A 111,991-nucleotide genomic window follows, 5' to 3' on the forward strand; every position below is an offset into this window, starting at 1 on the left:
CCGCTTCATCAACATGGTGGACGAGTTCTACGACCGTAACGTCAAGCTGATCATCTCGGCCGAGGTGGAGCTGAAAGACCTCTACACCGGCGGGCGCCTGAGCTTCGAGTTCCAGCGCACCCTGAGCCGCTTGCTGGAAATGCAGTCGCACGAATTCCTCTCGCGCGCACACAAGCCGTAAGATCCTGGGGCCGCTTTGCGGCCCTTTCCGACCGGTCCGGCGCCCCGGCAAGGCCGCTCCTACAGGCGAACGCGAAGCGGCCTTGCCGGGGCGCCGGACCGGTCGGAAAGGGCTGCAAAGCAGCCCCATTGGCCTCAGGCCTCTTGCATGAACTGCTGGCGATACTGGTTCGGCGACAACTCAGTATGCTGGCGGAACAACCGTGCGAAGAAACTCGCATCGTCGTAACCGACCTCATAACTGATGGTCTTGATGCTTTTGCGTGTGCTCGACAGCAGCCCCTTGGCCGTCTCGATGCGTAACCGCTGCAGGTAGTGCAACGGCTTGTCACCGGTCGCCCCCTGGAAACGCCGCATGAAGTTGCGGATGCTCATGCCATGGTTGCGGGCAACATCCTCGAAGCGGAACTTGTCGGCGAAGTGTTCTTCCAGCCAGTGCTGGATCTGCAGGATGATCAGGTCCTGGTGCAGTTTCTGGCCGCCAAAACCCATACGCCCAGGCGTGTAGTTGCGCTGCACTTCGTAGAGGATGTCGCGGGCCACGGCACGCGCCACATTTGCGCCGCAGAAGCGCTCGATCAGGTAGATGTACAGGTCGCAGGCTGATGTGGTGCCGCCGGCGCAGTACAGGTTGTCGGCGTCGGTCAGGTGCTTGTCCTGGTTCAGGCGGATCTTCGGGAAGCGCTCGGCGAAGCTGTTGAAGAAACGCCAGTAGGTGGTTGCCTCCTTGCCGTCTAGCAGGCCGGATTCAGCCAGCCAGAACACCCCGCTGGCTTCGGCACACAGTACGGCGCCACGGGCGTGCTGTTCGCGCAGCCATGGCAGCACCTGTGGATAACGTTGCAGGAGGTTGTCGAAATCGTCCCAGAAGGCCGGGAGGATGATCACGTCGGCATCATCGAGGCCGCCTTCGACCGGCAGCTGCACATTGCTGAAGCTATCCACCGGCTCGCCATCGGGGCTCACCAGGCAAATCTCGAACATGGGCTGCAAGCCCAGGCCCAGCTGCTTGCTGTAGCGCAGGCTGGCCAGATGGAAGAAATCCTTGGCCTGCATCAGGGTCGATGCGAACACCTTGTCAATGGCCAGGATGCTGACGCGCCGCAGCGACGCCGAGGGTTGGGTAAACATCATTGTCATTGTTCTTATAGGGTAGAGTGGTCAATCACCGGCTGGATCGTCTTATTTTTTGGCGATTGTGTCTACCCCGTGTAACTGGCGGGCCGCGAGGCGGCCCCTTGCGGCTCAAGGTGCAGGGTTCGGCTGTTCCTGGTGGATTGCCTCGATCGCCGCCAGCAGTTCGTCGCTGAGGTTCAGCTGCAGGCTGTCGAGGTTGCTCTGCAGTTGCAGCAGGTCGGTCGCGCCGATGATGTTGCTGGTCACGAACGGCTGCCGGGTGACGAACGCCAGGGCCATCTGCGCCGGGTCCAGGCCATGCGCCTGGGCCAGCTGTACATAACGGCTGCAGGCCGACACGGTCTGCGGGTTGGAGTAGCGGGCGAAGCGGCTGAACAGGGTCAGCCGGCCTTTCTCTGGCCGTGCACCGTGCTCGTACTTGCCCGAGAGCATGCCGAATGCCAGCGGCGAATAGGCCAGCAGGCCGCACTGCTCGCGGATTGCCACTTCCGCCAGGCCCACTTCGAAGCTGCGGTTGAGCAGGTTGTAAGGGTTCTGGATCGACACCGCCCGCGGCCAGCCGCGGCTATCGGCCAGGTGCAGGAATTTCATCGTGCCCCATGGCGTTTCGTTGGACAGGCCGATGTGGCGGATCTTGCCGGCACGCACCTGCTCGTCGAGTACTTCGAGGGTTTCTTCCAGTGGGGTGAACAGGTCGTTGGCCAGGTGCTGGTAACCGAGCTTGCCGAAGAAGTTGGTGCTGCGCTCCGGCCAGTGCAGCTGGTAGAGATCGATGCGGTCGGTCTGCAGGCGCTTGAGGCTCTCGTCCAGTGCGGCAACGATGTGCTGGCGGTTGTGCTTGAGCTGGCCGTCGCGGATGTGGCTGATGCCGTTGCCGGGGCCGGCGACCTTGCTCGCCAGCACCCAGTCGTCGCGGTCGTCGTTGGCGCGGAACCAGTTGCCGATGATGCGCTCGGTGGCCGCGTAGGTTTCAGGGCGTGGCGGCACCGGGTACATCTCGGCGGTGTCGATGAAGTTGATGCCGCTGGCCTTGGCCAGGGCAATCTGCTCGAAAGCCTCGTCCTGGGTATTCTGCTCGCCCCAGGTCATGGTGCCCAGGCACAGGGCGCTGACGTCGAGGTCGGTACGGCCGAGCTTGCGGTATTCCATCGGGAAAACACTCCTTGGCAAAGAAGCCCATCAAAGCAGGTTGAAATTTTTCGTGCAATCTGGATAATTCTGCCCCTCTCCGTGTGGCGGAAGTGATGCACCACCACGCAGGAAGAACCCCGTCGAACATTGGCGTGCCCGACCCGAGCCCCCAAAAGCGTCAGCGTTCGGCTGCGCGCTTGCCCTTGGCAAGCTGTGCACTATCCAGTAAGATTCGCCGTCTATTTTTCGCTGGGCGGCCTCTGAGGCTTTAGAGAATGAAAACTTTTACTGCTAAACCGGAAACAGTAAAGCGCGAGTGGTTCGTAGTTGACGCCGCTGGCCAGACCCTGGGTCGTCTGGCTACCGAAATCGCTACCCGTCTGCGTGGCAAGCACAAACCAGAATACACCCCTCACGTTGACACCGGCGACTACATCGTCGTCATCAACGCTGAACAGGTTCGTGTGACTGGTGCCAAGTCTTCCGACAAAATGTACTACTCCCACTCCGGTTTCCCGGGCGGTATCAAGGAAATCAACTTCGAGAAGTTGATCGCCAAGGCCCCTGAGCGTGTTATCGAAACCGCGGTCAAAGGCATGCTGCCTAAGAACCCGCTGGGTCGCGACATGTACCGTAAGCTGAAAGTGTACGCGGGTGCTGCTCACCCACACACTGCTCAGCAGCCTCAAGAACTGAAGATCTAACGGGAAAGTTCATTATGTCGGCGACTCAAAATTACGGCACTGGCCGTCGCAAGACCGCAACCGCTCGCGTTTTCCTGCGTCCGGGTACTGGTAACATTTCCATCAACAACCGTTCTCTGGACGTGTTCTTCGGTCGCGAAACCGCTCGCATGGTTGTTCGCCAGCCGCTCGAGCTGACCGAAACCGTTGAGAAGTTCGACATCTACGTCACCGTTTCCGGTGGTGGTGTCAGCGGTCAGGCCGGTGCGATCCGTCACGGTATCACCCGCGCTCTGATGGAATACGACGAAACCCTGCGTGGCGCTCTGCGTCGTGCTGGCTTCGTCACCCGCGACGCTCGTGAAGTCGAGCGTAAGAAAGTGGGTCTGCGTAAAGCGCGTAAGCGTCCTCAGTACTCCAAGCGTTAATACCGCTTCGGCAGTCGAAAAAAGCCCGGTTCCTTGGAACCGGGCTTTTTTTTGTGCTTGAACTAACCTGTCAGCATGTCGGTGACCACTTGTCGCATAGACGCAGATCAAGCAAAGCGCGGGTTATAGCTCCCTGTGGGGGTAATCACCTTGTCACTGTGTGGATTTGTTTCTTACCATGGCGGCCAATTTTTAGCGCCACAGACACAACCTAAGTACAGGCCAGGTCCAACTGGCCAAGCAAAGCTGATGGGAGAGGACTGAATGAGCAATGACGGCGTCAACGCAGGCCGGCGCCGCTTCCTCGTAGCCGCGACATCCGTGGTCGGGGCAGCGGGGGCAGTGGGGGCTGCGGTACCGTTCGTGGGGTCATGGTTTCCCAGTGCCAAGGCGAAGGCGGCCGGCGCACCGGTGAAGGTCAATATTGCCAAGGTCGAGCCGGGGCAGCAGATGGTTGCCGAGTGGCGTGGCCAGCCGGTATTCATCGTGCGGCGAACGCAGGAGATCCTTGGCAACCTGAAGAAGATCGAAGGTGACCTCTCCGACCCTCAGTCGAAGAGCTCGGTGCAGCCGGCCTATGTCGATCCCGAGGTTCGCTCGATCAAGCCGGAAATCCTCATTCTCGTAGGCCTCTGCACGCACCTGGGCTGCTCGCCGACCTTCCGCCCGGAAGTCGCGCCTGCAGACCTCGGGCCGAAGTGGGTCGGTGGCTATTTCTGCCCTTGCCACGGCTCCCACTACGACCTGGCCGGTCGTGTCTACAAGTCGCAGCCGGCGCCTCTCAACCTGCCAGTGCCGCCGCACTCTTATGAGTCGGACGACATCGTCGTCATCGGCGTCGACCAGGAGAAAGCATGATGAGCAAGTTCATGGACTGGATTGACGCTCGCTTCCCCGCCACCAAGATGTGGGAAGACCATCTGAGCAAGTATTACGCGCCCAAGAACTTCAACTTCCTGTATTTCTTCGGCTCGCTGGCGCTGCTGGTGCTGGTCAACCAGATCGTCACTGGCGTGTGGCTGACCATGAGTTTCACGCCCTCGGCGGAAGAGGCCTTCGCCTCGGTCGAGTACATCATGCGTGACGTCGAGTACGGCTGGATTCTGCGCTATCTGCACTCTACCGGCGCCTCGGCGTTCTTCATCGTGGTCTACCTGCACATGTTCCGCGGCCTGCTCTACGGGTCCTACCAGAAGCCCCGAGAGCTGGTGTGGCTGTTCGGCATGCTGATCTACCTGGCGCTGATGGCCGAAGCCTTCATGGGCTACCTGCTGCCGTGGGGGCAGATGTCGTACTGGGGTGCCCAGGTGATCATCTCGCTGTTCGGTGCCATTCCGGTGATCGGCGGTGACCTGACCCAGTGGATCCGCGGTGACTACCTGATCTCGGGCATCACCCTGAACCGCTTCTTCGCCTTGCATGTGGTAGCGCTGCCGATCGTGATTCTGGGTCTGGTCGTGTTGCACATCCTGGCACTGCACGAAGTGGGCTCTAACAACCCTGATGGCGTGGACATCAAGAAGAAAAAGGACGAAAACGGCATTCCGCTCGACGGCATTCCGTTCCATCCGTACTACACCGTCAAGGACATCGTCGGCGTGGTGGTGTTCCTCTTCGTGTTCTGCGCCGTGGTGTTCTTCTTCCCGGAAATGGGTGGTTACTTCCTGGAAAAACCCAACTTCGAGCAGGCGAACGCGTTCAAGACGCCAGAGCATATCGCCCCTGTGTGGTACTTCACGCCGTTCTACGCGATCCTGCGCGCGGTGCCTGACAAGCTCATGGGTGTAATCGCCATGGGCGCTGCGATCGCTGTGCTGTTCGTGCTGCCTTGGCTCGACCGCAGTCCGGTGCGCTCCATGCGCTACAAAGGCTGGATCAGCAAGGTCTTCCTGCTGGTGTTCTGCATTGCCTTCGTCATCCTCGGCATTCTCGGTGTGTTGGCACCTACTCCTGGGCGTACCTTGCTGTCGCAGGTGTGCACGGTGCTGTACTTCGCCTACTTCCTGCTGATGCCGTTCTACACAAGGCTCGAGAAGACCAAACCGGTTCCGGAAAGGGTGACTGGCTGATGAAAAAGTTGATTGCAGTATTTTTGCTGGCAGTGATGCCTGCCTTTTCCTTCGCTGCCGAACATGGCCTGGAGCTGGACAAGGTCGATATCGACCTGACCGACAAGGCAGCCATGCAGGACGGTGCACGCACCTTCGCCAACTATTGCATGGGCTGCCATAGCGCCAAGTTCCAGCGTTACGAGCGGGTGGCCGATGACCTTGGCATCCCCCATGAACTGATGCTCGAGAAGCTGGTGTTCACTGGCGCCAAGATCGGCGATCACATGCAGATCGGCATGCAGCCCAGCGATGCCAAGACCTGGTTCGGTGCCGCGCCGCCCGACCTGACCCTGGTCGCCCGGGTGCGGGGTACCGACTGGCTGTACACCTACCTGCGCAGCTTCTATGAGGACAAGTCGCGCCCGTACGGGGTCAACAACAAGGTGTTCCCGAACGTCGGCATGCCTAACGTGCTGGTCGGCCTGCAAGGCAATCAGGTGGTTGGCTGCAAGCAGGTGCAGATGGTGGTCGATGGCAAGAAGCAATTCGACCCATTGACGGGTAGCCCGCTGACCCATGAAGCTTGTGATCAGCTGACCATTACGCCGAATTCCGGTACCCTGAACACCGAGCAGTTCGACGAGAAGGTCAAGAACCTGGTGACCTTCCTGGCCTATTCGGCCAACCCGGTCAAACTGGAAAGCCAGCGCATCGGTACCTACGTGTTGCTGTACCTGGCTTTCTTCTTCGTATTTGCCTACTTGCTCAAGCGCGAATACTGGAAGGACGTGCACTGATCACGCAGTAATTTCTGGTAGTTGAACGCGCCCGCGGGGCCCTGGCAGAGTTGCCAGGGCCCCGCGGGCGCGTTTTCATTTAGAGTTTTACAAGCATTCCTTGCGAGGAGGCGCTACATGGGCGCAACCAACCGGTTAGCCTGCTATTCCGACCCTGCTGACCATTATTCTCATCGGGTGCGCCTCGTGCTCGCCGAGAAGGGTGTCAGCGTGCAGGTCATCGACGTCGACCCCGCGCGGCTGCCACCCAGACTGGCAGAGGTGAACCCTTACGGCAGCGTACCGACCTTGGTCGATCGTGATCTGGCGTTGTATGAATCGACCGTGGTGATGGAATACCTCGAGGAGCGTTACCCGCATCCGCCGCTGATGCCGGTGTACCCGGTGGCGCGAGGCAACAGCCGCCTGCTGATGCACCGCATCCAGCGTGACTGGTGCGCCCTGGCTGATATCATTCTCGACCCGCGCAGCGCTGAGGCCGCCCGCACCGAGGCGCGCAAGGCGCTGCGCGAGAGCCTGACTGGTGTCTCGCCGCTGTTCGGCGAGTTCGCTTGCTTCATGAGCGAGGAGCAAAGCCTGGTCGACTGTTGTCTATTGCCCATACTATGGCGTTTGCCGGTAATGGGTATCGAATTGCCGCGGCAGGCCAAGCCGCTGCTGGATTACATGGAGCGACAGTTCGCCCGCGAGCCTTTCCTGGCGAGCTTGTCCTCCGTTGAACGTGAAATGCGCAAGCTTTAAGGAGCCGTTGATGAACTCCAGTCGCCCCTATCTGGTTCGAGCACTGTACGAGTGGATCGTCGACAACGATTGCACCCCCCATATGCTGGTCAATGCCGAGTTCCCGGCAGTCCAGGTGCCGCAAGGTTTCGCCAGTGATGGCCAGATCGTCTTGAACATCTCGCCGAGTGCTGTGCGTAATCTGCACATGGACAACGACGCCGTGAGCTTCGAGGGTCGCTTCAGTGGTGTTGCCCATTCGTTGTTCGTGCCGGCCGGTGCCATTCTGGGTATCTATGCCCGGGAGAATGGCCAGGGCATGGTCTTCGAGCTTGAGCCGCCGCTGATGGATGGCGATGAGCTGGAAGACGAGGACGTTGAGCCGGATGATGATGGCCCGCCGGAAGGTGGTGGCCAGCCACCGCGTCCAAGCGGGCGACCCAGCCTGAAGGTGGTCAAGTAACAAAAAAGGCGATCCGCATGGATCGCCTTTTTCTTTGCCGCGAAGTTGCGCTTACAGGTCGCTGATGGTGCGGACCTGGTCACGGTTGATGCGGGTGCGCTTGCCGTCGAGTTGCTGGAACTCGTAGAAGCCCGTGTCCTTCTCGAAGTGCGGGGTGTCGACGGCCTGGATTTCGCGGCCATCGTTGAGGGTGATCAGGCTTGGGGTAGAGCAGCCGGCTAGGGTGGCGAAGGCGCCGAGCAGCAGGGCAGGCAGCAGAAGCTTTTTCATGCGGTGTTTCCTGGATATCGGGAAGGTTGGAGCGGATGGTTTGCTGTGCCGGCCCCTGTGGGAGCTGGTAAGCCTGTGAAGGGCTGGCACAGGTCAAGGCTTGATCAGTCGATGTACTCGAACAGCTTGACGATCTTCTGCACGCCAGACACGCCCTGAACCACGGCGGTGGCGGAGTTGGCTTCTTGCTGAGTTACCAGGCCCAGCAGGTACACGATGCCGTTCTCGGTGATCACCTTGATCCGCGAGCTTGGCACGGCATTGTCGGTGAGCATCTGGGTCTTGATCTTGGTCGTCAGCCAGGCGTCATTGTTGCGCGCCAGGATCGAGGAGGGCTGCATCACCTGCAGCTCGTTGTGCACTTTCTTCACTCGCTGGACCTGGCTGGCGGTCTGTTCGGCCAGGCTCTTGAGGTCGGCGCGCGGGGTTTGCCCGGCGAGCAGGACGATACCGTTGTAGCTGCTGACGACAATGTGCGAGCTCTTGTCCAGGTCAGGGCTGGCCTTGGCAATGTTGACCGAGGCCTTGGTCTCGATCAGCGAATCGTCGATCTTGCTGCCGATGGTACGGGTGCCACGATCATCCTCGATCGGCGAGTTGCGGGTCGAGTTCAGTACCGAGCTGCAGCCGGTGACGCTCAGGCACAGGGTCAGGGCCATCAGGCCGAGGCGGATGGGGGTCATTCTTCACTCCCGAACAGTTGGCTGTCGATCAGATCGCACAGGCAGTGGATCGCCAGCAGGTGGACTTCCTGAATACGTGCAGTGACCGTCGACGGTACGCGGATTTCCACGTCTTCGGGCAGCAGCAGCGAAGCCATGCCACCGCCGTCACGTCCGGTCAATGCTACGACAATCATTTCGCGATCATGTGCGGCCTGGATCGCTTGAATTACGTTGGCAGAGTTGCCGCTGGTCGAAATCGCCAACAGTACGTCGCCGGGCTGGCCCAAGGCGCGGATCTGCTTGGAGAAGATTTCGTTGTAGCTGTAATCGTTGGCGATCGAGGTCAGCGTCGAGCTGTCGGTCGTCAAGGCGATGGCCGGAAGGCTCGGGCGCTCACGCTCGAAGCGGTTGAGCAGCTCCGAAGAGAAGTGCTGGGCATCGCCGGCCGAGCCGCCGTTGCCGCAGGCGAGCATCTTGCCCTCGTTGAGCAGCGCATTGACCATGACCAGGCTTGCCTGCTCGATGTGCGGTGCCAGGATGTCCATTGCCTGTTGCTTGGTGTCGATGCTGGCCTGGAACAGCCGGCGAATTCGGGATTGCATGTCCATCTGGTGACCTTAAGTGGGGCGGTGGCCTTTGCTGTGCGCAACAGGGACCAGCCCGCGAAACATAGAGCAAAAAAAACGAAGTGGGTTCAGCATTCGAAGGCGTTTTTCAGCCATTGAAATGGCCGGCCTGCATGGCGGCTGCCCTGCAGGGCGACAACGTCGAAGCGGCAGGGGTGATCGGCCCAGCGGGACTCCTTCTGCAGGAACAGTGTGGCGGCACGCACCAGCCGTTTCTGCTTGCGCCCGTCAATGCTGCCGAGGGCGCCACCGAAGTCCGCGTGCAACCGATAGCGGACTTCGACGAATACTACTGTATCGGCGTCGAGCATGACCAGATCAAGCTCGCCGCCTTTGCATCGCCAATTGCGTGCCAGCAGTTGCAGGCCCTGCCCTTGCAGGTACTCAAGGGCTTGGGTTTCTGCTGCCTGGCCGGCGCTGCTCGGCGATGCCTCGGGCATCAGTGCGAGGTGTCCGGCAGGCGCTTGACCTGGCCGCCAGAGAACTCGGCCCACGGCAGTTGGCGCTCGACGCGCTGGCTGGCGTTGATGCTCAGGCTGCCCGACAGGCCCTGTACGCGGTTGTCCGGCAGTGCCTTGAGCTGGCCCAGGCGAGGCGCCAGGCTGTAGGCGTCGACACCCATGGCGTACAGGCGGCCAAGGCTGCCGGCGGCTTGTGGCCATTGCTGCACTACCTGCTGGCGCAGGCTGTTGCTGGTGTCGAGCAGCCATGGGGTTTCGCAAAAGCGAATGCCGTTCATGTCGTTGTACTGGTTGACGTCACCGCTGGCGCTGTACAGGTTCGAGGTGGCGTAGACCGGTACGTCACCGGCGTACTGGAAGTTCAGGGTCGGTTTGATCTGCTGCGCCTGCTGCGGGGTCGAGGCGAGGAAGATGAAATCGATGTCCTGGCGGCGCGACGGCTGTGCCGCGATGCTGCCGCCCACGGTGCTCTGCAGGCTCTGGGCGCGGCCTTCGCTCTGGCGCAGCTGGAACAGGCTGGCGATCTGCTGGGCAAGGGCGACGGGTTGGGCGATGCGCTCGGCGGCGATGATGGTGCCGCCATTGCCTTCCCAGTCCTGGCGGAAGGCGGCCAGTACACGGTCGCCCCACTCACCGCTTGGCACCAGGGCCACGGCGCGGACCATGCCGTCGGCGCGGGCGCGACGTGCCACTTCGCGGGCCTCGTCCTCGGCAGCGAGGCCGAACTGGAACAGCTGCGGTGGTGCCTTCTGGCCGGCATCGGCGTAGTTCAGGGCAAGGGTGGTGATGGGCAGCTGCGCGTTGGCCGCGAGCTTTTTCACCAGCGGTTTTTCCAGTGGGCCGACCACCAGCTGTACGCCGTCGGCCTGGGCCTGGCGATAGAAGTCGTCGAGCGAGCCGATGCGCGAGCTGTCGTAGACCTGCACGGCGGGTGCTTGCCCGCCAGCCTGCTGGGCTTGGAAGTGGGCAGCCATGAAGCCGTCACGCAGGGCGCGGGCAACGCCGGCCAGAGGGCCTTCCTGAGGCAGCAGCAGGGCAATTTTGGTCAGCGGCTGGCTGGCCAGTTCCTTGAGCTTGGTCAGGGCCAGCGGCAGTTGCTTGGCGGCCGGATGGTCAGGGTGCTGCTTGCGCCAGGCTTCGATGGCGGCCTGCTGCTGCTCCAGGGTGCCGGCGCTTTTCACAGCCAGCGCCAGGCTGGTCCAGCCGGCCAGGATTTCGTTGTTGGCGGGTTGTTGCAGCTGTTCGGCCGGCAGCGAGGCGACCAGGGCCCAGGTTGCGTCATTGTTCGCGCTGGCGGCCTGGCCGCTGAGCAGCGGGCTCAGCAGCACGCGTTGCTGGGCGGCGGCCAGGGCCTGGCCGTCAGCCTCAAGGGCGGCGGCGTGGACGCTGTAGGTGCGCACCTGCTGTTGCTCTGGCAGCTCTGCAATGTGCTGCAGGCTTGGGTGGGACAGGGCGGTCAGGGCGGCCTTGGGCTGGTTGCGGCTCATGGCCAGTTCGGCGCCGAGGGTGGCGGCGAAAATTTGCTGGGCCGGCTTGAGCGTGTCCATCGGCACCTGCTCGAGGATGCGTGCGGCGCGAGGGAAGTCCTTCTGCTTGTAGGCCAGGTCGGCAGCGCTCAGACGCAGCAGGGCGGCGTCTTCGGCGGACTTGCTGGTGGCGGCCTTCTCGAGCAGTTGCTCGATGCTGGCATCCGGGGTGCGTGGCAGTTCGCCCAGGCTGGATGAGGGCGAGCTGGCGCAGGCTGCCAGCAGGGCGGCGAGGCAGAGGGCTGTGAGCAGCCGCAGGCAAGCGATCATGTAAAGGTCCTGTTACTCGATCAAGTTGGCCGGCAATTGTACCCAAGCGGCGGCCGGGGCGCGATCTGCCGTTAGCAGAACCTTCACTATAGGCGCCTCGCCGGGGCCTGCCGATGAAGTTCTTTGCGCCCTGTTGCCGGCGCTCGGGCTACAATGGCGCCTTTGATCCGAAAGGCAGGGTGTGTGCAGTGACTGATGTGGCCGGGACTTCGAAATCCACCATGGGGACGCTTTATGTGGTCGCGACCCCCATCGGCAACCTTGATGACATGAGTGCCCGGGCGCTCAAGGTGCTGGCCGATGTCGCCCTGATCGCCGCCGAGGATACCCGCCATTCGGTTCGTCTGCTGCAGCACTTCGGCATCGATACGCCGCTGGCGGCCTGCCACGAGCACAACGAGCGCGACGAAGGCGGGCGCTTCATCACCAAGTTGCTGGCAGGGGAAGATGTGGCGCTGGTATCCGATGCCGGTACGCCGTTGATTTCCGACCCGGGTTACCACCTGGTACGTCAGGCCCGCGCCGCAGGCGTCAGCGTGGTGCCAGTGCCTGGCGCCTGCGCATTGATTGCCGCGCTATCGGCTGCTGGCTTGCCTTCTGACCGGTTCATCTTCGAAGGTTTCCTGCCGGCCAAGGCTGCCGGTCGTCGGGCGCGCCTGGAGCAAGTCAAGGAAGAGCCGCGCACGCTGATCTTCTACGAGGCGCCGCACCGCATCCTGGAATGCCTGGAAGACATGGAGCTGGTGTTTGGTGGCGAGCGCCCGGCGCTGCTGGCGCGCGAGTTGACCAAGACCTTCGAGACCCTGAAAGGCCTGCCGTTGGCTGAATTGCGCGCGTTCGTCGCCGGCGACAGCAATCAGCAGCGGGGTGAGTGCGTGGTGCTGGTCGGTGGCTGGAGTGCGCCAGAAGGCGAGGATGCGATCAGCGCCGAAGCGCAGCGCGTCCTGGATCTTCTGCTGGCAGAACTGCCGCTGAAAAGAGCGGCGGCATTGGCGGCGGAAATCACCGGCGTGCGCAAGAATCTGCTGTATCAAGTTGCCTTGGAAAAGCAGAAAGCACAGTAGTGGCAATTAGACATTGTTCACGGTATCGCTTGTTCTTGCGCGCGCGTGCCGTTAACCTTGTCGGCGGAGAGTCGATCGGACAGTCGCTGCCGTCTTTTGTTCCGCAAAAGATGGGGGAGGAAAGTCCGGGCTCCATAGGGCAGAGTGCCAGGTAACGCCTGGGAGGCGCGAGCCTACGGAAAGTGCCACAGAAAATAACCGCCTAAGCACTTCGGTGCCGGTAAGGGTGAAAAGGTGCGGTAAGAGCGCACCGCACGGCTGGCAACAGTTCGTGGCTAGGTAAACCCCACTCGGAGCAAGACCAAATAGGGTTCCATCAGGCGTGGCCCGCGTCGGAACCGGGTAGGTTGCTAGAGGCGTCCAGTGATGGCCGTCGTAGAGGAATGACTGTCCTCGACAAAACCCGGCTTACAGATCGACTCTCCACCTTTTCCTTTCCTGCTTGATTCGATAGCAGATCCCTCCTGGTAATACCAAAAAGATCTTACTCTTAATAATTTACTTTAACTTCGAACGGCATTCGTTTGAGCTGGTTTGATTTTTCTCGTGTTTTTCCCCTCCTGGCAGTCCTTCCGCATTCCTTTGTTGCGCTAAATCTCGGTCCTGTAAGGGTTTTCCTTATGAACGTGCCTTGACGGTGCAGCGGACGGATTCCTATAGTGTGCGCAAGTGGCAGAAAGTGGGATGAAGTGGGTTTTCTGGCACAAAAAAGCTAACATTGTGGGGGATCGCTACCGTGTTTCGCGGAGCCAACGCCGTCAGCCTCGATGCCAAGGGCCGTCTCGCGATGCCGAGCCGGTACCGTGACGAGCTCGATTCGCGTTGCAATGGTCAGCTGATCGTGACCATCGACGCCGTTGACCCCTGCTTGTGTGTTTATCCCCTCGACGAGTGGGAACAGATTGAAGCCAAGTTGCGTGCCTTGCCGTCGTTGCGTGAGGAAAACCGCCGCCTGCAGCGTTTGCTGATTGGTAATGCGGTTGACCTGGAGCTCGATGGCAGTGGGCGTTTCCTGGTACCGCCCCGCCTGCGTGAGTACGCCAAGCTGGACAAGAAGGCGATGCTGGTGGGGCAACTGAACAAATTCCAGCTGTGGGATGAGGATGCCTGGAACGCGGTTTCGGCAGCCGATCTTGCAGCTATCCAACAACCGGGCGCCATGCCCGACGATTTGCGTGACCTGATCCTGTGACCATAGATAGCGGCTTCAACCACATCACCGTCCTGCTCGATGAAGCTGTCGAGGCATTGGCCCTGCGCGCCGACGGTTGCTATCTGGACGGCACCTTCGGGCGTGGCGGCCATAGCCGCCTGATTCTCAGCAAGCTCGGGCCGCAAGGGCGGCTGCTGGGCTTCGACAAAGATCCTCAAGCGATTGCCACCGGGCAAGCGCTGGCGGCCGAAGACGGCCGCTTTGTCATTGTGCAGCGCAGCTTTGCCGAGCTGGGCGCGGAAGTGGCCGAGCGCGGTCTGGACGGTAAAGTCAGTGGCATCCTGCTGGATCTGGGCGTGTCCTCGCCGCAGCTGGATGACCCAGAGCGTGGCTTCAGCTTCCTCAACGATGGCCCGCTGGACATGCGCATGAACCCGGATCAGGGCATCAGCGCTGCCGAGTTCATCGCCACCGCACCGGTCGAGGAAATTGCCCGCGTCTTCAAGGAGTACGGCGAAGAGCGCTTTGCCGGGCGCATGGCGCGTGCCGTGGTCGAGCGCCGCGAGAAGCAGCCGTTCACCCGCACCGCCGATCTGGCTGAAGTGCTCAAGGTTGCCAACCCCGCCTGGGAGAAGGGCAAGAACCCGGCGACCCGCGCCTTCCAGGGGTTGCGCATTCACGTCAACAACGAACTGGGTGACCTCGAGGCCGGCCTTGAAGCTGCGCTCGACGCCCTGGAAGTGGGCGGCCGCCTGGCGGTCATCAGCTTCCACTCGCTGGAAGACCGCATCGTCAAGCTGTTCATGCGCAAGCTGGTCAAGGGCGAGGCCGACAACCTGCCACGCAACCTGCCGGTACAGCACAAGGTCTTCGAGCCGAAGATCAAGCTGATCGGCAAGGCCCAGTTTGCCTCCGAAGCCGAACTCAAGGCCAACCCGCGGTCGCGCAGCGCCGTGATGCGGGTGGCGGAGAAGCTTCGGTGAGCCGGCTATTTGCCAAACCTCTGCCAGGCGGAAGCTTCCTGATGCTTCTGCTGTTTGTCGGCGTGCTCGTTTCGGCGATCGCCGTGTCGTACAGCGCCCACTGGAATCGCCAGTTGCTCAACACCTTGTACGGCGAGCTCAACGAACGGGACAAAGCTCAGGCCGAGTGGGGCCGGCTGATTCTCGAACAAAGCACCTGGACAGCCTCCAGCCGTATCGAGATCCTGGCCTCCGAGCAGCTGAAAATGCGCGTGCCGGCGGCTGACGAAGTGCGGATGGTGGCGCCATGATGAAGCTCGAAGGCGCACTCTACCCCTGGCGCTTCCGGGTAGTGATCGGTTTGCTGGCACTGATGGTCGGCGCGATCTGCTGGCGCATCATCGACCTGCAGGTCGTCGACCGCGACTTCCTCAAGGGCCAGGGCGATGCCCGCAGCCTGCGTCACATCCCCATCCCTGCGCACCGCGGCCTGATCACCGACCGCAACGGCGAGCCGCTGGCCGTCAGCACACCGGTCACCACCTTGTGGGCCAACCCCAAGGAAATGCAGGCGGCCAAGGACCGCTGGCCACAGCTGGCCGCTGCTCTCGGGCAGAACGCCCAGCAACTGACCGAGCGCCTGACCCAGCAGGCCAACAAGGAATTCATCTACCTGGTCCGCGGCCTGACCCCGGAGCAGGGCCAGCACGTGCTCGACCTGAAAGTGCCGGGCGTGTATGGCCTGGAAGAGTTCCGCCGCTTCTATCCGGCCGGTGACGTGACCGCGCACATGGTCGGCTTCACCGACCTCGACGACCACGGCCGTGAAGGCGTGGAGCTGGCCTACGATGAATGGCTGGCCGGCGTGCCCGGCAAGCGGCAAGTGATCAAGGACCGGCGCGGCCGGTTGATCAAGGACATCCAGGTCACCAAGAACGCCAAGGCCGGCAAGACCTTGGCGTTGTCGATCGACCTGCGCCTGCAATATCTGGCCACCCGCGAACTGCGCAACGCGATTGCCGAGCAGGACGCCAAGGCTGGCAGCCTGGTGATCATGGACGTCAAGACCGGTGAGGTCTTGGCCATGGTCAACCAGCCGACCTACAACCCTAACAACCGTCGCAGCATGTTCCCGGCCGCCATGCGTAACCGGGCCATCATCGACGTGTTCGAGCCGGGTTCGACGGTGAAGCCGATCTCCATGAGTGCGGCGCTGCAGAGCGGCCGCTGGAAACCGACCGACAAGGTCGAGGTGTATCCAGGCAGCCTGCAGATCGGTCGCTACACCATCAAGGACGTGTCCAAGAGCGAGGGCCCGATCCTCGACCTGACCGGCATCCTGATCAACTCCTCCAACGTCGGTATGAGCAAGATTGCTTTCGATATCGGCGGTGAAGCCATCTACCGAGTGATGTCCCAGGTCGGCCTGGGCCAGTACACCGGTCTCGGCTTCCCGGGCGAACGTGTCGGCAACCTGCCCAACCACCGCGAGTGGCGCAAGGCTGAAACCGCGACCCTGTCCTACGGCTACGGTGTGTCTGTGACCGCCCTGCAGCTGGTACACGCCTACGCGGCGCTGGCCAACGACGGCAAGATGGTGCCGTTGTCGATCCTCAAGGTCGACAAGGCGCCAGAAGCAGTGCAGGCCATCCCCAAGGAAACTGCCGAAACCATCCAGGGCATGCTGCAGCAGGTGATTGAAGCGCCACGCGGTGTGTTCCGTGCCCAGGTGCCGTTCTATCACGTGGCTGGCAAGTCCGGTACCGCCCGTAAGGCGACCGTCGGCTCCAAGGGTTACACCGAAAACGCCTACCGCTCGCTGTTCGCCGGCTTCGGCCCAATGAGCGACCCGCGCTACGCCATCGTCGTGGTCATCGACGAGCCGGGCAAGGGTGGCTACTTCGGCGGCCTGGTATCGGCCCCCGTATTCAGCAAGGTCATGTCGGGCACTCTGCGCCTGATGAACGTGCCGCCAGACAACCTGCCGCCGCCTAGCGATCCGCAGCAGGCCAGTGCAGCACCCGCCAAGGGAGGGCGTGGATGATGACAATGCCATTGAGCAAGCTTTTCGCCCACGCCAGCCGCGATCCGCTGATCCGTGAACTGACCCTGGACAGCCGCGCCGTGCGTCCGGGCGACCTGTTCCTGGCCGTGCCGGGTGCCAAGGTCGATGGCCGTGACCATATCGCCGACGCCCTGGCCCGTGGTGCCGCTGCGGTGGCCTATGAAGAGCAGGGCGCCAGTGTGCTGCCGATCACCGATGCGCCGCTGATTCCGGTCAAGGGCCTGGTTTCGCAGCTTTCCCGCATCGCTGGCAGCTTCTATGGCGAGCCGAGCCGTCAGCTGAATCTGGTCGGTGTGACCGGTACCAACGGCAAGACCAGCGTCACACAACTGGTGGCCCAGGCGCTCGATGCGCTTGGCCAGCGTTGCGGCCTGATCGGCACATTGGGTACCGGTTTCTTCGGTGAGCTGCAGAGCGGCCGCTTGACCACGCCCGACCCGATCGCCGTGCAGTCGACCCTGTACGACCTCAAGAAGGCCGGCGCCAAGGCCGTGGCCATGGAGGTTTCTTCGCATGCCCTGGAGCAAGGGCGGGTCGCTGCGCTGGAATTCGATATCGCGGTGATGACCAATCTCTCCCGCGACCACCTCGACTACCACGGCAGCATGGAGGCCTACGAGGCCGCCAAGGCCAAGCTGTTCGCCTGGCCGAGCCTGCGTTGCCAGGTGGTCAACCTGGATGATGGCTTCGGTCGTCGCCTGGCCGAAGACTTTGCCCGCCGCCCGAGTGTCGATCATATCGAGACCCGGCTGCTCAGTTACAGCCTGGAAAACCCGGATGCTTCGCTGTTCTGCCGCGAAGCGGATTTCGATGACGATGGTGTACGTGCCATTCTTGTCACCGCCCAGGGCGAACGTACCCTGCGCAGCCAGCTGCTGGGTCGCTTCAACCTGAGCAACATGCTCGCGGCGGTGGCCACGCTGCTGGCGCTGGACTACTCGCTGGACGAAATTCTCAAGGTCACCCCGCACCTGCAGGGCCCGGTCGGCCGCATGCAGCGCCTGGGCGGCGGTGACAAGCCGCTGGTGGTGGTCGACTACGCGCATACTCCGGATGCGCTGGAAAAGGTCCTCGAAGCCTTGCGCCCGCACGCCCATGGCCAACTGCTGTGTCTGTTCGGCTGTGGTGGCGACCGTGATCGCGGCAAGCGCCCGCTGATGGCCGAAGTGGCCGAGCGCCTGGCCGACCGCGTGCTGGTCACCGACGACAACCCGCGTACCGAAGACCCGCAAGGCATCTTCGCCGATATTCGCCCCGGTTTCGCCCAGCCCGCCGACGTCGAGTTCGTCGCTGGCCGCGGTGAGGCTATTGCTCACCTGATCGCCACTGCCGCTGCCAATGACGTGATCGTCCTGGCCGGCAAGGGGCACGAGGACTACCAGGAGATCAATGGCGAGCGCCATGCTTTCTCCGACCTGATCGAAGCCGACAAGGCACTTGCAGCCTGGGAGGCTCCACATGCTTAAGCCCATGACCCTCAGTCAGTTGGCAGGCGCTTTGAATGCGCGCCTGGTCAACGCCGACGCCAGCTTCACCGGTGTCAGCATCGACAGCCGCAGCGTCTCAGCCGGTCAACTGTTCGTAGCCCTGACCGGGCCGCGCTTCGATGGCCATGACTACCTGGCCGACGTGCAAGCCAAAGGTGCTGTCGCTGCGCTGGTCGAGCGCGAAATCGCCGATGTCGATCTGCCGCAGCTGCTGGTCGCCGACAGCCGTGTCGCACTGGGCCAGCTCGGTGCGCTGAACCGCGCCGCGTTCGACAAGCCGGTAGTCGCCATCACCGGCTCCAGTGGCAAGACCACGGTCAAGGAGATGCTCGCCAGCATCCTGCGCACCCGTGGCCTGGTTCACGCCACGCGTGGCAACCTGAACAACGACCTCGGTGCACCACTGACCTTGCTGGAAATCGCCCCGGAGCACAGCGCCGCGGTGATCGAGCTGGGCGCTTCGCGCATCGGCGAGATCCGCTACACCGTCGGGCTGACCCAGCCGCAGGTGGTGATCATCAACAACGCCGGTACTGCCCACGTTGGCGAGTTCGGCGGCCCTGAGAAGATCGTCGAAGCCAAGGGCGAAATCCTCGAAGGCCTGGGCGAGGGCGGCACCGCCATCCTCAACCTGGCTGACAAGGCGTTCGAGATCTGGCGCAAGCGCGCTGGCAACCACCGCATCTTCAGCTTCGCCCTGGACAACCCGCAGGCTGACTTCCATGCCAGCAACATCGGTCGTGATGCCCGTGGTTGCCCGTCGTTCACGCTGCACGGCCCTGATGGCAGTGTGCCTGTGCAACTGAATCTGCTGGGTACTCACAGCGTCAGCAACGCCTTGGCTGCCGCCGCCGCCGCCCATGCCGTTGGTCTGAGCCTGAGTGGCATTGCCGCCGGCCTCAACGCCGTGCAACCGGTCAAGGGCCGCACCGTGGCGCAGATCGCGCCAAACGGCGTGCGGGTAATCGACGACAGCTACAACGCAAATCCCACCTCCATGTGTGCGGCCATTGATATACTCGCCGGCTTTTCCGGGCGCACCGTTCTGGTGCTTGGAGATATCGGCGAACTGGGCCAGTGGGCGGAAGAAGGCCACCGGCAGGTGGGTGATTACGCACGCGGCAAGGTTGACGCCGTGTATGCAACGGGTTCCAACATGAGTCATGCGGTCAAGGCGTTCGGCGCCAATGGCCGTCATTTCGCTACTCAAGCTGAGCTGATCGACGCCGTTCGCGCCGAAACCGCCAGCGACACCACTATCTTGATCAAGGGCTCGCGCAGCGCTGCGATGGAAAACGTCGTGGCTGCATTGTGCGGTGCCAGCGGGGAGAAACATTAATGCTGCTGCTGTTGGCTGAGTATCTGCAACAGTTCCACAAGGGCTTCGCGGTCTTCCAGTACCTGTCCCTGCGCGGGATTCTTGGTGTACTGACCGCGTTGTCGCTGGCGCTGTGGCTGGGGCCGTGGATGATCCGTACCCTGCAGATTCGCCAGATTGGTCAGGCCGTTCGTAACGACGGCCCGCAATCGCACCTGTCCAAGTCCGGTACCCCGACCATGGGGGGCGCACTGATCCTGTCTGCCATCGGCGTCAGCACGTTGCTGTGGGCTGACCTGTCCAACCGCTACGTCTGGACTGTGCTGATCGTCACCCTGCTGTTCGGTGCCATTGGCTGGGTCGACGACTACCGCAAGGTGATCGAAAAGAACTCGCGAGGCTTGCCGAGCCGCTGGAAGTACTTCTGGCAGTCGGTGTTCGGCCTTGGCGCGGCAGTGTTCCTGTACATGACCGCACCAACCAGCGTCGAAACCACCCTGATCGTGCCGTTCCTCAAGGACGTCACCATCCCGCTGGGTATCGGCTTCGTCGTCCTCACCTATTTCGTCATCGTTGGCTCCAGCAATGCGGTCAACCTGACTGACGGCCTCGATGGGCTGGCAATCATGCCAACCGTGATGGTCGGCGGTGCGCTGGGCATCTTCTGCTACCTGTCGGGTAACGTGAAGTTCGCCGAATACCTGCTGATCCCTTATGTGCCGGGCTCGGGCGAGCTGATCGTGTTCTGCGGCGCGCTGATCGGTGCCGGCCTGGGCTTCCTGTGGTTCAACACCTATCCGGCCCAGGTATTCATGGGCGACGTCGGCGCACTGGCGCTGGGCGCCGCCCTGGGTACCATCGCCGTGATCGTGCGCCAGGAAATCGTGCTGTTCATCATGGGCGGCATCTTCGTGATGGAAACCCTGTCGGTGGTGATCCAGGTCGCCTCGTTCAAGCTCACCGGCAAGCGCGTGTTCCGCATGGCGCCGATTCACCACCACTTTGAACTCAAGGGCTGGCCTGAGCCGCGCGTGATCGTCCGTTTCTGGATCATCACCGTGATTCTGGTGCTGATCGGCCTGGCAACCCTGAAACTGAGGTAGAAAAGCGTGTCATTGATCGCTTCCGACCAATTCCGCATCGTTGTCGGCCTCGGCAAGAGCGGCATGTCCCTGGTTCGCTTCCTGGCGAACCGGGGCATTGCCTTTGCGGTCGCCGACACCCGTGAGCAACCGCCGGAACTGGAAACCCTGCGCCGTGATTACCCGCAGGTGGAAGTGCGCTGTGGTGAACTGGACGTGGACTTCCTGTGCCGCGCCAACGAGCTGTACGTGAGCCCGGGGCTGGCCCTTGCTACCCCGGCCCTGCAGCAGGCGGCGGCGCGTGGTGTGCAGCTGTCTGGCGACATCGAGCTGTTCGCCCGCCATGCCAAGGCACCGATCGTGGCGATCAGCGGCTCCAACGCGAAAAGCACCGTCACCACCCTGGTTGGCGAAATGGCCGCCAAGGCCGGCAAACGTGTGGCCGTGGGCGGCAACCTGGGCACCCCGGCGCTGGACCTGCTGAGCGACGACGTCGAGCTGTATGTGCTGGAACTGTCGAGCTTCCAGCTGGAAACCACCGACCAGCTCAACGCCGAAGTCGCCACCGTGCTGAACATCAGCGAAGACCACATGGACCGCTACAGCGGCCTGCCGGCCTACCACCTGGCCAAGCACCGGATCTTCCGTGGTGCCCGTCAGGTCGTGGTCAATCGCCAGGATGCCCTGAGCCGGCCGCTGCCGGTAGAAGGCCGCCCATGCTTCACATTCGGCCTCAACCAGCCGGACTTCAAGGCTTTCGGCCTGCGTGAAGTGGATGGCGAGAAGTACCTGGCATACGAATTCGAAACATTGATGCCGGTGCGTGAGCTGAAGGTTCGCGGCGCCCACAACCAGAGCAACGCCCTGGCGGCCTTGGCCCTCGGCCATGCCGCCGGCCTGCCGTTCGCGCCAATGCTCGAAGCGCTGCGTGAGTTCAAGGGCCTGGCCCACCGCTGCCAGTGGATCCGTGAGCGCAATGCGGTCAACTGGTATGACGATTCCAAGGCCACCAATGTCGGTGCTGCGCTGGCGGCGATCGAAGGCCTGGGCGCGGACATCGAAGGCAAGCTGGTGCTGATCGCCGGTGGCGACGGCAAGGGCGCCGATTTCGCCGCACTGCGCGAGCCGGTCAAACGCTTCTGCCGCGCCGTGGTGTTGCTCGGCCGTGATGCTGAGCGCTTGGCCGAGGCCTTGGGCGATGACGTACCGCTGGTGCGGGTCAAGACCCTGGACGACGCCGTGCAGCAAAGCGCCGAACTGGCCGAGGCGGGCGATGCCGTGCTGCTGTCGCCGGCCTGCGCCAGCCTCGACATGTTCAAGAACTTTGAAGAACGCGGGCGCCTGTTCGCCCAGGCGGCGGGAGGGCTGGCATGATCTTCGGCATCCTCAAGCCGTACCCGTCGCCGCTGATCAGCGGCCGTGGCATCGACCTCGACTTCGCCATGCTGGCCGGTTGCCTGGCGCTGCTGGGCCTGGGCCTGGTGATGATCACCTCGGCCTCCTCGGAAGTGGCTGCGGTGCAGTCCGGCAACCCGCTCTATCACATGTTCCGCCATCTGGTGTACGTGTTCCTCGGCCTGGTGGCCTGTGGCGCGACCATGATGGTGCCGATTGCCACCTGGCAGCGCATGGGCTTCATGATGCTGATCGGTGCCTTTGGCCTGCTGGTGCTGGTGCTGGTGCCAGGTATCGGCCGCGAAGTGAACGGCTCGATGCGCTGGATCGGCTTCAGCTTCTTCAACGTCCAGCCGTCGGAGATCGCCAAGGTCTTCGTGGTCATCTACCTGGCCGGTTACCTGGTACGGCGCCAGACCGAGGTACGCGAAACCTGGATGGGCTTCTTCAAGCCGTTCATCGTGCTGCTGCCGATGGCCGCCCTGCTGCTGATGGAGCCGGACTTCGGTGCCACCGTGGTGATGATGGGGGCCGCCGCCGCGATGCTGTTCCTCGGCGGGGTGGGGCTGTTCCGTTTCAGCCTGATGGTGGTGCTGGCGGTGGCTGCAGTGTTCATCCTTGTGCAGGCACAGCCTTACCGGATGGCACGTCTGATCACCTTTACCGACCCCTGGTCCGACCAGTTCGGGTCCGGCTACCAGCTGACCCAGGCACTGATCGCCTTCGGCCGCGGCGAGTGGCTGGGTGTAGGCCTGGGCAACAGCGTGCAGAAGCAGTTCTACCTGCCTGAAGCACATACCGACTTCGTGTTCTCGGTACTGGCCGAAGAGCTTGGCGTGGTCGGCTCGCTGGTGACCATCGCGCTGTTCGTCTTCGTCACCATTCGCGCGCTGTACATCGGCCTGTGGGCAGAGAAGGCCAAGCAGTTCTTCGCCGCCTACATGGCGTTCGGCCTGGCATTCCTGTGGATCGGCCAGTTCCTGATCAATATCGGCGTGAACGTCGGCCTGCTGCCGACCAAGGGCCTGACCCTGCCGTTCCTCAGTTACGGCGGTTCATCGCTGGTTATCTGCTGTGCCTGCGTGGGCTTGCTGTTGCGCATCGAGTGGGAAAGTCGTACGCACCTGGGCAGCGAGGAGCACGAATTCAAAGAAAGTGATTTTGCCGAGGAGACCAATCATGGCCGCTGACGGCAAGAATGTACTGATCATGGCTGGCGGCACTGGGGGGCACGTGTTCCCGGCCCTGGCCTGCGCCCGTGAATTCCAGGCGCGCGGCTATACCGTGCACTGGCTGGGCACCCCGCGCGGCATCGAGAACGAGCTGGTGCCGCAAGCCGGCCTGCCACTGCACCTGATCCAGGTCAGCGGCCTGCGTGGCAAGGGCAAGCTCTCGTTGCTCAAGGCGCCGTTCACCCTGGTCAAGGCGGTGCTCCAGGCACGCCGTATCGTGCGCGAGCTCAAGCCCGTGTGCGTGGTCGGTTTCGGTGGCTACGTGACCGGCCCGGGCGGCGTTGCCGCACGGCTGTGTGGGGTGCCGCTGGTGATCCACGAGCAGAACGCTCGCGCCGGCACCACCAACCGCTTGCTGCTGCCACTGGCGGCGCGTGTCTGCGAAGCCTTCCCGGCGACCTTCGACGCCAGCGACAAGCTGCGTACCACTGGCAACCCGGTGCGCCCGGAGCTGTTCATGGATGCCCTGCGGGCCCCCCTGGCCGAGCGCCGCGCACGCCTGCTGGTGATGGGTGGCAGCCTGGGCGCGGAACCATTGAACAAATTGTTGCCTAAGGCCCTGTCCGAAGTGCCGGCGAACCTGCGCCCAGAGGTGTTCCACCAGGCCGGCAAGCACCATGCGCCAGCCACTGCCGAGCGTTACCGCGAGGCGGGTGTCGAAGCCCAGGTCGAGCCGTTCATCAAAGACATGGCCCATGCCTATGGCTGGGCCGATATCGTGGTCTGCCGGGCCGGTGCCCTGACCGTCAGCGAACTCGCGGCGGCGGGCCTGCCTTCGATGCTGGTGCCCTTGCCCCACGCGATCGACGACCACCAGACCCACAATGCCCAATATCTGGCCCGGGAAGGCGCTGCCTTCCTCATGCCACAAGCGACAACTGGCGCAGCGCAACTCGCTGAACGCCTGAACGAGGTGCTGATGCAACCCGAGAAACTCAACACCATGGCTGGCACCGCACGGCGCCTGGCCAAGCCTGCTGCAACCAGCACCGTGGTCGATATCTGCCTGGAGGTGGCCCATGGTTGAAAGCCAGAAAGCCATGCCCCAGCCGAAGATGGGCCGTATCAACCGCATCCACTTCGTCGGTATCGGCGGCGTGGGCATGTGCGGTATCGCTGAAGTGCTGCTGAACCTGGGCTACCAAGTGTCCGGTTCCGACCTCAAGGCGTCGCCGGTCACCGAGCGCCTGGAGTCGTTCGGCGCTGAAATCTTCGTCGGCCACCGTGCCGAGAACGCTGCCAACGCCGATGTGCTGGTGGTGTCCAGTGCGATCAACCCGGCCAACCCGGAAGTCGCCACTGCCCTGGAGCGTCGCATCCCTGTGGTGCCGCGTGCCGAGATGCTTGCCGAGCTGATGCGCTATCGCCATGGCGTGGCGGTTGCCGGTACCCACGGCAAGACCACCACCACCAGCCTGCTGGCCTCGGTGTTCGCTGCCGGCGGCCTGGACCCGACCTTTGTCATCGGTGGTCGCCTGACCGCTGCCGGCACCAACGCGCAGCTGGGCACCAGCCGTTACCTGATTGCCGAAGCTGACGAAAGCGATGCCAGCTTCCTGCACCTGCAGCCGATGGTTGCCGTGGTCACAAACATCGATGCCGACCACATGGCGACCTACGAAGGCGACTTCAACAAGCTGAAGAAGACCTTCGTCGAGTTCCTGCACAACCTGCCGTTCTACGGCCTGGCCGTGATGTGCCTGGACGACCCGGTCGTGCGCGAGATCCTGCCGCAAGTCAAGCGCCCGACCGTCACCTACGGTTTCAGCGAAGAGGCCGACATCCGCGCCATCAACGTGCGCCAGAAGGGCATGCAGACCCACTTCACCGTGCTGCGCCGCGACCGCGAGCCGCTCGAGGTGTCGGTGAACATGCCCGGCAACCACAACGTGCTCAACGCCTTGGCCACCATCGCCATCGCCACTGACGAAGGCATCAGCGATGAAGCCATCGTCCAGGGCCTGTCCGGCTTCCAGGGCGTCGGCCGCCGCTTCCAGGTATACGGCGAACTGCCGGTCGAAGGCGGCAGCGTGATGCTGGTCGACGACTACGGCCACCACCCGACCGAAGTGGCTGCGGTAATCAAGGCCGTGCGCGGTGGCTGGCCAAGCCGCCGTCTGGTGATCGTCTACCAGCCGCACCGCTACAGCCGTACCCGCGACCTGTACGACGATTTCGTCCAGGTACTGGGTGATGCCAACGTGCTGCTGCTGATGGAAGTCTACCCGGCCGGCGAAGAGCCGATCCCCGGTGCCGACAGCCGCCAGCTGTGCCACAGCATCCGCCAGCGCGGCAAGCTGGACCCGATCTACATCGAACGTGGCGCCGAGCTGGCGCCGCTGGTCAAGCCGCTGCTGCGCGCCGGCGACATCCTGATCTGCCAGGGTGCCGGTGATGTAGGTGGCCTGGCCCCGCAACTGATGAAAAGCCCGCTGTTCGCTGGCGCCAAGCAGGAGAAGTCGAAATGACCAGCGCCTACGAACAACTGCACTCGACCCTGGACGTGAAAGCGTTCGGCCGCGTGGCCGTGTTGTACGGCGGCAAGAGCGCCGAGCGTGAGGTGTCGCTGAAGTCTGGCGCAGCGGTGCTCGACGCGCTGACCACTGCCGGTGTGGACGTGGTCGGCATCGACGTGGGCGACGACCTGCTGGCGCGCCTGCAGAACGAGAAGATCGACCGCGCCTTCATCATCCTCCACGGCCGTGGCGGTGAGGACGGCAGCATGCAGGGCCTGCTCGAGTGCCTGGGCATCCCCTACACCGGCAGCGGTATCCTCGCTTCGGCGCTGGCGATGGACAAACTGCGCACCAAGCAGGTGTGGCAGAGCCTGGGTATTCCGACCCCGCGCCACGCGGTGCTGGGCAGCGAACACGATTGTGTTGCCGCCGGTACGGAACTGGGCTTCCCGTTGATCGTCAAACCGGCCCATGAAGGTTCCAGCATCGGCATGGCCAAGGTGAACAGCGTGGAAGAGCTGGTCGCCGCCTGGAAGGATGCCGCCCAATACGATTCGCAAGTCCTGGTCGAGCAATGGATTCACGGCCCGGAGTTCACCATCGCCGTTCTGCGTGGCCAGGTGCTGCCGCCGATCGCCCTGGGTACTCCGCACGTGTTCTACGACTACGACGCCAAGTACATCGCCAATGACACCCAGTACCGCATCCCGTGCGGCCTGGACAGTGCCAAGGAACAGGAACTGATCGACCTGACCGCGCGCGCCTGCGATGCCATTGGCATCGAAGGCTGGGGCCGGCTGGACGTGATGCAGGACGAGCAGGGCCGGTTCTGGCTGCTCGAAGTCAACACCGCACCGGGCATGACTGATCATAGCCTGGTGCCCATGGCGGCCCGCGCGGCCGGCCTGGACTTCCAGCAACTGGTGCTGGCGATCCTGGCTGAAAGCGTTGCGACGCGAGGTTAACCATCATGCAAGGCGCAATGATACGTCAGCAGCAACCCGTTACCGGCCGTAGCAAGCCGGTGCCGCGCGGTGCCAGCCGACTGGTGGCCGACGAGCCCGTATCGGCGCGCCTGCCGCGGCCCAGCCTGGGCGGCCTCAAGCGCCTGCTGTGGCCGATCGTGCTGGTGGCTGCAGGCTTCGGCGCCTATGAGGGCGCCATCCGCCTGATGCCTTATGCCGACCGGCCGATCACCAAGATCGACGTGCAGGGTGACCTCAGCTATATCAGCCAGCAGTCGGTGCAGCAGCGCATTGCGCCGTATGTGGCGGCGAGCTTCTTCAGCGTCGACCTCACGGCGATGCGTGCCGAGCTCGAGCAGATGCCGTGGATCGCCCACGCCGAAGTGCGCCGGGTGTGGCCGGACGAAGTGGTGATTCGCCTGGAAGAACAGCTGCCGGTGGCACGCTGGGGTGACGAGGCCCTGCTCAACAACCAGGGCCAGGCCTTCACCCCGCGCGAACTGGCCAACTACGAGCATCTGCCGCAGTTGGCCGGGCCGCAACGTGCCCAGCAACAAGTCATGCAGCAGTATCAGGTTTTGAGCCAGATGCTGCGCCCCATGGGCTTTTCCATCGCTCGCCTGGAGCTGCGTGAGCGTGGCAGCTGGTTCCTGACCACAGGTGCGAGCAGCGCCGGGCCAGGCATCGAGCTGCTGTTGGGGCGCGACCATCTGGTGGAGAAGATGCGCCGTTTCATTGCCATTTACGACAAGACACTCAAAGAGCAGATCACCAATATCGCCCGCATTGATCTGCGTTATTCCAACGGACTTGCCGTTGGTTGGCGGGAACCGAACGCACCGACGACGGCCAAACCCGCCGTTGCGAAGAATTAGAGAGAGGCAGGACCATGGCAAACGCGCATAGCGGAAAAATGATCGTCGGGCTGGACATTGGCACCTCCAAGGTGGTGGCGCTGGTGGGTGAAGTGGGCGAAGACGGCACCCTCGAGATCGTGGGTATCGGCACCCATCCGTCCCGCGGCTTGAAAAAAGGCGTGGTGGTGAACATCGAGTCGACCGTGCAGTCGATCCAGCGCGCGGTGGAAGAAGCCCAGCTGATGGCCGGCTGCCGCATCCACTCGGCGTTCGTCGGCGTGGCTGGCAACCACATCCGCAGCCTGAACTCCCACGGCATCGTCGCCATCCGCGACCGTGAAGTCAGCGTTGCCGACCTCGAGCGTGTGCTCGACGCCGCCCAGGCCGTGGCCATTCCGGCCGACCAGCGCGTGCTGCACACGCTGCCGCAGGACTACGTGATCGATAACCAGGAAGGCGTGCGCGAGCCGCTGGGCATGTCTGGCGTACGTCTGGAAGCCAAGGTCCACGTGGTCACCTGCGCGGTCAACGCGGCGCAGAACATCGAGAAGTGCGTGCGCCGCTGCGGCCTGGAAATCGACGACATCATCCTCGAGCAGCTGGCTTCGGCCTACTCGGTGCTGACCGATGACGAGAAAGAGCTGGGCGTGTGCCTGGTGGACATCGGCGGCGGCACCACCGACATCGCCATCTTCACCGAGGGCGCGATCCGCCACACCGCAGTGATCCCGATTGCCGGCGACCAGGTCACCAACGACATCGCCATGGCCCTGCGTACGCCGACCCAGTACGCCGAAGAAATCAAGATCCGCTACGCCTGCGCCCTGGCCAAACTGGCCGGCGCCGGCGAGACCATCAAGGTGCCGAGCGTGGGTGATCGCCCGCCGCGCGAGCTGTCGCGTCAGGCCCTGGCCGAGGTGGTGGAGCCACGTTACGACGAGCTCTTCACCCTGATCCAGGCCGAACTGCGCCGCAGCGGCTACGAGGACCTGGTGCCAGCCGGCATCGTTCTCACCGGCGGCACCGCGAAGATGGAAGGTGCCGTGGAACTGGCCGAGGAAATCTTCCACATGCCGGTACGCCTGGGCGTACCGCACAGCGTTCGGGGGCTGAGCGACGTGGTGCGCAACCCGATCTATTCCACCGGCGTGGGCCTGCTCACCTACGGCCTGCTCAAGCAGTCCGAGGACATGGTCCTGACCGGTAACAGCAACAGCAGCAGCAACAGCTATGGCGATGAACCGAAGGCCCCAGTGCTTGAGCGCTTCAAGCGGTGGGTCCAGGGCAACTTCTAAGTTTCAAAGCAGTAGTGGTAGGCGCGACAACTAGAGAACTGTAAGGAGAGGGAAAATGTTCGAGCTCGTAGACAACGTCCCGCAAAGTCCGGTCATCAAGGTGATCGGCGTCGGCGGTGGCGGCGGCAACGCCGTCAACCACATGGTGAAGAGCAGCATCGAAGGCGTCGAGTTCATCTGCGCCAACACCGATGCCCAGGCGCTGAAAAACATCGGCGCACGCACCATCCTGCAACTGGGTACCGGCGTGACCAAGGGTCTGGGTGCCGGTGCCAATCCGGAAGTCGGCCGTCAGGCCGCGCTGGAAGACCGTGAGCGCATCGCCGAGGTGCTGCAGGGCACCAACATGGTGTTCATCACCACCGGCATGGGCGGCGGTACCGGTACCGGTGCGGCGCCGATCATCGCCGAAGTGGCCAAGGAAATGGGCATCCTCACCGTTGCAGTGGTGACCCGTCCGTTCCCGTTCGAGGGCCGCAAACGTATGCAGATCGCCGATGAAGGCATCCGCATGCTGGCTGAGAGCGTCGACTCGCTCATCACCATCCCCAACGAGAAGCTGCTGACCATCCTGGGCAAGGATGCCAGCCTGCTGTCCGCCTTTGCCAAGGCTGACGATGTATTGGCCGGTGCCGTTCGCGGTATCTCCGACATCATCAAGCGCCCGGGCATGATCAACGTCGACTTCGCCGACGTGCGCACCGTCATGGGTGAAATGGGCATGGCGATGATGGGTACTGGCTGCGCCAGCGGCCCGAACCGCGCGCGCGAAGCCACCGAAGCGGCGATCCGCAACCCGCTGCTCGAAGACGTCAACCTGCAGGGCGCCCGCGGCATCCTGGTAAACATCACTGCAGGTCCTGACCTGTCGCTGGGTGAATACTCCGACGTGGGTAGCATCATCGAAGCCTTCGCCTCCGACCACGCGATGGTCAAGGTGGGCACCGTGATCGACCCAGACATGCGCGACGAACTGCACGTGACCGTGGTTGCCACTGGTCTGGGCGCGCGCATCGAAAAACCGGTGAAGGTTGTCGACAACACCCTGCAGACCGCTCAGCAGGTGTACGAGTCTTCCAACCCGGCTCCGGTTCGCCAGGAGCAGCCAGCCGTCAACTACCGTGACCTGGAGCGCCCGACCGTAATGCGCAACCAGGCCCACGCAGGTGCCGCCGCGGCAGCTAAACTCAACCCTCAGGATGACCTGGACTACCTCGATATCCCAGCCTTCCTGCGTCGTCAGGCTGATTGATGGAATTTATCAGGGGTATAAGGGTGATTGGTGTTCAGCAAAGGCCGGGTCTGTTATCATCCCCAGCCTTTGTTGATACCTGTTCGCATTATTTGCGCTGAAGCGGCCAATGCCATGATTAGACAACGCACCCTGAAGAATACCATCCGTGCCACGGGCGTCGGCCTGCACTCCGGGGAGAAGGTCTACCTGACCCTCAAGCCTGCGCCTGTCGACACCGGCATCGTCTTCCGTCGCGCCGACCTTGACCCTGTGGTCGAGATCCCGGCGCGTGCGGCCAATGTGGGTGAGACCACCATGTCCACCACGCTGGTCAACGGTGACGTCAAGGTCGATACGGTCGAGCACCTGCTCTCCGCCATGGCGGGCCTGGGCATCGATAACGCCTACGTCGAGCTCTCCGCCTCGGAAGTGCCGATCATGGATGGCAGCGCCGGTCCCTTCGTATTCCTGATTCAGTCTGCCGGCCTGGAAGAGCAGGACGCAGCCAAGAAGTTCATCCGCATCCTGCGCGAAGTGACAGTGGTGGAGGGCGACAAGAGCGCCACCTTCCTGCCATTCGACGGGTTCAAGGTGAGCTTCGAGATCGACTTCGATCACCCGGTCCTCAAGGGCCAGACCCAGAGTGCGGTCGTCGACTTCTCCAGCACCTCGTTCGTGAAAGAAGTCAGCCGCGCCCGTACCTTCGGCTTCATGCGTGACATCGAGTACCTGCGCAAGCACAACCTTGCGTTGGGCGGCAGTGTCGAGAACGCCATCGTGGTCGACGAGACTGGTGTGCTCAACGAAGACGGCCTTCGTTCCGATGACGAATTCGTCAAGCACAAGATCCTCGATGCCATTGGCGACCTCTATCTGCTGGGCAACAGCCTGATCGGCGAGTTCAAGGGCTACAAGTCCGGCCACGCGCTGAACAACCAGCTGCTGCGAAAGCTCATCGAAGAAACCGATGCCTGGGAAGTGGTCACTTTCGAAGATGCCAGCACGGCACCGATCTCGTACATGCGCCCTGTTGCGGCCGTGTAAGTTCGAACACTCTCTAGTTCATTGAGGCCACCTTCGGGTGGCCTTTTTTATTTCAGGGCTTTTCTTTGTTTTGCGCGTGGCTGGCCAGCCGTTCCAGGGCAGCACGCAGCTTGGGGTCGGCGATGCCTTCAGCGGAATCGCGGATGCTCTCGGCGGCGTAGTTCGACAGTTCGGTCGTATTAGTCCCGCGTTTGGCCGGCACCAGAGGCGGCTGCACCTTGTAGAGAATACGTTGCAGATTGCCAAATGCTTCCAGGGCCTGCAGCTGGCGCTGCAAGCGCTTCTGCTGGTAGCGCAGGCGGGTGGCCCAGTGGCCGTCGGTGACCACCAGCAGCAGCGTGCCATCGCGCCACGAGGCCACATGGCAATGCTCGCGGGCAGCCGGTTGCAGCTGGCTTTCCAGCAGGCGCTGCAGGTGCGCCAGGCGTTCGGCCTGGTTCAGCAGCAGGCGCAGCGGGCGATTCTGGCGCAGCAGGGTGGCGGGCGGCTGGGCGGGGGAAGGTTTGAAGGCCATGGCGGTTTGCATGAAGTCACAAGATGGGCAGTCTAACACCTCTGCTGCCTGCGCTGGCCTCTTCGCGGGCAAGCCTCCTCCCACAGGAAAACGCTGCCCTCAAGACGGTGAAGATCCTGTGGGAGCGGGCCTGCGCGCGAAGAGGCCGGTACAGGCAATACAAAATACGAGCCATTCTCGATACCTTTCATCCTCCTCTGGGTTGAACTCAGGGAAAATGCCCCTATCTTAGAAAAGCCCCCGCCTAAGCGCTGTGCCAGCATCGTGGCAATCGACCACTTTCCTCACCATCGTTTCCGGGTAGAATGCTCGTTCGCATGCGGCCTCAGGGCTGCACGGGCGACTCATGGGGCCGCCCTCCATCCCTACGTGTGGAAGATCCTGCCGATATGTTTGCGCCTTTGTTAAAAAAACTTTTTGGAAGCAAGAACGAGCGTGAAGTCAAACGCATGCTCAAGACGGTAGCTATCGTCAATGCCTTCGAAGAGAAGATGGTGGCCCTCTCCGATGAGCAGCTGCGGGCCAAGACCGCAGAGTTCAAGGAGCGCCTGGCCAAAGGCGAGACGTTGGACCAGTTGCTGCCCGAAGCCTTCGCCGTGGCCCGTGAAGCCGGCAAGCGCGTAATGGGCATGCGCCACTTCGACGTGCAGCTGATCGGCGGCATGACCCTGCACGAGGGCATGATCGCAGAAATGCGTACCGGTGAAGGCAAGACCTTGGTCGGTACCCTGGCCGTCTACCTCAACGCACTGTCCGGCAAGGGCGTGCACGTGGTCACGGTCAACGACTACCTGGCCCGCCGTGACGCCAACTGGATGCGCCCGTTGTACGAATTCCTCGGTCTGTCCGTGGGCATCGTCTCGGCCTTCCAGCCGCCTGAAGAAAAGCGCGCCGCCTACGCCGCCGACATCACCTACGGCACCAACAACGAATTCGGTTTCGACTACCTGCGCGACAACATGGCGTTCAGCCAGGAAGAGAAGTTCCAGCGTGAACTCAACTTCTCGGTCATCGACGAAGTCGACTCGATCCTCATCGACGAAGCGCGTACCCCGCTGATCATCTCCGGCCAGGCCGAAGACAGCTCCAAGCTGTACATCGAGATCAACCGCCTGATCCCGCGCCTGACCCAGCACATCGAAGAAGTCGAAGGCCAGGTCACCCAGGAAGGCCACTTCACCATCGACGAGAAGAGCCGCCAGGTCGAGCTCAACGAAGCCGGTCACCAGTTCATCGAAGAGATGCTCACCCAGGCTGGCCTGCTGGCCGAAGGCGAGAGCCTGTACTCGGCGCACAACCTGGGCCTGCTGACCCATGTCTACGCCGGCCTGCGTGCGCACAAGCTGTTCCACCGCAACGTCGAGTACATCGTCCAGGACGGCCAGGTCCTGCTGATCGACGAACACACCGGCCGTACCATGCCCGGCCGTCGCCTCTCCGAAGGCCTGCACCAGGCCATCGAGGCAAAAGAAAACCTGAACATCCAGGCCGAAAGCCAGACCCTGGCTTCGACCACCTTCCAGAACTACTTCCGCCTGTACAACAAGCTGTCCGGCATGACCGGTACCGCTGACACCGAGGCGTTCGAGTTCGCCCAGATCTACGCCCTCAACGTGATGGTCATTCCGCCGAACAAGCCGCTCGCGCGTAAAGACTTCAACGACCTGGTGTACCTGACCGCCGACGAGAAATACGCCGCGATCATCGCCGACATCAAAGAGAGCATGACCCAGGGGCGCCCGATCCTGGTGGGTACCGCGACCATCGAAACCTCGGAGCACATGTCGAACCTGCTGAAGAAGGAAGGTATCGACCACAAGGTACTGAACGCCAAGTACCACGAGAAGGAAGCCGAGATCATCGCGCAAGCCGGTGCTCCGGGTGCGCTGACCATCGCCACCAACATGGCTGGCCGTGGTACCGACATCCTCCTCGGCGGTAACTGGGAAGCCGAAGTGGCTGCCCTGGAAAACCCGACTCCCGAGCAGATCGCCCAGATCAAGGCCGACTGGCAGAAGCGTCACCAGCAGGTGATTCAAGCCGGTGGCCTGCACGTGATCGCCTCCGAGCGCCACGAATCGCGCCGTATCGACAACCAGCTGCGTGGCCGTTCCGGCCGTCAGGGCGACCCGGGTTCGAGCCGCTTCTACCTGTCGCTGGAAGACAGCCTGATGCGCATCTTCGCCTCCGACCGGGTGAAGAACTTCATGAAGGCGCTGGGCATGCAGTCCGGCGAGGCCATCGAGCACCGCATGGTCACCAATGCCATCGAAAAAGCCCAGCGCAAGGTCGAAGGCCGCAACTTCGACATCCGCAAACAGCTGCTCGAATACGATGACGTGGCCAACGAACAGCGCAAGGTGATCTACCACATGCGCAACAGCCTGCTGGCGGCCGAGAACATTGGCGACACCATCGTCGAGTTCCGCCAGGAAGTGCTGGACGCCACTATCAGTCAGCACATTCCGCCGCAGTCGCTGCCAGAGCAGTGGGACGTGGCCGGCCTCGAAGCGTCGCTGGCCAGCGACTTCGCCATCAAGCTGCCGATTCAGCAGTGGCTGGACGAGGACGATCACCTCTACGAGGAGACCCTGCGCGAGAAGCTGCTGAACGAGATCACCACCGCGTACACCGAGAAGGAAGACCAGGCCGGCCTCGAAGCCCTGCGTACCTTCGAGAAGCAGATCCTGCTGCGCGTGCTGGACGACCTGTGGAAAGACCACCTGTCGACCATGGACCACCTGCGTCACGGTATCCACCTGCGTGGTTATGCGCAGAAGAACCCGAAGCAGGAGTACAAGCGCGAGTCGTTCACCCTGTTCCAGGAGCTGCTCGATTCGATCAAGCGCGACACCATCCGCGTGCTGTCGCACGTTCAGGTGCGCCGCGAAGACCCGGCCGAAGAAGAAGCCCGTCTGCGCCGCGAAGCCGAGGAACTGGCCAGCCGCATGCAGTTCCAGCATGCCCCAGCGCCGGGTCTCGAGAGCGAGCAGCTGAGTGAAGAGGGCGCCGAAGTGGCCGTGGCCGCTGCCCCGGTGCGCAACGACCTGAAGCTTGGCCGCAATGAGCCGTGCTGGTGTGGTTCGGGCAAGAAATTCAAGCATTGCCATGGTCAGATCGAGTGACCTGACCCAATTGATGTAACGTGACAAACCGGGGGCCGCTTTGCGGCCCTTTCGCGACCCAAGGCCGCTCCCACAGGAATCGCAGTAATCCTGTAGGAGCGGCCTTGTGTCGCGATGGGGCGCGAAGCGGCCCTGCTTTTTGCAATCAACCGAATTTTTCTAGGAGCGCTCTAATGGCTGTTGGTCTTGGTCCTTTGCCCACCCTGCACCCGGTTCCGGGTTTTGAACTCGGCATCGCTTCTGCCGGCATCAAGCGCCCCGGGCGCAAGGATGTGGTGGTCATGCGCTGCGCCGAAGGCTCCAGCGTGGCTGGCGTGTTCACCCTCAACGCCTTCTGCGCTGCGCCGGTGATCCTGTCCAAGCAGCGCGTGCAGGGCACCGTGCGCTACCTGCTGACCAACACCGGCAATGCCAACGCCGGTACCGGGGCGCCAGGCCTGGCTGCAGCCGAACGTACCTGCGCCAAGCTGGCCGAACTGACCGGCGTGCCGGCCGAGTCGGTGCTGCCGTTCTCCACGGGTGTGATCGGTGAGCCACTGCCGGTCGAGAAAATCGAAGGCGCGCTGCAGGCCGCACTGGACAACCTGTCGGAAAACCACTGGGCTGAAGCCGCCACCGGCATCATGACCACCGACACCCTGCCAAAAGGCGCCAGCCGCCAGTTCCAGCACGATGGCGTGACCGTCACCGTGACCGGTATCAGCAAAGGTGCCGGCATGATTCGGCCGAACATGGCCACCATGCTCGGCTACATCGCCACCGACGCCAAGGTCGCCCCAGCGGTGCTCAAGGACCTGATGCTCGACGGCGCCAACAAGTCGTTCAACCGTATCACCATCGACGGCGACACCTCGACCAACGACTGCTGCATGCTGATCGCCACCGGCAAGGCCAACCTGCCGGAAGTGACCGAAGCCAGTGGTGCGCTGTTCGAAGCGCTGAAGAAGGCCGTGTTCGAAGTGTGCATGGAAGTGGCCCAGGCCATCGTCCGTGACGGCGAAGGTGCCACCAAGTTCGTCACCGTGCAGGTCAACGGTGGTGGCAACCACCAGGAGTGCCTGGATGTCGGTTACGCCGTGGCCCATTCGCCGCTGATCAAGACCGCGCTGTTCGCTTCCGACCCGAACTGGGGCCGCATTCTGGCGGCCGTGGGCCGTGCTGGCGTGCCGGAGCTGGATGTCAGCCTGATCGACGTGTACCTGGACAGCGTGTGCATCGCCAGCCAGGGCGGCCGCAGCCCTAACTACACCGAAGCGCAGGGTTCGGCAGTGATGGCGCAGGAAGAGATCACCATTCGTATCGAGCTTGGCCGTGGCCAGTGCAGCGAAACCATCTGGACCACCGACCTGTCCCACGAATACGTGAAGATCAACGCCGAATACCGCACTTGATTTAAACGGGGGCCGCTTTGCGGCCCTTTCGCGACACGAGGCAGCGCGATCTCCTGTAGGAGCGGCCTCGTGTCGCGAAAGGGCTGCAGAGCAGCCCCAGAATCCAGACACATGGAGCCGAACCATGAGCTATCAACTGATCATCGGCGACAAGCTGTATTCCTCCTGGTCACTGCGTGGCGCCCTGGCCCTTGAGCTGGCTGGCGTGCCTTACGAAGAAACGCTGATCAGCTTGAACCAGCCCGACACCCGCAAGCGCATCCTCGCATTCTCCTCCACCGGCAAGGTGCCGCTGCTCAAGACCGAGCACGGGGTGATCGCCGATTCCCTGGCCATCGCCGAATACCTCAACGAACGCCACCCCGAGGCCCAGCTGTGGCCGGCCGACATGGCCGCCCGTGCCCACGCCCGTTCGGCCTGCGCGCAGATGCACAGTGGCTTCTTCGCCCTGCGCGGAGCCATGCCGTTCGACCTGTCCCGTGACCAGGCGCTGGAAAACATGCCTTTGGAAGTGCAGGTGGACATCGACCGCATCGTCGCGTTGTGGTCCGAGTGCCGCCTGCTGGCCAAGGACTCTGGCCCGTTCCTGTTCGGCAAGCCGACCCTGGCCGATGCCTTCTTCGCCCCGGTGGCGGTGCGCCTGCGTACCTACCGCGTGGAAGTGCCCGCAGAGGCTGCCACCTATATCGAAACCATTTACCAGTGGCCGGCCTTCAAGGCCTGGCAGCAAGCTGGCCTGGCGGAGCGTGAAGGTTGAAACGGATTCATGTTGTAGCCGCGGTGATCCGCGGTGGTGACGGGCGCATTCTGATTGCCCGCCGCGCCGATACCCAGCACCAGGGTGGCCTTTGGGAATTCCCTGGTGGCAAGGTGGAAGAGGGCGAAGGCGTTGAAGCGGCACTGGCCCGTGAGCTGCGCGAAGAGCTGGGTATTGAAGTGACCGCTTCACGCGCACTGATCAAGGTCAGCCACGACTACCCGGACAAGCAGGTGCTGCTGGACGTTCGCGAGGTCGATGCGTTCACCGGTGAGCCCCATGGTGCCGAAGGCCAGCCACTGGCCTGGGTAGCGCCGCGCGACCTGGCGCAATACGAGTTCCCTGAGGCCAACAAGCCGATCGTCGCGGCTGCGCGCTTGCCGGATCAGTACCTGATCACCCCGGATGGCCTGGAAGTGCCAGAGATGCTCAAGGGTATCCAGAAGGCCGTGGCCAAGGGTATTCGCCTGATCCAGCTGCGCGCCCCGGACATGTACGACCCCAAGTATCGCGATGTTGCGGTGGACGCGGTCGGGCTGTGCGCGGGCAAGGCGCAACTCATGCTCAAGGGGCCGTTGGAATGGCTGGGGGACTTCCCCTCTGCCGGTTGGCACCTTACTGCCGCGCAGCTGCGCAAATATGCAGCCAAAGGCCGCCCGTTCCCCAAGGAGCGCTGGCTGGCAGCGTCGTGCCACAGTGCCGAAGAGTTGGCCTTGGCCGAGCAGATGGGCGTGGATTTTGTCACCCTGTCGCCGGTGCAAGCGACCCAGACCCATCCCGAGGCGGTGCCGCTGGGGTGGGATGAGGCGCAGCGGCTGATCGCGGGCTTTACTCAACCGGTGTTCCTGTTGGGTGGCGTGGGGCCGGGTGAGCGGGAGAAGGCCTGGGAGGCCGGTGCCCAAGGTGTTGCCGGGATACGCGCGTTCTGGCCTGAGGCCTGAGTAGTTGGGGCCGCTTTGCGGCCCTTTCCGACCGGTCCGGCGCCCCGGCAAGGCCGCTCCTAAAAGGGATCGCGGTCTCCTGTAGGAGCGGCCTGCCGGGGCGCCGGACCGGTCGGAAAGGGCTGCAAAGCAGCCCCGGCAATATCAGCCTTCAGGTTTGAGTGCAGGCTGCCACAAGACCTCCGCAACCCCCTGTCGCCGCCCGATAATCCGTGCCGCCACAAACAGCAGATCCGACAGCCGGTTGATATACGCCAACCCGACCCCCTCCAGCGGCTCCAGCGCATTCAACTGCTGGCAGCGCCGCTCCGCACTGCGCGCCAGGCTACGGCACACATGGGCCTGTGCCACCAGCGCCGAGCCACTGGGCAGGATGAAGTTCTTCAGCGGCCCCAGCTCTTCGTTCCACACATCGATCGCCCCTTCCAGTCGCTCCACTTCGGCCTGGTTCAAGGCCTGATAGCTGGGCATCGCCAACTCGCCACCCAGGTCGAACAAACGATGCTGGCAAGGTGCGAGAACGTTGCTCACTTCATCCAGCCCCAGCTCGGCCAGGCCGGCCAGCAACAGCCCGAGCTGGCTGTTGAGGCTGTCCACTTCACCGATCGCTTCGACCCGCGGGTGGTCCTTGGGCACCCGCCGTCCGTCGCCCAGGCCGGTTTCGCCCTTGTCGCCAGTGCGGGTGTAGATCTTCGACAGGCGATAGCCCATGTCATGCCTCCGTGTGGGTTGCCAGCGCCGCTGGCGGCTGGCCGAGGGGCAGGCGCAGGGTGAAGCAGGTGCCCTGGCCGGGCGTGGACTGCACTTCCATCTGCCCCTTGTGGTTGTTGGTGATGATGAAGTACGAAACCGACAGCCCGAGCCCGGTGCCCTGGCCGATTTCCTTGGTGGTGAAGAACGGCTCGAAGGTGCGTTTGCGCACGGTTTCGGGCATGCCGACGCCGTTGTCCTCGACCTGGATCTCGGCCCAGGGTGGGTTGAGCCTGGTGCGCAAGGTGATACGCCCAGGTTCGCTCGGCTGCGGGCGCTGGTGAATGGCCTGGGCGGCGTTTTTCAGCAGGTTCAGCAGTACCTGCTCCAGTTCGTTGGCAGTGCAGGGCACCGGGCCCAGATTGGGGTCGAACTGGCGGACGATGGCCTGGCCCTTGAAGTCGAAGCCGATGGTCAGGTCGAAGTCGTTGCTGGCGATTTCCACGGCCTGGTCGATCAGCGCCGGCAGCTCGCACGGCGCCAGCTGGCGGTTGCTGCGGCGGCTGAAGCTGAGCATGTGGGTGACGATCTTCGCCGCACGTGCGCCGGCCTGCTGAATGCCGTCGAGCAGTTGCGGCACTTCGCGGTTCTCCAGGTAGCGGTTGACGCTGGGCAGGTCGATGCCCAGTTCGCCGGCCTGTTCCTGGTTGCGCGGCAGCTCCGGCGACAGGCGCCGGCGGATGTTCTGCACGTTGTGCAGGATCGCACCCAGCGGGTTGTTGATTTCGTGGGCCATGCCGGCCGCCAGGCCACCGACCGAGAGCATCTTCTCCGACTGCACCATCATCTCTTCCAGCGACAGGCGCTGGGTGATGTCGTCGATACGGATGACCACGCCGCGGCCGCCACCGCCCATCAGCGGGTAAAAGGTCAGGGCGTAGTGGCGCAGGTCCTCGTCCTTGGGCCAGGTGACCCGCTCGATCTTTGCCACCCGGTGCTTTTCGACGCTTTCCTTGAGCTGCGGGAGGAACGGCTTGAGCGGCTCGAAGGCGATGAAAATCGGCTGGTTCAGCGCTTCGTCCAGCGGTGTGCCGGAGAGCACCGTGGCCTCATGGTTCCATTGGGTGACGTAGAGCTGTTCATCGAGGGCGATCAGTGCCGAGGGCATGGAGTCGATGATGCTGTTGAGGTAGTTCTGGAAACCGGTGAGCTTCTTTTCGATCTTGCTGCGCACCTGGACTTCCAGCTCCAGCTTGCGGTTGGTGTGGCGGGTTTCTTCGGCCAGGCCCTGGGCCTGGTCGTAGGCCATCTGGAATTCGTCGCGGGCGCGCTTGAGCTGGTGCTCGCGGGCTTCGATGCGCGAAAGCATGGTGTTGAAGGCTTCGGCGAGGCTGCCGATCTCGTCGTCGTTGCCACGGGTGGCGCGCAAGGCATAGCTTTCCTCGCGGGTGACCTGGCGGCTGAGTTCTTCGAGCTGGTTGATCGGCTGGGTGATCAAGCGCTTGATCTGCCGGGCGATGACCATCCACAGCAGGATGCTGAACACCAGGATCGCCAGGCTGGCGCTGAGCGTACCGGTGTAGAACGCCGTGGGCAGTTCGCTGCTGGCCACCAGCAGCAGATGCGCCGGTGGGCTGGCATCGCGGGGGATGCGGATCAGCTGGGTGCTGCGAAACTCCATCAAGCGCCAGCCATCGATGTTGCGGTAGCGCTTGGGTAGTGCCAATGGCTCGCCGTGCTGCAGCTGGGCCAGCATGCTGCCGTCGCCGCCATAGATGGCGGCGGCGCGCAGCGGGGTATAGCTGTCCAGCTCCTTGAGCAGGGCGGTGGCTGTCTCGGTCGAATCGCCGGCACGGGCCGACAGTTGCGGGTTGGCCACCAGCTTGCCGATGGTCTGCAACGCCTGCGGCGCCATGCTCTCCTGGGTGATCCAGTAGGCGGCGCTGATGAAGGTCAGGTTGGCCACCAGCAGGATGGTCACCAGCAGTACCAGCAGGGCCGCCAGCAGTTTTTGCCCGACCGGGAGGTTTTCCAGGCGTTGGCGCAGGCTCATGGGTAAGGCAATGTCCGTATTGGGTTGACGTCAGGCGCTGGGCAAGCCACGCGCTCGCAGGTTATCGACCAGCCGCTGGTGCAGGTGTTCCAGCTTAGGCAGCAGCATGCCGTGGCGCTCGGCTGCCCGGCAGGCGTGGCCCAGCAGATAATGCACCTCGGTACGCCGGCCAGCACGCACGTCCTGGTACATGGAAGAGTAGTTGGCGGCAGTGGCCAGGATCACCCGCTGCACTTCTTCATCCAGATCGGTGGCCGCTTCGGGCTGACCGCAGCGGCGCAGCAGTTCGGCCAGTTCCGTACTCAGCGCCTCGACCTCGCCGAGGTGCCCGAGCAGCCCGCCGTTCTGGCAGTCGTGGAGTACGGTCAGCGGGTTGATGGCGCAGTTCAGCGCCAGCTTGCGCCACAGGCGGGTGAGGATGTCGACGGTCCATTCGCCAGGGATGCCGGCGTCGTCAAGGTCAGCGAACCATTCGGGGGTGGTGGGGTTGGCCGGGTCTCCCAGCCAGTTGAAACCATGGCCGGCGAAACGTACCTGCCATTCGTCCTCGCGGAATGCGCCTTCGGTACTGGAGGCAAAGATGCAGCGGGCGAGGGGGGCCTGGTCGGCGACTTCGTCCTGGCTGCCGAGGCCGTTCTGCAACAGCACGATTTCTGCGCCATCAGCCAGGCGCGGTGCCAGGCGGGCGATGGCGGGGGCGGCATCGTAGGCCTTGCAGGCCACCAACAGGCGATGAATGGGGCCGCCGGATTCGGCCGTTTCGGCCGGGATGGCGTAGAGGCTGGCCTGGTCCTGCTCGACCAAAGTCAGGCCGCCGGCCAGCTGGTAGGCCTGCAGGCGCTGCGCGTCGCGCAGGATCAGGCGTACCGCCTTGCCGGCGCGGGCCAGGCGGCAGGCCCAGAGGCTGCCGAGGCTACCGGCGCCGAGAATATGCCAGGTGCTGCTCATCTGCGTTTCGCAACCCGTTATAATGAGCCCGCATTTTAACCCTCTAACACCGACGCGCTCCATGTTCAGACTGAGCGCGCTTTTATTTTATGGAGAATACCCATGCCTTCGTTCGACGTGGTATCGGAACTGGACAAGCACGAAGTGCAGAACGCGGTCGACAATGCCATCAAGGACCTCGACCGCCGCTATGACCTCAAGGGCAAAGGCAGCTTCGAGTTCAAGGACAAGGAGCAGACCGTGGTGCTGACCGCCGAGGAAGAGTTCCAGCTCGAAGCCATGCTGGAAATCCTGCGCCTGGCGCTGGTCAAGCGCAAGATCGACGTGAAGTGCCTGGAAACCAAAGACCCGTACGCCTCGGGCAAGGAAAAGAAACAGGAAGCCAAGTTCCGCGAAGGCATCGACAAGGACCTGGCCAAGAAGATCGTCGCCACCATCAAGGACGGCAAGCTCAAGGTCCAGGCCGCCATCCAGGGCGAGCAGGTACGTGTCACCGGCAAGAAGCGTGACGACCTGCAGGAAGCCATTGCCTTGCTGCGCACCAAGGAATTTGAAATGCCGCTGCAGTTCAACAACTTCCGCGACTGATCGCAGGGTTGTCCGGAACCCCGATGGCCTAATGATGTCCATGGGGGTTCATGGCCGCTGAATAGCTTGCGGCCTGCTTTATTGTGCACGTGCCGTTCGGCATCAGGAGATGAACATGGATTTGAACGCTGAAGTCGATCAGCTGGTCCGCCAATCCCAGACCTGGATCCCCTTGATCATGGAGTACGGCAGCCGCCTGCTGCTGGCACTGCTGACCCTGGCGGTCGGCTGGTGGATCGTCAACAAGGTCAGCGCCCGCCTGGGCAAGCTGGTAGGCCTGCGCAACGCCGACCTGGCACTGCAAGGCTTTATCAGCACCTTGTCGAACATCGTGCTGAAGGTGCTGCTGTTCGTCAGTGTGGCGTCGATGATCGGCATCGAGACCACCTCGTTCGTCGCGGCCATCGGTGCTGCCGGCCTGGCCATCGGCCTGGCCTTGCAGGGCAGCCTGGCGAACTTCGCCGGTGGCGTGCTGATTCTGATGTTCCGCCCGTTCCGCATCGGCGACTGGATCGAAGCGCAAGGCGTGTCAGGTACCGTCGACAGCATCCAGATCTTCCACACCGTGCTGCGTACCGGTGACAACAAGACGGTAATCATGCCTAACGGTGCCCTGTCCAACGGCATCATCACCAATACCAACCGCCAGCCGACGCGCAAGGTGGTGTTCGACGTGGGTGTGGACTACGAGGCCGATCTGCAGAAGGCACGCCAGGTGCTGCTGGAGCTGGCGAAAGACCCTCGCGTGCTGCCCGACCCGGCGCCGCAGGCTGTGGTTTCGACCTTGGGCGACAGTTCGATCACCGTGTCGCTGCGCCTGTGGACCAAGACCTCCGACTACTGGGACGTGATGTTCATGCTGAACGAGCACGCCCGTGATCGCTTGCGTGCCGAAGGGATCGACATTCCGTTCCCGCAGCGGGTGATCCGCGTGGTGCAGGAGACTGCAGCGCAGTAAATCGATTTGAAGGCCGGGGCCGCTGTGCGGCCCTTCGCGGGCAAGCCCGCTCCCACAGGAGAGTCGCAGGCTTCGAAACCTGTGCAGCGCCTGTGGGAGCGGGCTTGCCCGCGAAGGGGCGCAAAGCGGCCCTGGTTTTTTCTGCCCTTACACTTGTTCACAGCAATTCCCCGCCATTTCTGGCATATAGCCTGACCCTTCCTGTCTGCACCCGATACGCCATCATGAAACCATTGCTCTACATCACTCCTCTTCGGGCCCTGCTGTTCGGCCTGACCCTGGCCCTGTTCGAGCTGCTCACCTACCTGGCCAGCGACGCCGTGATGCCGGCCATGCCGGTGGTGGTCGAGCACCTGAACGCCAGCCCGGAATACATCCCCCATGCGCTCAACCTGTACCTGCTCGGTGGCGTGGTGCTGCAATGGCTGATCGGCCCGCTGGCCGACCGCTATGGCCGCCGCCCGCTGCTGCTGGCCGGCTGCGCATTCTTTGGTGTTGCCTGCCTGGCCACCTACTGGGTGCAGGATATCGGCCTGTTCAACCTGCTGCGTCTGCTGCAGGGCATTGGCCTGGGCTTTGTGGTTACCGTCAGCTACCCGGCGCTGAACGAGTCGTTCAGCGAAGCGGACGCGGTGCGCATGATGGCGTTGCTGGCCAATATCGCCTTGCTGTCGCCGCTGCTCGGGCCTCTGGTCGGTACGCTCATGCTGCAGTGGCTGGACTGGCGCTGGCTGTTTGTGGCCTTCGCCTTTGGTGCGGTGCTGTGCTGGCTGCTGCTGCATCGCTTGATGCCGGAAACCCTTGGTGTGGAGCGCCGCGACGGCTCGCGCCTGCCCTTCACCCCGATCCATTTGCTGCCACTGCTCGCCGGTTACGGCCAGTTGCTGGCCAATCGCAAGTTCGTCGCCGGCAGTGCCGCGCTGGGCCTGGTAGGCCTGCCACTGATTGGCTGGATCGGCCTGTCGCCGGTGCTGCTCATCCACGATGAGGGGCTGAGCACGATGGAATATGCACTGTGGCAGTTGCCGGTGTTCGGTGGGTTGATCCTCGGTAACCTGATCATCAACCGCATCGCCGACCGTTACCCGTTGCCGGCTCTGGTGCGCGGTGCGCTGGGGCCGTATCTGGCCGGGCTGTGCCTGATGGTGCTGGCGACCTGGTGCTGGCCGACGGTGACCAGCGTGGTCGCGGGCATGTCGCTGTATGCGCTGGGGCTGGGGGTGGCCAATGCGGTGCTGTACCGCATGACGCTGTTTGCCAGCGACCAGAGCAAGGGGCTGGTGTCGGCGATGCTGGGGATGATCACCATTGCCTTGCTCGGGTTGGGTGGCGCGGTGTTGGCGATGATCGGGGCAGGGGCGAGCCTGCTGAACTTTGCCCTGGCGGCGGGTGTGGCAGGGGCTTTGGCACTGTGGCCATTGTGGTTTGTCGTGGGTGGGCGGCCCGACGAAGGGGCTGTCGCTCAATAATCTTCATTGCCTGCACTGGCCTCTTCGCGGGTAAACCCGCTCCCACAGGGTTCTCGCGTGCCTTGATGGCAGTGGTTTACCTGTAGGAGCGGGTTTACCCGCGAAGAGGCCAGTGCAGGCTGAAGAGAGCTATCAGGGCTGCTCGGCCGCCGAGTTATCCACCGGCACCTGCTTTCCCCGGCTCACTTCCTGGCGCCAGTGCAGCGCGATCAGGATCAGCGTGGGCACGCCGAGCAGCGCAGTGATCAGGAAGAAGTCGTGATACCCGTACTTCTCCACCATCACCCCTGAATAGCCGCCAATCAGGCGCGGCAGCAGCAGCATGATCGAGCTGAGCAGCGCATATTGCGTGGCCGAGAACTTCAGGTTGGTCAGGCTCGACAGGTAGGCGACGAATGCCGAGGTGGCCAGGCCGGAGCTGAAGTTGTCCAGCGAAATGGTCACCACCAGCATTTCCAGGTTCGGCCCCATATCGGCCAGCATCAGGAACAGGATATTGGTGGCCGCCGAGGCTGCGCCGCCGATGAACAGGATCGGCAGAATGCCGAAACGCACGATCAGCAAACCACCGACGCCGGCACCGACCAGGGTCATGATCAGGCCGAAGACCTTGCTGACACTGGCGATCTGGTCTTTGGTGAAGCCCATGTCGATGTAGAACACGTTGGCCATCACGCCCATGACCGTGTCGGACATGCGATAGGTCGCAATCAAGCCGAGCAGCAACAGGGCCTGCCAACGGTAGCGGGCGATGAAGTCGTGCACCGGTGTCAGCACCGGGGCCAGGCCACGACGGCCCAGGCTCGACAGGCAAGCCCAGGTAAGCAGTACGTAGAGGATCAGGCGCAGGAAGGCACGGTCTTCGAGCAGCAGGTCGAGTGGCGTCGCATCGCCGGAAATGACGCTCGACCAGCCGGTGTTGAACATCTGGGTAAAGCTGGCCGGTACTGACACCAGCAGGATGATCAGCACGAATACCGAGGCCATCTGGTGCATCAGGCCATAGCGCGCAGCCGACAACTGGGTGCGCATCGGTACCGCGGGTTCACGCATCACCAGGGTGGTGAACAGTGCCGGCAGCATCATCACGCCAAACAGCACGTAGGTACCAGCCCAAGCCTTATGCAGGTAGCTGAAGCCGGTGGAACCGAACCATTCGGCGAAGAACAATGCGCCTGCGGTGGCGAGCAGGGCGGCAATCCGGTAACCAGCCATGTAACTGGCGGCCAGGGCAGCCTGGCGCTGATCGTCGGCGATCTCCAGGCGATAGGCATCGACCGCGATGTCCTGGGTGGCCGAGGCGAAGGCCACCAGCACTGCCAGGGCAATCAGCCAGGAAAGGTGTTGTTGCGGGTCGCACAGGCTCATGCCGACCAGGCCGACCACCACCAGCGCCTGCGACAGTAACAGCCACGAACGCCGACGGCCCAGGCCGCCAAGCAGCGGCAGGCGCCATTGGTCGAGCAGTGGCGACCAGACCCATTTGAAGGCATAGGCCAGGCCGATCAGGCTGGCATAGCCAATGGTTTCACGGGCTACGCCAGCTTCGCGCAGCCACACCGACAGGGTCGAAAACACCAGCATGTAGGGCAGACCGGCAGCAAAGCCGAGCAGCAGAAGTACCAAGGTTGACGGGCTGGCATAGGCAGCGAGCGCAGCGCGCCAGGTTTTACGGGGCATGGGCCAACATCTGCCTCAAATTTGCGAAAACAAAGCGCGCACTCTAACCGCTGTGCTCCATCGGGCGCCAGCCATGGCGCATCATATCCACACGATTATTGGTCACATTCACGCCCTCTGCGCGCAGTCTGGCTCGCTGTTCATCGCCAGATGGCGTGCCCAGCGCGAGGCTCAGTCGCCCGCCTGCGCCCAATACACGGTGCCAGGGCAGGCGGCTATCGGCGGGCAACTGGCCCAAGGTGCGCCCGACCCAACGAGCTGCCTTGCCGAGCCCTGCCAGCTCGGCGAGCTGGCCATAGCTGACCACCTTGCCTTCGGGCACTTGGCCAAGCACCGAATACAGCGCCGTTCGTCGGCCCTCGGGCGACGCAAGCGTGTGCTCATATCCCTCAGACATCAGGGCAGCCCTGGCCTGGAATGAAACCGGACGAATGGTCACGGCAAATGAGAGTTGAACTCAACGGCATACTCCTGGGTCTGTCCTTGCTCTGGTCGTCGGTATCTGGATAATGCCCGGCTTTTTTCGTCAATTCGAACCTGTAGCGCGCTTATGTATTCTAGATCCTTGCTTTGCCTGTTGACCGCTTCCCTGTGCGCCGCCCCGGCGTTCGCCGACACCGTGTGGATGAAGAACGGTGACCGCCTTTCCGGGAAGATCAAGGTATTCGACGGCGGCAAGCTGTTGCTGGAAACGCCCTATGGCGGCTCCGTCGCCCTGGACTGGAAGCAGGTCCAGACCTTGGAAAGCGACCAGGAACTGCTGGTGAAGCAGGACGCCTACACCGGTGAGAAGGCCAAGTCGCTCAAGGCTGCCGAGCCTGGCAAGGTGACGCTGGCCAATGGCGATGCGCCGAAGACAGTCGACCTGGCCAGTGTCCAGCAGATCATGAAGCCCAAGCCACTGGTCGAAGACTTCATCTGGAAGGGCAACGTCGACGTGGCGCTGGACTACAAGCGCGCCGAGACCGACAGCGACGACTACGACGTCAGCTTCAAGACCACTGCCCGCCATGGCCGCTGGCGGCACAATGCCGAAGGCGAATACAACCGCGAATCCAAGGACGAGGTCACCACCACCGACAACTGGAGCGCCGAGTACGCGCTCGACCGCTTCATCACCGAGAAGTGGTTCTGGCAGGGGCGCATGGAATACAAGCGCGACCGCATCGAAGACCTGGCCCGCCAGCGCACGGTCGGTACCGGCCCTGGTTACCAGTTCTGGGACGATGAGCTGGGTGCGTTCTCGCTGGGCTCGCTGATCAACCGCACCGATTTCGAGTACCAGGACGGTGCCAAGGACAACTTCTACTCGGCGGCGGTGAAGTGGGACTACACCCGCTACCTGATCGGCAAGAACGTCCAGTTGTTCACCAATGGCGAGTTTGCCAAGCCGCTGGGCGGCGTGGCCGACTACTCACTGGATGCCGAGGTGGGGCTGCGCTACAAGGTCACCGAATGGGCCTCGCTCAACCTCAAGGCAGAGAAGGACATCATCACCGGTACGCGTGACAGCGACCTGGACAAGACCCGCTATACCGCAGGCTTCGGGGTGACCTGGTAATTCTCCGGGGGCGCTTTGCGCCCCTTTCGCCGGCGATGGGCTGCGGAGCGGCCCCCATTGGCACTGGATGTGATAATGCTTATCTTGTCACTCATCCAGCCCGCATCCAGGAGCCGACCTTCGTGAGTACCAACGCCATCCGCCCCGCCCGGGAACTGCTGCTCAAGGAATACCGCGGCGTGCTCTCGACCCATTCCAAGTCCATGCCGGGCTTCCCCTTCGGTTCGGTTGTGCCGTACTGCCTCGATGCCGAAGGCAATCCGCTGATCCTCATCAGCCGCATCGCCCAGCACACCCACAACCTGCTCAAAGACCCGAAGTGCTCGCTGCTGGTGGGTGAGCGTGAGGCCGAGGACGTGCAGGCGGTAGGCCGCCTGACGGTCATGGCCGAAGCGCACAAGCTGGTCGACGAGGCCGCCATCGAAGCGGCGGCCGAGCGCTACTACCGCTATTTCCCCGATGCCGCCAACTACCACAAGGCCCACGATTTCGACTTCTGGGTCCTGCAGCCAGTGCGCCATCGCTACATCGGCGGCTTCGGTGCCATTCACTGGCTCGACCAGGTGACCCTGGCCAACCCGTTCGCAGGCAAGGCCGAGGCGAGCATGATCGAGCACATGAACAGCGACCATGCCAATGCCATCGCCCATTACGTCGAGCTGAGCGACCTGCCGCGCAGCGCAGCGGCGCAGATGGTCGGCATCGACAGCGAAGGCATGCACCTGCGCATCGGCCAGGGTATCTACTGGTTGGCGTTCCCCGCTCCTTGCAACACGCCGACACAAGTCCGAGAAGCCCTGGTTTTGCTGGCGCGCGCCGACCAATGGCCGGTTGCGACTGAAGTCGAGGCTTGAAAATCCGAGCGTTCGCATCCATCTGTAGGTCTGACTGGAAGGGTTTCTTCCGACGAGGAATGCTTTGATGCGTGCTTTTCTATTGCTGTTTCTGTTGTTCCCAGTGCTGGAGCTGTTCGTATTCGTCAAGGTCAGTGCGGCCATCGGTTTCTTTCCGGCGCTGCTGCTGATCATCGCCGGCTCCGCCCTGGGTGTGCTGGTGGTGCGCGTGGCGGGCCTCGCCACTGCCCTGCGTGCCCGTGAAAGCCTGCAGCGTGGCGAACTGCCCGCCGAGGACATGTTCCAGGGCCTGATGCTGGCCGTAGGCGGTGGTCTGCTGCTGCTGCCAGGCTTCATCAGCGACGTGCTGGGCCTGCTGTGCCTGCTGCCGTTCACCCGCCACCTGGCTGCCCGCAAGATGCGTGAGCGTGCGCAAGCCCAGGCCATGCGCGAGCGTGCGTTCCAGGATGATCCGTTCCAGGCGCAGCCGCGTGATGGCGGCCATCGCCCGAACGTGATCGAAGGCGAGTACGAGCGCCGCGACAAATAGCCAGATCTGTAACGCCCGGGGCCGCACAAGCGGCCCCGGTCTTTTTCAACTTGCTGAAAAATTTTGCATATCAAGCCTTGTAATTGAATATGGCGGCCTCATGTATGTGGTCACCGCAAGGTTTCTGGTGGCAACACCAGTCATGACACAGGTGGTTCGCCCTTGGCGGGCCACCCCCGGCAACGCCGGACCGCATCAACCCGCCGGTGTCGATACCGGCCGATGAAAACCACAATTTGGGAGAGATCGACAATGAAGCTTCGTCCTCTGCATGACCGCGTAGTCATCCGTCGCAGCGAAGAAGAATCGAAAACCGCTGGCGGTATCGTCCTGCCGGGTTCGGCCGCTGAAAAACCAAACCGCGGCGAAGTCGTTGCTGTTGGCACCGGTCGCGTCCTGGAAAACGGCGAAGTACGTGCGCTGGCCGTCAAAGTCGGTGACAAAGTGGTTTTCGGCCCTTACTCGGGCAGCAACACCGTGAAAGTCGATGGCGAAGACCTGCTGGTCATGGCCGAGAACGAAATCCTCGCCGTCATCGAAGGCTGATTTCCCCCGACTTCCCGTTACTCCAAAGAATTCCAAGGATTAAACGATCATGGCTGCTAAAGACGTAAAATTCGGCGATTCCGCTCGTAAGAAAATGCTGGTTGGTGTCAACGTTCTGGCTGACGCGGTAAAAGCGACCCTCGGCCCGAAAGGCCGTAACGTGGTGCTGGCCAAGAGCTTCGGCGCTCCGACCATCACCAAGGACGGCGTTTCCGTTGCCAAAGAAATCGAGCTGAAAGACGCTTTCGAAAACATGGGCGCCCAGCTGGTCAAGGAAGTTGCTTCCAAGGCCAACGACGCTGCCGGTGACGGCACCACCACCGCTACCGTTCTGGCTCAGGCCATCGTCAACGAAGGCCTGAAAGCCGTCGCTGCCGGCATGAACCCGATGGACCTGAAGCGCGGCATCGACAAGGCCACCGCCGCCGTTGTCGCCGAGCTGAAGAACCTGTCCAAGCCATGCGCCGACTCCAAGGCCATCGCCCAGGTAGGTACCATCTCCGCCAACTCCGACAACTCCATCGGTGAAATCATCGCCGAAGCCATGGAAAAAGTCGGTAAAGAAGGCGTGATCACCGTTGAAGAAGGCTCGGGCCTGGAAAACGAACTGTCTGTCGTAGAAGGCATGCAGTTCGACCGCGGCTACCTGTCGCCGTACTTCATCAACAAGCCGGACACCATGGTTGCCGAGCTGGAAGGCCCGCTGCTGCTGCTGGTCGACAAGAAGATCTCCAACATCCGTGAGCTGCTGCCAGTTCTGGAAGCCGTTGCCAAGGCCGGCCGCCCACTGCTGATCGTTGCTGAAGACGTTGAAGGCGAAGCCCTGGCTACCCTGGTGGTCAACAACATGCGCGGCATCGTCAAGGTTGCTGCGGTCAAGGCACCGGGCTTCGGCGACCGCCGCAAGGCCATGCTGCAGGACATCGCTGTCCTGACCGGCGGCCAGGTCATCTCCGAAGAAATCGGCCTGACCCTGGAAACCACTACCCTGGAGCACCTGGGTAACGCCAAGCGCGTCATCCTGTCCAAGGAAAACACCACCATCATCGATGGTGCTGGCGTTGACGCCGACATCGAAGCACGCGTCAAGCAGATCCGTGCCCAGATCGAAGAGACTTCCTCCGACTACGACCGTGAGAAGCTGCAAGAGCGTCTGGCCAAGCTGGCTGGCGGTGTTGCCGTGATCAAGGTCGGTGCCGGCACCGAAGTTGAAATGAAAGAGAAGAAAGCCCGCGTTGAAGACGCCCTGCACGCTACCCGTGCAGCCGTTGAAGAAGGCGTGGTGCCTGGCGGTGGTGTAGCCCTGGTTCGCGCCCTGGCTGCCATCGTTGACCTCAAAGGCGACAACGAAGACCAGAACGTCGGTATCGCCCTGCTGCGTCGCGCTGTAGAAGCTCCGCTGCGCCAGATCACTGCCAACGCCGGCGACGAGCCAAGCGTTGTCGCTGACAAGGTCAAGCAAGGTTCGGGCAACTACGGCTACAACGCCGCTACCGGCGAATACGGCGACATGATCGAGATGGGTATCCTCGACCCAGCCAAGGTCACCCGTTCGGCTCTGCAAGCCGCAGCTTCGATCGGCGGTCTGATGATCACCACCGAAGCCATGGTTGCCGACCTGCCAGAAGACAAGCCAGCTGCTGGCATGCCTGACATGGGCGGCATGGGTGGCATGGGCGGCATGATGTAAGCCAGCCTTACCCCCTGCACCAAGAAAAAGCCCCGCCTAGTGCGGGGCTTTTTCGTTTTCCTGTACCGGCCACTGGGGCTGCTTCGCACCCCTTTCGCGACACAAGGCCGCTCCTACAGGAAATCGTGATACCTCTGTAGGAGCGGCCTTGTGTCGCGAAAGGGCCGCAGAGCGGCCCCTCTATCAGGCAATGCGGTGCTCGGTGGCTGGCGCCTCGGCCATGCCCTTGCGGTACAGCACCAGATAATACGACCCCAACCCGATCAACCAGCAGAACACCGCCGTCCACACGTTATGCGACAAGAAGTGCGCGCCCTGCAGCATCCGCCCCAGCCCCAGTGCCGAGCCGGCCACCAGGGCTACCCCGAATGCCACCCGCGCCAGCTTCGGCCGGCGGTCACGCAGCATGAAGAACAGGCCGAACAGGCAGAAACCGGTCGCCGCATGCCCGCCCGGCCAGCACAGCCCCGGCTTGTCGGTCGCCGGCCGGTGTTCCAGCAGCTTGCTGTAGGTTTCCTTGCCGCCGAACTGGGTCAGGCTCCATGGGCATTGCACCTGGGTCACCTTCTTCAGCGGCGTGACGAAGGCCGTCGACAGGCCCAATGCCAAGACCAGGCAACCCAGCTCACGACGCCAGCTGAACAGAGGCTTCCAGACGAAGCTCGAGGCGAACGCGCCCAGCGAGATCAGCCCAAGCAGGATCACGCCTTGCTTGACCCGGTCATGCATGACCGTTTCCAGCAGGTAACTGTGACGGCCGATGAACTGCCCGGCGGCGGGGTCGAAGAACAGGTTGGCGACGTCCATGTCGACCGAGGTCAGTTCCAGCAGGAGCAGGGCCGCGGCAATAGCCAGTGGTATGCCCAGGTACAGCCAGAGATTGATCGGGCGCGGACGAGTGCGGTGTTGCATGACGACTCCAGGGGGTAAAAAGACCGGGCATTGTCGTGCGCCCGCTATCCTCTGTCCGTGAAGGATCAGTGAAAAAACTGTCAAGTTCGCTGAATTTGCCCTGGGGCTGGCACAGTACCGGCTATGGCCTTAAGCTGCGCCTGCCGCGCACCTCAGCGAAGCGCCGCACAGGAGAACCCGATGCGCATTCTATTGGTTGAAGACAACCGCGATATTCTTGCCAACCTTGCCGATTACCTGGGCATGAAAGGCTACACCGTCGACTGCGCCCAGGACGGCCTTTCTGGCCTGCATCTGGCCGCCACCGAGCACTACGACCTGATCGTGCTCGATATCATGCTGCCCGGTATCGATGGCTATACCCTGTGCAAGCGCCTGCGCGAGGATGCCCGCCGTGACACCCCGGTCATCATGCTGACGGCCCGCGACCAGCTGGACGATCGCCTGCAGGGCTTCCGCTCCGGTGCCGACGATTACCTGCTCAAACCCTTTGCCCTGTCCGAGCTGGCCGCGCGCATCGAAGCGGTACTGCGCCGGGCCCAGGGTGGCGGGCGTCGGACCTTGCAGGTCGCGGACTTGAGCTATGACCTCGATACGCTCGAAGTGACCCGCCAGGGCCGCCTGCTCAAGCTCAACCCGGTCGGCCTCAAGCTGCTCGCCGTGTTGATGCAGAAGAGCCCGCACGTGCTGCGCCGCGAGGTGCTGGAAGAAGCCCTGTGGGGCGATGACTGCCCTGATAGCGACAGCCTGCGCAGCCATGTGCACCAGCTGCGCCAGGTAATCGACAAACCGTTCGAAAAACCCCTGCTGCATACCGTCCATGGCGTCGGCTATCGCCTCGCCGAGGGCCGCGATGGAGTTTAAGCAAAGCCTTGCCCAGCGCATCATCATCGCCTTTGCCTTGATGAGCGCGCTGGTGGCCGGCGCCTTCGCCTTCGGTATCGTCGCCACCGTGCACTTGGTCGAGGAGCGCCTGATTTCATCGGTGCTCGGCGGTGACCTGCAGCGGTTGCTGCGCATGGACAGCGTCAGTGACTGGAGCCACCGGCCACGGCCTGACCAGCTGTTCTATTTCAGTGGCGGGCGCGATGATTTCGAGCTGCCCAAGGACCTGCGTCACCTTGATGCCGGCTTCCACGAGGTGTTTCGCGACCAGCTGTCCTACCACGCAATGGTCGAGATCGTTGATGGTCGACGCTATGTATTGCTGCAGGACCAGAGTGACTTCGAAGAGCGCGAGCGCGTGCTGTTCGCCGTCGTGGTGGTGGGTTTCGTGCTCAGCCTGGTGCTGGCGGTGGTGCTTGGCTGGCTGCTGGCGCGCAGGGTGATGGCACCGGTCATCCGCCTGGCGCGACAGGTTCGCCATCGTGATCAGTTGCTTGGCCTGGCGCCGCCGCTGGCACCGGACTATGCGGCCGACGAAGTCGGCCAGCTGGCAGTGGCGTTCGACGATACCCTGGGCCGGCTACGCGATGCGCTGACCCGCGAGCGTTTGTTCACCAGTGATGTCAGCCATGAGCTGCGCACCCCGCTGATGGTGCTGGCCACCTCGTGCGAACTGCTGATGGAAAACCCCAATCTGGAAACGCGCGCGCGCAGCCAGGTGGAACGCATCGCCCGCGCCACGGAAGAGATGCGCGAACTGGTCAAGACTTTCCTGATGCTCGCCCGTGCCCAGCGTGACCAGGGTGCCGTGGCGTCCCAGGCAACCTTGCGCGAAGTCGCCGACGACCTGACCGGGGTGTGGCGCGATACCATCGAGCAGAAGGGCCTGGCGCTCCATTACGATGGCCAGGTCAGTGCAGGCCCATTGCTGTACAACGCCACGTTCCTGCAATCGGTGATGGGTAACTTGCTGCGCAATGCCGCCCATTACACCGATAGCGGCTACATCCGCCTGAGCCTGGAGCCCAACGGCTTCAGTGTCGAAGACAGTGGCGTGGGCATCCCGGAGGAGCAGCGCGAGGCGATGTTCCAGCCGTTCGTGCGCGGCGAGGAGCGGCGCGGTGAGGGCCTGGGCCTGGGCCTGTCGCTGGTGCAGCGTATCTGCGATGACCAGGGCTGGCGGGTGACGCTGACCTCGACGGCACCACATGGCTGCCGTTTCCAGGTAGACCTGAGCCAAAGCGCGGAAAAGACCGATCCCACGCAGTAACAACATGAAACATTCCTGCGGTTTGATGACATTATTTTCACATTGGCATGACCTGTTTCCAACGACTCGTTACCTAAGGTAAGCGCATTGGAGACAGGAGCCATTCGATGCGCAGCCCGATCAAACTCGAATTTTCCGAGAAGTACGACCAGCAACATGCCAAGGAGTACTTCCTCAAGCACCAGGACGGACTGGCACGGCGCCTGTCCCACAAACGTGACGAGCAGTTGGCCCGTCGTGCGTTGGCGCTGGCCGGAGAACCGGGCCTGGTTCTCGACCTGCCTTGCGGCGCTGGCCGTTTCTGGCCGCTGCTGGCGGAAAAGCCGAACCGGGTGATCATCGGTGCCGACAACTCTGAGGCGATGATCCAGACGGCCTGTGCCGCACAACCGCCAGAGGTGGTGGCGCGGGTACGTCCTTTGCAGACATCGGCATTCGCGATCGACTTGCCGGACAATTCGGTCGACAGCATCTTCTGCATGCGGCTGTTCCACCATATTGGCGAGGCGGCTCACCGCAAGACCATTCTTGACGAGTTTCAAAGAGTTAGCCGTGACAGTGTAATCCTGTCATTGTGGGTGGACGGTAACTTCAAGGCCTGGCGCCGCCAGAAGCTCGAGCAGAAGCGTAGTGCCAAGGCCGAGCAGGGCAGCTATCAGAACCGTTTCGTGTTACCGGCAGAAACGGTTGAAGCAGAATTCAAGGCCGCCGGCTTCAGAATCCAGGAACACCTCGACTTCCTGCCGTTCTATGCCATGTGGCGGGTATATGTATTGCGTAAGGGGTAGTGTTTGATGGCTGTAGCCCAAAATGGGGAGTCGCGGTTCGATTATTACTGGCGCCAGCAGGGCGAATGGGTCGAGGAACCCAACCAGCGGCGCGGTGGTGAGAGTGGTGTACAACGGCTGAACGATGGCAACGGCAAGGTGCTGTATGCCAAGCGTCAGGTCGGCCACATCTATCGCAGCCTGCTGCACCCGTTTGGCAGGCCGACCGTGTTGCGCGAACTCGATGCACTGAATAGCTTCGAGCAACTGGGTGTGCGCGTGCCGCGCATCGTGTTTTGTGGTGCCGAGCGTGATCCCGAGCACCAGTGGCGCGCGCTGCTGGTCAGCGAGGCGCTGGACGGCTTCGTCGAGCTCGACACGTGGCACGCCGAAGGTGCGCGCGAGCGCTATCCTCAAGTAGTGCATGAACGCATGCTCAAGGACCTGGCCGACAACCTGGCGCGCATGCACCTGGGTCATTGGCAGCATGGCTGCCTGTACGGCAAGCACGTCTTCATCAAGGTCATCGGCGAGGGTGAGCAGGCCCGCGTCGAAGTAGCACTCCTGGACCTGGAAAAGTGCCGACGACGCATCAGCTGTCAGCGAGCTGCGGGTAACGACCTGCGCCAGCTGCGCCGCCACTCGTCGCTAAATGACACGGAATGGCAAACGCTGCTCTATTTTTACCAGATGGCGTTTGGCAGCGCTGTCAAAGGGTTAGGGCAATGAAACTAGAAATCGCTCGAGCTTTGTTCCTGGTGGCTGGGTTGGCTGTGACCACGGCGGCTTTAGCTGCCTGGGAAGAGCCGCGGCCAGTGGTATTCAGCAAGGCAGACCAGTGCGCGGTGCCGCGCGTGGTCAAGGCACAGCAGAGCCAGTCCGAGCCGGACCAGGACCTGCTGTTGTTCCTCTTCGGAATGCGCCAGGGGCTGCGGCCGTTTGGCTGATACAGTTCGAGCAAGACAAAGGCCTCGCAATCGCGAGGCCTTTGTTTTTGATTTGGAAGCATGCGCGGACTCTTGTAGGAGCGGCCTTGTGTCGCGATAGGGCTGCGAAGCAGCCCGAGATTTACGCCTGTCGCTGAAACTGCTGGGGCTGCTTCGCAGCCCTATCGCGACACAAGGCCGCTCCTACAGGGATCGCAGTCATGCAGCTATCGGCTGCTGTGCAGCAGACTTGTGCGCCAACAAGGTGTAGATGCAAGGCAGCACAAACAGGGTAAACAAGGTGCCAATCGACATCCCGGTGGCGATCACCGTGCCGATATCGAACCGGCTCACCGCGCCGGCCCCGGTGGCCAGGATCAGCGGTACCATGCCGAATACCATCGCCGCCGTGGTCATCAGCACCGGCCGCAAGCGAATGGCGGCAGCTTGCTCGATGGCTTCCCGAACGCCCAGGCCCTTTTCCTCACGCAACTGGTTGGCGAACTCGACGATCAGGATGCCGTGCTTGCTGATCAGGCCGATCAGCGTCACCAGCCCCACCTGGGTGTAAATGTTCATGCTGGAAATGCCCAGGAACAAAGGTAGCAGCGCCCCACAGATCGACAGCGGCACCGTCACCAGAATCACCAGCGGGTCGCGGAAGCTCTCGAACTGCGCGGCCAGCACGAGGAAGATGATCGCCAGGGCGAGGCCGAAGGTTACCCACAGGGCACTGCCTTCCTGCACGTACTGCCGCGCTGTCCCGGCATAATCGAAGGAGAAACCCTCCGGTGCCTCTTCCCGGGCGATGTCGCGCACCGTTTGCAACGCCTCGCCGATACTGACCATCGGCACACCCTGGATGATCGCCGAGTTCAGCTGCTGGAACTGGTTGAGCTGGCGGGGGCGGGCGCGGTCACTGAGGGTGATCAGTGTCGACAAGGGCAGTAGCTGCCCTTGCTCGTTCTTCACGTAGTAGTTGTTCAGCCAGCCAGCGTTGTCCCGATAAGGCCGCTCGACCTGGGCAATCACTTTGTAGCTGCGGCCTTCGAGGGTGAAGCGGTTGATTTCCGCCTCGCCCAGCAGGGTGGCAAGGGTGCTGCCCAGCGTATCCATGGATACACCCATTTGCGCCGCCTTGGCCCGGTCTATGTCGACCACCACCTCGGGTTTGTCGAACGCCAGGTCGATATCGAGGAAGGCGAACTTGCCCGATTGCTGGGCCCGTTGCTTGACCCGCTGGGCGACTTCCAGCAGGGCAGGGTAGTCACCGGCTGTATTGATCACGAACTGGAACGGCAGGCCTTCACCGGTGCCGGGCAGCGCCGGCAGGTTGAAACCGAAGATCTGCAGCCCGCCGATCTGCTCCAGCTTGGCCTGCACCAGCGGCAGCAGCTCCATCTGTGTGCGGTTGCGTTCGTTCCAGGGTTTGAGCAGGAAACCGCCGATGCCGCTCTGCACGCCGTTGAAACCGTTGATCTGGAACGACGAGTAGTACTCGGGGAAGGCCTTGAACAGCGGCGTGAACTGGTCGGTGTAAGCGTTCAGGTAGTCGAGGTTGGCCGGCTGCGGCGAGCTGCTCATCATGAAGATCACACCCTGGTCCTCGTTGGGCGCCAGCTCGTTCTGGGTGAACTTGAGCAGCACCGGGATCAGGCACAGGATGATCACGGCGAACACCAGCACCACCGGGCGGCTGTCGAGGGTTGCGTGCAGCAGGCGCTGGTAGCGCACCTTGAGGCCTTCGAACAGCACGTCGAGGCGGTGGGCCAGGCCGCTGGCATTCTGCTCCTGGCGCAACAGCAGGGCGCACATCATCGGCGACAAGGTCAGGGCGACGATGCCCGAGATGACCACCGCGCCGGCCAGGGTCAGGGCGAACTCCTTGAACAGCGCACCCGTGAGCCCGGTGAGGAAGCCGATGGGGGCATAGACCGCTGCCAGGGTGATGGTCATCGATACCACCGGCATGGCGATTTCCCGCGCGCCCTCCAGGGCAGCATCGAAGGGAGATTTGCCTTCCTCCATGTGCCGGTGAATGTTTTCCACCACCACGATGGCATCGTCCACCACCAGGCCGATGGCCAGCACCATCGCCAGCAGCGTCAGCAAGTTCAACGAGTAGCCCATCATCTGCATGAAGAACAGCACGCCGATCATCGACAACGGGATGGTCACCACCGGGATCAGCACCGAGCGCAGGGCGCCGAGGAACAGGAACACCACCACGATGACGATCAGCACCGCTTCGCCGAGGGTCTTGATCACTTCGTCGATGGAGGCCTGAATGAACAGCGTGGCATCGTAGGCGATCGATACCTTCAGCGCCGACGGAAGCTGGCTTTCAAGTTCTGGCATGATGCGCCGCACTTCCTTGATCACGTCCAGCGGGTTGGCTGCCGGGGTGGCCTTGATGCCGATGTAGACCGACGGTGTGCCATCGAACGAACTGACCGTGTCGTAGTTCTCTGCGCCCATCTCCACGCGCGCCACGTCGCCCAGCAGTACCCGGCTGTCACCGGACACCTTGAGCGGCAGCGCGGCGAAGGCTTCGGCCGATTTCAGCTCGGTGCTGGCATTGATGCTGGTGACCACGTATTCGCCCTTCACCTCACCGGCCGCGGAGAGGAAGTTGTAGCGGCGCACGGCATTGGTCACGTCGGTGGCCGACAGGCCGAAACCCGCCAGTTTCACCGGGTCGATCCAGATGCGCATGGCGAACACCTGGTTGCCGAGGATTTCCGCCTCGGCCATGCCCGGCAGGGTCGCAAGCTTGGGCTGGATCACCCGTGACAGGTAGTCGGTGATCTGCGGGTTGCTCATCTCCTTGCTGTAGAAGCTGATATACATCAGCGCCGAGGCATCGGCGGCTTCCTTGCTCAGCACCGGGTCTTCGGCGTTCTGCGGCAGCTGGTTGCGCACCTCGTTGGCCTTGGCCAGCAGTTCGGTAAACAGGCGGTCGCTGTCGGCGCCAATGCGTGCGTAGATGGAAATCACCGAGAAGTTCTGCCGGCTGACCGAGGTCATGTAGTCGATGCCTTCGGCGCTGGCCAGGCTCTGCTGCAGTGGCTGGGTGATATAGCCCTGGATGGTCTCGGCGTTGGCCCCCGGGTAGGCGGTGGTCACCGTGATCAGGGCGTTTTCCATTTTCGGGTACTGGCGGATCTGCAGTTTGTTCCAGGCCTGGAAGCCAAGCAGCAGGATCAGCAGGCTGACCACGCTGGCCAGCACCGGGCGGCGGATGAACGGGTCGGTGAACGCCATGCCTGCCTCCTGCTTAGTCGGTGCGCGGGGCGCCCTGTTCGGGCTTGAGCGCGCTGTCCTGGCCAATGCGTATGGCCGCGCCTGGGGTCAGCTTGAGCTGCCCGGCGGTGACCACTTGTTCGCCGGCCTTGAGGCCCTTGCTGACCACCACCACGCCATCGCGGCGCTCGCCGGTCTGCACCGTGCGCTGTTCGGCGCTCAGCTGTGGCTGGCCCTGGTCGTCTTTCTCCGGGTTGCCGTCCTTGTCCTTCTTCGGCGTGGCGACGTACACCGAGTTGCCGTACAGGGTGTAAGTGATGGCGCTTTCCGGGACGACCACCTGGGGCTGCGGATCGGGTAGCAGGATCAGCAGGTTGGCGAACATGCCGGGCAGCAGCTTGCCATCCGGGTTGGCCAGGGTCGCGCGCACCAGCAGGTTACGGGTGTTTTCATCGACCTTGGGGTTGATCGCGCTGAGGCTGGCCGGGAACGTCTGGCCCGGGTAGGCCGCCACTTGCACAAGCACCTGCTGGCCCAGGCTCAGGTGCGGCAACGCCTGCTCCGGTACGTTGAAGTCGACGTACAGGCTGGACAGGTCTTGCAGGGTGGCAATTACCGTGCCGGCGGCCAGGTACTGGCCGATGTCCACCTGGCGAATGCCGATGGTGCCACTGAACGGCGCGTTGATGCCCTTCTTGATCTTCTGCGCCTTGAGCTGCTCGACCACCGCCTGGTTGCGCCGGTACTGGGACGACAGGCGATCGAACTCGCCGCGGGAGATAGCGGCATCACCGACCAGCTGGCTGCCGCGACCGAAGTCGACCTTGGCCAGCCCCAGGTCGGCCTGGGCGGTGCCGAGCAGGGCAGTTTCCTGGTCGTCATTGAGCTGCAGCAGCGGTTGCCCCGCCTTGACCTTCTGCCCGGAGTCGAAGTACAGGGCCTTGACGATGCCTTCCACTTCCAGGCTCAGCTCCACGCCCTGCAAGGCCTTCAGGCTGCCTACGGCAGGCAGGCGTTCCTGCCACTGGCGCTGTTCGGCCGGGGCTGCGGCAACGGTGATGGGCGGCCGGGGCGCGGAGAACATCTGGATCTGTTGGTAGATCGAGAAGCCTTTGTAGCCCCCCAGGGCCAGCACGATCAGCAGAACGACGGCCAACATGATGAGCATGCGGCGGCGTAGCATAGGTCCGGTTCCTTGGATGTGTGGTTGTTATGCGTTTTGACACGACAACGGGCGATCCTGCCCACGTGCGGATGAGGGAAGTATTGCAGAAGGGGGAGGGGATTGCCTGTGCCGGCCTCTTCGCGGGTAAACCCGCTCCCACAGGTTCGGTGTATTCCCTGGGAATGTGAGTTCCCTGTAGGAGCGGCTTCAGCCGCGAAGAGGCCAGCAGGAAAATCAGACCAGGTGCAGGTGGTTGTCCCAGAAGCCGGAAGGCAGGTCCATCGGTTGCCCGACCAGTTCAGCCTTGCGGCAGTTGTAGAAGCGGCAACGGCCCTGCCCGGAGGTGACGACGAACCCATCCTTGACCGCGCCAACTCCGGCGCAATCGGGCATCGGTGCATCGAGCTTCACCGCACCGCTGTCCAGGTCCCAGACGAACAGGCGGTTGGCCCGCGGCGCCGTCAGGGCCACCAGGCGCAGGTCGCTGTGGATGGCGACGCTGGCGGTGTACTGAGCCATCGACTGCAGCTGGCGCTCAGGCACCGGGAAGGCCTTGAACGGCTCGCCCGGGCGCTTGATCGCCAGCAGCTCGGCAGTCTCGTCGGCAGCGCCCATGAACTGCTGGCAGGCGGCAATGGTGCCATCGTCGCCCACCGCCAGGTGGCGCACACTGTTCATCTGCTGGGCCAGGGTTTCCTTGCTCAGCAGGGTGCCGTCGCGCTGCATCAGCACCAGGCTCGGCTCCATGGCATCGAGGTTCATCTCGACCCGGCTCTCGGCCTCGGTGCGGATGCCACCGTTGGCCACGATCAGGGTTTCGCCATCCGGCAGCCAGGCCACTTCATGAGGGCCGATGCCGTGGGTCGGGATCTCGCCGCTGTGCACCAGGCGCTCACCTTCGAAGCGGTACACGCCGAGTACGCCACGCCCTGGGTCGCGGGTGTCGTTCTCGGTGGCATACAGCCATTCGCCACCCTTGTGAATCACCGCATGGCCATAGAAGTGCCGGTTCGGTTGCGAGGTGACGGTCTGCAGCAGGCGCCCGTCGCGCAGGTCGACCAGGTAGCTTTCGGTACCGGGGCGGCGGGCGACGAACAGGGCGATCGGCAGCTCGGGGTGGTTGATGATGGCATGGCAACGCTGGGCGACCTGGGTGCTGAACACCTGGGTGCCGTCCAGGCGGAACCCGACCGCATAGTGCTTGCCGTCGCCATCGTCACGCGCCGACAGCAGCAAGGGTTCGCTGCCTTTGTTGCGGAACAGGCTCCAGCCGCCCAGGGTCAGGGCGCTGAGCAATACGCTACCGAGTTTGAGGGCCTGGCGTCGCAGCATGATCAGTCACCGTCGTTGGCATTGAAGCCCAGCTGGATGTTCAGCGCCTTGGCCAGGTCGCCTTCGTGCAGGCGGTGGACGGCGTTGAGGGCATCGTAGATCTGGTTGAGGGTCTGCTGTCCGGCGTCGTCGGCCAGCAGCTCGCCGAGTGTCTTCTGGTTGTCGGCCAGCAGTTTGAGCGCCGTAGCGTAGGCGTCGTCGATCTTCTGCGCCAGGGCTTTCTGATCGCCGGGCAGCAGGCCGCGCAGGCCCTGGTTGTCGACCCCGACCCACACGGTCTGGGCGGCCTTGAGGGTGGCTTCCAGGCTCTTGAGCGAGGAGTGGCTGCGCCAGGCTTCGGCTTGCAGCGGCTGTGGGATGCCTTTGCTCTGGCGGCCCATCGGCGCACCCAGCTTCTTCTTCAGGGTATCCAGGGCGGTAACCTGGGAGCGCAGCAGGTCGGCGATCGCCTCGTGGGAATCGGCGTAGCGCTGGTTGGGGAACTTGGTCATCTGCGACAGCATGCCGTCGGTGCTGTTCCAGCTCTTGAGGATGTCCTCGGCCAGGACCTTCTGGTGCTCACCGATGGCGACCAACAGCGGGCAGTAGCGGGCTTTCTGCTCGGCAGTGGCTACGTCCGGCTTGCTGTCGAAGAGGATGTACTCGTAGGCCGACAGGCCGCGTACCACGACGCTGGCCTTGCCCAGGGCGGCGGCATCGACCGGCTTGTCGCCGTTGACCAGCTGCTCGACCTGGCGGCCGACCAGGTTCTTCTTGTCAGGCCAGAATTGTACCTGCCAGGCGCGGTTGCCTTCGGCCAGCGGGCCGACCAGCAGCGGCTGCAGTTCCGCCCAGGCTTTTTGCGCATTGAGGAAGTCGGCGCGTGCGGTGTCCAGGCTTTCCTTGCCTTCACAGTAGGCCAGAGCGCTGACGGCCAGCTGACGGTCGGCTTCGACCCAGCGGCTGTAGGTCGGCAGGATCACCTGTTTGGCGATGGCGGCGGAAGTCACTGCCTGCGGGTCCTGCGGCGAGCAGGCACCCAGGGCGAGTGCGGCGAGGCTGGTGAACAACAGTTTGGGTCGGAACATGCCCGGCTCCTTGCGCGTTTTAAAGTGAGTTCAGGAAGGCCAGCAACGCGGCGCGCTGCTCGGCATTGAAGGTCAAAACATGGTCGCGCGCCGGCTGGGCTTCGCCGCCATGCCAGAGCACGGCTTCCAGCAGGTTGCGGGCGCGGCCGTCGTGCAGGTATTGGGTGTGGCCACTGACGGCTTCGGTCAGGCCGATGCCCCACAACGGCGGGGTACGCCAGTCCTGGCCGTTGGCGGCAAATTCGGTGCGCTCGTCGGCCAGGCCCGGGCCCATGTCGTGCAGCAGCAGGTCGCTGTAGGGGCGGATCACCTGGTTGGCCAGTTCCGCTTCGGCGGCGTTGGCGGCGGTGGTGAACTGCGGCACATGGCAGGCCTGGCATCCGGCCTGGAAGAACAGGTTCTTGCCGGCCAGCACTTGCGGTGCGCCGACGTCACGACGGGCAGGCACGCCGAGGTTGCGGGTGTAGAAGGTGACCAGGCGCAGGATGTTGTCGCTGACTTCCTTCTCGTCGCCTTCGCCGTCGCCATTGGGCGCGGCCAGGCAGTCGACCTGGGCCGGGGTGCAGTCGTCCTTGGGTTGCAAGGTGCTGGTCAGGCCCATGTCACCGTTGAAGGCGTGCACGTTCTGCTGATTGACGTTGGGCTGCCCGGCCTTCCAGCCGAAGCGGCCGATCACGGTCTTGCCCAGGGCGTCGTCCCAGACCCGGTTGGCGCGGCCGCGGATGCCGTCGTGGTTGCGGTCGTCCGGGTCTTCGTTGGCCAGGATGGCGTCCTCGGGGATGGCTTCGAGCAGGCCCAGGCCGATCATCGGCGGGGCCACGCGGGCCGAGAAGCGCGTGTCGGGGTGCATTGGGCCGTAGCCAAGCTGGGTGATCTGCAGGGTCGGGCGGCGCAGCTCGACCGGGTGGCCGTCCTTGAAGGTGACGGTCTGGGTGGTGTAGCTCACCCGCACCTTTCCTTCCGGCGCCACGCCGGGGATGGCCATGTCTTGCAACTGGGTGCCGTAGACGGGCTCGGGGACCACGCCCAGGCGCTCGATCTCCTTGGCCAGGTAAGGCTGGTCGGGGATCGACAGGCGCACCAGCATGCCCACGGCATTGCTGTCGCCGGGCTCTGGCGGGTGCCCGCGGCCGTCACGCACGTGGCAGTTCTGGCAGGCTGTGGTGTTGAACAACGGGCCCAGGCCGTCGCGCGCGGTGGTGGTGGACGGGGCGATCACCCAAGGGCTGCGGAAGAAGCTGTTGCCCACGGCGAAGTCCAGGCGGCGCTCGGCCGAAAGGTTGGCCGAGGGCAGGGAAAACGCCTTGCGGTCGTCGCGCTGAACCGTTGCCTGGCCACCAGACAGCGCTTCGCCGGGCTCGGCCTGGGTGAAACGCGGGGCGTCGTCACAGGCGGCAAGGGCGAGGGCCAGCAGCAGAGGGGAGAGTCGGGACAGCGACGAGGACATGCAAAATCCTGGGCGTGGACGAAAAACCGGCGTGCAAGCTTAGCAGGACGGCGTAGTTTGAATAAGAGCAATTTGCAATTACCCGGGTGAAAAGGATGTGAAATGCCAGCATTTTCATGAACCTGTATCGGCCTCTTCGCGGGCAAGCCCGCTCCCGCAGGGACCCCGCAGTCTTCAGGTACAGCGCAGCTCCTGTAGGAGCGGCTTTAGACGCGAAGAGGCCGGCACAAAAAAGGCGGCCCGAAGGCCGCCTTTTTGTGAACCACAACTGCTGATCAGAATTCGTGATCGGCGGTGTCCGGGTTCAGGTTGGCAATACCCAGCTTGCCTGCAGCCTGCTCGATCGAACCGGTCTGCTTGACCAGCGAGGCGATGGCATCGCGCACGATCTGGTTGCCGGCAGCGTTGTCGGCGGCGATCAGCTGGTCGTAGTGCTCGCCCTTCAGCGCGTGGTCGACGATTACCTGGATCTTCGCCTCGGTGGCTTCGAGGTCGGCCTTGAGGGTGGCGTCGGCTGCCGGGTCGGCCTTGGCCACCAGCGACGACAGGCTCGGGCCGGTCATCTTGGTGCCGTCGGTGCGGGTGTACTCGCCCAGGTAGACGTTGCGGATGCCCTTGGCGTCGTAGAAGTGCGAGTAGTGGGTGTTGTCGCTGAAGCAGTCCTGCTCGTCTTCCGGCGAGTTGGCTTCCAGCGAGACCTTCATGCGTTCGCCGGCCAGTTCGCCCAGCGACAGGCTGCCCATGCCGAACAGCATCTTGCGCAGGCCATCGGCCACAGGCTCTGCTTCAAGCGTGGCGCGGTAGTTGTCGGCGACGTTCGGCGCCCAGTTGCCGACCATCTCTTCGAGGTCCTTGACCAGCAGCTCGGTGACCGCCTTCAGGTAGGCACGACGACGGTCGTTGTGGCCGCCAGTGGCGCCTTTGCCTTCCAGGTAATCGGACGCCGGGCGGGCGCCGGCACCTGGGCCGGTGCCGTTGAGGTCCTGGCCCCAGAGCAGGAATTCGATGGCGTGGTAGCCGGTGGCGACGTTGGCTTCGGAACCTGCCAGTTCGTTCAGGCTTGCCAGCTTCTCAGGGGTGATGTCCTTGACGTCGACCTTCTCTTCGCCAACCTGGATCTCGGTGTTGGCGATGATGTTGGCGTTGGCCGCCGGGTTGCCCAGGGCATGTTCATAGCTCTTGTCGACGTAGTCGATCAGGCCTTCGTCCAGCGGCCAGGAGTTCACCTGGCCTTCCCAGTCGTCGATGATGGTGTTGCCGAAGCGGAACGCCTCGCTCTGCAGGTACGGAACGCGCGCGGCGGCCCAGGCCTCTTTGGCGGCCTTCAGGGTTTCGTCGTTGGGTTTGGCGAGGAACGCGTCGACGGCGGCCTGCAGGGTCTTGGCGGTGCTCAGCGAGTCGCTGTACACGGCGTAGACCATTTCGGCGTAATGCTTGACCACGGCTTTGCCGGCCGCTTCGTCGACAGCCCCGGGCGCCGCAGCGGTGGTGCTGGCAGCAGCAGGTGCCTGAGCTTGCGGAGCGGCGGCCTTGCTATCCTTGCCTTCGCCGCAACCGGCGAGAGCGATGGCGATGGCCAGCAGACTGGCGGAGGCCAGAGGCATTCGAATCATTATTGGTTTCCTGCGTCTTGTGGTTGGACCATGGGGTTAGGCCGTGCGCCGTGGCACGCGAAACGGCAACATCATGCGAAAGATTTGCATTTGCTGTAAAGGGGCGGGCGCGCAATTCATGTAAATGCGCGTCACGGCCTGTAATCGCAGGGGCAGGCGTTACAGCGCGGAGACCTGATTGCGCTGCGCCTGTTTGAGGAAACTGGTCAGCTCGCGCGCCGACAGCGGCTTGCTGTAGTGGTAGCCCTGACCCTCATGGCAACCCTGGGCAATGATGTAGGTTTCCTGCTCGGCGGTTTCCACGCCTTCGGCGATGACCTGCATCCCCAAGCTCTTGCCCAGCTGAATGATGGCGCGAACGATGGTGGCGTCGTCATCGTCGTCGAGCAGGTCCTGGACGAAGCTCTTGTCGATCTTGATCTTGTCCAGCGGCAGCGACTTCAGGTAGCTGAGCGACGAGTAACCGGTGCCGAAGTCGTCGATGGCGATCATCGCCCCTGAGCGGCGCAGGCTCAGCAGGTGCTGGGCAGCGGTGCTGATGTCTTCCATCAGGCCGGTCTCGGTCACTTCCAGTTCCAGGCTGCGCGGTGGCAGGCGGTAGGCCTGCAGCAGGTTGTTGACCACCCGTGGCAGCTCGTTGTGGTGCAGCTGCACCGTGGACAGGTTGACCGCCATGCGCAGTTCGCTGAAGCCCATGTCGTGCCATTCGCGCAGTTGCCGGCAGGCCTGGTCGAGTACCCACTCGCCAATGCTGATGATGCTGCCGTTCTGCTCTGCAAGCGGGATGAACTGGTCGGGCGGGACCATGCCCAACTGCGGGTGCTGCCAGCGCAGCAGGGCCTCGACGCCGACCACGCGGTGGTCGCGGTAGCTGATCTGCGGCTGGTAGACCAGGTACAGCTGGTTGCGCGGCAGGGCTTCGCGCAGGTCCTTTTCCAGCTCGCGGCGGCGGCGCATTTCGCTGTCGACGCTGGCGATATAGAACTGGTAGCGGTTGCGCGAGCGGGCCTTGGCCAGGGTCATGGTCTGCTCGGCTTTTTGCAGCAGTTTCTCGGTGCTGTCACCGTCCTCGGGGAACAGGGTGATGCCGATGGTGGCACGCAGGCGAATCTGCTGGTGATCGAGGCCGAATGGCTGCTCCAGGTCGTCAAGGATGCTCTGGGCCAGCTCCGCAGCTTCGTAAGGCTGCTCGATATTGGCCTGGACCAGGGCGAACTGGTCGCCACCCAGGCGTGCCAGGGCACCCAGGCGGCCACTGTGGGCGCGCAGGCGGTCGGCCAGGGCCAGCAGCAGCTGGTCGCCGGTCTGGTAGCTGAACTGTTCGTTGATGCCCTTGAAGTCGTCCAGGCCTACGCACAGCACAGCCACGCGATGCTGCAGGCGGCCGGCGTCGGCGAGAATCTTGTCGAGCTGCTCCTGCAACTGCTGGCGATTGGGCAGGCCGGTGAGGAAGTCGTATTGGGCCATGCGCTGCAGGCTGTTCTCGGCTTCGTGGCGCAGGTGGGTGTTGCGCTCGATCGAGGCCAGCAGCTGATTGGCGGTGTTGACCCAGATGCCCAACTCGTTCTTCTCGTGGCCCTTGAGCAGCGGGATCTGGTGCTGGCTTGGGCGGTCAGGGTTGATCTGGGTAAGGTGCTCGATGATCTTCGACAGCGGCTTGGTCAGCAACCAGTGGTAGACCAGGTAAAGCACCAGGCCCATGGCCAGGGCGCGCAGCACCCCGGAAATGAAGATGATCACCGCATTGACCAGGAAGTCTTCGCCATAGGACGAGGTATCGAGGGTGATGCTCAGGTCACCGTAGTACTCGCTGTACGGGCCGCGGCCGACCAGTTGGGTGGTGTAGGTGCGTTCCTGCCCGAGGATCAGGTCGGTCAGCCAGCGCATCGACATGTCCTGCAACGGGCGGGACTTTTCTGCCAGCATGGTTTCGTTGGGATGGCCGATCGAGGCCATGCGCACCGATTCGTCCTGGAACAGGCCTTCCATCACCTGCATGCCCATTTCCCGGTCGAGGCTGTACACCGCTTGGGTGGAGGGGTCACGGAACATGTCGAGAATGCGCTGGGCGTCATTGTTGACGGCCTGGCGGGTCTTGTAGGTGTCGTAGACGATTTGCGCGCAACTGAGGACGACGCCGACCGCCAGCGCCGAAAGGAGCACGACCCTGAGCAACTTGACCGATAAGCTGTTCCGCAATTCCAGCTTCAATGGGGTTTCCTTAATCCATGCGCATGGCATCATTTTGCCATTAACGTTGGCAATACACTATCGGCCGACCTTGGGTAGTGTATCGGTTGCCCGACCCTGCAACTTGAGCGCGCGCCATCAAACTTCCAGACGTTTGATGTTAGCGCGCTATGCGCGCTGATCAAGACCCTGCGGGAAAACTGTCAGGCACAAAAAAGCCCGGCACAGGGCCGGGCTTTTCGTTCAGGGCTGAATGACTCAGGCCTTGAAGGTGTTGCCTTCGAACTGCTCGGCAACGAACTTCCAGTTAACCAGGTTCCAGAAGGCCTCGACGTACTTCGGACGCAGGTTGCGGTAGTCGATGTAGTAGGCGTGTTCCCAGACGTCGCAGGTCAGCAGCGGGGTGTCGCCGCTGGTCAGCGGGCAGCCGGCGCCGATGGTGCTGGCCAGGGCCAGGGAACCGTCAGCTTTCTTCACCAGCCAGCCCCAGCCGGAACCGAAGGTGCCAACCGAAGTCTTGGTGAACTCTTCCTTGAACTTGTCGAAGGAACCGAAAGCGGCGTTGATGGCGTCAGCCAGGGCACCGGTCGGCTGGCCGCCGGCGTTTGGTGCCAGGCAGTTCCAGTAGAAGGTGTGGTTCCAGACTTGAGCGGCGTTGTTGAAGATGCCGCCCGAAGAGCTCTTGACGATCTCTTCCAGGGTCTTGCCTTCGAATTCGGTGCCTGGGACCAGGTTGTTCAGGTTCACGACATAGGTGTTGTGGTGCTTGTCGTGGTGAAACTCCAGGGTTTCCTTGGAGATGTGCGGCTGCAGGGCATCGTGGGCGTACGGCAGCGGCGGCAATTCAAAAGCCATGGTGGATCTCCTGATTCAGGTCTGTTTGCGGTTTGCGCAAGGCCGATCACGGGCGGCCCGATGTACGTCGGCGAGTTTGTACTCTTTGCGACGCAAGGGCTGGATCATAGCACCGGGCCCGGCGCATAACCACGCAACAAAGATAGGGAATAGAGGTTCCAGAGCGGTTGGCGGCCGCCGACCGGCGGTGTTTGTCTGGGGGCCTGCCTTGATGCTTGTGTTGCCTTTGAGATCGAGCGCCGCCCGCGCGGCGCATCGCGGATGAATCCGCTCCTACATCTGTTTCGGGCCAGTTCCGCCTGTGAGATCACCTTTGTCAGCCTTGTTTGTTCCCTACAATTTCGAGGTGGGCGGCAAGGCGGGCAGCCCATCTGACGCAGGACAGACTGGCCCGAAACAGATGTAGGAGCGGATTCATCCGCGATGCGCCGCGCGGGCGGCGCTCGATCTCACAGGCGCTGTAAATGTTGTGACAAGCCCCAGGTCAGTTGAAGATCAACTGCGCCGCCACCGCGAACATCATCACCGCCACCATCAGGTCGAGCATCCGCCAGGTCGCTGGCCGTGCCAGCCACGGCGCCAGCCACGCAGCACCGATCGCCAGGGTCGAGAACCACAGCAGCGAGGCGCTGGCCGCCCCGGCCACGTAGGCGCCTGGAGCAGTCTGCTGGGCCCCCAGCGAGCCGATCAGCAGCACTGTGTCGAGATACACATGCGGGTTGAGCAGGGTGACCGCCAGTGCGCTCAGCAATACTGCCCGGCGCGAGCGCATGCCCTGGCCTTCCTGCTGCTGCAGGCTCTGCTTGGAAAACGCGCTGCGCAGCGCCTTGGCGCCATACCAGATGAGGAAAACCGCGCCGCCCCAGCGGGCGATGGCCAGCAGCGTCGGGTTGTGCGCCAGCACCGTGGCCAGGCCGAATACCCCGGCAGCTACCAGGATGGCGTCGCAAACGATGCACAGCGCAGCTACCGGCAAGTGGTGCTCGCGGCGCAGGCTCTGGGCGAGGACGAAGGCGTTTTGTGCACCGATGGCCATGATCAGGCCGAAGGCCACCAGCATGCCGTTGAGATAGCTTTGCCACATGGCGCGTGCTCCAGGAATGAACTGCCGTAAAAGATGCTGGCCATTGTGGCAATCAGCGCTGTATAAGAAAAACAAATAAAGCTGATCCGTCATTAGGAAGATTGATGTTCGACTACAAGCTGCTGGCTGCCCTCGCGGCGGTGATCGAGCAGGGCGGTTTCGAGCGTGCAGCACAGGTGCTGGGGCTTTCGCAGTCGGCCATTTCGCAGCGCATCAAGCTGCTCGAAGCGCGAGTTGGCCAGCCGGTATTGGTGCGTGCCACGCCACCGAGCCCGACCGAGGTCGGCCGCCAGTTGCTCAACCATGTGCAGCAGGTACGCCTTCTTGAGCGCGACCTGCAGCGTCAGGTGCCAGCGCTGGACGAAGAAGGCATGCCCGAGCGCCTGCGTATCGCCCTCAATGCTGACAGCCTGGCGACCTGGTGGGCCGGCGCGGTAGGGGCGTTCTGCGCCGAGCATCAGTTGCTCACCGATCTGGTGGTGGAAGACCAGGAAGTCGGCCTCAAGCGCATGCGCGCTGGTGAAGTGGCTGCCTGCCTGTGTGGCAGCGAGCGGCCAGTGGCCGGGGCGCGCAGCCTGCCGCTGGGGGCGATGCGCTATCGGGCGCTGGCCAGCCCAGGGTTCATGGCGCGCTATTTCCCGCAGGGGTTCGAGGCGCAGCGCCTGGCGCGCACGCCGGCCATCGTCTATGGGCCGGACGATTTCCTGCAGCACCGTTACTTGGCGTCGCTGGGGATTCAGGACGGTTTCCTGCACCACCTGTGCCCTTCGTCCGAAGGTTTTCTGCGCATGACCGAGGCCGGCCTGGGCTGGGGCCTGGTGCCTGAGTTACAGGCCCGTGAGCAGTTGGCGAATGGCCAGTTGGTGGAAATCTGCAGCGATACCCCCATCGATGTGCCGTTGTACTGGCATCATTGGCGCAACGGCGGGCACCTGCTCGCGCAACTCACCGAACATCTGCGGCATACGGCACAGCACTGGCTGGTGCCCTTGTAGCGGCGGCTGGCGTCTGTTGCATCTGAAATCAAGGCGGAGTCATACATGCAAATTCTGGTCACCGGCGCGAGCGGCTTCATTGGCGGGCGATTCGCGCGCTTTGCCCTTGAGCAGGGCCTGGCTGTACGGGTCAGCGGCCGCCGTGCCGAAGGCGTGGAGCACCTGGTCAAGCGAGGCGCACAGTTCATTCCTGGCGACCTGGGTGACCCTGAACTGGCCCGTCGCCTTTGCCAGGGGGTCGAGGCCGTGGTGCATTGCGCGGGCGCCGTGGGTAACTGGGGGCGCTACCAGGACTTCCACCAGGGCAACGTGGTGGTCACGGAAAATGTCGTCGAAGGCTGCCTCAAGGAGCACGTGCGGCGCCTGGTGCACCTGTCGTCGCCGTCGATCTATTTCAACGGCCGTTCGCGCCTGGGTATCCGTGAAGACCAGGTGCCGCGCCGCTTCCACGATCACTATGCGCAGACCAAGCATATCGCTGAGCAGAAAGTGTTCGGTGCCCAGGAGTTCGGCCTGGAAGTGCTGGCGCTGCGCCCACGTTTCGTCACCGGGGCTGGGGATGCGAGCATTTTCCCGCGTTTGATGCAGATGCAGCGCAAGGGCCGTGTGGCCATCATCGGCAATGGCCTGAACAAGGTCGACTTCACCAGCGTGCACAACCTCAACGAGGCACTGCTCAGCGCGTTGTTCGCCGAAGACCGCGCGCTTGGCCAGGCCTACAACATCAGCAACGGGCAGCCGCTGCCGCTGTGGGACGTGGTCAACTACGTGATGCGCCAGATGCAGCTGCCGCAGGTTACCCGCTACCGTTCATACGGCCTGGCCTACAGCGTCGCCGCCCTTAACGAAGCCGCCTGCATGCTCTGGCCCGGGCGCCCGCAGCCGACATTGTCGCGCCTGGGCATGCAGGTGATGAGCCGTGATTTCACCCTGGATATCAGCCGCGCCCGCCAATACCTGGATTACCAGCCCAAGGTCAGCCTGTGGACCGCGCTGGATGAATTCTGCGCCTGGTGGAAGCATCAACCGCTGGGGCAGTGAACCAGATCTGCAGATGATGGTCATCAGTGCGCCGCGCTAGCGGTTTATACTCATGTCTCTTTGCTACCACCGCGGTTGATGCCACCTATGCGTAACGATGCCCACGATGCCCACGATGATTTCGATGACGTGCCCACCTTGCGGGCAGGTACCCCCGATGACGACGAGCTGCTGCCCGCGCACGTCTCGCGTAGCCGCAAGAAGGCGGCAAGGCCGGCCAGCAGCGGGGCACTGTGGGCGTTGCTGGGGGCATCGTTCATCGCCTTGGCGGGGCTGGGCTGGTGGAGCTTCCAGCAGATTTCGTTGATGGAGCAGCAACTGGTGGCCACCCAGGAAAGCTTTGCGCGGATCAGCGAAGAAGCTGCCGGGCGTTTGCAGGCAATCAGCGGCAAGGTCGATGCCAGCGAGACGTCAAGTACCACGGGCAGTGAAGCACTGAAGCTGCAGATCCGTCAGTTGCAGGCCAGCCTGGCTGAGCAGGGCAAGCAGCAACAAGGTGTGGCGGGGCAGGCCGGGGACCTGGGCAAGCGCCTGGAGCAGGTGCTGGCAGATACCCGTGAGCAGCAGAAGGCAGTGACCGAGTTGCAGACCCAGCTGCAGGCGCAACTGAAGGCCGTGAATGCCGAGCTGACGGCGCTGAAGTCGGGGCAGGTCGATGGTGGCAAGCTCGATGGCCAGCTGAAGAACCTGAACGATGAAGTGGCTGCGCTGAAGAAGCAGGGCAATCAGAAAGCTGCTGTCGAAAGCCTGGAGCAGGATGTGCTGGTGCTCAAGACCCAGATGGAAAACCGCTCAGCGTCGTCGAGCGGGGCGACGGTGCAGGAATTCGATGCGTTCCGCGGGCAGACCACGCGTAACCTCAATACCCTGCAGAGCCAGATTCAGAACCTGCAGCAGCAGATCAATTCCCGGCCTTGAGGCCGCAGGGGAGGGCTTTGCCCTCCTTTCGCGACGCAAGGCCGCTCCTACAGAAATACGCGATCCCTTGTAGGAGCGGCCTTGTGTCGCGATGGGCCGCAAAGCGGCCCCGGCGATCTCAATTACAGGCGCGGATAGTCGATATACCCCACCGGCCCCTTGCCATAGAAGGTCTCCGGATGCGCCTCGTTCAACGGCGCATCCGCCGCCAGCCGCGCCGGCAGGTCCGGGTTGGCAATAAATGGCACGCCAAACGCCACCGCATCCGCCTTGCCCGCCGCCAATGCTGCATTGGCAGTGGCCTTGTCAAAGCGCTCGTTGACGATATACGGCCCACCAAATGCCGCCTTGATCAGCGGGCCGATGCTGTCGTCGGCTTCCTTCTCCCGCGAGCAGATGAAGGCAATGCCACGCTTGCCCAGCTCACGCGCCACATAGGTGAAGGTTTCGGCGCGGTCGGCATCGCCCATGTCATGTGCATCGGCGCGCGGCGCCAGGTGCACGCCGACGCGGCCAGCGCCCCACACTTCGATGGCCGCATCGGTCACTTCCAGCAGCAGCCGCGCACGGTTTTCCAGCGAGCCGCCGTAACGGTCGCTGCGCTGGTTGGTGCTGCTTTGCAGGAACTGATCGAGCAGGTAACCGTTGGCGCCGTGGATCTCCACGCCGTCGAAGCCAGCGGCCTTGGCGTTCTCGGCACCACTGCGGTAGGCCTCGACGATATCGGCGATTTCTTCGGTTTCCAGTGCACGCGGAGTCGGGTAGTCGCTCAGCGGGCGTACCAGGCTGACATGGCCCTTGGCCTGGATCGCGCTGGGCGCCACCGGCAGTTCGCCATTGAGGTAGCTGGGGTGGGAAATACGGCCGACGTGCCACAGCTGCAGGAAGATGCGCCCGCCAGCGCCATGCACGGCCTTGGTGACATTGTTCCAGCCACGTACCTGCTCGTCGTTCCAGATGCCGGGGGTGTCGGGGTAGCCCACACCCATCTGGGTGACCGACGTCGCTTCGCTGAGAATCAGCCCGGCACTGGCGCGCTGTACGTAGTATTCGGCCATCAGCGCATTGGGCACCCGGCCTTCATCGGCGCGGCAGCGGGTCAGCGGGGCCATGATGATACGGTTGGGCAATTGCACATCGCCCAGTTGGATCGGATCGAAAAGCGTGGTCATAACGGTTACCTGCCTTGTCAAAGTGCTTGGCGCAGTTGTTCGAGGAACGCCTCGATGGTGGCTTCGTTGCGTTTGAAGAAGTGCCACTGGCCGACCTTCTGGCTGCTGATCAGACCGGCCCGCTGCAAAGTGGCCAGGTGAGCCGACACGGTCGACTGCGACAGCCCGCAGCGTTGGTCGATCTGCCCGGCACAGACACCGTTTTCGGTGCTGTGGTACTGGTCGGGGAACTGCGTTGCCGGGTCTTTCAGCCAGCTGAGGATTTCTCGCCTGACCGGGTGGGCCAGTGCTTTTATGATTTCGTCGAGATCGAGTGGCATGGGGTTGTGGCTCGTGCTGTAGCGGTATATCGCGATAGGACGAAACGTACATCGGTATTTCGCGATATACAAATATGAAGAGGTTCTGAGCTGAGCACGAATCGCTATATCGCGTTATAACGATATACGCGGTGGCAGTGCTAGACTGCGCTCATGAACTACCTCGCACACCTGCACCTGGGCGGCCCGGCGCCGCAACAACTGCTCGGCAGCCTGTATGGCGACTTCGTCAAAGGCTCGCTTGAGGGGCGCTTCCCGCCTGCGCTGGAAGCGGCGATCCGGCTGCATCGGCATATCGACAGCTACACCGACCGGCATCCCCTGGTTCTGGCGGCGCTGGCGCGTTTTCCGCGGGAGCGGCGGCGCTTTGCCGGGATCGTCCTGGATGTGTTTTTCGACCATTGCCTGGCGCGGCATTGGGGGGATTACGCCGAGCAGCCACTGGTGCAGTTCACCGGGGATTTTTACCGGGTGTTGCTGGCCGAACCCGAGCTACCGGGGCGGCTGGCGCAGATTGCGCCATTCATGGCGGCGGATGACTGGCTGGGGGCGTATGGCGATTTTGCCACGCTGGAGCAGGTGTTCAATGGCATTGCCCGGCGCTTGTCGCGGCCGGAAGGGATGGTCGGGGTGATCGCCGAGCTGGAGCGGCTGTATGAGCCGTTGCTGGCGGATTTTCGCGAGTTCTATCCACAGCTGCAGGCGTTTGCTGCGGTGGGCCGGGAGGGGGTATGACGAGGGTGCTTCAGCACCTCTGAGATCGAGCGCCGCCCGCGCGGCGCATCGCGGATAAATCCGCTCCTACATTTGTTGCAACGTGCCGAACCTGACAGGCCATGGTCGCCTGCCTCGCGCACGACTTGAGCCTTGCAAACAAAGCTGACAACCATGGCCTCACAGGCATGGCCACGTTGCAACAAATGTAGGAGCGGATTTATCCGCGATGCGCCGCGCGGGCGGCGCTCGATCTCACAAGCACCACAACTTTCAAGACAAACTCATGCAGCGCGTGCCTGACGTACCACCGCCACTTCCTCAACCCCGAACAGCGCCATGTGAATCGCCTGTTGCGCTTGAAACGCCAGCGCCGCTCGTTCCTTCTCGACACTGCCAATCGGCTTCAACAAGTGGATGCACACCTCACCCCGGGGCTCGGCAAACAGTCGCATCAGGTGCGAAACCAGGTCGTCGTCGCCTATGAACGGTGCTATCGAGTCCGCCTCACCGTTGCGCAGGTACTGGATGGCCACCGGCTGCACCGCCACGCCCTGGTCGATGGCACCGGCCAGCAAGCGGCCGTGGAAAGTGCGCAGCTGACGACCGTCGGTGGTGGTGCCTTCGGGGAAGATCAGCAGCGGCCGGGCTTGACCCAGCTGCTCGCTGATCTGCTCGCGCAGGCGCTGGCCGTCACCACCACCGCGGCGAATGAACAACGTACCGGCTTTTTCTGCCAGCCAGCCGGCTACTGGCCAGTGGCGAACTTCGGCCTTGGACAGGAACGACAGCGGCAGCAACATGCCGAGCAGGGGAATGTCGGTCCAGGAAACGTGGTTGCTGACCCACAGCATCGGCCGTTGTGGCAGCTCGCCGATCACCCGTACCTCGAAGGGCAGGGCGCCGACCAGGCGCTTCATGAACCAGCACGACCAGCGCTGGCGAAGCTCGATGGATGCCTTGATGCCCAGGCGCTCGCCCACGGCGATGACGCCGGCCATGAGCATTCCGAGCGTCAGCACCAGTAGCAGCCGCGAGAGGCGGGCGAGCACCCGCACGCCAGGCATCAGACCGCTGCCTTGAAGTGGCGGGCGTAGCGCGGGCAAAGGTCGTCACGCTTGAGCAGGATGAACACGTCGGCCACCTGGAAGTCCTCGTCCCAGCACGGCTCGCCGCAGATCTTCGCGCCCAGGCGCATGTAGGCCTTGAGCAGCGGCGGCATTTCGGCGATGACGTTGTTCGGCAGGGCCAGGCTGGGCAACGGGTTCTTCGGTTCGGCGCGCAGGTGCTCGGTGCACAGGTAGCGCTCGCGCAGGCGCTGCATGACCGCGTGGGCCTGCACGCCGCCGTCCTGCATGGGGATGCTGGCGCAGCCCATCAGGTAGCTGTAGCGGCCTTCGTTGAGTACTTCGGCCAGCTCGCCCCAGAGCACGGCGATGGTGCCGCCGTTGCGGTAGTCGGGGGCGACGCAGGTGCGGCCCAGCTCGAGGATCGGGCCCTGCAGTTGCAGCAGGCCGTGCAGGCTGAATTCTTCTTCACTGTAGAAGCGCCCCAGGCTGCTGGCGGCCTGGTGGTCGAGCAGGCGGGTGGTGGCTACCAGTTCGCCCGTGCTCAGGTCGCGCACGCCGATGTGGCGGCAGTGTACGTCGTAGTCATCCATGTCCAGGCCCAGTTCGGCGCCTTTGAGCTTGGCCTTGAATTCTGCGCTGAACACTTTGTAGCGCAGGGCCTGGGCTTCCTGCAGGGCCGTGGCGCCGACCAGGCGTTCGGCTTGCAGACGGCGTTCAGTGCTGTTGTCGCCAGAGTGAGCGATCCGAGTCATTACGAGTCTCCATAAGCCAGCCATGAAGGGTTGCGGCCGGTCGGCTTTGTTGTGCAAAGTCAGCCTAGGTAGGCGCGGTGTCACCCCTGTGAATCTTTGGTGATGCTTGCATGACACCCCAGAACAGCCCCTTGAAGGAGCGCCCGATGGCCTGGTTGCAACGACTCAACGACCCCCTCCGCCAGCCTTTGGCCGGCACCTTGGGCGAGACCTATGCCGCGCAGCTCGAGCGCCTTGGCGCGGTTGCCCCGTTCGAACTGGCGGTGCTGGGCGGCCGCGCCATGGCCACGCCCGGCCTGGCGTTTCTCATCGGTTACCAGGCCGCCTTGCGCGTGCTCTGGCCCAGTGCACCCGCCAGCCTCGGCGCGCTGTGCGCCACCGAGCGGCGCAGCGTGCGCCCGGCAGACATGCATACCCGGCTGGTCGGTTTGCGCCTGAATGGCAACAAGGATTTCGTCACCGCCGGCCTCGACGCCGAATGGTTGTTGGTGGCCGCGCGCAGCGAAGCGTTGGGTGAAACACCACGGCTGAACCTGGCGGTGGTCTACCCGGGGGAGGCAGGGGTGACACTGGAAGCCTTGCCGACCCTGCCGCTGATGCCCGAGGTGGGGCATGGCCGATTGCACTTGCAGGATGTGGCCTGCGAGCTGCTGGCGGGCGACGGTTGGGATGCCTATGTCAAACCGTTCCGCTCGCTGGAGGACCTTTACGTGCTCGCGTCGCTGAGCGCCTGGTTGTATGGGGTGGGGCAGGAGTGCGCCTGGCCGCAGGAGCTGCGCCTGCGTTTGCTGGGGCTGTTGGCGGGGTGTGCCGAGGGTAGTCGGCAATGCGCTGACAGCGTCGGTTGTCACCTGTTGCTGGGGGGGCTGTTCTCGCAGTTTCAAGAGTTGCGCGGGGCGATCGACAAGGCGCTGCTGGCGGGGCCGGAGCAGTGGGCGCAGCTTTGGCAGCGGGATCAGGGGGTGCTGGCATTGGCCACTGCGGCGCGCGAGAAACGGTTGGCCAAGGCTTGGTTGGCAGCTGGGTTGTCATGAAGGCCTGAGAGACTGTGGGACCTTTTAGATCCTGGGGCCGCTTCGCGACCCTTTCGCGACACAAGGCCGCTCCTACAAGGGAACGGGATCTCCTGCAGGGGCGGCCTTGCTCGCGAAAGAGGCGCGAAGCGGCCCCTGCAGGCGATGACGATGAAAGCACTGCTGCTGATCCTTGCGATAGTTGTAAGCCCCGCCTGGGCCGAAGTCTGGCCCGAGCCTGACTGGCCAATCGAACGTGCTGCCTTCGACTGGCAAGCCGTGGACGCGTACGCTTTCCCCGAACGCAACGCCAGCGAACGCAGCGGCATCCGCAGCGACGCTTTGCTGATCATCCGCGATGGCCGCATCCTTCACGAACGCTACAGCGCCCCCACCACCGCCAATACCGCCCACCTGACCTGGTCGGTCAGCAAGAGCGTGCTGGCCACCGTGCTGGGCGTTGCGCAGGGGCAAGGGCGCTTCCAGTTGCAGGACCCCGCCGCGCGCTACTACCCGCCTATGCAGGCCCACCCCGACGTGCGCCTGGCTGACCTGCTGCATTGGGCCAGCGGCCTGGACTGGCAGGAAGACTACGAATACGCGCCGTTGAAGTCTTCGGTGGTGGCGATGCTCTATACCCGCGGGCGCAACGACATGGCGGCCTACACCGCAGCCCGCACGGGCGGCGAAAACCCTGGCCAGCGTTTTCGCTATTCCAGCGGGGACAGCAACGTGCTGGCTGCTGCGCTACGCGGAATGCTCGACGCCAGTAGCTATGCCGACTACCCCTGGCAGGCGTTGTTCACCCCGCTGGGCATCGACAGCGCGGTCTGGGAGCGTGATGGCGCGGGCACCTTTGTCGGCTCGTCCTACCTCTATCTCAGTGCCCGCGACCTGGCGCGCATCGGCTTGCTGATGCAACGAGATGGCCGCTGGCAAGGTCGCCAGCTGCTGCCCGCGAGCTGGGTTGTGTTCAATCGCACACTGTTTACCCAGGCTGCCGCTGTGCCCGGTGAAGCCAACCCGGGTGGCCATTGGTGGCTCAACCTGCCATTGCCGGGGAGCCCGGCGCCGTGGCCCGACGCCCCGACGGATACCTACGCCGCGCTCGGCCACTGGGGCCAGGCGCTGTATATCGTGCCGTCGCAGAAACTGCTGATCGTGCGCTACGCCGATGACCGCGACAGCAGCTACAGCCACAATGAACTGCTCAAGCGGGTGCTGGCTGCACTGGCCAAGGAGGGCGCATGAAGCGCGTGCTGTTGCTGCTGACCGTCGCCTTGCTCGGCTGGGCCTGGCTGGAGCGCCAGGCGTTGGCGGACTTCCCCGGTATCCTTTCGGCCTATTCGGCCAAGGAGTACTGCTCGTGCCGCTTCGTCATGGGCTTCGATGAGGCCTATTGCCGGGGATATGTGAAGCAATGGCTGCCCCTGAGCCGGCTGGAAGAACACGGCCCGCAACGGCGGGTCAGCGCCGAGGGCCTGGGCCAGCGCAACGAGGCGGCCTGGCAGGGGACGCAGGCAGGCTGCCGCTTGCTGCCATGAAGGCGGGCGGGTAAGGTTGGCGGTCAAGTTTCACGAGACCTGTCATGTTCAAGCTGCCCCGTCTACTGCCTGCCCTGCTGCTGGCTATGTGCCTGCCCGCCCACGCCAACTGGCACCTTGATGGCGAGTCTTCACGCCTGTCCTTCGTCACCGGCAAGAACGGTGATACTGCCGAGGTGCATCGCTTTCTGGTGTTGCACGGCAACGTCGACCGCAAAGGCATGGCCGCGCTGAGCATCGAGATGGACTCGGTGAGCAGCGGTATCCCGCTGCGTGACGAGCAGATGCGCGACAACCTGTTCGAGGTGGGGCGCTTCGCCGAGGCGAGCGTGAAGGCGCAGATAGACCTGCGGCCGATCAACGACCTGGCCGATGGCGCGCAGATCGAACTGCGCCTGCCGCTGACCGTCACCCTGCATGGCCAGTCACACAGCTACAACGCGCTGCTGCTGGCGACCCGCCTGGATCAGCGGCGCTTCCAGGTGGTGACCCTCGAACCGCTGGTGCTGCGGGCCTCGGACTTTGGCCTGTTGCCCGGGTTGGAAAGCCTGCGCAAGTTCGCCAAGCTGAAATCCATCAACCCTTCGGTACCGGTCAATGCGGTGCTGATCTTCAACGCCCGCTGACATGTCGGGGCCGGTCTTCCCCTGGCGGGATGGCAATGAGTTCGAACTGCTGATCGACGGCCCCGAATTCTTTCCGCGCATGCTCCAGGCGATCGAGCGCGCCGAATTCCAGGTCGACCTGGAGTTGTACCTGGTCGAGGCCGGTGCCTGTGCCGAGGCGGTGGTCGAGGCGCTGGAGCAGGCCGCACGGCGCGGCGTGCGGGTGCGTTGCCTGTTCGATGACTATGGCTCGCTGGCCTTTAGCGCAGCATTGCGCCAGCGCTTGCTGGAGGCCGGGGTGTACTTGCGCTGGTACAACCGCCTGCGCTGGAAGCGTGGTTTGCGCAACCTGTATCGCGACCATCGCAAGTTGTTGCTGGTGGACGAGCGCTGGGCCGTGGTGGGTGGCACGGGCGTCACCGACGAGTTCTGGACGCCTGGTGAGGCGACCAGCGCCTGGCACGAGGTGATGGTGCAGTTGCAAGGGCCCGTGGTGAACGACTGGCAGTTGCTGTTCGACCGCCAGTGGCAAGCCAACAACCGCCGCACCGCCTGGCGCCCGGCCGAGGGCTTTGGCCTGCCGCGCTTGCCCAAGGTACCGGCGCAAGGCCAGGGCATGGGCCGGGTGGCCTATGCCGACGCCCGCCAGCACCAGGACATCCTGCATTCGCTGGTGCGGGCGATCAACAGTGGCAAGCAGCGGGTGTGGCTGGCCACGCCGTACTTCCTGCCTACCTGGAGCGTGCGCCGGTCGTTGCGCCGGGCTGCCGGCAAAGGTGTCGACGTGCGGTTGCTGCTGACCGGGCCGCGCACCGACCACCCTTCGGTGCGCTATGCCGGGCACCGCTACTACCCCCGATTGCTGCGTGCCGGGGTGCGCATCTACGAATACCAGCCGTGCTTCCTGCACCTGAAGATGGTGCTGATCGACGACTGGGTCAGTGTCGGTTCGTGCAACTTCGATCACTGGAACCTGCGCTTCAATCTGGAGGCCAACATCGAGGCACTCGACCCGCCTTTGACGGCCGCCGTGCAGGCCAGCTTCGAGCGTGATTTTGCCTTGAGCCAGGTGGTCGACCTTGACCACTGGCATGCCCGGCCGCTGTGGCGTCGGGTCAAGCAGCGCGTGTGGGGCTGGCTGGACCGGCTGGTGGTCAACTTCCTCGACCGGCGCGACTGAGAACGGCTATCGTGCAGTGACTGTCCCTTGGCAAGCGAAGGAGTGGGTGCGATGACGGCGAAGAAAATTCTCATGCTGGTTGGCGACTACGTCGAAGATTACGAGGCAATGGTGCCGTTTCAGGCACTGAGCATGGTCGGCCACACGGTACACGCGGTGTGCCCAGAGAAGGTCGCGGGGCAGACCGTGCGCACGGCGATTCATGATTTCGAGGGCGAGCAGACCTACAGCGAAAAGCCAGGGCACAATTTTGCCCTGAACTACGATTTTGTGCGGGTGCGGCCTGAGGGGTACGACGCGTTGCTGATCCCCGGCGGCCGTGCGCCGGAGTACCTGCGCCTGGATGAGCGGGTGCTGGAGCTGGTGCGGGCATTCGACCAGGCCGGCAAGCCGATTGCGGCGGTGTGCCATGGCGCGCAGTTGCTGGCAGCAGCGGGTGTGCTGGAAGGGCGCGAGTGCAGTGCGTATCCGGCCTGTGCGCCAGAGGTGCGCCTGGCCGGTGGCACGTTCATCGATATCGCGGTGGACCAGGCGCATGTGGATGGCAACCTGGTAACCGCGCCAGCCTGGCCGGCGCACCCGGCCTGGCTGGCGGCCTTCCTCAAGGTGCTGGGCACCCGTATCGCCTGACCGACCTTGCTTTTGTAGGAGCGGCCTTGTGTCGCGAAAGGGCTGCGGAGCAGCCCCAGGGGCTTAGCATCAATGCAAAGATCGCTGGGGCCGCTTTGCAGCCCTTTCGCGACACAAGGCCGCTCCTACAGGGCTCGCGGCGCTCAACCGACCTGCTCGACCCAGTCATTGAGGTTGTAGTAGTTGGTGACCCGGGCAATCTTGCCGCAGTGAATGTAGAAGAATGCCCCCGCCGGCAGCACATAGGTCTGCCCGTTGGCCGCCGGCAAGCCTTCGTCGTCGGCCAGGTATTGGCCATGCACGGTGAACTCCGCCGCCGCCCGGCTGCCGTCGGCATTCTGCATCACCACGATGTCAGCCAGGCGCTCGCGGTAGCAACGGTTCATCTTGTCCATGAAGGCGGCAAATTTCGCTTTGCCCATGTGCCGTTCGCCCTGGTTGATGTCGTGGATCACGTCTTCGCTGAGCAGTGCCAGGAAAGCCGGCATGTCGCCGGCGTTGAAGGCTGCGTAGTAAGCATTTACCAGTTCGGTAGCGGTCATGGAACAATACCTGTCGTGTAGGGAAAAGGCGGTGTGTTGGCCCGGATGATAGGGTTTCCCCTCAAGCCCGGCTTAGCCGAGCGCGTCATCCACATCGACAAAACGACCGCCAAGCATGGAAATACGCCTGTTGCACGGCGCCGCTATCGCGCCTTACATCGATGACCTCGCTCGCCTGCGCCTGACCGTGTTTCGCGAGTTTCCCTACCTCTACGACGGTACCCCGGAGTACGAGGCCGACTACCTGGCCAGCTACACCCGTTCCGGGCGCAGCCTGGTGGTGCTGGCCATTGACGACGGCAAGGTGGTTGGTGCTTCGACCGGCCTGCCGCTGGTAGATGTGGCCGCGGAGTTCCAGCAGCCGTTTCTGGCGCTGGGGCGCGACCCGGCCAGTGTCTACTACTTCGGTGAGTCGCTGGTACTGCCGGCCTACCGTGGCCGGGGCCTGGGCGTGCGCTTTTTCATCGAGCGCGAGTCCTATGCCCACAAACTGGCCGAATTCGACTTCTGCGCGTTCTGTGCCGTGGAGCGCCCAGGTGTGCATCCGCGCCGGCCTGCGGACTACAAGCCGCTGCACGGGTTCTGGCGCAACCGCGGCTTCCTGCATGACCCCTCCCTGCGTACCCGCTACGCCTGGCGCGACCTGGACGAGGCGCAAAGCTCGGAAAAGATCATGTCGTTCTGGACCAAGGAGCTGCCGATTTGATCCGCCTCGCGGCCTGCCAGTACGCCATCGAGCTGCATGAAACCTGGGACGCCTATGCCGACCACTTGCAGGCCTTGTGTGCCGAGGCCGTAGAGGCGGGCGCCCAGCTGCTTTTGCTGCCCGAATACGCCGGCCTGGTGCTCAGCGGCCAGTTGCCGGCCAAACAGCGTGGCGACCTCAAGGCTTCGATCGCCGGCATTCAGCCGCTGATCGAGCCCTGGTTGGCGTTATGCGAAGGGATTGCCCGGCGCTGGGGCATCTACCTGCAGCCGGGCAGCCTGCCAGTGCTCGACCTCGATGGGCAGTACCGCAACCGTGCCTGGCTGTTCGGCCCCAAGGGCGTGCTCGGCTATCAGGACAAACTGATCATGACCCGCTTCGAGCGGGAGCAGTGGGGCATTGCCGCAGGTGCTGGGCTGCAGGTGTTCGACACCGATCTTGGCCGCCTGGGCATTCTGATCTGCTATGACAATGAGTTCCCGATGCTGGCGCGGCGCCTGGCCGAGGGTGGTGCCGACCTGATTCTGGCGCCGAGCTGCACCGACACCGAGGCGGGTTACCATCGGGTGCGCATTGGCGCGCAGGCACGAGCGCTGGAGAACCAGATAGCCGTGTTGCAGAGCCCGACAGCCGGCGTGGCACCGTGGTCGCCGGCACTGGATGAGAACATCGGCCGGGCGGGGCTGTTCGTTCCGCCAGATCATGGCATGCCAGGGGACGGGGTGGTCGCGCTGAGTGAGGCGTTGAGCCCGGTGAGCAGCCAGTGGCTGGTGTGTGAGGTGGATCTTGAGGAAGTGAGGCGGGTGAGGCGGGAAGGGCAGGTGTTTACCCGCAGGGACTGGCCGGAGCAGTTCGACAGAGTTGTGTAGCGCTGTGGCGCCTGCTTCGCGGGCAAGCCCGCTCCCACAGGGAGATTGCGACTCCTAGTGGGAGCGGCCTTGCCCGCGAGGCAGGCGCCGCATTTACAGCAGGCTTACTTCACTTCGACTGCCAGGCTCTCGGCAATCTTGCTCTGCCACAGGGCAGGGCCAGTGATGTGCACCGACTCACCGTTGCTGTCGACGGCGACGGTCACCGGCATGTCCTTGACCTCGAACTCGTAGATCGCTTCCATGCCCAGCTCGGCGAAGGCCAGGACCTTCGACTTGCGAATGGCCTGGGCCACCAGGTAGGCAGCGCCACCCACGGCCATCAGGTACACGGCCTTGTTGTCCTTGATCGCTTCGATCGCGGTCGGGCCACGCTCGGACTTGCCGATCATCCCCAGCAGACCGGTCTGCTCGAGGATCTGGCGGGTGAACTTGTCCATGCGGGTGGCAGTGGTCGGGCCGGCTGGGCCTACCACTTCGTCACCGACCGGGTCGACCGGGCCGACGTAGTAGATGAAGCGGCCTTTGAGGTCGACCGGCAGTTCTTCACCGCGGTTGAGCATCTCGACCATGCGCTTGTGCGCAGCGTCGCGGCCGGTGAGCATCTTGCCGTTGAGCAGGATGGTCTCGCCTGGCTTCCAGCTGGCGACTTCTTCCGGGGTGATGTCGTCGAGGTTGACGCGACGGGCGCTCGGGCCAGCTTCCCAGACGATTTCCGGGTAGGCGTCCAGCGACGGCGCTTCCAGCTCGGCCGGGCCGTTGCCGTCGAGCACGAAGTGGGCGTGACGGGTGGCGGCGCAGTTCGGGATCATGCACACCGGCAGCGAGGCGGCGTGAGTCGGGTAGTCCATGATCTTGACGTCGAGCACGGTGGTCAGGCCACCCAGGCCCTGGGCGCCGATGCCCAGCTGGTTGACCTTGTCGAACAGCTCCAGGCGGATCTCTTCGAGGCGGTTTTGCGGGCCACGGGCTTTCAGTTCGTGGATGTCGATGGACTCCATCAACACTTCCTTGGCCATTACCGCGGCCTTCTCGGCAGTACCACCGATGCCGATGCCGAGCATGCCAGGCGGGCACCAGCCAGCACCCATGGTCGGGACGGTCTTCAGTACCCAGTCGACGATCGAGTCGGACGGGTTGAGCATGGCCATCTTCGACTTGTTCTCCGAGCCGCCGCCTTTGGCTGCGACGTCGACTTCGACCTTGTCGCCCGGGACGATGGAGTAGTGGATGACGGCCGGGGTGTTGTCCTTGGTGTTCTTGCGGGCACCGGCCGGGTCGGCCAGGATCGAGGCGCGCAGGACGTTTTCAGGCAGGTTGTAGGCGCGACGCACACCTTCGTTGATCATGTCGTCGACGCTCATGGTGGCGCCGTCCCAGCGCACGTCCATGCCCACGCGGATGAACACGGTGACGATACCAGTGTCCTGGCAGATCGGGCGGTGGCCGGTGGCGCACATGCGCGAGTTGATCAGGATCTGGGCGATCGAGTCGCGTGCGGCAGGCGACTCTTCACGCAGGTAGGCTTCGTGCATCGCCTGGATGAAATCGACGGGGTGGTAGTACGAGATGAATTGCAGGGCGTCGGCGACGCTCTGAATCAGGTCGTCTTGCTTGATCACGGTCATGCAGCGCGCTCCTCTTAAAGACGGGAACATTCAAAAAGACGCTCGACGGTGCCGACCAGCGTGTCGAAGCGCCTTGCAAGGCGCGCCGGCAGGCTGGCCGACGCAAAAGGGCGCGGCAGTATAGCGCGCCTCACCGCGCGAAACACCTGCGCGTGGTCTGGACCATGGTCGGCAGGTAGCAGGCATCCTTTTTGCTGCCAATGCGCGCTTGGCATACAGTGACCCGGTGCTCGATGGAGAAAGACTTACCATGCCTGAACTTTGCGTGGGCGCGCGCCGCTGGACGGTGCCGACTGGCAGCAACCTGCTCGATGCCCTGAACGAGGCAGGGCTGAATGTGCCCTACAGCTGCCGTGCCGGCAGTTGCCACGCCTGCCTGGTGCATTGCCTGGCAGGGCAGCCGGCGGATGCCTTGCCCGAGGCCTTGGCGCTGGACAAGCATGCCCTGGGCTGGCGCCTGGCCTGCCAGTGCCGGGTGGTCGAGGACCTGCGTGTGGCGGTGTTCGACCCACAGCAGGACGGGGTGCCGGCGCGGGTATGCGCAGTGGACACATTCGGCGATGTGCTGCGCGTGCGGCTGCGACCGGAGCGGGTGTTGCGTTATCAGGCGGGGCAGCATGTGGTGCTGTGGAACGGTGCTGTTGCAAGGCCCTACTCGATTGCCAGCCTGCCGGGCGAAGAAGACTTTCTTGAGTTTCATATTGACTGCCAGCGGCCGGGTGCCTTCTGCGACAAGGCCCGCGGGCTGCAGGTGGGCGACGAGTTGCGCCTTGGTGAGTTCAGGGGCGGGGCGCTGCATTACGACCCGGACTGGCACGCACGGCCGCTCTGGCTATTGGCGGCGGGCACGGGGTTGGCGCCGTTGTGGGGCATCTTGCGCGAAGCATTGCGCCAGGGGCATCAAGGGGAGATTCGGGTGGTGCATGTGGCGCGGGACAGTGTTGCGCACTATCTGGCTGAACCATTGCAGCGACTGGAAGGTGTGAAGGTGGAGCTGGTATTGGCAGAGCAGATGGATGAAGCGCTGGCAGGGTTGCGGCCGTCATCGCGGCAAACGGTGGCGTTGGTGTGCGGGGCTGCGGGGAGTGTCGAGCGGTTTGCCCGCCGGTTATTCATTGCCGGCGTGCCGCGGGGGCAGGTGTTTGCTGATGTGTTTGTTGAACATGCTTGAGTGAGCTGGGAGGGCTATGCCCTCCTTTCCGACCGGTCCGGCGCCCCGGCAAGGCCGCTCCTACAGGTGAATGCGATCTCCTGTAGGAGCGGCCTTGCGTCGCGATTGGGCCGCGAAGCGGCCCCGGGGGCTATCAGCCGATCAGCGGGTCACCGACGTGCAGGATCTTCATGCCGTTGGTGCCGCCGATGGTGTGGTAGCTGTCACCCTTGGTCAGGATCACCCAGTCACCTTGTTCCACCAGGCCGCGCTTGAGCAGTTCGTCGACGGCTGCCTGGCTGACCTTGTCGGCCGGCAGCGAAGCCGGGTCGAAGGCAATCGGGTAGACGCCGCGGAACATGTTGGCCCGGGCCTGGGTGGCGCGGTGCGGCGACAGTGCGAAAATCGGCACGTGCGAGCGCAGGCGCGACATGATCAGCGGGGTGTAGCCACTTTCTGTCAGGGCGATGATCGCCTTCACGCCCGGGAAGTGGTTGGCGGTGTACATGGCCGCCAGGGCGATGCTTTCGTCGCAACGCTCGAAGGTGGTGTGCAGGCGGTGGCTGGACTTCTGGCTGGTCGGGTGCTTCTCGGCGCCCAGGCAGATACGGGCCATGGCCTGTACGGCTTCGATCGGGTAGGAGCCCGCGGCGCTTTCGGCCGACAGCATCACCGCATCGGTGTTGTCCAGCACGGCGTTGGCCACGTCGGACACTTCTGCGCGGGTCGGCATCGGGTTCTGGATCATCGACTCCATCATCTGGGTCGCGACGATCACCGCCTTGTTGTTGCGGCGAGCGTGCTGGATGATCTTCTTCTGGATGGCGATCAGCTCGGCGTCGCCGATTTCCACACCCAGGTCGCCACGGGCAACCATCACCGCGTCGGAGGCTGCGATCAGTTTGTCGAGGGTCTCGTCGTCGGCAACGGCCTCGGCACGTTCGATCTTGGCCACCAGCCAGGCGCTGCCGCCGGCTTCGTCACGCAGTTTGCGCGCGTATTCCATGTCGCTGGCGTCACGCGGGAAGGAGACGGCCAGGTAGTCCAGGTCCATTTCCGCGGCCAGCTTGATGTCGGCCTTGTCTTTTTCGGTCAGGGCCGGTGCGGTCAGGCCGCCACCTTTGCGGTTGATGCCTTTGTGGTCCGACAGCGGGCCACCGATGATCACCACGCAGTGCAGGGCGTCTGCGGTGGCGGTCTCGACGCGCATGACCACACGGCCGTCGTCGAGCAGCAGTTCGTCACCGACGCCGCAGTCCTTGACCAGGTCGGGATAGTCGATACCGACGATGTCCTGGTTGCCTTCGGTCAGCGGGTGGGCGGTAGAGAAGGTGAACTTGTCACCGATCTTCAGTTCGATGCGCTTGTTGGCGAACTTGGCGATGCGGATCTTCGGACCCTGCAGGTCACCCAGCAGTGCGACATGGCGGCCGTTCTTGGCGGCGATGTCACGGATCAGGCGGGCGCGCGCCTTGTGCTCGTCCGGAGTGCCGTGGGAGAAGTTCAGGCGTGCCACGTCCAGGCCGGCGAGGATCAGCTGTTCGATCACTTCCGGCGAGTTGCTGGCGGGGCCAAGGGTGGCGACGATTTTGGTACGGCGGATGCTCATGCACAGACTCCTATAGTGAAGCGCAGCGAAAGGCTACTCCTCAATTGCGCTGTAGTCATTGTTCCGTTGCACTACCTGCGACCATCGCAGGGTGGCATTTGAACGGGCGGGGGTATCCTTGCAAAAGGCTGTGAAGATTTGCCGGCAATGGCCGATATACTGGCATCAAAGGAGATACCCCATGCGCGCCCTGATCGTAATTGCCCTGGCGGCCAGCACCGTCGGCTGTACCCGCTGGTCCATGGACCACCACCTGAACAATGCCTACCGCGCCTATGACCGTGGCGATTGTTCGAAGGTCATGCTGGAGTTGTCGCAGGTCGACCGCACCAGCCGTGCGCGGCCGTTCATCCACCCGGAAGTGTCGCTGCTGCGTGGCCAGTGCCTGGAGCGTGACATGCTTTATGTGGATGCCGCGCAGACCTACGAATACCTGATCCAGCAATACCCGGGCAATGAATACGCCTATCGGGCCAAGGCGCGCCTGGAAACCCTGGAGAAGCTCGGGCACTACCGCGGTGCAGAGGCGGCGGTGGCCAACCCGGTGAATACCCCCACTTGGCGTTAACACCAAGGTGTCTTTAATTTCACGGGATTTGCCTGGCACGCTGCGCTAATCTGTAACTCAGTTGTTACAACAACCGCCAGTACCTTGCATTCCTGGCACTTGGTACGGGATTGCACTTTCGATCATGTTCAACCAGCGCCATATCGAACGCCATCAGTTGCCTTGCGTGCTCAAGGTCTTCAACCGCTTTACCGGTCAGCCGATCGGTCAGCTGGGCAATGCCTCCGAAGATGGGATCATGTTGATCAGCTCGCTGCCGGTGCTGGTGGGCCCGGACTTCGAGCTGCAACTGCGCCTGCCGCTGACCGGTGGCGGGTACCAGTTCATCAACCTGACCGCCAGTTGCCTGTGGTGCCGCGAAGACCAGACCCCGGGCCACTACGACTCCGGCTTCATGCTGCTGCAGGCGCCGCGCGAATACGAAGAATTCGTCCGCTCGCTGCGAGACTATTTCAGTTTCCGCCCCGCCAACGCTTCCGCCTGAGCCTGGCTCCGCTAAAATCGGGTCGACCTCGAAACAGGACGACCCCGTGACTACCAGCATCTTCTGGCACGACTACGAAACCACTGGCATCAACCCGCGCTGCGACCGGCCACTGCAGGTCGCTGGTGTGCGCACCGATCTCGACCTCAACGAGATCGAAGACCCGATCAGCCTCTACTGTCGCCCCTCGGACGATATTCTGCCGCACCCGGCCGCCTGCCTGGTCACCGGCATCACCCCCGAGCAACTCGCCAACCAGGGCCTGTGCGAAGCCGAGTTCATGACCCGGGTCCACCAGCAGCTGGCGCGCCCCGGCACATGCAGTGCTGGCTACAACACCCTGCGCTTCGACGACGAAGTGACCCGATACAGCCTCTACCGCAACTTCTTCGACCCCTACGCCCGCGAGTGGCAGGGTGGCAACAGCCGCTGGGACCTGATCGACGTGGTGCGCACCGCTTACGCCTTGCGCCCTGAAGGCATCGTCTGGCCGCAGCAGGATGGGCGCACCAGCCTGCGCCTGGAGTTGCTCAGCCAGGCCAATGGCATCGACCATGGGCATGCCCATGAAGCGCTTTCCGACGTACGGGCCACGATCGCCCTGGCACGCCTGATAAGGCAGAAGCAACCCAAGTTGTACGAGTGGCTGTTCCAGTTGCGCAGCAAGCACAAAGTGATGGAACAGATCCGTCTATTGCAGCCGTTGGTGCATATATCCGGGCGTTTTTCCGCGGCGCGTAATTATCTGGGTGTGGTCCTGCCATTGGCCTGGCACCCGCGTAATCGCAATGCACTGATTGTGTGCGACCTTCATCAGGAAACCCTACCGTTAATAAGGGAAAGTGCCGAGGTACTGCGCGAGCGTTTGTACACGCGGCATGAGCAATTATCGGAAGGACAATTACCGGTGCCGCTCAAGTTGGTGCAGATCAATCGTTGCCCGGTAGTCGCTCCGCTCTCGGTATTGCGCCCTGCGGATCAGCAACGACTGGGCATCGATCTGACAATGATTCAAACACGCGCTGAAGAGTTGGCTAATCAACAGCCGGCCTGGCAAGACAAGCTAGAGCATATCTACGGCAAGGAGGATTTCGCTGCGGTTGAAGATCCGGAACAACAGTTGTATGACGGTTTCATCGGTGACCGCGACCGCCGCCTGTGCGAGCAAGTTCGTACGCTGGACCCTGCCCAGTTAGGGCACGGCCACTGGATGTTCGATGATCCGCGCCTGCCGGAGTTGTTGTTCCGTTATCGCGCCCGGAACTTCCCTGAGACCTTGAGCAGCGAAGAGCGCCAGCGCTGGTATGCTTTCTGCCAGCAGCGTCTGAGCGACCCGCAGTGGGGCGCACCCAATACGCTGGGTGATTTCGAGCAGGCCAGGCTGGGTGCCTGGGCCAATGCTGACGAGGCTGGGCGGCGGGTGTTGGTCGCCTGGGAGGTGCATGCCCGCAACTTGCGTGAGCAGTTTGCTATCAGCCTTTGACTGAGCAAACAAAAACGCCGGCAGCAAGCCGGCGTTTTTGTTTGTATATACAGAGCGTTGCTGTGGACAATCAGTCCAGCAGAGTCGCCCAGCTTTCAACCACATCGCCACCCCATTTGGCTTTCCATTCTTTCAGGGTCTTGTGGTTGCCGCCTTTGGTTTCGATCACTTCACCGTTGTGCGGGTTTTTGTATTGCTTGACCTTGCGGGCACGCTTGGTGGCGACAGGCTTCGCTGCACCACGCGGGGCTTTGCTCAGTTTCGATTCTGGGTCCAGCAGGGCGATGACGTCGCGCAGCGACTTGGAGTATTCACCCATCAGCGTACGCAGTTTGCCTTCGAACTCCAGTTCTTTCTTCAGCTTGTCATCCTGAGACAGGTTGGCCAGGCGGGCCTGAAGTTCCTTGATGGCTTCTTCGGTAGCGCGGTACTCGTTGATCAGGGACATGGAGTGTTCCTTAATGCGTGTTCAGAAATGTGTGGGGCAATAATAGACAGGCGATACTCTCAAGTAAACATATTATTCGGCAGTTAACTGTTATTAACGCTGTGACAAAATATCTCAAGATTAAGAAAAATTTACATATGCCCTGCAATTGGCCCTGATTGTCATCAGGCTGTAGTCAGCCAGGCTCACACGCAGCCTTTGCGGGCATGAGGCTACCGGCGGGCGCAATGATTACTGCGTTTTTCTGGTCGGGCCGCTAGAATGAGCGCCTTTGCGAAGTTCTGGAGTCTTAATTCATGCGCACCTATCGTCTGGTGATCGCCTGCCCCGACCGTGTTGGCATCGTGGCGAAAGTCAGTAATTTCCTGGCCTTGTACAATGGCTGGATCAACGAAGCCAGCCACCACTCTGATGAGCAGAGCGGCTGGTTCTTCATGCGCCATGAAATCCGTGCCGAATCGCTGCCATTTGGTATCGAGGCGTTCCGCGAAGCCTTCGCGCCGATCGCTGAAGAGTTCTCCATGACCTGGCGTATCACCGACTCGGCGCAGAAGAAGCGCGTGGTGCTGATGGCCAGCCGCGAATCACACTGCCTGGCCGACCTGCTGCACCGCTGGCACACCGATGAGCTGGATTGCGAGATCCCTTGTGTGATTTCCAACCACAACGACTTGCGCAGCATGGTCGAGTGGCACGGCATTCCGTTCTTCCACGTTCCGGTCGACCCCAAGGACAAGGCCCCGGCCTTTGCCGAAGTGTCGCGCCTGGTACAGGAGCACGCGGCTGACGTGGTGGTGCTGGCGCGATACATGCAGATCCTGCCGCCGCAGCTGTGCCAGGACTATGCCGAGAAAGTCATCAACATCCACCACAGCTTCCTGCCGTCGTTCGTCGGTGCCAAGCCGTACCACCAGGCCGCCCTGCGTGGTGTGAAGCTGATCGGTGCGACCTGCCACTACGTGACCGAAGAGCTGGATGCCGGCCCGATCATCGAGCAGGACGTGGTGCGCGTGAGCCACGCCGACAGCATCGAAGACATGGTCCGCTTTGGCCGTGACGTCGAGAAGATGGTGCTGGCCCGCGGCCTGCGCTATCACCTGGAAGACCGCGTGCTGGTGCATGGCAACAAGACCGTGGTGTTCGACTGATCTGAGCATGGGGCTGCTTTGCAGCCCTTTCGCGACACAAGGCCGCTCCTACAGGAAATCGCGTTCTGCTGTAGGAGCGGCCTTGTGTCGCGAAAGGGGCGCAAAGCGCCCCCGACAATCGGGAGCGATACAGCAATGGCAAGTTCACGTAACAAACCCACTGCCTCACCCCCGCCTACCCTCGGCGAAGGCTGCCTGGCCCGCTACGACCCCGAAGCCCTGAGCGACGAAGACGGCACCGACTTCCCGGACGCCGCCCAGCTCTGGCGCCAGCTCAACCCGCCTGACGCCGCCAGTGTTCCAGCAGAGGACGCGCCAGCAGGCAGACAAACACCGGCCCCCCCGCCAGCAGATAAAAGTAGTAAGTGATCGCTCGCCAGATCAGGATCGCGGCTGCGGCGGTCGAGCTGCCAACCAGCGGTGTCAGCAGGCTTGCCGAGGTCAGCTCGGCGGCACCAGCGCCACCGGGCAGCAGGCTGAATTGGCCGGCGCTGAGCGACAGCATCTGCACCAGAAAGCTCGGGATCCATGACAGTTCCACCCCCAGCCCCTGCAGTACCAGGTAAAGCACGCTGTAGCGCAGGCTCCAGTGCAGGCAGGTGAGGGCGAACACCAGTGCCAGGGTTCGCTTGGGCAACTGCCAGGTCTGCGCCAGGGCGTCGATGAAATGCAGAACCTTGCGTGCCCAGCGGCGCCTGCGTTTGCCGGGCATCCCCAGGTGTTGCAGCACCTTCCCGTTGAAGCGCATCAGTGCACGCCGGTAACGCAGCAGCAGCACGATCGTGGCCAGGGCGGCGCACAGCAGCAGCGCGCTGCCCAGCAGCATGCTTTGCTGGCTGCGCCCAAGGCTGTGGAACAGCGCATAACCGGCAATCGCCAGCATCGCGCAGAAGAAGAACAGCAGGTCGTTCAACTGATCCATGGCAAACACCGCACCGCTACGGGCCGGCCCGATGCGGTCACGGGCGAGCAGGGCCATGAGGGTGACCGGCCCGCCGCTGCCTCCAGGGGTGGTGCAGATGGCGAACTCGGTTGCCATTACCACGCCCAGGCTACGTACATGGCCAAGCTTTGCACCTTGCTGGCCGAGCAGCAGGCGTAGGCGAATGGCATTGATCACCCAGCACAGCAGGATCATGCCCAGCAGAACCAGCAACAGCCTGGTATCGAAGGCCATCAGCCTGGGCATCAGCTCGTTGCCGCCCAACAGTGTCGGCACTAGCACGGCGCCCACCAGTGCCAGGGCCAGCCAGCCGAAGCGGTTCATGCGATCACCTGGCGCTCCAGCCAGGCCGACTTGGTCAACGGCTCACGGCCTTGCAGCAGCAGGTTGTCGAGGGTGCGCAGCCAGTAGTTGCGCGATGAGCTGTGCCGCATATCGACCGGGTGCAGGCCCAGGCGCAGGGTTTCGGCTGTGCGCAAGCGTCGGCACTGCCAGTCGCAAACCACTCTCGACAGCCCTCGGCGCCAGGCGCTGCGCGCGCTCCATACCAGGCCTGGTGCTTCGTAGGCGGTGAAGTCAGGTAAACGATAGAGGTGCTGGGGCGTGCTGGTGTAGCGCAGCGGCAACTGGCTCAGCGCCTGTCGAGTGCCTTGGCTCATCAGCCAGGCCGGGGCGACGAAACCGGCCACCGGCCAGCCTTGCCGATCGAACAGGGCCAGTCCTTGTTCCAGGCGCTGTAGGGCTTGCGCCTGATCTAGGGCGTAGAACTCGCCTTCATGGGTGTAGATGCGTCGCATGAAGTAGTCGCCGAGGTTGCGCGGTGGGGGGCCGTCGTCGGCGTGGTAGAGGCCATGCAGCGCCAGTTCGTCACCCCGCGCCAGGCGCCGTTCGAGCAGGCGGCAGAAGGTCGGCGAGCGGGTCAGCGGGTTGCGATGGTGGAAGTCCGGTACCACCAGCCAGGTCATGGGCACATTGCCCATCTCGTCCACTGCCTGCACGAACGGCTGATAGTCGGGCCAGGTTTCGGGCGCGATATCGTGCAGCACCAGCATCAGGCTGCCCGAGGCACTGCCGGGCTCAGCCATGGGCGCGCACCTGCGGTTGGTGACCGAGCACGGCCTGGTAGTGTTGCAGCAGGCCGGCCACCACGTTGTCCCACGAATAGTGTTGTTCCACGTGCTGGCGGGCCTGGGCGCCGAGCTTGCGCACCCCGGCCTCGAACGCTTCGCGCACGGCCAGTGCCATGGCCTGGCTATCGTTGGCCCGGCACAGCCGCCCGCAGTGTTCGTTGACGATTTCGCCAAAAGCTCCGGCGCGTACCGCGACCACCGGGGTAGCGCTGGCCATGGCCTCGAGGATGACCAGGCCGAAGGTCTCCTGGTCGCCGGCATGCACCAGCAGGTCGGCGCTGGCGACCAGGCGGGCGACCTCCTGCGGTGGGCGGAACTGGTCGATGACGCTGACGTTCTCGGGCACATTGGCCGGCATGTTCGAGCCGACCAGCAACAGGTGGTAGGGGCGCCCCAGGTGTTGCATGCATTCGAGCAGCACCGGCAGGTTCTTCTCGCGTGAACCGCGCCCGGCATAGATGAGCAGGCGGCTGGTATCGGCTATGCCCAATTGGGCCTTCAACTGCGGGTCGCGGTGGTCGGGGTGGAAGGTGTTCAGGTCGACACCCAGGCGCTGCACGTGCACGTCACGCACGCCAAGCCGGCGCAGCTTGTCGGCCATCACCAGGCTCGGCGCCAGCACCCGGTCGAAATTGCCATACAGCTTGCTGACATAGGCCTCGACATTGGGCGTGAACCAGTTGCCCATACGGTTACTTACCAGCAGCGGCAGGTCGGAATGGTAGAAACCGATCACCGGTACGTCGAGCTGGCGCCGGGCTTCCAGTGCGGCCCAGGCGGTGAGGTACGGGTCGCCGACTTCGATCAGGTCGGGCTTGAGACGGCGCAGCACATTGCACCAGGGCGCCAGGCGTACCGGGAAACGGTAGCCTTTGCCGAACGGCAGGGGTGGTGCGGGGACCTGGTAGATGCCATCGGCATCGCTGGCACTGGCGCCGGGGATCAGGAGGCTGTGGTGCACGCCGGGAAGGGCGTCGAGGCGGTGATGTTTGGCATCCAGGTACGTCCGCACGCCGCCGCTGGCCGGGGCGTAGAACATGGTGATGTCGGCGATGTGCACGATCAGCATCCCTCCGGGATCGTCTTCGGGTCTGTCATCTGACGATGACGCGCCTAAAGGTTGACCTACCTGAAGGATAGTTTGTTCGATCGGGGTTGGGCGGGAGTGCAGTGCTGGATTCTTCGCGGCTAAAGCCGCTCCCACAGCGATCGCCTCAGCCTGGAGGGCAAGGGAGATCCTGTGGGAGCGGCTTTAGCCGCGAAGCAGGCGACGCGGTTTGACGGTCAGATGCGGAAACTGCCGACCAGGTGTTTCAGGCGGGTGGCCTGCTGCTCCAGGTCCGAGCAGGCGCGCAGGGTGGCCTGCAGGTTCTCGACGCCTTCCTGGTTGAGCATGTTGATCTCGTTGATGTCCATGTTGATCGAGTCGACCACGGCGGTCTGCTCTTCGGTGGCGGTGGCCACCGACTGGTTCATGCCGTCGATCTCGCCGATGCGCACGGTCACGCTGTCCAGGCGTTCGCCGGCCTGGTTGGCAATCTGCATGCTGTCCTGGCTGTGGCGCTGGCTTTGGCCCATGGTGTCGACCGACTCGCGGGCACCAACCTGCAGCTCTTCGATCATGGTCTGCACCTGCTGTGCAGACTCCTGGGTGCGGTGCGCCAGGTTGCGTACCTCGTCGGCAACCACGGCAAAACCACGCCCTGCTTCACCGGCGCGCGCCGCTTCGATCGCCGCGTTGAGCGCCAGCAGGTTGGTCTGCTGGGAAATGCTGGTGATCACTTCGAGGATCTGGCCGATGTTCACGGTCTTGCTGTTGAGCGTCTCGATGTGCGCGCTCGAGGTGACGATCAAATCGGACAGGCGGTTCATCGCGGCGATGTTGCGCTCTACCACTTGTTGGCCTTCTTCGGCCAGCAGGCGCGCGGAGCTGGCGTGCTGAGAGGCCTGGGCGGCATTGCCGGCGATTTCCTGGGCGGCGGCGCCAAGTTCATTGATGGCGGCGGCGACACTGTTGGTGCGGTTGGACTGCTCGTCGGAGTTGGCCATCGACGAATTCGAGGCGCTGATCACGCGCAGGGCCACTTCATTGACCTGTTCGGTCGCCGACGAGACTTCACGAATCGAGCCGTGGATACGTTCGACGAAGCGGTTGAAGGCCTTGCCGAGGATGCCAAATTCATCGTGGTTGTGGATGCTCAGGCGTTTGGTGAGGTCGCCTTCACCTTCGGCGATGTCTTCCATGGCGCGGGTCATGGTGTGCAGTGGCTGCATCAGCACGCGGATCAGCAGGCCGAGCAGGCCGATGATGATCACCACGGCCACCAGGGTGGCGATCACCGCTGAGGTGCGGAAGGTGCTGAGCATGGCAAAGGCCTTGTCCTTGTCTACCGACAGGCCGATGTACCAGTTGGCCGATGGCAGGCCCTTGATCGGGGTGAAGGTCAGCAGGCGGGTCTGGCCGTTGGCGTCGACTTCGGTCAGCTCACCGGACAGTTTCGGCGTGTGCTGCGGGAACAGGTCCGACAGCGACTTCATCACCAGCTCCTTGTCCGGGTGGACCAGGATCTTGCCCTGGTCGTTGACCAGGAAGGCATAACCCATGCCGCCGAAGTTCAGCGAGTTGATGATCTGTACCAGGCCATCGAGGGCCAGGTCGCCACCGACCACGCCGACGCTGCCGGAAACCTTGCTGAGGATGCCGATGACCATCTTGTTGGTGGTCAGGTCGATATAGGGCTCGGTCAGAATCGCGCCTTGAGCGTTCATGCCGTCCTTGTACCAGGGGCGAGTGCGCGGGTCATAGCCCTCTGGCATCTTGGAGTCCGGGCGTACGCTGAAACCACCATCGACCTTGCCCAGGTAGACGGTGAGGAAACTCGAGATCAGCGCGTTCTGGCCCATCAGTGTTTCGGCATTGGCCGGTTGCTGGGCAATGTTCTGCGCCAGGTTTTCCACCAGCTTGATACGACCATCGAACAGGTTGCGGATGTTGGTCGAAGTGGATTCGCCCATTTCAGCCAGATAATTCTCCAGATTCTCGCGGATCGCATTACGCTGGAGGTAATCGTTGTAAAGGGTGAACAGGCTGAAGGCGAGTATCACGATCAATGATGCAGCCAAAAGGATCTTGTGGCTGAAACGCAGGTTTTTGTTCATGGCGTAATCGTTTCCGCTAAGGTTTTTATCGGGCGTTCGCACGGTGTCGCTGCAAACAGTGCATCATCCCGAAAAGTCCTTTTTCGGTTGCTCCTGTCTATTAAGGCGAATATCACCCAAAGGTATCGGCCGAATTAAGCTAAAGCTTGAGCGGGGGAATAAAGAGATGTCGGAAACTTCGACCATAGTTGTAGGTGCTGACCCGAGCGGTCAGCCAGTGCAGCAAGCCATGCGCCTGGCCAACCGCCACGGCCTGGTCGCCGGGGCTACCGGTACCGGCAAGACCGTGACCCTGCAGCACCTGGCGGAAGTGTTCAGCGACGCCGGCGTGGCGGTGTTCGCCGCGGATGTCAAAGGCGACCTGTGTGGCCTGGGTGCGGCAGGCGCGCCACAAGGCAAGGTGGCTGAGCGAATCGCCGGCATGCCTTGGCTGGGGCACGTGCCACGGGCCTATCCGGTGTCACTCTGGGATGTGGCCGGGCAGTCTGGCCACCCTTTGCGCACCACCCTCAGCGAAATGGGCCCGTTGTTGCTCGGTAACCTGCTGGAGTTGACCGACAGCCAGCAGGCAGCGCTATATGCGGCGTTCAAGGTGGCGGATCGTGAAGGCTTGCTGCTGCTCGACCTGAAAGACCTCAAGGCCTTGTTGGCGCATCTGAAGGACAACCCGCAACTGCTCGGCGAAGACAGCGCGCTGATGACCACTGGCTCGACCCAGGCCTTGCTGCGCCGGCTGGCAACCCTGGAGCAGCAAGGTGCCGAGGCGTTGTTTGGTGAGCCGGCGCTGCAACTGGAAGACCTGCTGCGGCCAGATGCCGATGGCCGTGGGCGCATCCACCTGCTCGATGCCAGTCAGCTGGTGCATGAGGCGCCGAAGGTGTACGCCACCTTCCTGTTGTGGCTGCTGGCTGAGCTGTTCGAGCAGTTGCCGGAGCGGGGTGATGCCGACAAACCCGTGCTGGCGCTGTTTTTCGATGAGGCGCATCTGTTGTTCAACGGCACGCCGAAAGCGTTGCAGGACCGGCTGGAGCAGGTGGTGCGGCTGATTCGTTCCAAGGGGGTTGGCGTGTATTTCGTCACCCAGTCGCCGAGCGATCTGCCCGATAGCGTACTGGCCCAGCTGGGTTTGCGCATTCAGCATGGCCTGCGTGCCTTTACCGCCAAAGAACAGAAGTCGCTCAGGGCTGTGGCTGATGGCTTCCGCCCGAACCCGGCGTTCGACAGCCTTGCGGTTTTGACCGAGCTGGGGATTGGCGAGGCGCTGGTCGGCACTCTGGAAGAGAAGGGGACGCCGGCGATGGTCCAGCGAGTACTGATCGCGCCACCGCAATCGCGGATCGGCCCATTGAGTGCGGCCGAGCGCAGTGCGTTGATTGCGGCTTCACCCCTGCTAGGGCGGTACGACAAGGCGATCGACCGGGAGTCGGCGTATGAAATGCTGACCCAGCGTAAAGGTGAGCCAGTGGAACCGGCACCAGTGCCGAAGGCGGATGAAGAGAGTTTCGCTGACAAGGCAGGGGATTTTTTGCAGAGCGCGGCGGGGCAGGCCATCAAGTCGGCGGTGCGCCAGGCAGCCAATCAGTTTGGACGGCAGCTGGTGCGAGGGTTGATGGGGTCGTTGCTGGGTGGTAAGAAAAAGTGATTGGCAAGGCTGTGCGGTCTTTGTAGGAGCGGCCTTGCCGGGGCGCCGGACCGGTCGGAAAGGGCCGCAAAGCGGCCCCGACAATCTGTGCTGTTGCATAAATCCCGGGGCCGCTACGCAGCCCTTTCCGACCGGTCCGGCGCCCCGGCAAGGCCGCTCCTACAGCGAACGCGTCACGGCAGGAATGATGGCCACGAAAAAGGCGCCCTGGGGCGCCTTTTTCAGTGCAGCGGAATCGCTCAGGCCAGTGCCTTGGACGCCAGCCAGAACAGGCCAGCCGCCAGGCCCATCGAGGCCGGCAGGGTCAGTACCCAGGCCAGCAGGATGGTTTTCACGGTGCCGCCTTGCAGGCCGCTCTTGTTGGCGACCATGGTGCCGGCAACGCCGGACGACAGCACATGGGTGGTCGACACCGGCAGGGCAAACACGTTGGCCATGCCGATGGCACAGGCCGCGGTGATTTGCGCCGACATGCCCTGGGCATAGGTCATACCCTGCTTGCCGATCTTCTCGCCGACGGTCAGTACCACACGCTTCCAGCCCACCATGGTGCCCAGGCCCAAGGCCAGGGCGACGGCCACGATCACCCAGAACGGGGCGTATTCGGTGGTGGCGGTCAGGTCCTTGCGCAGTTTCTCGAGGTCGGCCTTTTCACGGGCGTCCAGGCCAGGCAGCTTGCCTACTTTCTTCGCGGTGTCATCCAGGCACAGCAGGTAGCGGCGCACTTCAACACGCTTTTCGGCATCCAGCGCGTGGTAGTCGGTCACCCCTTGCAGCGAGGACTGCAGGGCGGCGATGGTCGGTTCGGTCTGCTGCGGGTTGCAGCTGAACTGCTCCGGCAGGTCGGTCGACTTGGCCTTGCCCAGTGCCAGGAACTCGCCGAGGGTGGCGGCGTTGCGCTGGTAGAACTGGCTCATGTGCAGGGTGGCGTCGCGGGTGCGCTCGATCTGGTAGGTCGTGCTGTTCAGGTCGAGAACGAACTTGGCCGGGACGATACCGATCAGCACCAGCATGATCAGGCCGATGCCTTTCTGGCCATCGTTGGAACCGTGCACAAAGCTCACGCCCATGGCCGAAATCACCAGAACCAGGCGGTTCCAGAACGGCGGGTGCTTTTTGTCGTCGAGCTTGCGGCGCTGGTCGGGGGTTTTATGCATCTTCGACAGCGGGCGCCACCATTTCAGGCCAACCAGCACCAGCGCGGCGACAGCGAAGCCGGCGATCGGCGAGACCACCAGCGACATGGCGATGTCGATCGCCTTCTGCCAGTTGACGCCATCACCCAGCGGGATGTCGTTGATCAGCGCATTGGCCAGGCCAACGCCGAGGATCGAACCGATCAGGGTGTGCGAGCTGGAAGCGGGGATGCCGAAGTACCAGGTACCGAGGTTCCAGGTGATGGCGGCCGCCAGCAATGAGAAGACCATAGCCAGGCCATGCCCGGTATTCACATTGATCAGCAGTTCGACCGGCAGCAGGTGCACGATGGCGTAGGCCACCCCGACACCGCCGAGCAGAACGCCGAGGAAGTTGAACACCCCGGAGAAGAACACGGCCAGGTGTGGTGGCATGGCTTTGGTATAGATGACGGTGGCTACCGCGTTGGCGGTGTCATGAAAGCCATTGATGAACTCGAATGCGAGCACGAAGGTCAGGGCGAGCAGCAGGCTCACCAATACCCAGGCATCCAGTCCGCTGAATAAATCGATCATGAAGGTTGTCTGGCGGTCATAGGGGGGCGGGATTATGCCAGAAAACCTTGGCAATCGATGCACCCACAGCTGACCGATGGCAGCTTTGTGAGCGTCCTCTCAGCCTGGCAGGTGACGTGATCTGGCAGAAAAAGTTCCGTTAAAAAACCGGAAATTTCCTAAAAATCGTCAAACTTCTGGAAAAGTCTCGGCGTCATATCGGTTCAAACGGTTGTATGAAATTTGTGTAATTCCATTTCATCCTCGGCCTTTCGGTAAAGATCAGCCGCGTCGTGGGCGCCAGGCCCGCGACGTGATGGCGCTACAGTGGGCGGCTCAGGGCTGCTCGCTGCGCAGTTCCTTTTCCATTTTTTCCAGTTCCTGGCTGAATGCCTGGTCCTGGACGGTTGCACGTTTGCGCCAGGGTTTGCGCTCTGGCTCTGGTTGTGCGGCATAGGTGGTGACTTCACCACCGTAAACTTCCTTGTAACGTTCTGCCTGGCGCTCGAGTTCCGCGCGCAGTTCATCTTTCGTCACAGTAATACCTGAATGAGTAGAAGTGGCTGGTGTTGTGCGCAGGTGCAAGTTGCCCACGCACATGACGTGCTGGTTGGCGGATGAAAGCCGGGCCAGTGTTCCATTGCCGGAGTGCCGATCCGGGCCAGCGGAATCGATTATAGCAATCGGTAAATCGCCAAAGCGGGTTATTTATGCAACAGCGTACAAAGTTTCAAGGCCAGCGACGGCCTGTACAAACTTTGAGCACGAAGTGCCTGCAATAGTTCGCTGTGGTTATGCCGCAAAGTAGAAATAAAACGGCCCCGCACGAGGCGAGGCCGTTGCCTGGGGACTTCTACGGTGGGTACCTGACCAGTCTCTCCAAAGAAGCCACATGTGGCAGGAGAAAGGTATAAGTAAATTTGTCGGCGGTCAATTGCGATTATCGGCCGTTCGTTCGATAATCGCACGAGCCAGCGATTTTTTTGAGGTGAGCGATGAGTGACGAAACCACGGCCAACGAATCTGCCAATCCAGAGGCGTCCCGCCCGAGCGCACCTGCGCTGGCGCCGCCGATCGTGGCTTCACCGGCCAAGCGCATCCAGGCATTTACCGGTGACCCCGACTTCATGACCTCCCTGGCGCGTGGCCTGGCAGTGATCCAGGCCTTCCAGGAGCGCAAGCGCCACCTGACCATCGCGCAGATCAGCCACCGCACCGAGATTCCCCGGGCCGCCGTGCGCCGCTGCCTGCACACACTGATCAAGCTTGGTTACGCCACCACCGATGGGCGTACCTATTCGCTGTTGCCGAAAGTGCTGACCCTGGGCCATGCCTATCTGTCGTCAACGCCTCTGGCGGTGTCGGCCCAGCCCTATCTGGACCGCATCAGCGACCAGTTGCACGAAGCTGCCAACATGGCCACTCTCGAGGGCGATGACATCCTTTATATAGCCCGTTCGGCCACGGTGGAGCGGTTGATCTCGGTCGACCTGTCGGTCGGTGGGCGGTTGCCGGCCTACTGCACGTCGATGGGGCGCATCCTGCTGGCGGCAATGGACGACACCAGCTTGCGCGAATACCTCGACCGTGCCGACCTCAAGGCTCGGACCAGCCGTACCCTGAATGACCCCGAGTCGTTGTTCGCCTGCATCCAGCAGGTGCGGGAACAGGGTTGGTGTGTGGTCGACCAGGAGCTGGAACAGGGGCTGCGGTCGATCGCGGTGCCTATCTATGATGCGTCCGGGCAGGTGTTGGCGGCGTTGAACGTGAGTACCCATGTCGGGCGGGTGACGCGCAGCGAGCTGGAGCAGCGCTTTCTGCCGATCCTGCTGGCGGCCAGCCGCGATCTTTGCCATCAATTGTTCGGTTGACGGTGTGAACGACACTGTTTCCTGTTCGATAAACGCACAGTGTCGCTCCGGGTGAATTGCGCCACCCCCAATCGCTGATTAATGTCTCTCGCAACGGTCGGCTCTGCCGACCGATACAAGAAAAACATAAGAGGCGCATCCCATGACCACTGTCACTCGACTGCTACGGCCGCACCCGTTTGCAGTGCCGTTGTATCCAGGCTGATTCACGCCGCACTTCATCGATATTCAAGCCCTGTACTGTTGACCCAAGTGCAGTGGCGCGACCGTGCTCCCTTTCTGGATAACAACAATGAACCAACCACATTCTGTCGGGAACAATCTCGACGTCCAGTCGTTCATCAATGAACAACCGCTTTCGCGCTATCAGTGGCGCGTGGTGATCCTCTGTTTCCTGATCGTCTTCCTCGATGGCCTCGATACCGCGGCCATGGGCTTCATCGCGCCTGCCTTGTCGCAGGAGTGGGGCATCGACCGCGCCAGCCTCGGCCCGGTGATGAGTGCCGCGTTGATCGGCATGGTGTTTGGGGCCTTGGGGTCCGGGCCGCTGGCCGACCGTTTCGGGCGCAAGGGTGTACTGGTCGGTGCGGTGCTTGTGTTCGGTGGTTTCAGCTTGGCTTCGGCCTATGCTGGCAACGTCGACCAGTTGCTGGTGCTGCGCTTTCTGACTGGCCTGGGCTTGGGGGCCGGTATGCCCAATGCCACCACGCTGCTTTCCGAATACACCCCAGAGCGCCTCAAGTCGCTGTTGGTGACCAGCATGTTCTGCGGCTTCAACCTCGGCATGGCCGGTGGCGGTTTCATCTCTGCGAAGATGATCCCGGCCTACGGCTGGCACAGCCTGCTGGTGATCGGTGGCGTGCTGCCGCTGCTGCTGGCCGTGGTGCTGATGGTCTGGCTACCGGAATCGGCGCGCTTCCTGGTGGTGCGCAACCGGGGCAATGACAAGGTGCGCAAGACCCTGGCGCCGATCGCGCCGGCAGTGGTGGCGCAAGCGGCCAGCTTCAGCGTGCCAGAGCAGAAGGCCGTGGCTGCACGCAACGTGTTTGCGGTGATCTTCTCCGCAACTTACGGCCTGGGCACGGTATTGCTGTGGCTGACCTACTTCATGGGCCTGGTGATCGTCTACCTGCTGACCAGCTGGCTGCCAACGCTGATGCGCGACAGCGGCGCAAGCATGGAGCAGGCCGCGTTCATTGGTGCGCTGTTCCAGTTTGGTGGTGTGCTCAGCGCGGTGGCGGTGGGTTGGGCCATGGACCGCTTCAATCCGCACAAGGTCATCGGCATCTTCTACTTGCTGGCCGGGGTGTTTGCCTACGCCGTGGGCCAGAGCCTGGGCAACATCACCGTGCTTGCCACCTTGGTGCTGGTCGCCGGCATGTGCGTGAACGGCGCGCAGTCGGCCATGCCGTCGCTGGCCGCGCGTTTCTACCCGACCCAAGCGCGCGCCACAGGCGTATCGTGGATGCTGGGTATCGGCCGCTTCGGCGCCATCCTCGGGGCCTGGAGCGGCGCGACGCTGCTGGGCTTGGGCTGGAATTTCGAGCAGGTATTGACCGCACTCTTGGTGCCGGCGGCGTTGGCGACGGTGGGCGTGATCGTCAAAGGGCTGGTGAGCCACGCCGACGCGACCTGACAAGCGTGGGGCTGCGCAGCAGCCCCAGAACCGGAGGCGGGCGTAACATTTTGTTCGATAATCGCACGAATAGTCGATTATCGAATTGTAAGCAACCCCTCTGTCTCCTTAATCTGGGCTCAACGTAGCACCCCTGGCAGGAGAAGCCTGATGCGTGAAGTATTTATCTGTGACGCCATCCGCACCCCGATCGGCCGCTTCGGCGGCGCCCTGGCAGGCGTGCGTGCCGACGACCTGGCGGCCGTGCCGCTGAAGGCGCTGATCGAGCGTAACCCGTCGGTTCAGTGGGACCAGCTGGACGAAGTGTTCTTCGGCTGCGCCAACCAGGCCGGTGAAGACAACCGCAACGTCGCACGCATGGCCCTGCTGCTGGCCGGCCTGCCGGAGAGCATCCCGGGCGTGACCCTGAACCGTCTGTGCGCTTCGGGAATGGACGCCATCGGCACTGCCTTCCGCGCGATTGCCAGTGGCGAAATGGAGTTTGTGATTGCCGGCGGCGTCGAGTCGATGTCCCGTGCACCGTTCGTCATGGGCAAGGCCGAAAGCGGTTACTCGCGCAACATGAAGCTCGAAGACACCACCATCGGCTGGCGTTTCATCAACCCGTTGATGAAGAGCCAGTACGGCGTCGACGCGATGCCGGAGACCGCCGACAACGTGGCCGACGACTACAAGGTTTCCCGCGCTGACCAGGACGCCTTTGCCCTGCGCAGCCAGCAAAAGGCTGCCGCCGCCCAGGCTGCCGGTTTCTTCGCCGAAGAAATCGTGCCGGTGCGTATCGCTCACAAGAAGGGCGAAACCATCGTCGAGCGTGACGAGCACCTGCGCCCTGAGACAACGCTCGAAGCGCTGACCAAACTCAAACCGGTCAACGGCCCGGACAAGACCGTCACCGCTGGCAACGCCTCGGGTGTCAACGACGGCGCCGCGGCATTGATCCTGGCTTCGGCCGAAGCGGTGAAGAAGCACGGCCTGACTCCACGTGCCCGCGTACTGGGCATGGCCAGCGCCGGTGTTGCCCCGCGTGTCATGGGCATCGGCCCGGTGCCAGCGGTGCGCAAGCTGACCGAGCGCCTGGGTGTGGCGGTGAACGATTTCGATGTCATCGAGCTTAACGAAGCCTTCGCCAGCCAAGGCTTGGCGGTGCTGCGTGAGCTGGGTGTGGCCGACGATGCGCCGCAGGTGAACCCTAACGGTGGCGCAATCGCCCTGGGCCACCCGCTGGGCATGAGCGGTGCGCGCCTGGTGCTGACGGCGCTTCACCAGCTGGAGAAGAGCGGTGGCCGCAAGGGCCTGGCAACCATGTGTGTGGGTGTTGGCCAAGGTCTGGCGTTGGCCATCGAGCGGGTTTGATCGGTTTCGGCCTCTTCGCGGGCAAGCCCGCTCCCACAGGATTGTCGTTGCCCACTGCACAACGCGAACCTGGGGGAGCGGGCTTGCCCGCGAAGAGGCCCACCTGTACGACACAAGGCCAATTGCCAGCCCGCAAGCGGAACGAGTGTGTTACTAGGTATGTCTAGACTTACCTAGGACCCTCCAGGAGTAAATCGTCATGACCTCAAGCTATTACACCGGTGAAGAGCGCAGCAAGCGCATCTTCGCCATCGTCGGTGCCTCTTCGGGCAACCTGGTGGAATGGTTCGACTTCTACGTCTATGCCTTCAGCGCGATCTACTTCGCCTCGTCCTTCTTCCCCTCCGACGACCCCACCGTGCAGTTGCTCAACACGGCCGGTGTATTCGCTGCAGGCTTCCTGATGCGCCCGATCGGTGGCTGGATCTTCGGCCGCCTGGCCGACCGCCATGGCCGCAAGAATTCCCTGATGATCTCGGTGCTGATGATGTGCTTCGGCTCCTTGATGATCGCCTGCCTGCCGACCTATTCGAGCATCGGCGCCTGGGCTCCGGCGCTGCTGTTGCTCGCGCGGCTGATCCAGGGCCTGTCGGTGGGTGGCGAATATGGCACCACCGCGACCTACATGAGTGAGGTGGCCCTGCGCGGCCAGCGCGGCTTCTATGCGTCGTTCCAGTATGTGACCCTGATCGGCGGCCAGTTGCTGGCGGTGCTGGTGGTGGTGATCATGCAGCAACTGCTGAGCGAGGAAGAGCTGCGCGCCTGGGGCTGGCGCATTCCGTTCGTGGTCGGTGCCATCGCTGCGCTGATCTCGCTGATGCTGCGCCGCTCGCTGCACGAAACCAGCAGCGCCGAAACCCGCAAGGACAAGGATGCCGGCAGCATCAAAGGGCTGTTCCGCAACCACACCGCAGCGTTCATCACCGTGCTTGGCTACACGGCCGGTGGCTCGCTGATCTTCTACACCTTCACCACCTACATGCAGAAGTACCTGGTCAACACGGCCGGCATGCATGCGAAGACCGCCAGTTACGTGATGACCGGGGCGCTGTTCCTGTACATGGTGATGCAGCCGTTTTTCGGCATGCTTTCCGACCGCATCGGCCGTCGCAACTCGATGCTGTTGTTCGGTGCGCTGGGCACGATCTGCACGGTACCGCTGCTGATGGCGCTCAAGACCGTAAGCAACCCGTTCATGGCCTTCGTGCTGATTACCCTGGCCCTGTGCATCGTCAGTTTCTACACCTCGATCAGTGGCCTGGTGAAAGCCGAGATGTTCCCGCCGCAGGTTCGTGCGCTGGGCGTTGGCCTGGCTTACGCGGTGGCCAACGCGGCGTTTGGTGGTTCGGCCGAGTATGTGGCCCTGGGCTTGAAGACCATGGGCATGGAAAACACCTTCTACTGGTACGTGACGGCCATGATGGCAATCGCCTTCCTGTTCAGCCTGCGCCTGCCCAAGCAGGCGGAATACCTGCACCACGATGATTAAGGACGTTGCATGAGCAACCAACTGTTCGACGCCTATTTCACTGCCCCGGCCATGCGCGAAGTATTCTCCGACCGTGGCCGCCTGCAGGGCATGCTCGACTTCGAAGCCGCGCTGGCCCGTGCCGAAGCCGCTGCCGGCCTGGTGCCGCACAGTGCCGTGGCGGCCATCGAGGCGGCCTGCCAGGCTGAGCGCTACGACGTGCGCGCCCTGGCCGATGCCATCGCCACTGCCGGCAACTCGGCGATCCCGCTGGTCAAGGCGCTGGGCAAGGTGATCGCCAGTGGTGTACCTGAAGCCGAGCGTTACGTGCACCTGGGTGCCACCAGTCAGGATGCGATGGATACCGGGCTGGTCTTGCAGTTGCGTGATGCGCTGGCGCTGATCGAAGCCGACCTCGGCAAGCTGGCCGACACCCTGGCGCGCCAGGCCCTGCAGCATGCCGACACGCCGCTGGTTGGCCGTACCTGGCTGCAGCATGCCACGCCGGTAACCCTAGGCATGAAGCTGGCCGGTGTGCTCGGTGCCCTGACCCGCCACCGCCAGCGCCTGCAGGAACTGCGCCCGCGCCTGTTGGTGCTGCAGTTCGGCGGTGCCTCCGGCAGCCTGGCGGCGCTGGGAAGCAAAGCCATACCGGTGGCTGAAGGCCTGGCCGAACAACTCAAGCTGACCTTGCCTGAACAGCCTTGGCATACCCAGCGTGACCGCCTGGTGGAATTCGCTTCGGTGCTGGGCCTGATAGCCGGCAGCCTGGGCAAGTTCGGCCGCGATGTCAGCCTGCTGATGCAGACAGAGGCCGGTGAGGTGTTCGAGCCTTCCGCGCCGGGCAAGGGTGGTTCATCGACCATGCCGCACAAGCGCAACCCGGTGGGCGCGGCAGTGCTGATCGGCGCCGCTACCCGCGTTCCGGGCCTGCTGTCGACCCTGTTTGCCGCCATGCCCCAGGAGCACGAACGCAGCCTCGGCCTGTGGCATGCCGAATGGGAAACCTTGCCAGACATCTGCTGCCTGGTCTCTGGCGCCCTGCGCCAGGCCCAGGTGATCGCCGAAGGCATGGAGGTGGATGCCGAGCGCATGCGCCGCAACCTCGACCTGACCCAGGGCCTGGTGCTGGCCGAAGCGGTGAGTATCGTGCTCGCCCAGCGCCTGGGCCGTGACCGTGCCCACCACTTGCTGGAGCAGTGCTGCCAGCGTGCCGTGGCCGAACAGCGCCACCTGCGCGCCGTACTGGGTGACGAGCCGCAGGTCAGTGCCGAACTGGGCGCCGAAGAGCTCGACCGCTTGCTCGACCCTGCCCATTATCTTGGCCAGGCCCGCGTCTGGGTGGCGCGCGCCGTGGCTGAACATCAACGTTTGACTGCCTGAAGGAGATCGCTGTGGCGCACTTGCAACTGGCCGATGGCGTACTGAACTACCAACTCGATGGCCCGGCCGATGCTCCGGTGCTGGTCCTGTCCAACTCGCTGGGTACCGACCTGGGCATGTGGGACAGCCAGATTCCGCTGTGGAGCGAACACTTCCGCGTGCTGCGCTACGACACTCGTGGCCATGGCGCTTCGCTGGTCAGCGAAGGCCCGTACAGCATCGAACAACTGGGCCAGGATGTACTGGCGCTGCTTGACGCCCTGGACATCCAGCACGCGCACTTCGTCGGGCTGTCCATGGGCGGCCTGATCGGCCAGTGGCTGGGCATCAATGCCGGCGCGCGCCTGCACAGCCTGACCCTGTGCAACACCGCCGCCAAGATCGCCAACGACGAGGTGTGGAACACCCGTATCGACACCGTGCTCAAGGGCGGCCAGCAAGCCATGGTCAACCTGCGCGATGCGTCCATCGCCCGCTGGTTCACCCCGGCGTTTGCCGAGCAGCAGCCGCAAGAGGCCCAGCGCATCTGCCAGATGTTGGCGCAGACCAGCCCCGAGGGCTATGCCGCCAACTGCGCGGCCGTGCGCGACGCCGACTTCCGCGAGCAACTGGGCCGCATCCAGGTGGCGACGCTGATCGTCGCCGGTAGCGAAGACGTGGTCACCACGCCGGAACATGGCCGTTTCATGCAGGCCGGTATCATCGGTGCCACTTACGCCGAGTTCCCGGCGGCGCACCTGTCCAACGTCGAGATTGGCGAGGCGTTCAGCCGCCGCGTGCTCGACTTCCTGTTGGCTCGCTGAGGAATTGGCCATGGATGAGAAACAACGTTACGACGCCGGCATGCAGGTTCGCCGCGCGGTGTTGGGCGATGCCCATGTGGATCGTAGCCTGGAGAAGCTCAACGACTTCAACGGCGAGTTCCAGGAAATGATCACCCGGCACGCCTGGGGCGACATATGGACCCGCCCCGGCCTGCCACGGCACACCCGCAGCCTGATCACCATTGCCATGCTGATCGGCATGAACCGCAACGACGAGCTCAAGCTGCACCTGCGTGCGGCGGCGAACAACGGCGTGACTCGCGACGAGATCAAGGAAGTGCTGATGCAGAGCGCGATCTACTGCGGCATTCCGGCGGCCAATGCCACCTTCCACATGGCTGAGTCTGTGTGGGACGAACTCGGGGTCGAATCGCGGTCCTGAGCATGCTCATTCCCTGTAGGAACGGCCGCTCCGGCGCCCCGGCAAGGCCGCTCCTACAGTGCGCGAACGGCCACAGGGCCGGCATTGGCTTCCACAGCCCGCTTCAGCTCAGGGCACAGTCCTAGCATGAACGCCGCTTCAGCGACCACGAACAGCGGGCCGATGATCAGCCCGCTGATATCGTCGACGAACGCCGGCTTGCGGCCTTCGTAATGATGCCCGACGAACTGGATGATCCAGCCCACCACGAACGCCCCCAGCCCGGCGCTGAGCCACAGGCTGGTCGACTGCGTGGCCAGTGCCTGGCCAATCCACAGGCACAACCCCAGCAGCAGGCCCATGACCAGGCCGAAGCGCAGGTCCAGGCGCAGATAGAACCGCACTGCAGCGGCTGCGGCGAGCAGGGCGGGGGATAGCCAGATGCCGGCCAGCTCCCAGCCGGGGCGCGACAGCAGCACAGTGACGGCCACCACGATCAGCGGAATACCGACAAAGTGGGTGGCGATGTTGCGTGGGTCGCGGTGGTAGTTGGCGTATTGGCTCAGGTGTTCGACGAGGTTTTTCATTGTTGTTCCTCCCTGGGTGGCCTGTTCAGCTTTGTGTTGCCTGTGCCGGCCCTTTCGCGGGTAAACCCGCTCCCACAGGATAACCGCAACTCTTGAGAGCGGTGTTGCTGGACCTGTGGGAGCGGGCTTGCCCGCGAAGAGGCCGGCACAGGCAACCCATGGTCTGATAGTGATCAGAATAGCCCGCAGCGACCACCATCATCAGTTCAGCGAATGGCAGCAGCGCGCATTGGCGCATCCAGCCCCACCAAGGTCTCGATCATCGCCCGTGCCGCCGGAGACAGCCGGTAACCGCTGCGGCTGACCACGCCACACCTTACGCTCAGGATTTCCAGCGCCGGCGGCAGGTTGCGCCAGTGCAGGCGCACCAGGTGCCCGGCGGCGAGATCGTCAGCCACGGCTTCTTCGCTGGCAGTGCCCACGGCATCGCTGGCCAGCACCACACTGCGCAACACTGCCAGGTGCTCGGTCTGCAGGTGCGGGATGAAATCGCTGCGCCCGCTGAGGTTGGCGAGGCGCTTGCGCACGCCGGGGGCGAGCAGGGCACTGGCCAGAGGGTAGGTGAACAGGTCGTTGGTCGACAGGCTGTCTTTGGCCAGCAGCGGGTGGCCGGGGCGACAGAAGAACAGCCCGGGGCGCGGGGTGAGCGGTTCGGTATGGAAGTTGGGGTCGGCTTCGAACGGGCGGATGTCGTCGACGAAGAACTCGATCTGTTCGCGACGCAGGGCCTGGCCGAGGCGTTCGGCGTTGTCCACCAACAGCGCCGTACGGATGCCAGGGTGGCTGGCGATGAAATGCTGCAGTGCTTGTGGCACCAGGCGCACGGCCAGGGCTGGGCCGCTGCCGAAATGCAGTTCGCCGGCGTCGAGCTTGGTCATCTGCAGCACTTCGTTGCTCAGTTGGGTGGCACCCTGTACCAGGCGGCGGGCATGCTGCAGTACCACCTGGCCCTCGGGGGTTGGGGGCAGGGCTTTGCTGGCGCGGTCGACCAAGGGGCAGCCGAAGGTTTGCTCGAGGCCCTGAATGGCCCGGCTGAAGGCAGGTTGAGTGATGCCCATGGCTTCGGCGGCGCGGACGAAACTGCGGTATTCGGTAAGGGCGATGAAGTAGCGCAGTTGGCGAAGGTCCATGTCGAGGCTCTGCGGCGGGAACAGGGCTCGATTTAAGCGGTTACTTTATATGTCGTCAAAGAAGGTTTGTGGATTTGTTTATTTCTTTTGGTTATTTAAAGAAGCATCTGGCCTCTTCGCGGCTAAAGCCGCTCCTACAGGTTTGGCGCAGAGCCTG

The 111,991-nt window shown here is 63.1% G+C and carries 106 protein-coding genes, 1 other RNA gene and 1 pseudogene (1 of these 108 cut by a window edge); 68 read left to right on the forward strand and 40 right to left on the reverse strand.

What is annotated here, in order from left to right; all coding sequences use genetic code 11:
- Positions 1-181: the end of a cell division protein ZapE gene (zapE, locus tag BUQ73_RS03070; RefSeq protein WP_079226627.1), read on the forward strand. The gene continues 914 nt to the left of window position 1, outside the view; the window shows 181 of its 1,095 coding nt (coding positions 915-1,095); the start codon falls outside the window, past its left edge; it ends in the stop codon at positions 179-181.
- Positions 182-315: 134 nt separating this feature from the next.
- Here the strand turns inward: zapE and BUQ73_RS03075 are convergent, their stop codons facing one another.
- Positions 316-1,212, reverse strand: coding sequence for a GlxA family transcriptional regulator (locus BUQ73_RS03075; protein ID WP_192858708.1), 897 nt, complete (start codon positions 1,210-1,212; stop codon positions 316-318).
- 213 nt (positions 1,213-1,425) lie between these two features.
- Positions 1,426-2,466 carry an NADP(H)-dependent aldo-keto reductase gene (locus tag BUQ73_RS03080; RefSeq protein ID WP_079226628.1) on the reverse strand — a complete coding sequence of 347 codons (1,041 nt, stop codon included), beginning with the start codon at positions 2,464-2,466 and terminating at the stop codon, positions 1,426-1,428.
- 257 nt (positions 2,467-2,723) lie between these two features.
- Here BUQ73_RS03080 and rplM point away from each other — a divergent pair, with 257 nt between their 5' ends.
- The 7 genes from rplM to BUQ73_RS03115 all read left to right on the forward strand — a co-directional run bounded on the left by rplM (position 2,724) and on the right by BUQ73_RS03115 (position 7,590).
- Positions 2,724-3,152: a 50S ribosomal protein L13 gene (gene rplM / locus BUQ73_RS03085; RefSeq protein WP_003251819.1), complete on the forward strand. Its 429-nt coding sequence runs from the start codon at positions 2,724-2,726 to the stop codon at positions 3,150-3,152.
- A 14-nt stretch (positions 3,153-3,166) separates the two neighbouring features.
- The gene (gene rpsI, locus BUQ73_RS03090; RefSeq protein WP_043198013.1) at positions 3,167-3,559 is read left to right on the forward strand and encodes a 30S ribosomal protein S9; all 393 of its coding nucleotides are present in this window, start codon (positions 3,167-3,169) and stop codon (positions 3,557-3,559) included.
- Positions 3,560-3,823: 264 nt separating this feature from the next.
- The gene (petA, locus tag BUQ73_RS03095; RefSeq protein ID WP_027918012.1) at positions 3,824-4,417 is read left to right on the forward strand and encodes a ubiquinol-cytochrome c reductase iron-sulfur subunit; all 594 of its coding nucleotides are present in this window, start codon (positions 3,824-3,826) and stop codon (positions 4,415-4,417) included.
- On the forward strand, positions 4,417-5,628 hold the full coding sequence (locus tag BUQ73_RS03100) for a cytochrome b (RefSeq protein ID WP_016395499.1): 1,212 nt from the start codon (positions 4,417-4,419) through the stop codon (positions 5,626-5,628). Before petA ends, BUQ73_RS03100 begins: the two co-directional genes overlap by 1 nt.
- Positions 5,628-6,407 (forward strand): cytochrome c1, encoded by a 780-nt coding sequence (locus BUQ73_RS03105; protein WP_027918011.1) that lies wholly within the window; start codon positions 5,628-5,630, stop codon positions 6,405-6,407. Before BUQ73_RS03100 ends, BUQ73_RS03105 begins: the two co-directional genes overlap by 1 nt.
- Before the next feature lie 117 nt (positions 6,408-6,524).
- Positions 6,525-7,148, forward strand: a complete 624-nt coding sequence (locus BUQ73_RS03110; protein WP_079226629.1) for a glutathione S-transferase N-terminal domain-containing protein — start codon at positions 6,525-6,527, stop codon at positions 7,146-7,148.
- Between the two features lie 10 nt (positions 7,149-7,158).
- Positions 7,159-7,590 (forward strand): ClpXP protease specificity-enhancing factor, encoded by a 432-nt coding sequence (locus tag BUQ73_RS03115; RefSeq protein ID WP_079226630.1) that lies wholly within the window; start codon positions 7,159-7,161, stop codon positions 7,588-7,590.
- Positions 7,591-7,641: 51 nt separating this feature from the next.
- Here BUQ73_RS03115 and BUQ73_RS03120 read toward each other — a convergent pair whose 3' ends face one another.
- From BUQ73_RS03120 to BUQ73_RS03140, 5 genes are all read right to left on the reverse strand, one after another.
- Positions 7,642-7,860 (reverse strand): YgdI/YgdR family lipoprotein, encoded by a 219-nt coding sequence (locus BUQ73_RS03120; RefSeq protein ID WP_027918008.1) that lies wholly within the window; start codon positions 7,858-7,860, stop codon positions 7,642-7,644.
- Positions 7,861-7,964: 104 nt separating this feature from the next.
- Positions 7,965-8,543 (reverse strand): BON domain-containing protein, encoded by a 579-nt coding sequence (locus BUQ73_RS03125; protein ID WP_027918007.1) that lies wholly within the window; start codon positions 8,541-8,543, stop codon positions 7,965-7,967.
- Positions 8,540-9,133 (reverse strand): phosphoheptose isomerase, encoded by a 594-nt coding sequence (locus BUQ73_RS03130; RefSeq protein WP_008097558.1) that lies wholly within the window; start codon positions 9,131-9,133, stop codon positions 8,540-8,542. The genes BUQ73_RS03125 and BUQ73_RS03130 overlap by 4 nt, the downstream gene beginning before the upstream one ends.
- An 86-nt stretch (positions 9,134-9,219) precedes the next feature.
- Positions 9,220-9,591, reverse strand: coding sequence for a YraN family protein (locus BUQ73_RS03135; RefSeq protein ID WP_079226631.1), 372 nt, complete (start codon positions 9,589-9,591; stop codon positions 9,220-9,222).
- Positions 9,591-11,408, reverse strand: a complete 1,818-nt coding sequence (locus BUQ73_RS03140) for a penicillin-binding protein activator (RefSeq protein ID WP_079226632.1) — start codon at positions 11,406-11,408, stop codon at positions 9,591-9,593. Before BUQ73_RS03140 ends, BUQ73_RS03135 begins: the two co-directional genes overlap by 1 nt.
- Before the next feature lie 221 nt (positions 11,409-11,629).
- On the opposite strand from BUQ73_RS03140, the gene rsmI reads away from it, so the two are divergent.
- From rsmI to lpxC, 18 genes are all read left to right on the forward strand, one after another.
- Positions 11,630-12,472: a 16S rRNA (cytidine(1402)-2'-O)-methyltransferase gene (rsmI, locus tag BUQ73_RS03145; RefSeq protein ID WP_192858709.1), complete on the forward strand. Its 843-nt coding sequence runs from the start codon at positions 11,630-11,632 to the stop codon at positions 12,470-12,472.
- Positions 12,473-12,539: 67 nt separating this feature from the next.
- An RNA gene (rnpB, locus tag BUQ73_RS03150) (RNase P RNA component class A) lies at positions 12,540-12,899 on the forward strand.
- A gap of 309 nt (positions 12,900-13,208) precedes the next feature.
- Positions 13,209-13,664 (forward strand): division/cell wall cluster transcriptional repressor MraZ, encoded by a 456-nt coding sequence (gene mraZ / locus BUQ73_RS03155; RefSeq protein WP_011535546.1) that lies wholly within the window; start codon positions 13,209-13,211, stop codon positions 13,662-13,664.
- A complete protein-coding gene (gene rsmH, locus BUQ73_RS03160; protein WP_027918003.1) occupies positions 13,661-14,608 on the forward strand; it encodes a 16S rRNA (cytosine(1402)-N(4))-methyltransferase RsmH in 948 nt (315 codons plus the stop codon). Before mraZ ends, rsmH begins: the two co-directional genes overlap by 4 nt.
- The gene (gene ftsL / locus BUQ73_RS03165; protein ID WP_079226634.1) at positions 14,605-14,898 is read left to right on the forward strand and encodes a cell division protein FtsL; all 294 of its coding nucleotides are present in this window, start codon (positions 14,605-14,607) and stop codon (positions 14,896-14,898) included. The genes rsmH and ftsL overlap by 4 nt, the downstream gene beginning before the upstream one ends.
- Positions 14,898-16,631: a peptidoglycan D,D-transpeptidase FtsI family protein gene (locus tag BUQ73_RS03170; protein ID WP_192858710.1), complete on the forward strand. Its 1,734-nt coding sequence runs from the start codon at positions 14,898-14,900 to the stop codon at positions 16,629-16,631. The genes ftsL and BUQ73_RS03170 overlap by 1 nt, the downstream gene beginning before the upstream one ends.
- The gene (locus tag BUQ73_RS03175) at positions 16,628-18,118 is read left to right on the forward strand and encodes a UDP-N-acetylmuramoyl-L-alanyl-D-glutamate--2,6-diaminopimelate ligase (RefSeq protein WP_416171805.1); all 1,491 of its coding nucleotides are present in this window, start codon (positions 16,628-16,630) and stop codon (positions 18,116-18,118) included. The genes BUQ73_RS03170 and BUQ73_RS03175 overlap by 4 nt, the downstream gene beginning before the upstream one ends.
- Positions 18,111-19,478, forward strand: a complete 1,368-nt coding sequence (locus tag BUQ73_RS03180; RefSeq protein WP_079226636.1) for a UDP-N-acetylmuramoyl-tripeptide--D-alanyl-D-alanine ligase — start codon at positions 18,111-18,113, stop codon at positions 19,476-19,478. Before BUQ73_RS03175 ends, BUQ73_RS03180 begins: the two co-directional genes overlap by 8 nt.
- The gene (gene mraY, locus BUQ73_RS03185; RefSeq protein WP_079226637.1) at positions 19,478-20,560 is read left to right on the forward strand and encodes a phospho-N-acetylmuramoyl-pentapeptide-transferase; all 1,083 of its coding nucleotides are present in this window, start codon (positions 19,478-19,480) and stop codon (positions 20,558-20,560) included. The genes BUQ73_RS03180 and mraY overlap by 1 nt, the downstream gene beginning before the upstream one ends.
- 6 nt (positions 20,561-20,566) lie before the next feature.
- Entirely contained in the window at positions 20,567-21,913 is a 1,347-nt protein-coding gene (murD, locus tag BUQ73_RS03190) for a UDP-N-acetylmuramoyl-L-alanine--D-glutamate ligase (RefSeq protein ID WP_079226638.1), read from the forward strand.
- On the forward strand, positions 21,910-23,124 hold the full coding sequence (gene ftsW, locus BUQ73_RS03195; RefSeq protein WP_079226639.1) for a putative lipid II flippase FtsW: 1,215 nt from the start codon (positions 21,910-21,912) through the stop codon (positions 23,122-23,124). Before murD ends, ftsW begins: the two co-directional genes overlap by 4 nt.
- Positions 23,114-24,193, forward strand: a complete 1,080-nt coding sequence (gene murG / locus BUQ73_RS03200) for an undecaprenyldiphospho-muramoylpentapeptide beta-N-acetylglucosaminyltransferase (RefSeq protein WP_079226640.1) — start codon at positions 23,114-23,116, stop codon at positions 24,191-24,193. The genes ftsW and murG overlap by 11 nt, the downstream gene beginning before the upstream one ends.
- On the forward strand, positions 24,186-25,634 hold the full coding sequence (gene murC / locus BUQ73_RS03205) for a UDP-N-acetylmuramate--L-alanine ligase (protein WP_079226641.1): 1,449 nt from the start codon (positions 24,186-24,188) through the stop codon (positions 25,632-25,634). Before murG ends, murC begins: the two co-directional genes overlap by 8 nt.
- The gene (locus BUQ73_RS03210) at positions 25,631-26,587 is read left to right on the forward strand and encodes a D-alanine--D-alanine ligase (RefSeq protein WP_079226642.1); all 957 of its coding nucleotides are present in this window, start codon (positions 25,631-25,633) and stop codon (positions 26,585-26,587) included. The genes murC and BUQ73_RS03210 overlap by 4 nt, the downstream gene beginning before the upstream one ends.
- 5 nt (positions 26,588-26,592) lie before the next feature.
- A complete protein-coding gene (locus BUQ73_RS03215; protein ID WP_079226643.1) occupies positions 26,593-27,462 on the forward strand; it encodes a cell division protein FtsQ/DivIB in 870 nt (289 codons plus the stop codon).
- Positions 27,463-27,476: 14 nt separating this feature from the next.
- A complete protein-coding gene (gene ftsA / locus BUQ73_RS03220; RefSeq protein ID WP_027594020.1) occupies positions 27,477-28,739 on the forward strand; it encodes a cell division protein FtsA in 1,263 nt (420 codons plus the stop codon).
- Positions 28,740-28,794: 55 nt separating this feature from the next.
- A complete protein-coding gene (ftsZ, locus tag BUQ73_RS03225) occupies positions 28,795-29,991 on the forward strand; it encodes a cell division protein FtsZ (protein ID WP_027917991.1) in 1,197 nt (398 codons plus the stop codon).
- 114 nt (positions 29,992-30,105) lie between these two features.
- Complete coding sequence (lpxC, locus tag BUQ73_RS03230) at positions 30,106-31,017, forward strand: UDP-3-O-acyl-N-acetylglucosamine deacetylase (RefSeq protein WP_027917990.1); 912 nt, start codon at positions 30,106-30,108, stop codon at positions 31,015-31,017.
- A 52-nt stretch (positions 31,018-31,069) separates the two neighbouring features.
- Here the strand turns inward: lpxC and BUQ73_RS03235 are convergent, their stop codons facing one another.
- Entirely contained in the window at positions 31,070-31,531 is a 462-nt protein-coding gene (locus tag BUQ73_RS03235) for a DUF721 domain-containing protein (protein ID WP_079230475.1), read from the reverse strand.
- 389 nt (positions 31,532-31,920) lie between these two features.
- Here BUQ73_RS03235 and secA point away from each other — a divergent pair, with 389 nt between their 5' ends.
- The 4 genes from secA (at position 31,921) to BUQ73_RS03255 (ending at position 37,745) form a co-directional block, all read left to right on the forward strand.
- Complete coding sequence (gene secA, locus BUQ73_RS03240; RefSeq protein WP_079226644.1) at positions 31,921-34,656, forward strand: preprotein translocase subunit SecA; 2,736 nt, start codon at positions 31,921-31,923, stop codon at positions 34,654-34,656.
- A 173-nt stretch (positions 34,657-34,829) separates the two neighbouring features.
- On the forward strand, positions 34,830-36,047 hold the full coding sequence (gene argJ / locus BUQ73_RS03245) for a bifunctional glutamate N-acetyltransferase/amino-acid acetyltransferase ArgJ (protein ID WP_079226645.1): 1,218 nt from the start codon (positions 34,830-34,832) through the stop codon (positions 36,045-36,047).
- A gap of 124 nt (positions 36,048-36,171) precedes the next feature.
- A complete protein-coding gene (locus tag BUQ73_RS03250) occupies positions 36,172-36,804 on the forward strand; it encodes a glutathione S-transferase family protein (RefSeq protein ID WP_079226646.1) in 633 nt (210 codons plus the stop codon).
- Positions 36,801-37,745, forward strand: a complete 945-nt coding sequence (locus tag BUQ73_RS03255) for a Nudix family hydrolase (RefSeq protein ID WP_079226647.1) — start codon at positions 36,801-36,803, stop codon at positions 37,743-37,745. Before BUQ73_RS03250 ends, BUQ73_RS03255 begins: the two co-directional genes overlap by 4 nt.
- Positions 37,746-37,889: 144 nt before the next feature.
- On the opposite strand, the gene BUQ73_RS03260 is transcribed toward BUQ73_RS03255, so the two are convergent.
- The 3 genes from BUQ73_RS03260 to BUQ73_RS03270 are packed head-to-tail and all read right to left on the reverse strand — an operon-like array spanning position 37,890 to position 41,436.
- Positions 37,890-38,456, reverse strand: coding sequence for a cob(I)yrinic acid a,c-diamide adenosyltransferase (locus BUQ73_RS03260; RefSeq protein WP_027917984.1), 567 nt, complete (start codon positions 38,454-38,456; stop codon positions 37,890-37,892).
- Between the two features lies 1 nt (position 38,457).
- Complete coding sequence (locus BUQ73_RS03265; RefSeq protein ID WP_079226648.1) at positions 38,458-40,488, reverse strand: ATP-binding protein; 2,031 nt, start codon at positions 40,486-40,488, stop codon at positions 38,458-38,460.
- 30 nt (positions 40,489-40,518) lie between these two features.
- Positions 40,519-41,436, reverse strand: coding sequence for a putative 2-dehydropantoate 2-reductase (locus BUQ73_RS03270; protein ID WP_079226649.1), 918 nt, complete (start codon positions 41,434-41,436; stop codon positions 40,519-40,521).
- Positions 41,437-41,538: 102 nt separating this feature from the next.
- Between BUQ73_RS03270 and BUQ73_RS03275 the strand changes: the two genes are divergently transcribed.
- The 3 genes from BUQ73_RS03275 to BUQ73_RS03285 all read left to right on the forward strand — a co-directional run bounded on the left by BUQ73_RS03275 (position 41,539) and on the right by BUQ73_RS03285 (position 44,451).
- The gene (locus BUQ73_RS03275; RefSeq protein ID WP_027917981.1) at positions 41,539-42,024 is read left to right on the forward strand and encodes a YajQ family cyclic di-GMP-binding protein; all 486 of its coding nucleotides are present in this window, start codon (positions 41,539-41,541) and stop codon (positions 42,022-42,024) included.
- 115 nt (positions 42,025-42,139) lie between these two features.
- Complete coding sequence (locus tag BUQ73_RS03280) at positions 42,140-42,982, forward strand: mechanosensitive ion channel family protein (RefSeq protein WP_079226650.1); 843 nt, start codon at positions 42,140-42,142, stop codon at positions 42,980-42,982.
- 224 nt (positions 42,983-43,206) lie between these two features.
- The gene (locus BUQ73_RS03285) at positions 43,207-44,451 is read left to right on the forward strand and encodes an MFS transporter (protein ID WP_079226651.1); all 1,245 of its coding nucleotides are present in this window, start codon (positions 43,207-43,209) and stop codon (positions 44,449-44,451) included.
- Between the two features lie 132 nt (positions 44,452-44,583).
- On the opposite strand, the gene BUQ73_RS03290 is transcribed toward BUQ73_RS03285, so the two are convergent.
- Both BUQ73_RS03290 and BUQ73_RS03295 read right to left on the reverse strand, forming a co-directional pair.
- Entirely contained in the window at positions 44,584-46,131 is a 1,548-nt protein-coding gene (locus BUQ73_RS03290; RefSeq protein WP_079226652.1) for an AmpG family muropeptide MFS transporter, read from the reverse strand.
- Positions 46,132-46,174: 43 nt separating this feature from the next.
- Positions 46,175-46,528: an MGMT family protein gene (locus BUQ73_RS03295; protein ID WP_079230476.1), complete on the reverse strand. Its 354-nt coding sequence runs from the start codon at positions 46,526-46,528 to the stop codon at positions 46,175-46,177.
- A gap of 153 nt (positions 46,529-46,681) precedes the next feature.
- On the opposite strand from BUQ73_RS03295, the gene BUQ73_RS03300 reads away from it, so the two are divergent.
- The 5 genes from BUQ73_RS03300 (at position 46,682) to groL (ending at position 51,311) form a co-directional block, all read left to right on the forward strand.
- Positions 46,682-47,692, forward strand: a complete 1,011-nt coding sequence (locus tag BUQ73_RS03300; protein WP_079226653.1) for a DUF481 domain-containing protein — start codon at positions 46,682-46,684, stop codon at positions 47,690-47,692.
- A 122-nt stretch (positions 47,693-47,814) separates the two neighbouring features.
- Positions 47,815-48,546, forward strand: a complete 732-nt coding sequence (locus BUQ73_RS03305; RefSeq protein WP_079226654.1) for a HugZ family protein — start codon at positions 47,815-47,817, stop codon at positions 48,544-48,546.
- 67 nt (positions 48,547-48,613) lie between these two features.
- Positions 48,614-49,075 (forward strand): FxsA family protein, encoded by a 462-nt coding sequence (locus BUQ73_RS03310; protein ID WP_079226655.1) that lies wholly within the window; start codon positions 48,614-48,616, stop codon positions 49,073-49,075.
- Between the two features lie 252 nt (positions 49,076-49,327).
- Positions 49,328-49,621, forward strand: a complete 294-nt coding sequence (locus tag BUQ73_RS03315; protein ID WP_009684394.1) for a co-chaperone GroES — start codon at positions 49,328-49,330, stop codon at positions 49,619-49,621.
- Positions 49,622-49,670: 49 nt separating this feature from the next.
- Positions 49,671-51,311: a chaperonin GroEL gene (gene groL / locus BUQ73_RS03320; RefSeq protein WP_079226656.1), complete on the forward strand. Its 1,641-nt coding sequence runs from the start codon at positions 49,671-49,673 to the stop codon at positions 51,309-51,311.
- A gap of 183 nt (positions 51,312-51,494) precedes the next feature.
- Here groL and BUQ73_RS03325 read toward each other — a convergent pair whose 3' ends face one another.
- Complete coding sequence (locus tag BUQ73_RS03325) at positions 51,495-52,223, reverse strand: phosphatase PAP2 family protein (protein WP_079226657.1); 729 nt, start codon at positions 52,221-52,223, stop codon at positions 51,495-51,497.
- 180 nt (positions 52,224-52,403) lie between these two features.
- Between BUQ73_RS03325 and colR the strand changes: the two genes are divergently transcribed.
- The 5 genes from colR to BUQ73_RS03350 all read left to right on the forward strand — a co-directional run bounded on the left by colR (position 52,404) and on the right by BUQ73_RS03350 (position 56,092).
- A complete protein-coding gene (gene colR, locus BUQ73_RS03330; RefSeq protein ID WP_003255215.1) occupies positions 52,404-53,087 on the forward strand; it encodes a two-component system response regulator ColR in 684 nt (227 codons plus the stop codon).
- Positions 53,077-54,378 (forward strand): sensor histidine kinase, encoded by a 1,302-nt coding sequence (locus BUQ73_RS03335; protein WP_079226658.1) that lies wholly within the window; start codon positions 53,077-53,079, stop codon positions 54,376-54,378. The genes colR and BUQ73_RS03335 overlap by 11 nt, the downstream gene beginning before the upstream one ends.
- A 107-nt stretch (positions 54,379-54,485) precedes the next feature.
- Positions 54,486-55,166, forward strand: coding sequence for a class I SAM-dependent methyltransferase (locus BUQ73_RS03340; protein ID WP_079226659.1), 681 nt, complete (start codon positions 54,486-54,488; stop codon positions 55,164-55,166).
- A gap of 6 nt (positions 55,167-55,172) precedes the next feature.
- The gene (locus tag BUQ73_RS03345) at positions 55,173-55,874 is read left to right on the forward strand and encodes a lipopolysaccharide kinase InaA family protein (protein WP_027917969.1); all 702 of its coding nucleotides are present in this window, start codon (positions 55,173-55,175) and stop codon (positions 55,872-55,874) included.
- The gene (locus BUQ73_RS03350) at positions 55,871-56,092 is read left to right on the forward strand and encodes a hypothetical protein (protein ID WP_079226660.1); all 222 of its coding nucleotides are present in this window, start codon (positions 55,871-55,873) and stop codon (positions 56,090-56,092) included. The genes BUQ73_RS03345 and BUQ73_RS03350 overlap by 4 nt, the downstream gene beginning before the upstream one ends.
- Before the next feature lie 198 nt (positions 56,093-56,290).
- On the opposite strand, the gene BUQ73_RS03355 is transcribed toward BUQ73_RS03350, so the two are convergent.
- The 9 genes from BUQ73_RS03355 to BUQ73_RS03395 form a co-directional block, all read right to left on the reverse strand.
- Entirely contained in the window at positions 56,291-59,335 is a 3,045-nt protein-coding gene (locus BUQ73_RS03355) for a multidrug efflux RND transporter permease subunit (RefSeq protein ID WP_079226661.1), read from the reverse strand.
- Positions 59,336-59,348: 13 nt separating this feature from the next.
- Complete coding sequence (locus BUQ73_RS03360; protein ID WP_079226662.1) at positions 59,349-60,497, reverse strand: efflux RND transporter periplasmic adaptor subunit; 1,149 nt, start codon at positions 60,495-60,497, stop codon at positions 59,349-59,351.
- Between the two features lie 216 nt (positions 60,498-60,713).
- A complete protein-coding gene (locus BUQ73_RS03365) occupies positions 60,714-61,811 on the reverse strand; it encodes a DUF1513 domain-containing protein (RefSeq protein ID WP_079226663.1) in 1,098 nt (365 codons plus the stop codon).
- Positions 61,812-61,813: 2 nt separating this feature from the next.
- Positions 61,814-62,878 carry an imelysin family protein gene (locus tag BUQ73_RS03370; RefSeq protein ID WP_060484862.1) on the reverse strand — a complete coding sequence of 355 codons (1,065 nt, stop codon included), beginning with the start codon at positions 62,876-62,878 and terminating at the stop codon, positions 61,814-61,816.
- A 19-nt stretch (positions 62,879-62,897) separates the two neighbouring features.
- Positions 62,898-64,325 carry a di-heme oxidoredictase family protein gene (locus BUQ73_RS03375; RefSeq protein ID WP_079226664.1) on the reverse strand — a complete coding sequence of 476 codons (1,428 nt, stop codon included), beginning with the start codon at positions 64,323-64,325 and terminating at the stop codon, positions 62,898-62,900.
- Between the two features lie 275 nt (positions 64,326-64,600).
- Positions 64,601-65,938: an imelysin family protein gene (locus tag BUQ73_RS03380; protein ID WP_079226665.1), complete on the reverse strand. Its 1,338-nt coding sequence runs from the start codon at positions 65,936-65,938 to the stop codon at positions 64,601-64,603.
- Between the two features lie 159 nt (positions 65,939-66,097).
- On the reverse strand, positions 66,098-68,149 hold the full coding sequence (locus BUQ73_RS03385) for a putative bifunctional diguanylate cyclase/phosphodiesterase (protein WP_079226666.1): 2,052 nt from the start codon (positions 68,147-68,149) through the stop codon (positions 66,098-66,100).
- Between the two features lie 237 nt (positions 68,150-68,386).
- Positions 68,387-68,983 (reverse strand): superoxide dismutase, encoded by a 597-nt coding sequence (locus BUQ73_RS03390; protein WP_027917960.1) that lies wholly within the window; start codon positions 68,981-68,983, stop codon positions 68,387-68,389.
- A 484-nt stretch (positions 68,984-69,467) separates the two neighbouring features.
- Positions 69,468-70,067: a LysE/ArgO family amino acid transporter gene (locus tag BUQ73_RS03395; protein ID WP_027917959.1), complete on the reverse strand. Its 600-nt coding sequence runs from the start codon at positions 70,065-70,067 to the stop codon at positions 69,468-69,470.
- 104 nt (positions 70,068-70,171) lie between these two features.
- Here BUQ73_RS03395 and BUQ73_RS03400 point away from each other — a divergent pair, with 104 nt between their 5' ends.
- From BUQ73_RS03400 to BUQ73_RS03410, 3 genes are all read left to right on the forward strand, one after another.
- Positions 70,172-71,062, forward strand: a complete 891-nt coding sequence (locus tag BUQ73_RS03400) for a LysR family transcriptional regulator ArgP (protein WP_079226667.1) — start codon at positions 70,172-70,174, stop codon at positions 71,060-71,062.
- A 45-nt stretch (positions 71,063-71,107) separates the two neighbouring features.
- Positions 71,108-72,103, forward strand: a complete 996-nt coding sequence (locus BUQ73_RS03405; protein WP_079226668.1) for an NAD-dependent epimerase/dehydratase family protein — start codon at positions 71,108-71,110, stop codon at positions 72,101-72,103.
- Positions 72,104-72,190: 87 nt separating this feature from the next.
- A complete protein-coding gene (locus BUQ73_RS03410) occupies positions 72,191-73,021 on the forward strand; it encodes an ATPase (protein WP_079226669.1) in 831 nt (276 codons plus the stop codon).
- A gap of 122 nt (positions 73,022-73,143) precedes the next feature.
- On the opposite strand, the gene BUQ73_RS03415 is transcribed toward BUQ73_RS03410, so the two are convergent.
- Together BUQ73_RS03415 and BUQ73_RS03420 are read right to left on the reverse strand one after the other, a co-directional pair.
- On the reverse strand, positions 73,144-74,193 hold the full coding sequence (locus BUQ73_RS03415; RefSeq protein ID WP_079226670.1) for an alkene reductase: 1,050 nt from the start codon (positions 74,191-74,193) through the stop codon (positions 73,144-73,146).
- Between the two features lie 17 nt (positions 74,194-74,210).
- Positions 74,211-74,513, reverse strand: a complete 303-nt coding sequence (locus tag BUQ73_RS03420; RefSeq protein ID WP_054885082.1) for an ArsR/SmtB family transcription factor — start codon at positions 74,511-74,513, stop codon at positions 74,211-74,213.
- 153 nt (positions 74,514-74,666) lie between these two features.
- Here BUQ73_RS03420 and BUQ73_RS03425 point away from each other — a divergent pair, with 153 nt between their 5' ends.
- Positions 74,667-75,248 (forward strand): ACP phosphodiesterase, encoded by a 582-nt coding sequence (locus tag BUQ73_RS03425; protein WP_079226671.1) that lies wholly within the window; start codon positions 74,667-74,669, stop codon positions 75,246-75,248.
- A 263-nt stretch (positions 75,249-75,511) separates the two neighbouring features.
- Here the strand turns inward: BUQ73_RS03425 and BUQ73_RS03430 are convergent, their stop codons facing one another.
- Both BUQ73_RS03430 and olsB read right to left on the reverse strand, forming a co-directional pair.
- A complete protein-coding gene (locus BUQ73_RS03430) occupies positions 75,512-76,294 on the reverse strand; it encodes a lysophospholipid acyltransferase family protein (protein WP_079226672.1) in 783 nt (260 codons plus the stop codon).
- Positions 76,294-77,049: an L-ornithine N(alpha)-acyltransferase gene (gene olsB / locus BUQ73_RS03435; RefSeq protein ID WP_027917952.1), complete on the reverse strand. Its 756-nt coding sequence runs from the start codon at positions 77,047-77,049 to the stop codon at positions 76,294-76,296. Before olsB ends, BUQ73_RS03430 begins: the two co-directional genes overlap by 1 nt.
- A 146-nt stretch (positions 77,050-77,195) precedes the next feature.
- On the opposite strand from olsB, the gene BUQ73_RS03440 reads away from it, so the two are divergent.
- The 6 genes from BUQ73_RS03440 (at position 77,196) to BUQ73_RS03465 (ending at position 82,021) form a co-directional block, all read left to right on the forward strand.
- Positions 77,196-78,083 carry an acyl-CoA dehydrogenase gene (locus BUQ73_RS03440; RefSeq protein ID WP_079226673.1) on the forward strand — a complete coding sequence of 296 codons (888 nt, stop codon included), beginning with the start codon at positions 77,196-77,198 and terminating at the stop codon, positions 78,081-78,083.
- 150 nt (positions 78,084-78,233) lie between these two features.
- Complete coding sequence (locus BUQ73_RS03445; RefSeq protein WP_079226674.1) at positions 78,234-79,313, forward strand: serine hydrolase domain-containing protein; 1,080 nt, start codon at positions 78,234-78,236, stop codon at positions 79,311-79,313.
- Positions 79,310-79,606, forward strand: coding sequence for an amidase (locus BUQ73_RS03450; protein ID WP_079226675.1), 297 nt, complete (start codon positions 79,310-79,312; stop codon positions 79,604-79,606). The genes BUQ73_RS03445 and BUQ73_RS03450 overlap by 4 nt, the downstream gene beginning before the upstream one ends.
- Before the next feature lie 44 nt (positions 79,607-79,650).
- Positions 79,651-80,232: a YceI family protein gene (locus BUQ73_RS03455; RefSeq protein ID WP_079226676.1), complete on the forward strand. Its 582-nt coding sequence runs from the start codon at positions 79,651-79,653 to the stop codon at positions 80,230-80,232.
- A 1-nt stretch (position 80,233) separates the two neighbouring features.
- A complete protein-coding gene (locus BUQ73_RS03460) occupies positions 80,234-81,391 on the forward strand; it encodes a phospholipase D-like domain-containing protein (RefSeq protein ID WP_079226677.1) in 1,158 nt (385 codons plus the stop codon).
- Positions 81,392-81,442: 51 nt separating this feature from the next.
- Positions 81,443-82,021 (forward strand): DJ-1/PfpI family protein, encoded by a 579-nt coding sequence (locus tag BUQ73_RS03465; protein WP_079226678.1) that lies wholly within the window; start codon positions 81,443-81,445, stop codon positions 82,019-82,021.
- A 143-nt stretch (positions 82,022-82,164) separates the two neighbouring features.
- Here the strand turns inward: BUQ73_RS03465 and BUQ73_RS03470 are convergent, their stop codons facing one another.
- Entirely contained in the window at positions 82,165-82,563 is a 399-nt protein-coding gene (locus BUQ73_RS03470; RefSeq protein ID WP_079226679.1) for a nuclear transport factor 2 family protein, read from the reverse strand.
- Positions 82,564-82,678: 115 nt separating this feature from the next.
- Here BUQ73_RS03470 and BUQ73_RS03475 point away from each other — a divergent pair, with 115 nt between their 5' ends.
- Both BUQ73_RS03475 and BUQ73_RS03480 read left to right on the forward strand, forming a co-directional pair.
- On the forward strand, positions 82,679-83,269 hold the full coding sequence (locus tag BUQ73_RS03475) for a GNAT family N-acetyltransferase (protein ID WP_079226680.1): 591 nt from the start codon (positions 82,679-82,681) through the stop codon (positions 83,267-83,269).
- Positions 83,266-84,138: a carbon-nitrogen hydrolase family protein gene (locus tag BUQ73_RS03480; protein WP_079226681.1), complete on the forward strand. Its 873-nt coding sequence runs from the start codon at positions 83,266-83,268 to the stop codon at positions 84,136-84,138. Before BUQ73_RS03475 ends, BUQ73_RS03480 begins: the two co-directional genes overlap by 4 nt.
- Before the next feature lie 104 nt (positions 84,139-84,242).
- On the opposite strand, the gene BUQ73_RS03485 is transcribed toward BUQ73_RS03480, so the two are convergent.
- On the reverse strand, positions 84,243-85,766 hold the full coding sequence (locus BUQ73_RS03485; RefSeq protein ID WP_027917942.1) for a fumarate hydratase: 1,524 nt from the start codon (positions 85,764-85,766) through the stop codon (positions 84,243-84,245).
- 250 nt (positions 85,767-86,016) lie between these two features.
- Here BUQ73_RS03485 and BUQ73_RS03490 point away from each other — a divergent pair, with 250 nt between their 5' ends.
- Entirely contained in the window at positions 86,017-86,937 is a 921-nt protein-coding gene (locus BUQ73_RS03490) for an iron-sulfur-binding ferredoxin reductase (RefSeq protein ID WP_079226682.1), read from the forward strand.
- Between the two features lie 133 nt (positions 86,938-87,070).
- On the opposite strand, the gene pyk is transcribed toward BUQ73_RS03490, so the two are convergent.
- Positions 87,071-88,525, reverse strand: a complete 1,455-nt coding sequence (pyk, locus tag BUQ73_RS03495) for a pyruvate kinase (protein WP_079226683.1) — start codon at positions 88,523-88,525, stop codon at positions 87,071-87,073.
- Positions 88,526-88,706: 181 nt separating this feature from the next.
- Here pyk and BUQ73_RS03500 point away from each other — a divergent pair, with 181 nt between their 5' ends.
- The 3 genes from BUQ73_RS03500 (at position 88,707) to sbcB (ending at position 91,060) form a co-directional block, all read left to right on the forward strand.
- Complete coding sequence (locus BUQ73_RS03500) at positions 88,707-89,093, forward strand: tetratricopeptide repeat protein (protein ID WP_079226684.1); 387 nt, start codon at positions 88,707-88,709, stop codon at positions 89,091-89,093.
- Between the two features lie 124 nt (positions 89,094-89,217).
- Positions 89,218-89,577 (forward strand): PilZ domain-containing protein, encoded by a 360-nt coding sequence (locus BUQ73_RS03505; RefSeq protein WP_079226685.1) that lies wholly within the window; start codon positions 89,218-89,220, stop codon positions 89,575-89,577.
- Positions 89,578-89,623: 46 nt separating this feature from the next.
- A complete protein-coding gene (gene sbcB, locus BUQ73_RS03510; RefSeq protein WP_079226686.1) occupies positions 89,624-91,060 on the forward strand; it encodes an exodeoxyribonuclease I in 1,437 nt (478 codons plus the stop codon).
- Between the two features lie 70 nt (positions 91,061-91,130).
- On the opposite strand, the gene mvaT is transcribed toward sbcB, so the two are convergent.
- Positions 91,131-91,508, reverse strand: a complete 378-nt coding sequence (gene mvaT, locus BUQ73_RS03515) for a histone-like nucleoid-structuring protein MvaT (RefSeq protein WP_027917937.1) — start codon at positions 91,506-91,508, stop codon at positions 91,131-91,133.
- Between the two features lie 296 nt (positions 91,509-91,804).
- Between mvaT and purU the strand changes: the two genes are divergently transcribed.
- Positions 91,805-92,656, forward strand: coding sequence for a formyltetrahydrofolate deformylase (purU, locus tag BUQ73_RS03520; RefSeq protein ID WP_023378897.1), 852 nt, complete (start codon positions 91,805-91,807; stop codon positions 92,654-92,656).
- Positions 92,657-92,930: 274 nt separating this feature from the next.
- On the opposite strand, the gene BUQ73_RS03530 is transcribed toward purU, so the two are convergent.
- The 5 genes and pseudogenes from BUQ73_RS03530 to BUQ73_RS28870 form a co-directional block, all read right to left on the reverse strand.
- Entirely contained in the window at positions 92,931-93,923 is a 993-nt protein-coding gene (locus tag BUQ73_RS03530) for a lysylphosphatidylglycerol synthase transmembrane domain-containing protein (RefSeq protein WP_079226688.1), read from the reverse strand.
- On the reverse strand, positions 93,920-94,684 hold the full coding sequence (locus BUQ73_RS03535; protein ID WP_079226689.1) for a DUF2334 domain-containing protein: 765 nt from the start codon (positions 94,682-94,684) through the stop codon (positions 93,920-93,922). Before BUQ73_RS03535 ends, BUQ73_RS03530 begins: the two co-directional genes overlap by 4 nt.
- Entirely contained in the window at positions 94,677-95,798 is a 1,122-nt protein-coding gene (locus tag BUQ73_RS03540) for a glycosyltransferase family 4 protein (protein WP_079226690.1), read from the reverse strand. The genes BUQ73_RS03535 and BUQ73_RS03540 overlap by 8 nt, the downstream gene beginning before the upstream one ends.
- 215 nt (positions 95,799-96,013) lie before the next feature.
- Positions 96,014-96,778, reverse strand: a complete 765-nt coding sequence (locus BUQ73_RS28865; protein WP_371856889.1) for a methyl-accepting chemotaxis protein — start codon at positions 96,776-96,778, stop codon at positions 96,014-96,016.
- 141 nt (positions 96,779-96,919) lie between these two features.
- Positions 96,920-97,888 (reverse strand): annotated as a pseudogene (locus tag BUQ73_RS28870) (cache domain-containing protein); the annotation flags it as partial.
- A gap of 166 nt (positions 97,889-98,054) precedes the next feature.
- Between BUQ73_RS28870 and BUQ73_RS03550 the strand changes: the two are divergent.
- Positions 98,055-99,530 (forward strand): helicase HerA-like domain-containing protein, encoded by a 1,476-nt coding sequence (locus tag BUQ73_RS03550; protein ID WP_079226692.1) that lies wholly within the window; start codon positions 98,055-98,057, stop codon positions 99,528-99,530.
- A 239-nt stretch (positions 99,531-99,769) separates the two neighbouring features.
- Here the strand turns inward: BUQ73_RS03550 and BUQ73_RS03555 are convergent, their stop codons facing one another.
- Complete coding sequence (locus BUQ73_RS03555; protein WP_079226693.1) at positions 99,770-101,242, reverse strand: inorganic phosphate transporter; 1,473 nt, start codon at positions 101,240-101,242, stop codon at positions 99,770-99,772.
- Positions 101,243-101,557: 315 nt separating this feature from the next.
- A complete protein-coding gene (locus tag BUQ73_RS03560) occupies positions 101,558-101,758 on the reverse strand; it encodes a hypothetical protein (RefSeq protein ID WP_027917930.1) in 201 nt (66 codons plus the stop codon).
- Positions 101,759-102,216: 458 nt separating this feature from the next.
- Between BUQ73_RS03560 and pcaR the strand changes: the two genes are divergently transcribed.
- From pcaR to pcaC, 7 genes are all read left to right on the forward strand, one after another.
- A complete protein-coding gene (pcaR, locus tag BUQ73_RS03565; RefSeq protein ID WP_027917929.1) occupies positions 102,217-103,092 on the forward strand; it encodes a pca regulon transcriptional regulator PcaR in 876 nt (291 codons plus the stop codon).
- Positions 103,093-103,384: 292 nt separating this feature from the next.
- Positions 103,385-104,728 carry an MFS transporter gene (locus BUQ73_RS03570; RefSeq protein WP_079226694.1) on the forward strand — a complete coding sequence of 448 codons (1,344 nt, stop codon included), beginning with the start codon at positions 103,385-103,387 and terminating at the stop codon, positions 104,726-104,728.
- Positions 104,729-104,875: 147 nt separating this feature from the next.
- Positions 104,876-106,081 (forward strand): 3-oxoadipyl-CoA thiolase, encoded by a 1,206-nt coding sequence (pcaF, locus tag BUQ73_RS03575; protein WP_192858712.1) that lies wholly within the window; start codon positions 104,876-104,878, stop codon positions 106,079-106,081.
- Between the two features lie 199 nt (positions 106,082-106,280).
- A complete protein-coding gene (locus tag BUQ73_RS03580) occupies positions 106,281-107,570 on the forward strand; it encodes an MFS family transporter (protein ID WP_079226696.1) in 1,290 nt (429 codons plus the stop codon).
- 9 nt (positions 107,571-107,579) lie between these two features.
- Entirely contained in the window at positions 107,580-108,932 is a 1,353-nt protein-coding gene (locus tag BUQ73_RS03585) for a 3-carboxy-cis,cis-muconate cycloisomerase (protein WP_079226697.1), read from the forward strand.
- Between the two features lie 11 nt (positions 108,933-108,943).
- Complete coding sequence (pcaD, locus tag BUQ73_RS03590) at positions 108,944-109,735, forward strand: 3-oxoadipate enol-lactonase (protein ID WP_079226698.1); 792 nt, start codon at positions 108,944-108,946, stop codon at positions 109,733-109,735.
- Positions 109,736-109,745: 10 nt separating this feature from the next.
- Positions 109,746-110,138, forward strand: coding sequence for a 4-carboxymuconolactone decarboxylase (gene pcaC, locus BUQ73_RS03595; protein WP_012273983.1), 393 nt, complete (start codon positions 109,746-109,748; stop codon positions 110,136-110,138).
- Between the two features lie 53 nt (positions 110,139-110,191).
- Here the strand turns inward: pcaC and BUQ73_RS03600 are convergent, their stop codons facing one another.
- Together BUQ73_RS03600 and BUQ73_RS03605 are read right to left on the reverse strand one after the other, a co-directional pair.
- The gene (locus tag BUQ73_RS03600) at positions 110,192-110,704 is read right to left on the reverse strand and encodes a DUF962 domain-containing protein (RefSeq protein WP_079226699.1); all 513 of its coding nucleotides are present in this window, start codon (positions 110,702-110,704) and stop codon (positions 110,192-110,194) included.
- A 206-nt stretch (positions 110,705-110,910) separates the two neighbouring features.
- On the reverse strand, positions 110,911-111,834 hold the full coding sequence (locus BUQ73_RS03605) for a LysR family transcriptional regulator (RefSeq protein WP_079226700.1): 924 nt from the start codon (positions 111,832-111,834) through the stop codon (positions 110,911-110,913).
- Positions 111,835-111,991 lie beyond the last annotated feature (157 nt).

This window comes from Pseudomonas putida (genome assembly GCF_002025705.1).
Classification (GTDB): Bacteria; Pseudomonadota; Gammaproteobacteria; order Pseudomonadales; family Pseudomonadaceae; genus Aquipseudomonas; species Aquipseudomonas putida_J.

Bases quoted from the DNA above. Each gene is read 5' to 3' on its own strand.
- BUQ73_RS03310 (WP_079226655.1), top strand. From the start codon at position 48,614: ATGCGTGCTTTTCTATTGCTGTTTCTGTTGTTCCCAGTGCTGGAGCTG.
- BUQ73_RS03535 (WP_079226689.1), bottom strand. From the start codon at position 94,684: ATGGCTGAGCCCGGCAGTGCCTCGGGCAGCCTGATGCTGGTGCTGCAC.
- BUQ73_RS03420 (WP_054885082.1), bottom strand. From the start codon at position 74,513: ATGCCACTCGATCTCGACGAAATCATAAAAGCACTGGCCCACCCGGTC.
- BUQ73_RS03110 (WP_079226629.1), top strand. From the start codon at position 6,525: ATGGGCGCAACCAACCGGTTAGCCTGCTATTCCGACCCTGCTGACCAT.
- BUQ73_RS03445 (WP_079226674.1), top strand. From the start codon at position 78,234: ATGAAAGCACTGCTGCTGATCCTTGCGATAGTTGTAAGCCCCGCCTGG.
- purU (WP_023378897.1), top strand. From the start codon at position 91,805: ATGCGCACCTATCGTCTGGTGATCGCCTGCCCCGACCGTGTTGGCATC.
- BUQ73_RS03270 (WP_079226649.1), bottom strand. From the start codon at position 41,436: ATGAGCAGCACCTGGCATATTCTCGGCGCCGGTAGCCTCGGCAGCCTC.
- BUQ73_RS03280 (WP_079226650.1), top strand. From the start codon at position 42,140: ATGGATTTGAACGCTGAAGTCGATCAGCTGGTCCGCCAATCCCAGACC.
- mvaT (WP_027917937.1), bottom strand. From the start codon at position 91,508: ATGTCCCTGATCAACGAGTACCGCGCTACCGAAGAAGCCATCAAGGAA.
- BUQ73_RS03360 (WP_079226662.1), bottom strand. From the start codon at position 60,497: ATGCTACGCCGCCGCATGCTCATCATGTTGGCCGTCGTTCTGCTGATC.
- BUQ73_RS03345 (WP_027917969.1), top strand. From the start codon at position 55,173: ATGGCTGTAGCCCAAAATGGGGAGTCGCGGTTCGATTATTACTGGCGC.
- BUQ73_RS28865 (WP_371856889.1), bottom strand. From the start codon at position 96,778: ATGGCCAACTCCGACGAGCAGTCCAACCGCACCAACAGTGTCGCCGCC.
- BUQ73_RS03490 (WP_079226682.1), top strand. From the start codon at position 86,017: ATGCCTGAACTTTGCGTGGGCGCGCGCCGCTGGACGGTGCCGACTGGC.
- BUQ73_RS03380 (WP_079226665.1), bottom strand. From the start codon at position 65,938: ATGATTCGAATGCCTCTGGCCTCCGCCAGTCTGCTGGCCATCGCCATC.
- pcaR (WP_027917929.1), top strand. From the start codon at position 102,217: ATGAGTGACGAAACCACGGCCAACGAATCTGCCAATCCAGAGGCGTCC.
- murG (WP_079226640.1), top strand. From the start codon at position 23,114: ATGGCCGCTGACGGCAAGAATGTACTGATCATGGCTGGCGGCACTGGG.
- BUQ73_RS03415 (WP_079226670.1), bottom strand. From the start codon at position 74,193: ATGACCACGCTTTTCGATCCGATCCAACTGGGCGATGTGCAATTGCCC.
- BUQ73_RS03300 (WP_079226653.1), top strand. From the start codon at position 46,682: ATGTATTCTAGATCCTTGCTTTGCCTGTTGACCGCTTCCCTGTGCGCC.
- BUQ73_RS03600 (WP_079226699.1), bottom strand. From the start codon at position 110,704: ATGAAAAACCTCGTCGAACACCTGAGCCAATACGCCAACTACCACCGC.
- BUQ73_RS03390 (WP_027917960.1), bottom strand. From the start codon at position 68,983: ATGGCTTTTGAATTGCCGCCGCTGCCGTACGCCCACGATGCCCTGCAG.
- lpxC (WP_027917990.1), top strand. From the start codon at position 30,106: ATGATTAGACAACGCACCCTGAAGAATACCATCCGTGCCACGGGCGTC.
- BUQ73_RS03355 (WP_079226661.1), bottom strand. From the start codon at position 59,335: ATGGCGTTCACCGACCCGTTCATCCGCCGCCCGGTGCTGGCCAGCGTG.
- BUQ73_RS03235 (WP_079230475.1), bottom strand. From the start codon at position 31,531: ATGGCCTTCAAACCTTCCCCCGCCCAGCCGCCCGCCACCCTGCTGCGC.
- BUQ73_RS03395 (WP_027917959.1), bottom strand. From the start codon at position 70,067: ATGTGGCAAAGCTATCTCAACGGCATGCTGGTGGCCTTCGGCCTGATC.
- BUQ73_RS03605 (WP_079226700.1), bottom strand. From the start codon at position 111,834: ATGGACCTTCGCCAACTGCGCTACTTCATCGCCCTTACCGAATACCGC.
- BUQ73_RS03180 (WP_079226636.1), top strand. From the start codon at position 18,111: ATGCTTAAGCCCATGACCCTCAGTCAGTTGGCAGGCGCTTTGAATGCG.
- BUQ73_RS03430 (WP_079226672.1), bottom strand. From the start codon at position 76,294: ATGCCTGGCGTGCGGGTGCTCGCCCGCCTCTCGCGGCTGCTACTGGTG.
- BUQ73_RS03285 (WP_079226651.1), top strand. From the start codon at position 43,207: ATGAAACCATTGCTCTACATCACTCCTCTTCGGGCCCTGCTGTTCGGC.
- BUQ73_RS03450 (WP_079226675.1), top strand. From the start codon at position 79,310: ATGAAGCGCGTGCTGTTGCTGCTGACCGTCGCCTTGCTCGGCTGGGCC.
- BUQ73_RS03170 (WP_192858710.1), top strand. From the start codon at position 14,898: ATGAAGCTCGAAGGCGCACTCTACCCCTGGCGCTTCCGGGTAGTGATC.
- BUQ73_RS03540 (WP_079226690.1), bottom strand. From the start codon at position 95,798: ATGCTGATCGTGCACATCGCCGACATCACCATGTTCTACGCCCCGGCC.
- BUQ73_RS03405 (WP_079226668.1), top strand. From the start codon at position 71,108: ATGCAAATTCTGGTCACCGGCGCGAGCGGCTTCATTGGCGGGCGATTC.
- BUQ73_RS03275 (WP_027917981.1), top strand. From the start codon at position 41,539: ATGCCTTCGTTCGACGTGGTATCGGAACTGGACAAGCACGAAGTGCAG.
- BUQ73_RS03135 (WP_079226631.1), bottom strand. From the start codon at position 9,591: ATGCCCGAGGCATCGCCGAGCAGCGCCGGCCAGGCAGCAGAAACCCAA.
- BUQ73_RS03250 (WP_079226646.1), top strand. From the start codon at position 36,172: ATGAGCTATCAACTGATCATCGGCGACAAGCTGTATTCCTCCTGGTCA.
- BUQ73_RS03585 (WP_079226697.1), top strand. From the start codon at position 107,580: ATGAGCAACCAACTGTTCGACGCCTATTTCACTGCCCCGGCCATGCGC.
- BUQ73_RS03465 (WP_079226678.1), top strand. From the start codon at position 81,443: ATGACGGCGAAGAAAATTCTCATGCTGGTTGGCGACTACGTCGAAGAT.
- murC (WP_079226641.1), top strand. From the start codon at position 24,186: ATGGTTGAAAGCCAGAAAGCCATGCCCCAGCCGAAGATGGGCCGTATC.
- BUQ73_RS03295 (WP_079230476.1), bottom strand. From the start codon at position 46,528: ATGTCTGAGGGATATGAGCACACGCTTGCGTCGCCCGAGGGCCGACGA.
- BUQ73_RS03105 (WP_027918011.1), top strand. From the start codon at position 5,628: ATGAAAAAGTTGATTGCAGTATTTTTGCTGGCAGTGATGCCTGCCTTT.
- BUQ73_RS03505 (WP_079226685.1), top strand. From the start codon at position 89,218: ATGTTCAACCAGCGCCATATCGAACGCCATCAGTTGCCTTGCGTGCTC.
- rplM (WP_003251819.1), top strand. From the start codon at position 2,724: ATGAAAACTTTTACTGCTAAACCGGAAACAGTAAAGCGCGAGTGGTTC.
- BUQ73_RS03530 (WP_079226688.1), bottom strand. From the start codon at position 93,923: ATGAACCGCTTCGGCTGGCTGGCCCTGGCACTGGTGGGCGCCGTGCTA.
- groL (WP_079226656.1), top strand. From the start codon at position 49,671: ATGGCTGCTAAAGACGTAAAATTCGGCGATTCCGCTCGTAAGAAAATG.
- BUQ73_RS03315 (WP_009684394.1), top strand. From the start codon at position 49,328: ATGAAGCTTCGTCCTCTGCATGACCGCGTAGTCATCCGTCGCAGCGAA.
- colR (WP_003255215.1), top strand. From the start codon at position 52,404: ATGCGCATTCTATTGGTTGAAGACAACCGCGATATTCTTGCCAACCTT.
- petA (WP_027918012.1), top strand. From the start codon at position 3,824: ATGAGCAATGACGGCGTCAACGCAGGCCGGCGCCGCTTCCTCGTAGCC.
- BUQ73_RS03455 (WP_079226676.1), top strand. From the start codon at position 79,651: ATGTTCAAGCTGCCCCGTCTACTGCCTGCCCTGCTGCTGGCTATGTGC.
- BUQ73_RS03175 (WP_416171805.1), top strand. From the start codon at position 16,628: ATGATGACAATGCCATTGAGCAAGCTTTTCGCCCACGCCAGCCGCGAT.
- secA (WP_079226644.1), top strand. From the start codon at position 31,921: ATGTTTGCGCCTTTGTTAAAAAAACTTTTTGGAAGCAAGAACGAGCGT.
- rpsI (WP_043198013.1), top strand. From the start codon at position 3,167: ATGTCGGCGACTCAAAATTACGGCACTGGCCGTCGCAAGACCGCAACC.
- ftsZ (WP_027917991.1), top strand. From the start codon at position 28,795: ATGTTCGAGCTCGTAGACAACGTCCCGCAAAGTCCGGTCATCAAGGTG.
- BUQ73_RS03475 (WP_079226680.1), top strand. From the start codon at position 82,679: ATGGAAATACGCCTGTTGCACGGCGCCGCTATCGCGCCTTACATCGAT.
- BUQ73_RS03370 (WP_060484862.1), bottom strand. From the start codon at position 62,878: ATGTTCCGACCCAAACTGTTGTTCACCAGCCTCGCCGCACTCGCCCTG.
- BUQ73_RS03410 (WP_079226669.1), top strand. From the start codon at position 72,191: ATGCGTAACGATGCCCACGATGCCCACGATGATTTCGATGACGTGCCC.
- rsmI (WP_192858709.1), top strand. From the start codon at position 11,630: ATGGGGACGCTTTATGTGGTCGCGACCCCCATCGGCAACCTTGATGAC.
- BUQ73_RS03400 (WP_079226667.1), top strand. From the start codon at position 70,172: ATGTTCGACTACAAGCTGCTGGCTGCCCTCGCGGCGGTGATCGAGCAG.
- BUQ73_RS03555 (WP_079226693.1), bottom strand. From the start codon at position 101,242: ATGATCGATTTATTCAGCGGACTGGATGCCTGGGTATTGGTGAGCCTG.
- BUQ73_RS03265 (WP_079226648.1), bottom strand. From the start codon at position 40,488: ATGAGCCTGCGCCAACGCCTGGAAAACCTCCCGGTCGGGCAAAAACTG.
- pcaC (WP_012273983.1), top strand. From the start codon at position 109,746: ATGGATGAGAAACAACGTTACGACGCCGGCATGCAGGTTCGCCGCGCG.
- olsB (WP_027917952.1), bottom strand. From the start codon at position 77,049: ATGACTCGGATCGCTCACTCTGGCGACAACAGCACTGAACGCCGTCTG.
- BUQ73_RS03580 (WP_079226696.1), top strand. From the start codon at position 106,281: ATGACCTCAAGCTATTACACCGGTGAAGAGCGCAGCAAGCGCATCTTC.
- BUQ73_RS03350 (WP_079226660.1), top strand. From the start codon at position 55,871: ATGAAACTAGAAATCGCTCGAGCTTTGTTCCTGGTGGCTGGGTTGGCT.
- BUQ73_RS03130 (WP_008097558.1), bottom strand. From the start codon at position 9,133: ATGGACATGCAATCCCGAATTCGCCGGCTGTTCCAGGCCAGCATCGAC.
- pyk (WP_079226683.1), bottom strand. From the start codon at position 88,525: ATGAGCATCCGCCGTACCAAAATCGTCGCCACCCTTGGCCCCGCCAGC.
- BUQ73_RS03425 (WP_079226671.1), top strand. From the start codon at position 74,667: ATGAACTACCTCGCACACCTGCACCTGGGCGGCCCGGCGCCGCAACAA.
- BUQ73_RS03080 (WP_079226628.1), bottom strand. From the start codon at position 2,466: ATGGAATACCGCAAGCTCGGCCGTACCGACCTCGACGTCAGCGCCCTG.
- BUQ73_RS03470 (WP_079226679.1), bottom strand. From the start codon at position 82,563: ATGACCGCTACCGAACTGGTAAATGCTTACTACGCAGCCTTCAACGCC.
- BUQ73_RS03550 (WP_079226692.1), top strand. From the start codon at position 98,055: ATGTCGGAAACTTCGACCATAGTTGTAGGTGCTGACCCGAGCGGTCAG.
- BUQ73_RS03335 (WP_079226658.1), top strand. From the start codon at position 53,077: ATGGAGTTTAAGCAAAGCCTTGCCCAGCGCATCATCATCGCCTTTGCC.
- BUQ73_RS03120 (WP_027918008.1), bottom strand. From the start codon at position 7,860: ATGAAAAAGCTTCTGCTGCCTGCCCTGCTGCTCGGCGCCTTCGCCACC.
- BUQ73_RS03340 (WP_079226659.1), top strand. From the start codon at position 54,486: ATGCGCAGCCCGATCAAACTCGAATTTTCCGAGAAGTACGACCAGCAA.
- BUQ73_RS03325 (WP_079226657.1), bottom strand. From the start codon at position 52,223: ATGCAACACCGCACTCGTCCGCGCCCGATCAATCTCTGGCTGTACCTG.
- ftsW (WP_079226639.1), top strand. From the start codon at position 21,910: ATGATCTTCGGCATCCTCAAGCCGTACCCGTCGCCGCTGATCAGCGGC.
- BUQ73_RS03460 (WP_079226677.1), top strand. From the start codon at position 80,234: ATGTCGGGGCCGGTCTTCCCCTGGCGGGATGGCAATGAGTTCGAACTG.
- ftsA (WP_027594020.1), top strand. From the start codon at position 27,477: ATGGCAAACGCGCATAGCGGAAAAATGATCGTCGGGCTGGACATTGGC.
- BUQ73_RS03570 (WP_079226694.1), top strand. From the start codon at position 103,385: ATGAACCAACCACATTCTGTCGGGAACAATCTCGACGTCCAGTCGTTC.
- BUQ73_RS03375 (WP_079226664.1), bottom strand. From the start codon at position 64,325: ATGTCCTCGTCGCTGTCCCGACTCTCCCCTCTGCTGCTGGCCCTCGCC.
- mraY (WP_079226637.1), top strand. From the start codon at position 19,478: ATGCTGCTGCTGTTGGCTGAGTATCTGCAACAGTTCCACAAGGGCTTC.
- BUQ73_RS03500 (WP_079226684.1), top strand. From the start codon at position 88,707: ATGCGCGCCCTGATCGTAATTGCCCTGGCGGCCAGCACCGTCGGCTGT.
- BUQ73_RS03290 (WP_079226652.1), bottom strand. From the start codon at position 46,131: ATGCCCCGTAAAACCTGGCGCGCTGCGCTCGCTGCCTATGCCAGCCCG.
- BUQ73_RS03100 (WP_016395499.1), top strand. From the start codon at position 4,417: ATGAGCAAGTTCATGGACTGGATTGACGCTCGCTTCCCCGCCACCAAG.
- BUQ73_RS03125 (WP_027918007.1), bottom strand. From the start codon at position 8,543: ATGACCCCCATCCGCCTCGGCCTGATGGCCCTGACCCTGTGCCTGAGC.
- BUQ73_RS03485 (WP_027917942.1), bottom strand. From the start codon at position 85,766: ATGACCGTGATCAAGCAAGACGACCTGATTCAGAGCGTCGCCGACGCC.
- BUQ73_RS03140 (WP_079226632.1), bottom strand. From the start codon at position 11,408: ATGATCGCTTGCCTGCGGCTGCTCACAGCCCTCTGCCTCGCCGCCCTG.
- BUQ73_RS03115 (WP_079226630.1), top strand. From the start codon at position 7,159: ATGAACTCCAGTCGCCCCTATCTGGTTCGAGCACTGTACGAGTGGATC.
- BUQ73_RS03365 (WP_079226663.1), bottom strand. From the start codon at position 61,811: ATGCTGCGACGCCAGGCCCTCAAACTCGGTAGCGTATTGCTCAGCGCC.
- BUQ73_RS03210 (WP_079226642.1), top strand. From the start codon at position 25,631: ATGACCAGCGCCTACGAACAACTGCACTCGACCCTGGACGTGAAAGCG.
- BUQ73_RS03215 (WP_079226643.1), top strand. From the start codon at position 26,593: ATGCAAGGCGCAATGATACGTCAGCAGCAACCCGTTACCGGCCGTAGC.
- BUQ73_RS03260 (WP_027917984.1), bottom strand. From the start codon at position 38,456: ATGGGCTATCGCCTGTCGAAGATCTACACCCGCACTGGCGACAAGGGC.
- BUQ73_RS03440 (WP_079226673.1), top strand. From the start codon at position 77,196: ATGGCCTGGTTGCAACGACTCAACGACCCCCTCCGCCAGCCTTTGGCC.
- argJ (WP_079226645.1), top strand. From the start codon at position 34,830: ATGGCTGTTGGTCTTGGTCCTTTGCCCACCCTGCACCCGGTTCCGGGT.